Origin of the sequence: Embleya sp. AB8, from assembly GCF_049739465.1 — a bacterium.
Taxonomy (GTDB): Bacteria; Actinomycetota; Actinomycetes; order Streptomycetales; family Streptomycetaceae; genus Embleya.
Genome location: NZ_JBMHHY010000019.1, coordinates 57387 through 172729 on the forward strand (window position 1 = coordinate 57387; position 115343 = coordinate 172729).

The following is a 115343-nucleotide window of genomic DNA, read 5'->3' on the forward strand; positions in this document are numbered from 1 at the left end:
GCGGCGTCCTCTTCCCACCTGCGGGCCTCGGCCCGGGTAAGCGCGCGCACGCCGTTCGGGGTCGCCGCGCGCCATCCCGTGGTCCGGGAAACCCGGGCCCGGGCCTGTTCCGGGGTGTGGCCGCCCGCGGAGACCAGGCGCATGCCCCACAGGGCCGGATCGATCCAGGCCGGGCCGAGTGCGGGCCAGGCCCAGTCGACCAGGCGGGCCCGGTCGCCGTCGATCAGGACGTTGGAGGCGGCCGGGTCGGTGTGCAGCAGGTGCGCGCCGGCCAGGAACGGCTCGTCCGCCGGGTCGCACCAGTAGCCCCAGCGGTCCCACGCGGTCGGCAGGGACGGCTCCGGCGTCGGGCAGCGCCCCAGCTCGGCGAGCGCGTCCGCCACCAGGGGCAGGTCCGGTGACCCGGGGGCGTAGTCGGCGGGCCGGCCGTCGATCCCCTCGAAGGCGAGCAGGTGCCATCCGGCGACCGCCACGCGCCACAGCACACGCGGGGCGCTCGCGGGCAGGAACGGGTTGACCCGCTCCTCCTGGTCGAGTTCGTCGAGGGGCCCCCAATCCGGTCTCCACCAACCGGGCTCCTCGTCCCGATCGTCGTCGGGGCGCACCGGGTCGCGGTCGCGCTGCCCCTTGACGAAGATCGTGCGGCCGTCGGGGAGCGTCAACAGCGCCGAGGCACCGCAGTTCGCCCCGCTCGCGGTGTCCGCCGCCGCCGGCTCGACGCCGAGCACGCTCGTCACCGCGTCCCGCGCCTCCTCGGGGAGCCGGTCCCACGCCAGGCGGGCGATCGCCACGTCAGGACCCGGACGGTGGCGGGTGCTCCGGCGGCGCCGGTGGGTTCTTGTCCGGGGACACCGGGCCGGGCGGGCGCCCCGGGTTGTTCGGGGTGGACGGACCGCGGGGAGGCTTGCGGGCTGCACGCGTCATACCGCGCAGCGTAGGGCGCACGCCCTACCCGGAGAACCCGACCGAGCGAGCCCGAGCGAGCGAGCCCGGCCGGGCCGAACGGCGGGGTGTCGCGGTCGACGTCGGTGCGGATGGTGAGGGGATGGGTTCGGGCCCGGCGGGCGGGAGTTGCCGCAGCGCGGCATGGTGGCGCAGGCGGGTCGTCAGGCGCTCCGACGCGGCCCAGGGGTGCGGTGGTCGACGGCCCGATGCTCTGGGGGCTTGCTCGGTCGTCGCGCGGGTGGCGTGCCGCGCGGACAACGACACGCGCCGGGACGGTATTCGCCCGCGTTCGCGCAAGGCGGCGCGCACCAGGCACCAGTCTGCCTGTCCGGCCGTGCTCCCCCGAGCCACTCGGGCTGGGGCCGCCGGCCTCGTCGCGAGGAACTCCGAGCGATTCCTTGCCACTTACCACAATCGCGAATTCCGCACGGGAATCTGCGTGGTTGTTTGGGCAGGGCGGCGCAGCGGGCCCTGTGCGACACGCTTCAGGTGAGCGAAGCCGCCGTAGTGGCACTGCAGTTTCCCTCACGGGTGTCGCGGTAGGCCCGGGCTGCCGCCATGAGCGCGTCGAGTGCGTCGCGAGTGCGGTGCAACTCCTCGATGTGGTCGGAGAGTCGGTCCCGCTCCTGGAGCATGCGCGCCATCGCGGCGTCGGAATGATCGTCGCTGGGCGAGTCCACGCACGGCAGCAGTTCGACGATGGCGCGGCTGGACAGCCCGGCTGCGTACAGGCTCTGGACGAAGGCGACCCGCGCGATCTGATCGTCGGTGTAGTGCCGCTGCCCGCCGGCGCTGCGGATGCTGGTGAGCAGCCCCTGCTCCTCGTAGTAGCGCAGCGAGCGGATGCTCGCCCCGGTCTGCGCCGCGAGTTCGCCGATCCGCATCTCGTACTCCTGTCCGTGACCCCGGTCACACGACTTGCCTCTCACATTGATGTCAGGTTTTAGCGTACTACCGGGCCCGAGCGTCAAGGTCCTCTGATCCGTGCCAGGCAGTACGAGGAGTGCGAGGAGTACCGGCATGACCACGTTGTTCGATCGCCACCGTCTCGGTGATCTGGAGTTGCCCAACCGCGTTGTGATGGCCCCGATGACCCGGGGCCGGGCCGCAGCAAAGGGTCTTGCGACCCCGTCCATGGCGGTCTACTACGCCCAGCGGGCCACCGCCGGGCTGATCGTCAGCGAGGGGGTGCAGCCGAGCCTCATCGGGCAGTCCAACCCGGGCACACCGGGTCTGTACACCGACGAGCAGGTGGCCTCCTTTCGGCCCGTCACCGGCGCCGTGCACGCCAACGGCGGGCGGATCTTCGCCCAGATCATGCACGGCGGCCGGGTCTCGCACGCCGACACCACCGGCCTGCGGCCGGTCGGGCCGTCCGCGGTAGCCGCTGCGGGGCAAGTGTTCACCCCGACCGGGCCGCAGCCCGCACCGGTGCCCCGCGCCCTGGAGACCGCCGAGGTGCCCGGGCAGGCGCATTCCTACGCCGAGGCCGCCCGGCGCGCCGTCGACGCCGGCTTCGACGGTGTCGAACTGCACGGCGCCAACGGCTATCTGATCTCGCAGTTCCTGTCCTCCAACGCCAATCTGCGCACCGACTCCTACGGCGGCCCGGTGATCAACCGCATCCGGTTCGCGGTCGAGGCCGTCGCCGCCGCGGTGGACGCCGTGGGCGCGGCCCGCACCGGGATCCGGCTCTCCCCCGGCGCCACGTTCTGGGGCGTCGCGGAGACGGAGGTCCCGGAGCTGTACGCGGCCCTGCTGGCGGAGCTGGCCCGCTTCGACCTCGCCTACGTGCACCTGGAGGCGACCGCGGCGGAGGAGGTACTGGTCGGACTGCGCCGCGCGTGGCCCGGCACCCTCATCGTCAACCCGGCGCTCCCCATGGGCCCGAAGCAGGTCGACCGGACCGCCGCCGACCACTGGCTCGGGCTGGGAGCGGACCTGATCAGCTTCGGCCGCGCCTTCATCGCCAACCCCGACCTGGTCGAACGGCTGCGCACCGGCCTGCCGATCGCCCCCACCGACGAGACCACGTACTACCAGGGCGACGACGCGGGCTACCTCACCTACCCGGCCTACCAGTACACCGCCTGACCGGAAGAAAAGGAACCATGAATTCGCCTCAGGACAGCGCCGCCACCACCGCGACGGCGGAACCGTCCGTCCGGACGGACATCATCATTGCCGGCCGGGTCTTCGTACCCGCCAAGGATGTCGAAACGTTCATCGCCGAGGCACAGTCGACGTACCCGATCGCGGCAGCGAACCCTGGAAACGTGTCGATCTCGTTCTGCGTTGAGGACGCGGCGACCGGGACCGTCACGGTACTCGAGCAATGGGCGTCCCAGGAGGCGCTCGATCGGCACCTCGCCACACCCGAAGTCATGGCGCTCTTCGCCAAGTGGAGCCCGCACATGCGCAATGAAGTGCGCAGGTTCGACGTGCTCAACGAGAGAGACCCCCGGGCCTGAGACCCTCGTCCTCGGGCCGGACCGCGTCGACGACGTTGCCCGAGGTCGCCGCGCCGTCGGCGACCTCGGCTACGTGGCGAATACCGGCTCCTCGCACGATCGTCTCGGGCCCCACCGGTCCGGAGGCGACCTCCGTGACTGGTCGACCCGACGTCACGGCTGCGGATCATCGTTGGCACATCGCCGACGCGTCGGTGATTCCGGCATGATCACGGGAATCCTCGACGCGGCGGGCGTGGCAGTCACGGAACGGGCGGTACGACCGATCCGCAGCAGCGGCACCGAACGTCCGAGGTGATCAGTTGCCGCAGGAGTTGCCCGGGTCCGAGGTGTATCGCCCGGAGCGTCGTCCCTTCCGGGCGCGACGCCCGAACGTGGCGCCGATCAGCGCCAGGAACACGATCCCGACCACAATCGGCCCGAGGACGACGAGCACGATCAGGAGCACAACCGGCACGCGCTGGCCCCGCTTCCCACTCGGTGGTCTCGATACCGGCCCAGGCTACCGGTCGGGCCGGAACGAGGGCCGGATCCGGCGCCGGATCCACTACCGCCACCGCGGGGCCCCGATCGGATCGACGCACACGGTTCACCCCCACCCGATCGGGCATTCCCGTCCCCCTTCGGGCCACGCGCGGCAACTCCGGCGCAGGCCGATCCGGTTCCTGGAATCGCTGCGGCAGGTCGGCGACGTCGCACGCGGTCGGCAAGGTCGCGTGCTTCCGCACCCTGCTCTTCGGCGGCGGCACGCTCGGCGACCGCACCGCCGGCCTGCTCGCCGGCGGGATCGGCAACCGCAGTGCCATGGTCGCGGCGGCGATATTCTCGGCTGCCGTGGAGATCGCGTCGATCGTGTCCCCGGTGCGGCGGCTCCGGACCCTACCGGAGTCCGTGGAAGCGAAGGAAGATGGAACGGAGTTCGGGATCTTGACCGACGATCAGGTGTTGTTGCGACCGGTGGCCGAAGCGGATCTGCCGATCCTGGAACGATTCATGACGGACCCCGAGGCGATCGGACCGTATCAATGGAACGGCTGGCAACCGCCCGGTCGTTTCCGGCGCGGGTGGGCGGAGAACGGCCTACTCGGCGACGAGGGCGGGTACTTGCTGGTGGTGCGCGGTGCCGAGGTGCTGGGATTCGTGGCCTGGCGCCGGATCCAGTCGGGCCGTACCTCGTACTGCTGGAACATCGGGATCGGCCTGTTCCCCGAGGCGCGCGGCCAAGGCTTCGGCACCCGGGCCCAACTCCTTCTGGTGCGTTACCTGTTCGCGCATACCCAGATGATCCGGATCGAGGCCGGCACCGAGGTGGACAACCTCGCCGAGCAGCGCGCGCTGGCGAAGGTCGGCTTCACGCGCGAGGGAGTGGCGCGCGCCTACGCCTTCCGTGACGGCGGGTGGCGCGACGTGGTGTTCTACAGCCTGCTGCGGGACGAGGTCTCGTCGGCCGGGGAATCCGGGTAGCGGCGGCCGGGTTCGCGGGGAATCCGGCACCGCTCGCAGAGCCGGCCCGCCGCCGTGGCGGGCCGGCTCTTCGGCCGGTCAACGGGAAGACGAGCTCAAACGAATCGTTGCCGAGGTGTCGAGAATCTACGGATGGCATCGAAACCGGGGTATGGAAACGACTTCGGGCGGGTTGTTCAAAAGCCCTCGAGGTTAGCCGGGCGGCATCAGATCGCTCTCGCTGATGGTGTACGGCAGCAGCGGGTAGCTGAAGTCCGTTTCATTGTTCTCACGGCGCCGTAGTCGGTAAAATTCGTGCCGCTGCTCATCGTCGGCCGACACGAGGCGCGCACCCTGCGGGAGGTATACCTGGCCGTCGCGAAACCGAACGAAGGTCTTTGACGTTCGAAAGGTTACACCCAGCCATTGGTTGTCCGCCGTCCGGGCGGGCGTATCCAATACGATTTTGTGCCTGAGCCGCCGATTCGAGTCGACAGAGAACGCGACGATACTGTTGTGGGCGAGCGGGATCTCGAACTTCTCGCCACCGAATCCCTTTGATTCGAAGATCAGCTTCCTCGGCGGGCTCGCTTCGGGATGCTGATAGCAGGAGAAGACGGCGATAAACGACTCGTTGGCCAGATCGAGGGCTTGATCGGAATGGCTGCCCATGGTTGTGTAGGCATTCGTGTAGCTCTCGATGAGGGCGTTGTTGAAGCCGACCGAGAGCGCCGCACGTTCTTGAATCTGTTGCGCCAGCCGTTCGTGCACTGCCCGGAAACGCTGCGTCGGGCTGCTGTATCGAGTGGTGGTACGTACGAGAGGCACACCACCCGTCTCGTCGATCCTGGTAAGCACGGCGCCACGTCGGCCTTTTCCGACGTCTTCCAAACGAGCCGACGCGGCCAGCTCCGCAAAGAGATTCGCCCCGGTTGGCAGAGCGCACGAGAGGATCTCATCCGAGATCCTAGGCTCGGGGGGCAACGTAGTCTCCCGTGTTCATGCTGAAGGGAAATTCGTCGCCGTAATCAATGAAGGACGAATTTCTGTTCTCCTCGGCATACAGCCTGCGCAGCTCGTTCAGGTCGGCCGGTGTGGGTGGCTCCAGCTTCACCAAATCTCCGGCCACTTTGAGGAACGTGTGGCCGTTCTTGTGCATGGCTTCGGCGCTCGAACAGCGCACCACGTATCCCAGGCGGGTCGGGAGCAAGTCGGCCGCCAACGTTGCGGGCCGGATTTCGTGCGTATACAGGCGGTTGGTGGACAGCGGCATGAAGAACACGGAGCCGGGGTGGAGAGTCAGGGTGAATTGCGCGGGCAGCACGACTCCGTTGCGTTCTGCGGTCGGCTCCTTGAGGCGAAAGTGGAGTCTGGTCAGCCCGCTGACACCCTGCACGCCGTAGTCGAAGGCGTCTTCGGCCAGGGGCTGCAGCTTGTCGAGTCGGTCATAGAAGGTGCAGAAGGCCATGATGCCGTTGACCGGCATGTCCTTGGTCTTGTCGGCATGGGCCGAGATCTTGGCCTTGGCCTGCTTGCGTTCCGCCGTGGCAAGGGTGTTGTGGTAGATCTGAGCAAGCACGTGATTCAGCGGTGCCTGGTTCCGGAAGACGACGGCGGCCTCGCGGTTCAGCGCCTCGACGATGCGCGTGTCGGTTGGGCGAAAGCTCTCGGTCGGCCCCGAGAGATTCGTGGAGCACCGGAGCAGGCGAAAATGTAGTTCGTCACCGTTTCGTGTGACGGGCGTCAGATAGATTCCGCTGCGATGGGCTGTTCCAGGCTTGGTGGACTCCGTCAGGGACTGGAACGCGTGCTCCGCACGGATCCGTCCGAAGTGATCGGCGCCGAGTCCGAAAAAGCGGCGGTAGTACACGCCGACGCCGTGTACGCGGATGGGAACTCGGCCGAGGTCGACGAGGATCCACGGTTTGTCGACGTCCTCGTGGTAACCGTGTGACAGCTCCCGGATAACGAATACCCGGGCAGCCGCATGCAGTTGGCGGCCGCTGAGCCCGGATATATCGCCACACAGGTAGACGGTCTTGTGCGCGAGGTCGGGCAAACCGGAAGCAAGGTCCTCCGGCGTGATTGTGGACCCGAAGAAGTCCCTGATCGACTCGTTGTCCTGCAACATCGAAGGCGCAACCAAGATGTTGCTCGCATCCTCGATACCGGCTTCTGTCGGCTCTGTTGTGTACATCGAACGGCACCTGCCATCCACGGTCGTCCCGCCCCGCTCGTGCGCGGGGCGGCCGGCGCGGGTCCGGACCGCGTGTTCCTCCGGGGGCGGGCCCATGGTCACGGAAGTCTCCTGGATCGAGCGGGGGTTGGTCAGCCTAGTAGCCGGCGTAGTACTCGTCGAACGGGTTGAGATGTCCGCATGGGTCGCCTTCGGTGTCCGGCCCAGGACCTACTCGATGCGCGTCGACACGAATCGAGTAGGCGTACTCGGTTGCGAAGCTGCCGAACCCGGGGTCGTGGGCCCGCCGGACGCGCTTTAATGTCCGGACATTCATCATGATTTCCTTGGGAGCACTTGCCCACCGGCGGGTCTCATGTCTAGTTTATATGTCCGTACATTACGAGCTGCGGGAGGCGCACTGTGACCACACGGCACCACCACCGCATCGTCATCGTGGGGGGCGGCAGCGCCGGCATCTCGGTGGCGGCCCGGCTGATCCGCGCCGGTGTACGGGATATCGCCGTCGTCGACCCGGCGTCGCGCCACTACTACCAGCCGCTGTGGACTCTCGTCGGTGGCGGTTGCGCGCCGATCGAGGAGAGCGAGCGGCCCCAACGGTCCGTGATCCCGAGGGGGGTGCGCTGGATCGGCGAGCGTGCCGTCGCCGTCGACCCGATGGCACGGGAGTTGACGCTCGACGGCGGGTCGATCGTCGGGTACGAGTACCTGGTGATGTGCGCCGGCATCCAACTCGACTGGCAGCGGATCCCGGGGCTCGCGGAAACCCTCGGTCGGGACGGGGTCTCCAGCAACTACCTGGCCGAACTCGCCCCGCGGACCTGGCGGTTCATCCGCGAGACGAAGTCGGGTTCAGCGGTCTTCAGCATGCCCTCGGGGGCGATCAAGTGCGCAGGAGCCGCGCAGAAGATCGCGTACCTCGCCGCCGACTACTGGCGCGCGCAGGGCCGCCTTCGCGACATCGACGTGCACCTCGTACTCCCCACACCGACCATGTTCGGCATCCCGGAGTTCTCCGGCATTCTCGACGGGGTCGCGGCTCGGTACGGGATCAACGTGCACTTCGGCAGTGAGGTCACTCGGGTCCGCGCCGACCGGAAGTACGTCGTGATCCGGGACAACACCACCGGCGCAGAGCGCGAACTCCCTTACGACATGGCCCACCTGGTGCCCCCGCAGAGCGCACCCGACTGGCTCAAAAAGAGCACGTTGGCGGATCCCGGGGACCCCGCGGGCTACGTCGGGATCGACAAGCACACCATGCAACACACGCGCCACCCCAACGTCTTCGCGCTCGGCGACGTGGCTTCGTCGCCGAATTCCAAGACCGGCGCGGCCGTACGCAAGCAGGCGCCCGTCGTGGTGCGGAACCTCATCGCGGCGATGAACGTATCCCCCCTGGAGGCGCGTTACCAGGGCTACTCCTCATGCCCGCTGACCACGGCCCGGCGTCGGGTATTGCTCGCGGAATTCGACTACTCGATGCGGCCGGCGCCGTCGATCCCCCTCATCGACACGGTCCGCGAGCGCACCGACATGTGGTACCTGAAGCGTCACGGATTGCCTTTCCTCTACTGGAACCTGATGCTCCGCGGCCGGGCCTGACGCCGCACGCCCCCCGGACCACCACCTGCCCCCGACGCGCCGCCCTGCCCGGCGGCGAGCGGCCCCGCACCTCTCCCACCACTTCCGAGGAGTACTTCGATGCAACGGCTCGACCGGATGTTCTTCAAGCAGTACTACCTGGACTGCCTGTCCCATGCCTCCTACCTCATCGGCGACCGGGGCACGGGTCGTGCGGTCGTCGTGGACCCCCGACGGGACGTGCTGGAATACCTCGCCGATGCTGAGCACAGCGGCCTGACCATCGAGCGCGTGATCGAGACGCACGTACACGCCGACTTCCTCTCCGGCCACCTGGAACTCGCCGAGCTCACCGGCGCGCGTATCTCGTACGGGTCGAAGGCCACGGTCGAGTTCGAGGTGGACCTCCTGGAGGACGGCCGAAGGATCTCCCTCGGCGATGTCGACCTGGAGGTGTTGCACACCCCCGGCCACACCCCCGAGTCGATCTGTGTCGTCGTTCGCGCCGAAGCCGACGACGCGGTGCCCTTCGGTGTGCTCACCGGGGACACCCTGTTCATCGGCGACGTGGGGCGCCCCGACCTGCTCGGCGCGCACGGGTGGTCGGCGACCGACCTGGCCCGCGCGCTGTTCCGGTCGACCCGGGACAAGCTCCTCACTCTTCCGGACCCGACGCGGGTGTTCCCCGCCCACGGCTCCGGGTCGGCGTGCGGCAAGAACCTGTCCTCGAAGACCAGTTGCAGCATCGGCGAACAACGGATCTCGAACTATGCGTTGGCCCCCTGCACCGAGGACGAGTTCGTGCGCGTGGTCTGCGCGGGACAATCCACCGCGCCGAGCTACTTCGCGGGGGTCGCGGCGCGAAACCGCGAACGCCGACCGGTCCTCGACGCACGTAAGCCCGTTCCCCGGCTCCCCGCCGCGTCGTTCCTGAGCGCTCGGGCCGGCGGATGCGTCGTATTGGACACGCGCGACCCGGAGGAATTCGCCGACGCCCACCTCCGTGGGTCGGTGAACGTCGCCCTCTCCGGCAGGTTCGCCGGCCTCGTCGGGGAGGTGCTCACGGCCGATACCCGCTTGTTGCTCGTCTCGGACCCGGGAACGGAGATCGAGGTGCGCAATCGTCTCGCCCGCATCGGCTTCGACAACGTGGTGGCCGGCCTCGGTTCGAGTCTGGCCGAGATACCGGCGCGGGAGTTGGTCCGGGCGACCAGGCTGTCCCCCGAGGAAGTCGCGGCGATCGACCGCGAAACCCGGCTCGTCGACGTCCGGAGTCGTGCCGAGATCGAGGAACACGGCACGATCGCCGGCGCGACGCACCTTGCACTCCCGCAACTCCTCGCCAAAATCGCCGAGTTGATCCCGACCCAGAACACGGTGATCTTCTGCGCCGGGGGGACCCGCTCTTCGGTGGCAGCCTCGACGCTTCGTGCCCACGGGTTCACGAACGTCTCGGACCTGCGCGGCGGCTTTGCCGCGTGGACAGCCCGGTACCCGTCCGTCCGGCCCGCGTCCACGTGACGCGAGCGGCCCACGAACACTCGGGCGGGATCTTCTCGGCCGCCGGGCCGGTGCCCTCGGTTGCGGCTGCGGTCCTCGCCGTTGACCTCCCCCGGCGTTGCCCACCATCGGGTTCGCCGCGGTCGCGGCCTCGGCGGCCGTACATTTATGCCGATCGGAGCCGAGTCAGCGCACATAGGGGACAATCAGTGAAATCACCGGGCGCCGGGCCCACACCGGTCGACCGCACCAGCCCCGTCCCACTGTGGGCTCAGCTGCGCGAGGACCTCCGCCGCCGGCTCGAGGCGAACGAGTTCGGCGACGCGTTCCCCGGCGAACACGCTTTGGTCGCCGAGTACCACGTCAGCCGCCACACGGTGCGCGAGGCGCTGCGCAAGCTGCGCAGCGAGGGACATGTCACCGCCGGACGCGGCCGGGTTTCCAAGCCCGCCGTCCCGATGGAACAGTACGTCGGGCGGGCCTACAGCCTCTTCGACTCGGTCGAGCGGATCGGCTCGGTGCAACGCAGCACGGTCCGCGTCCTGGACCGGCGAGCCGACGGCGTCGTGGCCGCCCGGCTCGGGCTCGAGGAGTCCACGCCGCTCATCCACCTGGAGCGACTGCGCCTGGCCGACGGGGAACCGCTCGCGGTCGACCGCGTCTGGCTGCCCGCGGACCTGGCATCCCCGTTGCTGACGGCCGACTTCACGCACACGGGCCTCTACGCCGAACTCGCGCGGTACTGCGGGATCCGCATTTCCGGTGGCTGGGAACGTATTCGGGCCCTGGTACCGAATCCCGCCGAACGCCGCTTGCTCGCGTGTCCCAAGGACACGGCCGTCTTTGCGATCGACCGTGCGGGGAACTGGCAGGACCGGGTCGTGGAGTGGCGCCAAACCCTGGTTCGGGCGGACCGCTTCTCCGTCGCCGCAGACTTCTCGGACCGGGACGGCTACCTGCTCGGAGGCGAACGACGCGGCACCGAGGTCGGGCATCGGCCCGGCTGATCCGCCTCGGCGAGTGTCGTCCGACAGCGCGGGGAGCATGGTGGGAGGGGCATGGTGGGACGGGCATGGCGGGACGGGCATGGCGGGACGGGCATCGTTGGATGGGCGCGGCACGGCCGGTTCTCGGGCCCGGGTAAGGCGGCCCGGCGAGTGGGGAGTTCCCACGCCGGGCCGCCCGAGCTGGTGCCGCGCCCGGCGACGTTTGCCCCGGCGCGGTGTTCGGTGCGGTGTCTCGGTGCGCCGCCGGAACGTCCTCGTACTGGAGTACTCGGATGTTTCGGCGGTGCGGCGAGGGGCCGTGCCGGGTGCCGTGACGGGGTGAACGTCGCCGGGCGCGGCACCAGCTCCTCGGTCAGCGCTTCGCGCCGGCGCGGCCTCCGTGGTTGGCGGCCCTCTTGCGGCGGGCTCGCTTCTTGCGGGCGCGCTTGGACCCGGGCGTGCTCCTTGCTGCCGGCATGCGGCTCAGCCGAGGTCGGTGAGGGTGCTGCTCACGTTCCACAGGCGGCGCGGGGAACGTTTGTCCAGTACGCCCGGGCCGGGCTCGGCGGCGGTGAGGTGGTCGTAGTAGCCGCCGTTGACCACCTCGTGCTCGGGGTGGCACAGGTTGAGCACGGCCGCGGCGCCCTCCCCGACCGGGCGGCCCACCCTGCCGTACAGCGGCAGCAGCGCGGTGTCGATGGTGCCCGGGTGCAGGCTGACCGCGCCCTGGCCGCGTTCGGCGAGCGCCTTGGCGAAGACGGCGAGGGCGAGCTGTGATTGTGCGTACACGGCGACCCGTGAATAGCGGCGCGCGCGGGTGAGGTCCGTCCAGTCGATGTTGCCGGTGCGGTGCAGCGACGAGGAGACGTTGACGACACGGCTGTCCGACGCGGCGGCTAGTGATGCCTCCAGGACCCGGGTCAGCAGGAAGTGCGCGAGGTAGTTCACCTGCCAGGTGACCTCGTTGCCGTCCTCGGTCAGCGTGCGCCGCTCGGGCCCGGCGATAGCGGCGTTGTTCACCAGCAGATCGAGCCTGGGATGCGCGGCGGCGATCTCGGCCGCCATCGCCCGGACCTGGCCGAGGTCGGTGAAGTCGGCGACCGCGGTGGTCAGCGTGCGCCGGTCGGCGCCGTCCGCGACCATGCGCTCGACGGCCGCCTGGGCGTGCGTGTCGTCGACGGCGTGCACGACGACTTCGGCACCGCCTACGGCAAGGCGCAGCGCGGTCTCGTAGCCGATGCCGTCGGTGGCGCCGGTGACGAGTGCGGTGCGGGAGGAGTAAACGGATTCAGACATGTCCGTCCAAGGGAACTGGTGCGTGGATACCCCGTCCGACGGGCCGTGTTCGGCGTCGGACGGCAGGGGGAAGCAGCCCGTGTTCGGGGCCGCGGAAGGTTGGAGTACGGCGTGGCGGAGCCGGCACCCGAATGGGTCGAGCGGCCGGTTCGAGACGCGTCGGACGCCGGGGTCGAGCAGCCGGACGGCCGGTCAGGCGGTCAGGCGGCGTGGCCGACGGGATCAGGCGGCTGATCCTCGTGGCGCAGACCCGCGCCCGCGGCCTCCGGAGGGCAGCACGGCACGACGGTCGGGAACCCGCCGGGACGACCCGGCAGTTCCCACGCATCACGCACGATCCGGCTGCTCACGGCTCCATCCAAGCGGGCGTCACGACGGGTCGTCCAGTCGCCGCGCGGCTTCCGTACGCACTCCTGACACGTACTCCTGATCCGCCTCCTGATCCGCACGCCCGATCGCGGACGCGGTCCCGGGGGCGGGGGCGGGGCCGAGGTACGAAGCCGGGCATCGAGAACACGGCCCTCCCCCGCTACGCGGCCGTCCGCGCCGGCCGCGCTTCCACCGAGTAGTGCGTGGTCTCGCATACCAGGCGGAATCCGCAGGTCCAGGCCAGGCGGCGGCTCGCCGTATTGTCGCGGGCCGCGGTCCAGGTCGGGACACGCCCCTCGGCGCGGACGTCCGCGCACAGCGCCGTCACGCAGGCCCGGGCCAGAGCCAGGCGGCGGGCCCACGGGGCGGTGACGACGGCGAGTTCGGCGTGCCGGCGTCCGTGGAAGTAGACGCAGGCGACGGCGGCGAGCGCGCCGTTCGTGACGGCGCCGCGGGCGTGGCCGGAGGCGGCGAGGCCGACGGGGCCACCCCAGGTCTCGGCGATCCAGGCCGCTTCGGGACCGAGGTGGATGAGGCGGGCGGCGTCGGCGGCGACGAGGGAGCGCACCTGGAAGCCCGGGGGCGGCGAGGTCGGCGGGGCGGCGAACCGATGCGCGTAGACCATCCGTTCCCATGGCCTGACCCGCCCGACCTCGGCCATCAGCCGGGGCAGGAACCGCGCGGGCGCGGCGACCTGTCCCCGGATCAGGTCCGCCAGTCGGCCCCGGGGTACCGCCGACGGGTCACCCATCAGCAGGGTGTGACCACCGCACCGGACGGCGACCGCCCGCGGCGCGAGGAGTCGGTCGACCCAGCAGCGGCCGAGGCCGGTGGTCTGAACATGGGTACACATGACGGCAGGGCCGGGCACCTCTTCGGGCAGGCGCAGGCGCAGCCCATCCCACTCGGCGGGCCGGATTCGGATCACGGATGACGTCCTTCGTCGCGAGAAACGCGACCCATCCCAGATCCGGCACGATCCGACGCGCAAGAACCCGGGCGCGAGATTCACACCGTCCTGACGCCGGAGGCCACTTCATTGTCGATTCCCCCTCTGCCGGATCGATGGATCGATGGATCGACGAGTGTGCGGATCGATGGGTGGACGAGTGGACGGGTGCCGGACCACCCACCGGCGCCGACTCCGCCCACCCTCCCCCGCAGGTACGGCCGGGCCTGCTCGTCGGCGTCCCCGCCGCGGCGCTCCGGAGGCCGGGCGACCCACCCGTTCGGGTGTACATCCCACCGAAACCGGGATCTTTGTAGCAGGCTCGGCGACGGTTGCCGACAGGTGACGAACCTCGGCCACGATCTCTCGGAGGAGCACCCATGAATCCCCAGGACCTCAAGTACACCAAGGATCACGAGTGGGTACGATCCCTCGGCGGCGAGCGAGTGGCGGTCGGGATCACGGACTTCGCGCAGAAACAGCTCGGCGACGTCGTCTTCGTGGAACTGCGGTCGGTAAACGACCGGCTCGAGCTGAACGAGCCATTCGGCACCCTGGAGTCCGTCAAGGCGGTGAGCGAGATCTACATGCCGCTGACCGGCACGATCACCGCCGTCAACAAGGAGCTCGACGACTCGCCGGAGAACGTGAACACCGACCCCTACGGCGACGGATGGATGATCGAGGTCACCTTCGCCAAGGGCGACAAGATGACGGGCCTGCTCACGGTCGGGGAGTACGAGGCCTACATCCGGGAGGCGTCCGCCGACTGACCGCCCCACCCAGCCGGGCCGGGCGCGGTCGGTCGGGTGGGCGGCCACGACCGCCGTCGACCCCCGGGACGCCGCGGATCGGCCGGCCGAACACCGGGACTCCCCCTACGAGTTCGGATGTTCACGGGCGAGGTCCGGGAGGTGCCGTCGCCGGGCCGCGGCGGGCCCCGGGCCGGGAGTCGGCCGGTGCAGGCGTGGGCGGCGGGCTCGGGCGGCGAGGCCTGGACGTGGTCGGCCTCGCGGGCGTGGTCGCGCCGGGGGTGGGGGTGTTTGACGAACGCGTCCGGGTGTGGGGTGGTTTCGGGGTTTCTTGTGGTGGCCCGTCCGCTCCCCCGCGGTCGGGCCGGTGCCGTGTCGTGTCCCCTCGGCCCGTGTGACGTCGAGTGTGGTGTCGGCCGGGGCGTGGTCAGGAAGGGGGTGGGGGCGGTGGTTCGGTGGGGGGTGATCGTGTTCCAGGGCGGGTGCGAGGACCGCGAACGAGAACGGGCGCGATCAGCCGCCAGGAGGCGGGGGCTCGGCGAGCACGTCTCGGTACTCCGTCAGGTCCGTTCGCGGCCCGCCACTACGCGGGGGGAGACCGGGACCGCGGCGGGCAGGACGCCGACGCGCAAGTCGACGTCGAAGAGATGGTCGTCGAGGCGTAGGGGGCTGTTCGGGATGTCGGCGGTGACGGCGGCGGCTGCGGCCTGGGTGAGGAGACTGGGGGCGTCGTGGATGTCGACGCCGGACGCGGAAATGACGACGTCGTTGCCGGGGGTGGTGAGGGTGTCGATCCGGTCCCCGTGGTGCACCGTCGAGGCATGGGCCCGATCGTCGCCGATCGTGTAGGTACCGTGCAGGTCGGTGAACTCCGCACGCCGGTCTCCGCGAACCAGGGCGAATCCGCCCGCGGCGTCCATCGTGGCGGCCGACAGCTCGTTGTCGACCCCGCCGCCGTCCACCGTCCAGCGCAGACATCGGTGCCCGTTCTCGGTGACCAGGACGACCGGTGCCACGGCCTGTAGTTCCATGCCCGCGTCGGACAACGCACGCTGCGAGGCGTCGGTCAGACACAACGTCCAGGGCGTGCCGGTCCGTAGCGGCAGCGACACCGCGGGCACGGTCCCTCGCGGCGGCACCGCGTCCGACGTTGCGGACTGGGACACGAGCAGGGCCGGCGCCACGGTGACGAGCGCGCACAGGCGGACGAAAGAGGTCTTCACGACAAGCTCCGAAGGGTGGGCGGCGCGTGGCCGACGACGGAGAATCGGGCTGCCCATCCTGTACACCGCACGGTTCCGGGACAAACGCCCCGCCTCGAACGGCCGCGTTCCAACCGGTCGACTCGCACTGCCACACCCGACCCGAAATGGAACATCGTGACCCCCACCTCCGAGCCGACCCCGCCGGCGGCCGTGATCGACCCGTACCAGACGTCGGTCGCGGCCTACTGGAACCGGGAACGATCCCCCGTCAACCGCCTCCTCGGCGAGGTGGACGGGATCCATCATCATCACTTCGGCATCGGCGAGGTCGACTGGGACGTCCTCGACGGCCCCGACGACGTCCGCGAGCGGCGCGTCGTCGGGGAGCTGCACCGTCTGGAATGCGCTCAGGCCGACCTCCTCGTCGAACACCTCGGACCGATCGGCCCCAACGACCGGATCCTCGACTCCGGTTGCGGGCGCGGCGGCGGCAGCCTCGTCGCGCACGATCGTTTCGGATGTCACGTGGCCGGCATCACCATCTCCGAGGCCCAGGTGGCATTCGCCGCCGCCCGGGCGGCCGAGCGCGGCGTGGCGGACAAGGTCGTCTTCCACCTCAAGAACATGCTGGACACCGGCTTCGCATCGGGATCCTTCCGAGCCATCTGGAACAACGAGAGCACGATGTACGTCGAACTCTCGGTGCTCTTCGCCGAGTACGCGCGCCTGCTGTCGCACGGTGGCCGCTACGTGTGCGTCACCGGCTGCCGCAACGACGTCTACGGCCTCTCCTCCAGGGAGGTCAGCACCATCAACGCCCACTACATCTGCGAAATCCACTCCCGACGCGCCTACTTCGCGGCGATGGCCGCCAATCGACTGGTACCCGCCACGGTGATCGATCTGACGGACGCGGCCATCCCCTACTGGGAGCTGCGCGCCAAGTCGCACCTGGCGACCGGCATCGAGAAGGCGTTCCTGACCGCATACCGGGACCGGAGCCTCCAATACCTGCTCATCGTCGCCGATCGGGTCTGACTCGACCCCGGTACCGCCGATCGAGGACCCGGATGGGCGCGAGCAGCCGCCACGGTCGCCGGCCGGGCCGACGCCGACACGCCGCTCACGCGCGCGGGTCGAGTTCGGCGCGCGGGTACGCCGGTGGTCCAACGGACGCCCCTCCGTCGGGGGGATCACCGCGCCGGTGACGAATCGGGAGGCGTCCGAGGCCGGCCACAAAGGCCATGCCCGGCACATCGGCGGGTGGCGCCCAGCCCCTCGGCGGGACGGCCACGCCGGTGTCCCCGGCACCGGGCGGGATCGGCGGTGTAAGCGCGGTTGATGTCGGTGTCGATCCAGGCGGGGCAGATCGTGTTGCCCCGCACACCCTCGGACGCCCGGTCCGCGGCGAGGGAACGCATGCGAGCGCGGCCTGTCGACCGCCGAGAAGCACGGTCAGGCCGCCCGCCGCCCGCCGCCCACCGGGTCACCGGGTCACCGGGTCACCGGGCAGGCGGTCCCGCCGGCGTGGTAGGGGAAAGCTGGTCCGAGTAGGTGGAGTTGCCGCGTCGGGCGTAACGCCCTGGTTGGTCGTGGAGTTGGGCCGATGTCCGTGTCACCGTCCGGTGGGCTCCCATCGTCGCCGGCGCCGTCTCACCTCGGGAGTGTTCGCTCGTGAAGGTCCCCGTCCTGCGCGCCCTGGTCCTCGCCGCCCTGTGTACCGCCGTCGTCGCGCCCTCGACCGCGGCCCTCGCCCCACCGTCCGACAGGCCGTCGTCGGCGGTCGACCTGCCGCTGCGTACGGGCTCGCCGTACACGATGTGCCTCACCGACGCGGCCACCCGGCAACTCGCGGACGCCGGGATGGAACTCGAAGCCGTCGCCCCGGTCACCCTGACCACGACCGACGGCCACAGGTGTCTGCACTGGACCCTCGACGGCGGCCGACTCGAGAGTGACCTCTCCGGCCTGGGCGCCGTCTCCGAGGGCGGGTTCGCGCTGCGGAAGGGGAACCAACGGGCGGAGTTCACCCACCTGGTGGCCTCCCTGATCCTCGGCGACACGGATGTCCGCGCCACGACGGAGCACCTGGGCCGCACCATGCCGACGCTCTCCTCGCCGGCCTCCACGGTGAAACTGTCCCCGACCGACGGCATCGGCGCCGACAACGTCCCCAGCAACCTGGCCCCCGAGGCCACCCGGGCCATCACCACGGCCATCCCCGCCAGCCCGCTCACCCCGGGCCAACAACTCTTCACCACCAACGCCCACATCCCCCTCGCCCCGGCCCTGCCGTAGCCGCTGCCGACCGGCGAACTCGGCGGATCGGATCGGGGATTCACCACCCGTTGCCACGCCCGATCCGGCCGGCGCGCAGCGCGGGCGAGACCTTGCCCGGCACCGTCGCACCCGGCCTGCACGTAGTCCGTACACCCCGGCCCGGCACTTCCCGAAGGGCAGGAACGACGCGGGCTTCCCTACCAAGCCGCGGATCGGAGTGGAGTTGGTGGTGTGGGCCCACGACACGGGGTTCGTGTTCCGGGCGGTGGCCGCCGACTGCGCCTACGGCAACCAGGCGTACACCCCGGTCGACACCACACGCGCCCTGCCCTGGGGCGGGCCGGACCGACCCGGCGAGCGGACGGCGGTGACCCGCACGTTCCGCGACGGGCCCACCGAGGAGTAGGTGATGGTGACCTTCCGACCAGGGGCGAAGCCACCAACTCCGACACCGACCGGGGCCGACGTCACCGACCCCGGAGCCGGCGTGCGACGGCGACTTGCCGCCCGCGCAATCGGGACACGCGGCCTGGCCGGCCGCGGCGCTGGTCAGCCCGAGCGTGGGACGTAGTAGGGGCGGTTGTGGGCGGCGACGGGGGCCGACTGGTATGTCCAGGCCCCGGCGGCTGGGGTGTTGCCGACGAGGGTGATCAGGGCGGCGCCGACCGGGGAGGTCGGGTCGTGGACGGTGAGTGCCACCCGCTCCGCCGCGCCGGTCAGCGAAACGTACTGGTAGGGGTGGTAGACGTTCATGGGACCGGCCAGTGGCCGACCGGCCGGGTCGGTGCCGTAGCCGGTGATGGGTGTGTTGTTGACGGGGATCCGGGTCAGCCCGGTCAGGTCGGCCGAGAAGGAGAAGAGGGTGCGATCCTCGCGGTCGACGGCCGCGCCGGAGGGGGCCGGCGTGGCCCGCTTGCACGCGACGGTCCAGGTGTCGCCCGCCGGGCCGTTGAGGGAGGGAAGGGTCGTCTCGAACCAGGCCGGGTACTTCGGTTCGCCGTAGAGCTTCGTGCCGGCCTCGATGGCCAACGGGTTGTCGCACAGCACATGGAGTCGGGCGATGCCGAGCAGCTTGGTCTGGTCGTGGCCGTGGGCGTACTGCTCGTACGACAGGCGGGCGAGGCGATCGGCGCCCGCGGTGGGGTGGGCGACGATGCTGTACTCGATCTCCTGGGTGACGCCGCCTCCGTTCGGATACTGGGCGAAGTACAGCTGGTAGTTGAGGGTGACGCAGGCCCGGCCGGCGAAGTCGGCGGCGGTCAGGTCCGGATGGTGTTCGGTCAGTGCCTTGCGCACCGGTACCGGATCGACCAGGTAGTCGAGGCCGATGTTGTGCAGGGCCCCGTAGTGGAAGGGCAGTTGGTAAGGGGCGGCGACGGGGGGCAGGGTGAGATCGCCGGTCATGGGGTGTCTGCCTCCTGGGGAGTGGCCTGGTCGGGAGCGTTCCCGGGGGCCGGCGGGCGGATCGTGACGCACGGTGCGGACAGGTCGCGATGGATCTGTTCGGCGCTGCGGAGCGTGATCGCGGCCATGGTGAGCGTCGGGTTGGACGTGCCGAGGGAGGGCATGCTGCCGCAGCCCACCACGTAGAGGTTGGGGTGGTCCCAGGAGCGTTGCCAGGAGTCGACGACGGAGTCGGCGGGGCGTTCGCCCATGATGTGGGTGCCCGCGCCGTGGCCCGCGCCGCGATAGGCGTAGGGTCGGCCGCCGTACTCGAACCACCCGGGCTCCGCCGGCCCGGGTTCGTACCGGCTGTGATCCTCCGCCCCCAGGAGCGCGAAGATTGCGTCGGACACCGCCTTGGCCGCGACGATGCCCCTCTTCACATGCTCGGACAGGTCGTAGGTCAGCACCGGGCGCGGGTTGCCCAGCGGGTCACGGCGGTGGGGGTCGAGCGTCACGCGGTTGGCCGGATCGGCGCTCTGTTCCATCTCGAACTGCAGCGCGAACTGCCGTGCGATCCGGTCTCCGACGGCCTGTCGCAACTGCGCGCCGAACAACCCCCGACCGTTTTTGTCCCCTCCCGTGGCCGTCGGATTCCCCTGGCGCAGGAGGGTGGCGACCTCGTGGCCGGGCGGGCCGACGGCCCAGGTCCAACCCCAGTTGCCGATCTCGATGCGGAACGGGGCGCGGGCGGCCCGGGCGGGACCGAAGCGAAATCCCTCCAGGCCGGATGTCGAACCGGGTCCCCGGTAGGGGCCGGTCCGCTCTCGCATCAGGCCCCAGGTGAGCAGGACGGGGTGGTCCATCAGATTGCGACCCACCTGGTCACTGGAGTTGGCCAGGCCGGAGGCGAGCAGGAGTCGGGCGTTCTCGATCGCGTGCGCGGCCAGCACGACCACGGAGCCCCGCGCCACGTGCCGGGTGCGGGAACCGGGTCGGGCGGGGTCGTCGTAGCGCTGGTACTCGACCGCGCCGATCCGGCCGGCCGGGTCCGCCCACAGCCGGCCGACCACCGCGCGGGTGCGCAGGGTGACGCTCGGCCCCCAGCGTTGTTGCGTCCGCAGCGGGGTGTACTTCGCCCCCGTGGGGCAGACCGGAATACAGCTGGCGCTGCCCTGGCAGACGGGGCCGTGCTCCTCGGTGTCCGCGCTGTTGCGCGCCTGCGGCGTGCCGACGACGCGCAGTTCGACCGGGCGGGGGGACGAGGGATCCGTGACCTTGCGTCCGTCGAGCCGTTCGGCCAGCAGCCGGTCCAGGTGGCTCGCGGGGAACGGGCGGTGTGGGAAGGCGTAGCCGTCCGCGAGTGGCAGACCGACGAGGTCGCGCTGTTCCGCCGGGTCACCCGCGACGCCCAACTCGTGCTCCGCGGCTCGGTAATGCCGCTCCAGGTCCGGGTAGCCGATGGGCCAATCACGGCCGTACCCGAAGGTCGTGGTGTGGAAGTCCTCCGGATGCATCCGCGGGGTCAGTCCCGTCCACGCGGTGCCGGTGCCGCCGTTCACCCGGAGATAGCCGCTCGCGTACGGCAATCGGCCGTCCTGGATGAAGTATCCGTCGGTCCGGTATCCGCCACCGGTCCGGCCGGCCAGATCCGGTACGTCGGGCGACGACACCAGAGGATTGTCCGCGATCGCCGCGCTGGGGACCTTCATCGGTGCGGACCGGAACCGTGCCGCGTCCACCGCCTTCGTCGCACCCGGGCCGTCGCCGTCGCCCACGCCCGCCTCCAGGACCAGGACACGCCGGCCGAGATCCCCGAGCCGGCGCGCCACCAGCGATCCCGCGACACCCGCGCCGACCACGATCACGTCGAAGTCCTCGCCGCCGCGGGTCAACGGCCGCCACCCGCTGCCCTGTCGCCGGCCGGAGCATCGGCCCAGGTGCCGTAGCCGGGCCGGCCCACCCCGGGAACATGGCCACCGAGACAGCGCCAGACCAACCCGCCCGCATAGGCCCGTCCCGACACCAGGTGCGGCAACGCGCCACCGTCGTTGGCCGACGCCGGCCACTCCCCCAGGTACCACAGGCGGCACACGGCCCGCGCGAGTTCGCCCAACGCCACGTCATCGGCCAACGCCGTGTGCACCTCGACGTCCACCCCGGCCAGCCTGTCCATCATCCTTGAATAGAGGGGCGGTTCCACCCGCCGGATCACGAACTCCCGGTAGATCCCGGCCATGCCGGTCGCCGCCAGTTCGGCGGGGGCAAACCCGGTCAGCACGGCGGAGGCCGCGACGAACCGCTCGGTCTCCTGCACCGGAACACTCGTACTCCCGTGCGGATCCGGCGCGTTCACCCGGCCCCCCAACCACGACCGGCACACTCCCCGCCGATGATCAACGCCATCGCCCAACCCTCTCCCTCGGGTCACCCCACCGGCCCCGGCGCCTCCGATCCGGCGGATCAGCCGAGATTCCTACCTCCGTACAGGCCGGTTCATGCACCGACATCTCGCCCACTGTGAATCACGGGATACCCAACGTAATGCACGGCGCTCGGGGCAACCGGGGCATCTCGAGGAAGAGTCCGAAATGTGGACCAGTGCGGCCGGTCCTTCGGCGACTGCCTCATCTGCGAAGGACCGGGCATCGACGGCCGGTTGGAGGTCGTCGCGGCGTGTGTTCCGTAGGTGAGCCGTGCCGGACCCGTCAGGCGATCGTCTTGGGGGAAAGCGCGTCGACCATGGTGATGCCGCCGCACGACCCGTTACCGAGGTAATCGATGGCTGCGTGCACGGCGCGCACCCACTCGGTGTCGGCGAGCGCGGGCAGACTCAGGAATCCGAACAGCGGCGGCAGGGTACCGACGAACGCGCCGGCGATCGGCAATCCTCCGGAGACGTTCTTCCGGGCGACCGCCCAGCTGACCCAGGCCAGGGCGCAGACGCCGGAGAACGTGACGAAGAGCGGGGCGATCGTGCCCCACAGGGCACCCGGGACGAAGGTCGCGCAAATGGTGGCGAGGTATCCGAGGGCCGTGCAGACCGGTCCCGCGACAAGCCCGGCATCGAGCAGCATGTCCGTCTTCAGGGCGTTCAAGCCGGTGGCGTCGGGCAATGATCCGACGGCGGTGAGGCCGGCGATGACCAGACCGATGAAGGAGACGCCCGTGGGCAGCCACTTGGTGACCGGATTCGGATCCTGCGGATCGAGGACGTCGAGCCAGGCCAGTGGGATAGCCTGGACGATGGTGGCGAAGCCGGCTGCGCCATTGCAGTACTTGGCCGCGGCGGGCGGGGTTGCCCCGACGTACGGGGTGGCGTGCTCGGCAGCGGCAACGTGGGCGGGGGAAGCGGGCTCCGACTGCCCCGGAAGCCTGCCATCGGGGAACAGGCGCGCATCGGATCGGCCGGTCACGATCTTGTAGCCGATCGTGGCGGGGAAGGCGATCAGCAGGGCCAGCACGCCGCCGAAGCTGAGCCTGGTGTCGTGTTCGTGTCCCGCGGCCTTGGCCATCCACGCCCACAGGGCGGCGAGCGGGCCCCAGTCCAGCGGCTCGGACGTGGTCGAGGTGAGCTCCCCGAGCCCGCTCTCCAACAGCGTGAGAATGTCGACGGCCACTGTCCTGACAAGCCGGATCAGGGCGATCACGAAGGCCTTGAGCCGCTCGACGAGGTCCGCGAGGTCCATCGCGGCCAAGCCGCCCGGAGCGCGCAGCAACGGCTCCAGGAGCTCGAACAACCGGCTTGTCTCCTCCTGAAATCTTGTCGCGATCCCCGCCACCATGCCGACGAGGTCGGCACTGCCACCGGAGAGCGCGGGCAGATCGGGGGCACCGGCGTTGTGGACCTTGCCGGTGAACCACCGCGACTGTGGGTCGGAGCCCGCCTGCGTGAGACCCGGGTGGGACGACGCGAGACCGGATCTCGTGCCGTTGATCGTGACTCCCGTCAGTTCCGCCTTGAGCTTGTCCAAGGCGCCGGCAAGCTCGTTCTCCTGCTTCGCCAGCCATTGGTCGGCGTCGTCCTTGACGGAGGTGATCGTCTTGCCGAGGATCGTGCCGGCCCGACGGAATGCCTCCTCCACGGCCATCTTGGTCTCCCAGATGTCCTTGAAGTGGAAGAGCGCGGTGAGCCAGTGCATGATCTTGGTGGCTTCGGCCCCGATCCGGTGCAGTACGGAGACGATCGCATGCGTCGCGGTCTCGACGCCCTCGACCACCAAACGGGCGTCGTGGTCCAGTTCGCGGCCCAGCACGGTCAGTTCCCGACAGACCCAGTCCTTACCTTCCTTGAACACTTTGCCGACCTGGACCAGGCCGTGCTTGACCCCCTGCCACAGGTCTCCGGCCAGATGGCCGAGTCCCTCCAGGAGTCCCGAATACGCGACGATGTCGGCCGGGGCCCGGTGCGGTGCGGCCGGTTTCGGTGATGTGGCGAGACCGTGGGCGGCGATCTCGCCGACCGTGGCGGCGCACCGCGCGAGCGCAGCGCTGCCGGTGCCGGGGGTGACGAACCCGGCCGCGGCGAGGGCCACGCCTTTGCGGTCGAAGTGGGTGAGCGGCCCCCGGGGGTCGCTCTCGCGCAGCGTGCCGGTGCCGTTGAGGTAGGCCAGCACTTTCGCGCCCGGTCGTATTCGGCAGGCGAAGTCGTCCGCTTTGAGCAGCAGTTCGGGTGCCGCGAGGGTGTCCGCCCGCAGCGTCAGCGTCACCCGCCCCTCGGCGTCGGTGATCAGCGCGGTGGGCGCGGCGCCGATGGTGTGCATGAGCGGCGGTCCGTGGTGCCTCGGGTCGTTCCAGAACACCTCGCAGTCCGTCGAGGCTCCGTGCGCGGCAAGGGTGACCGGGTGCAGGGGCAGCGGCACCCCGGCGGCATCGCACACCAGCGCCTCCACGCGGTGGAAGGCGCCCTCGTACAGTTTCCGCCCGTCGTTCGGCGGCAGGACGTGCACGCCGCGCCAGTGACCGGTCCGCCCGTCCCGGATGTCCAGGCGCAGGTGTCCGCCGTCGGGTGCGTAGGAGAACAGCGCGGTCTCACCCAGGTATCCGCCCGTGGCCGCGATCCCGCCGACGTTGTCGTCGATCGGCGCGGGAGTGTGCCAGGCGTCCGACCCGTCTCGGGCGCGGCGGATCACCCACAGTCGATGGTGGTTGTCCACGGCGTACAGATCACGGAACAGCAGGGGTTTGGCGGAGGTCCCCTCGCGGCTGAGGTACGAGAGCACCCGCGTGAACGTGACGTCGGCCGGCAGGCCGGGAATCCCCGCGGGCTCCAGGGGACGAGTGGCCCAGGCGGACCCGAACGTGCCGGTGGAGAAGGAGCCGTCCGTGTTGAGCACCAGCACCGTGGCCTGGTCGCCGTCGTCGTTGCAGGACAGCTCCACGACCTGGCGCGGACGCTTGCCCGGCTGGGACGCGACCCGGTACACGTGCGAGTCTTCGGCGCGCGGCCCCACCACGCCCAGGTCGACGACGTTGCTCTCGCCTACCATGGCGGCGCCGAACAGGTACTCTCGTGCTCCCCCGGACTTGCGGGTCCCCGACACCAGGCGCTCGTTCGGCATTTCGACCGACCTGGCCTGCCACGTCGGCGCGGTGAAGCACACGACGTTGGCCGCGTCGGCGCGGGTGCGTGCGTAGACGAACGGCCGCGTCCGGCCGTCGAACGATGTCTCCAGCGACGCGAAGACGCCCGGCCCCAGCGGCTGGGCCCGATGCCAGGTCCCGTCCGGTTGGAGTCGGGACCGGTATGCCTTCCCCCGGTCGGTGAGCATGAGGCACCACACCGTCGAGTCCCAGACGCAGGCGACGATCTCGACGGGCGCCGCGTCCAGGCCGAACGTCACCTCCGACACCGACCAGCCGTGCGCCGCCTCGGGGTCGCGGACCACGTGACGGACCTTGCGTACCGGATCCGCGGCGCCGATCACCAACGCCTCCAGCCGATCCCATGCCCGCCCCCGGGCCGGGTTGCGGAACACCGCGACCGGCTGGGGCGATCCGACGTCCACCGGGATCCCGGACGCGAACAACACATCGTGCATCAGCACATCCGACACGGATACCGAACCTGCCCCGGGTAACTTGCCCACGCCATCCCCCACTTCGACCCGCCGGCTGCGCTGCACAGCCGGTCGGCACCTGCGTGCCTGCCCGAGCCACAGCGGCGACAAACGGCATCGGTGCGGGACGTGGTCCCGCGTCCTCGACCGGTCAGGTCGCGCGAGCGCGCAGGCGGCGCAACATGCGTGGGTCCTCGAAGCCGACCGAGCGGGCGGCGGCGTCGACCGTCGCGCCGTGGCCGATCAGGTGTTGGGCACGTTCGAGGCGGAGTGTCTGCTGGTAGCGCAGCGGGGTGAGGCCGCCGGTGGCACGGCTGAACAGGCGAGTGAGGGTGCGTTCGCTGACGCCCACGGCCGCGGCCAGGGTGGGCAGGGTCAGCGATCGGTCGAAGTGGGCGTCGATGAGGTTCTGGGCGCGATGTACGGTCTCGTCGAGATGGGAGCGGTGCCGCAACATCGCGCTGGTCTGCGGTTCGTCGCCGTTGCGTCGTGCGTAGACGACCATGTCCCGGGCCACTCGGGCGGCGACGGCCGGGCCGTGCCGGGTGGCGATCAGATGCAAGGCCAGGTCGATGCCGCTGGCGATGCCGGCCGAGGTGACCACCCGGTCGTCGGTGGTGAACAGGACGTCGCGGACCACGATCGCCCTGGGATGGCGTCGGGCGAGTTCGTCCTGCAGGTCGTGATGGGTGGTACAGCGGCGGCCGTCGAGCAGGCCGGCCCGGCCGAGGGCCTCGGCCCCGGCGCAGACGCTGGCCACGGTGCCGCCCCTGGCATGGTGGTCTCGAAGGGCCTGCAGGGAGGCCGCACCGATGGCGGGGCCGGCGGCCAGGGTGGGTGCCTGCCAGCCGGGCACCACGATCAGGTCCTCGGGGCCGAGCTCGGGCCAGTCCAGTCGGGCCACCAGCGGCAGTCCCTGGGCGGTGGGGACCTGGGTCCGCTCGGCGATGTAACTGAGCGTGGCCGGGTGCCCGAAGTCCGCGGCCGTCGAGAAGGCCTGCGCGGGGCCGGCCAGATCGAGGAGATGGACTCCGGGCACGAGGAAGAAGACGATGTGGTTCACGATCCGGTCATCATGCCCCGGACGCGGCCGCGGCTTCCAGTTCGTCGACGGTGGTGATCGTGGCGAAGCGGCCGGCGAGCGCGTACTCGGTGCGCCGGATGATCTCCTCGGTGCCCAGGGTGCGGGGGTCGGCCAGCAGTTCGGCGACACTGCGGTCGGCGGGCGCGTCCCGGTGCGGGATGGGGTTGGTCGCGGTGGCGTCGATGACGAGGGTGACCGAGTAGCCGAGGTCGCTCGCGACGCGGGTGGTGGTCTCCACACACTGCTCGGTGCGGATGCCACAGACGGTGAGTTCGCGGACGCCGCGCTCGGTGAGGAGTTGCTGCAGGTTGGTGGTGGTGAAGGCGTTGTGCGAGCTCTTGTGGATCAGCGGTTCCCCGTCCTCGCACCGCAGTTCCTCCAGCACCCGGACCTGGCCGAGGGCGGGGTCGAAGACATCGCCGCTGCCGGGCTCGGAGTGCAGCACCCACACCACCAGGTCCCCGGCCCGACGGGCGAGCCGGACCAGTCGGTCCACTCGGTCGGCGATCCTCGGGTCGGAGATGGTCTCCCACAGCGGGCGGGCACGGAAGGATTCCTGGACATCGACGACGATCAGTGCTCGGGTCATGCCCCCAAGCCTGACCGGCACGGCCGGGGCGGCGACAGGCCGCATCGGGTCCGGATGCGGACCGATCCGGTCACGGCCGGTCGGGTCGGGTGGCGGCTCGGTGCGTGCCGTGGCGTGGCCTCGGCCGCCGACGCCGACGGCAGCGCGGAATCGCTGCACCGGCTCGGGGCTCGCGACACGATCTCCCGCGACTGCGGAATCGCCCGAGCCTCGTGTCCGCCCGGTTCACTCGGTCGGTATCCAACTGCCGTGGAAGCCGAGCGGCACCCGGACGGGGAGGTGCACGCGGGCGATTGGCTCACCGGTGAAATCCTGCGCGGACAGGACGACGAGGTCGGTGCCGTCGCGTTCGGGACGGTTCACGTACGCGAGGACGTAGCCGTCGTCCTCGGCGGGTCGCGCGTGCGCGGGTGTCGCCGGACCGACGCCCGCGCCCGGCTCGGCCGGGACGAACACCGGCTCGCTCGCGTCGGCGCCGCGCGGGAGTCGGTGCACCTGTGTCGTACCGCGCAGCAGGTCGTGCTTGACGAGCGCGTTGCCCGCTCGGACACCGGTCTCGCCCACCGTCGGCCCGTAGGCGCGGAACAGGTCGACGGACGCCGCGGTGTAGCCGTATCGGTGACGCCTCCCGGCGTATGCGTCGTTGATCCGGGGGAACTCCTGCGGGCGATCGTCGACTCGCTCGGTCCGCACGACGCCGCGCACGGGGTCGATCGTCCAGCGATGGAGCGAGGGTGGTCCGGCCGCGGCCGGACCGCCGAGGCCGCGGCCGGCGACCTCGAAGGGCGCGGGCATGCTCGTGAAGTCGACGACGACGCGCCCGCCGTCGTCGTAGGCGTTGAGCGTGTGCGAGAAGTAGAACGGCGGGATGTCGAACCATGTGGTCGGGCCGCCGGCCCGTGGCAACAGGCCGACCCGGGCGGGGTGTCGATCGTTCCAGGCGTAGGGCACGAGGGCCCCGGCACGGGCGGCCTCGGGATCGAAGGTGATGGGGTTGTCGAAGAGGACGACGTACTTCTCGGTGAGGCCGAAGTCGTGCATCATCGGCGAATCCGCCACGGGGATGCGCGTGGTTCGGGCCACGTGTCCGGCCCGGTCCAGCACGATGTGGCGCACATGGTCCCACTCGATGGCGTAGGTGACCGCGTGGAGTTCGCCGGTGTACGGGTCGAACTTGGGGTGTGCCGCGAAGGATCCGTCGAGGGTACGGTCGAAGTCGCACGGCCCGACGGTGTTCAGGTCGCCGTCGAGTTCGTAGGGCAGCGGCCCGCCCTCCTGGAGCGCCAGCACACGTCCGCGGTGCCCGATCACGTGGGTGTTGCCCGCGAAGTCCTCGGCGGGGGGCGGTTGGGGACCTCGGTATCGTTCGCCGAGCTTGGCCGCGACATCGGCGGAACGGACCCAGCGGCTGCGGTACCACTCGGCGCGACCGTCGCGCAGCCGGACCCCGTGGACCATTCCCGCGCCCAACATCCAGTGCTGCGCCCTGGGATCGTCGAGGCCCAGAACGTTGGGGCCGTTACGCAGATAGCGGCCGTCGAGCGCGCGCGGCAGACGACCGGTGACGGGTAGGTCGAAGGCGGTGACCTCCTCCCGCTGAGGGGTGAACGCGCCCTCCAGGAACGGGAATCGGCGGCGGTCGACGGTGTCGGGATCGGCCTGCGGCGCGGGTCCGGCGGCGAACGCCGGGCCGGGTGCGCCGAGGACGACCGCGGCGAGCGCGCCGCCGCGCAGGACGGCCCGGCGCGTGGGTTTCTTCATGACGACACTCCGTTTCGTGGGCTGCGCGTCCAGCGTGTCGCGGATTCGACGGCGCGACGATGGCGCTGCGCCCCGGGGCCCGGTGGGCCTGGCCCCACCCCGCCCGAGCCTCGACTGGGTACGAATCCCCTCGGCCCGTGGCGTGTGCGGGGACCTCGAGACACCGCCGGCCGCCGCCCTCACCCGGTCCGCGCGGTGGCGCGCAGCCGCGCCGGGCCGCGGTCGCCCGCCCACGACGCCGCCCCTGTCCGGGTGTTCGGACCGGGGCGGCGCGCCTGGTGTGTGGTCACACCGCCAGTCGGTGCACGCTCCCGTAGGTCGTCCCAGCGAACAGCCACCGGCCGTCGGCCGACACGGTCAGCGACGACACCGACGGCTCCGGCAGGTTCCTGGTGATCGAGCCCCAGGTCCGGCCGCCGTCGGTGCTGCGGAGCACCCCGAGCGCCGGGGTGACGTATTCGTGCGAGCCCGCGAACACCGTCGAGCCGTCCGGGGTGAAGGCCAGCGAACTCAGGTAGCCGGTCAGGTCGGTGGCCACCTTCGTCAGGTGCTCCCCGTTGTCGGTGCTCACGTAGATCGCGTCCTTGGCGGCGACGATCGCGTGGCCCGGGGTCTTCGGGTTCAGCGCGATCGCGCTCACCCAGCCGTCGAGGACCTTGCGCAGGGTGACGCCGCCGTCGGTGGTGCGGAACAGCCCGTCCGGGCCGCCGAGCCAGGCGCTGTCGGGGTTGACCGGGTCGACGGCGACGCTGGTGAAGCCGTTCAGGTCGTCGTGTCCGTTCTGGACGAGGGACTCGCCGCCGTCGTTGCTGGTGTATACGGCCGACGGCGAGTGGGTGGCGACATACAGCCGCTTCGGGTCACTGGGGCTGACCACGATGCCGAGTGCCTTGCCCGGCACGGCGGTCTGGATGGTGGTCCACCGCAGGCCCGCGTCGGTCGACTTCTCCAGGTAGAAGCAGGGTTGTTCGGAGTTGCAGGTGTTGCGTACCCGGTACACCGTCGAAGGGTTCGACGGATCGGTGGCCAGGCCGTCGACCCGGTTGCCGAAGGTGTGCGGCGCGGTGCCGGAGAAACCCCATTCCTGGTATCCGCGCGGCAGCCGGTTCTTCAGTGGCGCGGTCGACTGGTAGCTGCCGGTCATGGTGCCCGCGACGATCGCCGGGCCCGAGGTGCCCCGGGCGACGGCCAGCGACAACACTTCGGCGCCGGGCACCCCGATCCGGCGGAAGGACTGGTGGTCGTCGGTGGTGTAGATGCCCGCACCGGCCGAGATCACGTCCGTGCCGGGCCGTCCGGGGAAGGTGCCGGTGTTCTCGTACAGGTCGATGCGGGCCAGGCCCGCCTCGGCGTGCCAGGTGCGGCCGTTGTCGCGGCTGCCCCATTGCTGCATCTCGCCGGTGGACTGGTTGACCTGGATGTGCAGCCGGCCCGAACCGTCCACGAGCGCGGCCAGGACCACCACGTCGGTGCCCCACGGCCCGCGCAGCGCCCGCCAGTGCGCGCCCCGGTCGGTGGAGACCTGCGCAACCGCCAGGTCACCCCTGGCGACCAGGGTGCCGCCGGTGCCGGTGAACTGATCGACACCCGCGCCGGTCGAGCCGGGGCGGGACAGCTTCACCGGGGTCCGCGCACCCTGGCGGAGCACCCAGACATCGGCGCCGGACGTGAAGTACAGGTCGGCGCCGGCGAACTTCGGGTTCCGCGCGTCGGCGGGGGAACCGGCCAGCAGCCGCCAGGTGTTGCCGTGATCGGTGGTGATGTGCACGCCGTCGGCAGCCGCGGCGTACAGCCGCGCGCCGCTCGGGTCGAACACGACGCCGCTGACTCGGCCAGGGGTGTCCAGCACCTGAGTGAACGTTTTTCCGGCGTCGGTACTGCGCAGCACGTACCCGCGCCAGTGGTCCTTCTCCTGACCGCCGGCGAACACTACGTCGGCCTGGCGCGGGCTGGCCGCGACGCCGCCGGCGTCCGTGGCGTTCACGGGCAGTTCGTTGCTCTGCTGCCAGGTGGTGCCCCGATCGTCGGATCGGAAGACGACGTTGCCGATCGGGGTCTGTACGTAGGCCCGTTCGGGCCGGGCGGGGGTGAATGCCAGTTTGCCGCCGCTGCCGTTCGGGCCGACCTGCCGCCACTCGTTGCCTCGGGTGGCCAGGGTCGTCGGCGGGTCGGCGGGGGCCGCTGGTTCCGCTCCGGCGGGCGCCGCGCCGAACGTGCCGAACACGGTGCCGAAGGCCACCGCGGCGATCAGGAATAGTCGGCGCCGGGACAGCTTCGCTGAACCCGACCGTGAATGCTGTGCGTTGAACATTCGGTCTCCCATGGGGCCGGTGGTGTGCTCTTTGTAGTCGCGCATCCCGACGGTTGGCCAGGTGTGGCCGGTGGCCGATTGCGGCCGGCGCCGGAATCGGCCATGCTCGCTCGCCATGGAAGATGACGAACTCGTGTTCGGTGCCGTCGGGGTCGCGCCCTTCGACGAGCGGGTCTACCGCACCGTTCTGGCCGGACCGCCGGTCACCGTGCGCGACTTGGCGGAGCGCACCGGCTGGGGCACCGAGCGGCTGCATTCGGCCCTCGCCCGGCTGCGCGGCCACGGTCTGGTCAGCCGACTCTCGGGCCGCCCCACCCGGTGGGCGGCCGTCAGCCCGACCGCCGCCCTCGCCGCCCTGGTCCGCAACGCCCACGCCGACCTCGGCAGGGTCACCGAGACGGCCGCCGAACTCGAGGCCGTCTACCGCGCGCTCGGCGAGACCGCCCGCCCCGGCGAGGGCGTCGAATTGTTGACCAGCGCCGACGAACTCGGCCGGTGGTTCGCCCGGCTCCAGCAGGAGGCCACCGAGGAGATCATGAGCCTGGACCGGCCGCCGTACGTCCTTGCCCACGGCAACCCGCTCCAACACACCCTCCTGGGCCGCGGGGTCCGCTACCGCACGATCTACGCCCCCGAGTCGTTCGAGATACCCGGCAACCTGGACGACGTGACCGGCCTGTCGCAGGCCGGCGAAGAGGCCCGGGTCCTCGCCGGCGTCCCGTTGAAGATGTCCGTCGCCGACCGCCGGATCGCCCTGCTGCCCCTGTACCTCGACTCGCCCATCACCCGCAGCGTGGTCATCCGGGGCACCACCCTCGTCGACGCCCTGGTCACCCTGTTCGAACGACTGTGGACCCAAGCCGTCCCACTCACCGCCGCCGGCCCCCAGGAGTGCGACCCACTCGACGCGGAGGACCGGCGGATCCTGAACCTGCTGCTGTCCGGACTCAAGGACGAGACGATCGCCCGGCAACTGGGCACCAGCACCCGGAGCCTGCGCCGGCGAATGCGGGTGCTCCTCGACGAGTTGGGCGCGGAGAACCGCTTCCAGGCCGGGGTACAGGCGGCGCGGCGCGGCTGGGTGTAGCCGGGGAACTGCCCAGCGGAGACCGCCCAGGCGAGGGCCGCGCTGCCGGAACGACTCACCCCGCAGTGACCGCCGCCTGCGGCACCCCGACCGCGGTCACTCGCCAGCCCGGACGATCCCGCGCTGCACCGCGGTGCAGGAGGCCGGAGCCGTCGTCGGTTCGGAGGCCGGGCCCGGCACACCTGCACGGCGATCGCCGCCGGCCCGGTCCCCTGTTGACGTGCCTCGCGTCCGCCGGGACCGGCGCGGTCAACATTCGGGCATCGGGAGACCGGGGAACCGGACCCGATACGGCCCTCGGTACCTCGCCTCGCCGCCGATCATCAGCCCGCCGGGGGACTCGACCCCGGCGGCACGGGCGGTGCGGACGATCAGCGCCGCGATCTCGGTGGGCTTCACCTCTCCGGGACCGCCGGCGTCGAGGACCCACGGGGAATCCCCGAAGAGCCGGCGCTGTGGGTGCTCCGGTGGCAGCGACTCGACGGGAGTCCAGCCGAGGGCGCGGGCGTTCGCTCCGCGGGCCGCCTCGCCGACGAGGTACTCGGTGTACGAGACATACAGATGGCCCTCGCACACGATGCCGAACAGCAGCGGCCCCTTGCCGCCGGCGAGCCGCCCGTACCGGGGAATGTTCTGCGTCATGCCGGTAGCCAGGGTCTCGGCGGGAAGCGTTCGCAGGAATGCGCCCAGAGCACTGCCGAGGCCGTCCCAGCTGTCGGCATTCTCCCGGCGAGGGTGGTCCAGCGGTCGCCCGGAGTCCTCCAGGGTCCCGACGAACCCTTGTCCGGACCGCGCGTACCAGGACTCCCACACCTGGCCGGCCTGCAGGACGAGTTCGGGCCCGGCCGCCCCGGCCCGCAGTTCCAGCGTCACTCGATCCCGGCGCCGGCGCAGGAACGGCCTGCCCCAGGTGGGATCCAGACGCAATCCGGACGGGCCGCTCAGCCCGTGGGCCCCGACGTACGTCGCGTTCCCGTGCACTTTGCGCACCGCGTCCGCGATCCGCCCGAACTCCTCCGCCTGCAGCCGCGGTTCGGGAGCCGGCCGGCTCACCGGGACCACCAGCTCCAAGTAGTCCTGCAGCGGAGCCCACGCACGAGCCCTCGCACCAACGGGCACGAGCACCGCATCCCCACCCGGAAGCCCGGTCACCACCCGAACATGGCCATCCGACTCCCCGGCCCACTCCCAGCCCAGCCGGTCGACCAGATCGCGCATGTCCTCCGCGGTCCAGGTCCCGACGAAGGCGTTCGTCATCTGTCGGGCGACGGCCCCGACATCGTCACTACTGAACATGGTCTCTTCCTACCGGCCGCCAAGGACACTCCGGCACTCGGGTCCTGCGTGGGTTCCGGCTCGCGTCCTGCGTGCTCGCCCGGCCGCCTGCCGTGGTTCAGCCGGTCCAGGTTCTGAGGACGGCGGCGATGTCGGGAACGGTGCAGGTGTCCTTGCGTAGTTCGGTGACCAGGGCGGTGATTTCGGCGCGGCCGAGTTTGGTGGTGATCCCGCACGCGGTGAGGTATCCGTGCGCGACCGCGACCGCGACCGTCATATTGGAGCGTTCCAACCAGACGACGCGGCCCAGGAGTTGGCACAGGGCGGCCGCGCGGACGAACGGGCCGGTGTAGACGTCCTGTCCGGCCAGGACCGCCTGGTGCCGGGCGACGGCGGCGATGGGCAGACCGTAGTCCTCGGGGGCCGGGTCGTTCTCCCCCGCCTCGCGGGCGACCTCGAGGATCCAGGCCAGGTCGACGTTCACATCGGGTCGGGTCACCGGGGGGCAGCCAGTTCCTCGATGAGGTCGCCGTAACCGACGATCACCTCGCGGGCGCCCTCCAGAAACCGCTCGCGCACCCCGTCGTTGTCGCGTCGCACGAGCTGTTCGATGTAATCGTTGAGCGGCATGTGCCGGGTCTCGGCCGCCTGACGCGCCATCTCGGCGGTCTCGTCGGTCATCCGCACGTTCACCTGGGTCTTGGCCATGGCGCCAAGGTACCACCTGATACCAGCCGCAGAGGCGAGGCCGGGCACGAAACTAGGGTGCGGCGGCGACCGCGGTCAGGTAGTCGCGGGTGAGGTCCGCGTCGAGCAGCCAGTCGCGCAGGTCGGCGGGGTCGGCATAGCCGTAGGCGAAGCGGTCCGCCACGCGCGGGTGGGCGGCGGCTGCGGCCAGGACCTGTTGTACGTGGTCGGCGGGCGGGGCGGCGAGCATCAGCGCGGTGAAGTCGACGCTGTGGCAGGCGTGTTCCCAGAACGTGGCGTGCGTGTCGTGCATCCACACGGTGTCGAACGGGGCGTCGCCGCGGTCGCGGATCGCCCGCAGGTACACCGCGGCGCAGCGGGCCGCGTTGTTGGCCCCTTGTCCGGTGACGGGGTCGTTGAGGACGGTGACGTCGGCCATGCCGAGCACGTGTCGGCCGGGGACGGTACCGGCGACGGGGTGGCGAACGACGGGGGTGACCGCGCCGTAGAGGGTGCTTGCCGGGTCGGTGGGTTCGGCGCGGGCACACAGGTCGTATTCCCACGGCACGTGGTGGCGGATCAGGTCGAGGGAGCGGCGGAGCATGGTGTCGGGGTCGGGTCGGTCGGCGAACCGGTCGGTCGGGCCGCCCGGGTGGGCCTCCCAGAGCAGGATGGTGCACGGCCCGGACAGGGTGAGGGCGGGTTGCAGGAACAGTTCGCCGCCGCCGGCGATGGCGTAGACGCGGACCGCCCCGGGGTGATCGCCCTGGTCGACGCCGTGCAGGTAGACGCATGCCAGGGTGCGCTGCGGCCGGTCGAACCGGGTGCGGGACGGGTCGGGTGTGAACAGGGCGGCCGGGTCGCCGCGTCCGGTGGCGATGACGGTGAGGTCGTGGGTGTCGGCGAGCCGCGCGACCTCGGCACGGTCGGCGGTGCGGTAGAGCACCGTGCCGCCGCGCTGCTCGTACAGTTCCAGCCAACCGGCCGTCTTCACCCGCTGGTCCACCGACTGTTGGCCGTCGTCCAACACAGCCGAGAACTCCAGGGCGGGGGTGCCGGCCGGGTCGACGAGGGTGAATCGCATCGTGTCGACCAGCGGTGCGGCGTCCTCCCACAGGTTCAGCCCCGCGTCCCGCTCGATCCGGCGAGCCGGGCCGAACATCGCCTGCGTCGACAACACACGGCCCGCGCGGACCTCGTCCGGAGTTCGCGCCGCGACCAGCGTCACCTGGTAGCCGCTCGCCTGCAGACCCAGCGCCAGATGCAGGCCCGCCTGCCCCGCGCCCACGATCGCGATCCTGCGCACCATCGAGTCCTCACCCGAGACGACAAGCGAACGGGTTCATTCAACTACAGAACGCGATGCCCGTGGTGGTGATGCGGGATGCGGCGCGGGTCCCACGCCGCCGTGTGCTCGCCCCGCTTCACCAACGAGGTCGCCAGGTGAGTGCCGGCGTGGACGCACGCGAGCGGCTGCTGCTGTGCTATCGCTCCTGGGCGTTCATGGCGTTCATGGCGTTGATCAGGCTTTGTGGGCGCATGTCGGTCCAGGTGCGTTCGATGTGGTCGAGGCAGGCCCGGCGGCTGTCCTCGGGATGCGCCACGGTCCATCCGGCGGGTACGTCCAGGGTTGCGGGCCACAGTGAGTGCTGGTTCTCGTCGTTGACCAGGACGACGTAGGTGGCGTCGTGGTCTTCGAAGGGGTTGGTCGTGTGGGTCATTTCGGCTCTTTTCGGTCGTGCGCTGCCGGTGCCGGTGCGCCGGCGGGAGCGGGGTCGGGGTCGGGGTCCGGTGTACCGGCCGGGAGGGTCGCGGCGATCCGGTCGAGGCGGGTCGCCAGGGCGGGGCCGATCCGGGCGAGCGCGTCCGGTTGCATCAGCCCGTTGTGGCGGGCGGCGATCTCGAGGACCTCGATCCGTCCGCTGACGTGCGGGCGCCACGCCGTGGGCTCGGGAAGGCGCGGATCGCGCTCGATGGTGGCCTTGAACAGCAGCATGTCCCCGTCGAGCACGCCGGGGGTGAACGTGTGCGCCGCCACCGCGTTGTGATCCAACACGGCCGCGACGGCGGCGAGTTGGTGCGGCTGTAGACCGGCCAGGACATGCCCTCGTTCGCGCAGCACCCGGGCGAGCCCGTCGTAGGTCACCGGCTGGGGGGTGAAGGTGCCCGGGTCGCAGTCGAGTACGAGCGCCAAGTGCTCCGCGCCGCGGTGGAGGGTCGATTCGTCGGGGGAGATCGTGTACAGGGGGTAGGCGTCGAGAACGGCCAGCAGCGCCGTGTGCTCGCCGTGCGTGGCCAGTTCGGTGGCGATGGCGTGCGCGATCAGTCCGCCGGCGGACCAGCCGAGCAACTGGTACGGCCCCTCCGGCTGCACCTTGCGGATCTGTTCCAGGTAGTCGGCGGCCATCTCCTCGACCGAGGCGGGCGCCGGTTCCGGGCGGGTCAGGCCACGGGCTTGCAGCGCGTACACGGGTTGCTGCGGGTGCAGGTGGCGCAACAGCCCGCCGTACACCCAGCCGACGCCGCCGGCGGGATGAACGCACCACAGCGGCAGCCGGCTTCCGTGCGGGCGCAGCGGCAGTACCACCTCCAGGACGTCGCCGGGGCGACCCGTCCCCGATCGCCGGGCCAGGCCGGCCGGGGTGGGTGTCTCGAAGAGGGCGCCGAGTGCGATGTCGACGCCGAGGACGGCGCGGATTCGGGAGATGAGGCGGGTGGCGAGGAGGGAGTGGCCGCCGAGGTCGAAGAAGGAGTCGTCGGTCCCGACGGCCGGCACCTCCAGAATCTCCGCGAACAGTTCGGCGAGGACCTGCTCGTGGGGGGTTCGTGGAGTTGTGCGGGTGTCGTCCTCGGCGTTCGGCCGGTGTTCGAGGGCGAGGGCGGACAGCGCCGTGCGGTCCGGCTTGCCGTTGGGGGTCAGCGGCATGGCGTCGAGGAGGACGAACGCCGAGGGAACCATGTACTCGGGCAGGTGCCGTCGCGTGTACGCGCGCAGTTGTGGGGCCGTCGGGCTCTCGCCCCGGGTGGGCACGAAGTGGGCGGTGAGGCGTTTGTCGCCGTGTCGGTCCTCGGGGGTGGTGACGGCGGCCTGGGCCACGCCGGGGTGCGCGGTGAGCACGGCTTCGATCTCGCCGGGTTCGATGCGGAACCCGCGGATCTTGACCTGCCGGTCGCCTCGTCCGCGAAATTCCAGGACCGCGCCGTCGGCGCGCCATCGGGCGAGGTCGCCCGTACGGTACATACGTTCCCCGGGCGCAGCGAACGGGCAGGCCACGAACCGTTCGGCGGTCGGGGCCGGGCGGTTCAGATAGCCGCGGGCGACGCCGGGGCCGGCCAGGTACAGCTCGCCGGTCACTCCCGGCGGCAGCGGGTCGAGGGTGGGGCCGAGGACCCAGACGTGCATGCCGGGCATGGGACGGCCCAGCGGCAGCGGCCGATCGGTGGCGACGACGGGTCCGACCCGGTGCTGGGTGGCGAACGTGGTCGTCTCGGTGGGGCCGTAGACGTGTACGACCAGTGTGCCGGGACAGGCTTGCCGGATCCGGGCGACGGCGGAGGGGGAGACCACGTCGCCGCCGGTCCACACTTCGCGCACGCCGGCGAGGCAGTGCGGTTGTTGTTCGGCGATCAGGTGGAACAGTCCGCAGGTGAGGAACACGGCGGTCACCGCGTGCCGGGTGAGAACCCGGTGGAGGGTGTCGACGTCGAGGGGGCCGGGTGGGGCGAGGACGACGGTGCCGCCGTTGAGCAGGGGTGTCCACAGTTCGTAGGTGGAGGCGTCGAACGCGGTGGGCGAGTGTGCCAGGACCCGCTCGTGGGCGCCGCCGCGCCAGGTGGGGGCCAGTGCCAGCGCGGCCACGTCGTGGTGGGTGACGGCGATGCCCTTGGGTTCGCCGGTCGATCCGGAGGTGAACATCACGTACGCGAGCCGGCGGGGATGGCAGGCGAGGTCCGGGTCGGCGTCGTTGTGGTTGCCCTGTTCGAGCGTGGTCAGCGTGTCGGGGTTCAGCAGCAGCACCGCGCCGGTCCGGCGGATGATCAGGTCGATGCGGGAGGACGGGAACCGCGAGTCCAGCGGCACGTAGACCGCTCCGGCCTTGACGACCGCCAGCAGGGCCGCGACCAGGTCGAGGGAGCGTTCCAGCAGGACCGCCACCGTGTTCTCCGGTCGTACCCCACGCTCGAGCAGGGCGTGTGCAAGGCGGTTCGCACGCTCGTCCAGTTCCCGGTAGGTCACGGTGGTGTCGCCGGCGATCACGGCGGGCGCGTCCGGCGTGGCCCGCGCCTGCCGGGCGAACAGTTCGGGCAGGGCGGCCCACGGCACACCCTCGTCCTCCGCCTCGTCCTCCGCCTCGGGCCCCCCGGTGCCGGACCGCAGCGTGTGTCGCTCATCCGGGGAGAGCAGGTCGATGCGGCCGATGGGTGTGTCGGGATCGGCTGCGGCTGCCCGCAGCAGTCGGGTCCATCGTGCGGTCAGTGTCTCGATCGTGGACCGGTCGAACAGGTCGGTGGCGTACTCGAGCGTGCCGTCCACACCGGCGGGATCGCCGTCGGGACCGTAGCGTTCCGCCAGGCCGAACGCGAGGTCGACCCGGGCGGTTCCGGTGTCCAGCGGCACGGCGGTGGTGCGCAGTCCCGGCAGGGCGAACTCGTGCGCCGGTGCGTGATGGAGGCCGAGCAGCACCTGGAAGAGCGGGTGTCGGGACAACGACCGGGCGGGGTTGAGTTCTTCCACCAGTTGCTCGAACGGCAGGTCCTGGTGGGCGTACGCGGTCAAAGCGTTGTCGCGTACGCGGGCGAGGAGTTCGGCGAACGTGGGGTCGCCGGAGGTGTCGGCGCGCAGGACGAGGGTGTTGACGAAGAAGCCGACGAGGTCGTCCAGGGCCTGGTCGGTGCGTCCGGCGATGGGGCTGCCGATCGGGATGTCGGTGCCTGCGCCCAGGCGGGTGAACAGGGCGGCGAGCCCGGCGTGCAGGACCATGAACAGGCTCGCGCCGTGGCGTCTGCCCAGATCGGTCAGGGCGGCGTGCAGTCCGGCGTCGAGTTCGACGGCGAGGTGCTCGCCGCGGTGGGTGGCGGCTGCGGGGCGGGGGCGGTCGACGGGTAGTGGCAGCTGGTCGGGCAGGCCGTTCAATGCCTGTTTCCAGTGGGCGAGTTGGCGGGCGGCGAGACTGTCGGGATGGGCCGGGTCGCCGAGCAGATCGTGTTGCCACAGGGTGTAGTCGGCGTATTGGACCGGCAGCGGGTCCCATGCGGGTTCCTCGCCGCGGTCCCGGGCGGCGTAGGCGCGGGCCAGGTCACGCGCGAGCGGGCCCGTCGACCAGCCGTCCCCGGCGATGTGGTGCACCAGCAGCAGCAGCACGTGCTCGTCCGGTCCGATGCCGAAAAGCTCCGCGCGCAGTGGCGGTTCGACGGCGAGATCGAAGGAGTACCGGGCGGCGGCGACGAGCCGCTCCGGAAGGTCCGTCTCGTCGAGTCGGGTGACGGGCAGCGGCAGGTGGAGGCGGCTCTGCGTGGCGTCCAGCACCCGCTGGTGGGGCACTCCGTCCTCCGACACGGGAAACACCGTGCGCAGGCTCTCGTGTCGCGCTGCCACGTCGGCGAGGGCGGCGTGCAGGGCCTGTCGGTTCAGGCTGCCGGTCAGGCGCATCGCGAGGGGGATGTTGTAGGTGGGGCTGGGGCCCTCGAGGCGGTGCAGGAACCACAGGCGGCGCTGGGCGAAGGACAGCGGCACGTTCCGGGGGCGTTGCCCGCGGCCCAGGGCGGGCCGCCGCACCGGGTTCCCCCGGTCGAGTCGGCCGGCCAGCTCGGCCGGCGTGGGGGCTTCGAAGAGGGTGCGCAGTTCCACGTCGGTGTCGAGGACGGCGCGGATGCGGGAGGTGAGGCGGGTGGCGAGGAGGGAGTGTCCGCCGAGGTCGAAGAAGTTGTCGTCGGCGGACACGTGCGGGAGGTCGAGGGTTTCGGCGAACAGTTCGCACAGCTGACGTTCCTGCGGGGTGCGTGGCGCTCGCGGGTGTTCGGCCGGGTGGTGTTCGGGTGCGGGGAGCGCGGTGCGGTCGAGTTTGCCGTGGGTGGTCAGCGGCAGGTCGTCCAGGGTCGTGAACGTCGAGGGGATCAGGTGTTCGGCCAGATGTTTGCGTGCGTGCGCCCTCAGGTCCCAGGGGTGCGCGCTGCGGCCGGCGGTGGGAACCAGGTAGGCGACCAGGCGTTTGCCGCCGGGCCGGTCCTCGCGGACGACGACGGCGGCTCGGTCCACGTCCGGGTGGGCCGCCAGCACGGTTTCGATCCTGCCGGGGTCGATGCGGACACCGCGGATCTCGACTTGGTCTTCGGTGCGGCCGCAGAAATCCAGTCCGTTGTCGGCCGGGCGCCATTTCGCGAGGTCGCCGGTGCGGTGCATACGTTCGCCGGGCCGGCCCCACGGGCAGGCGACGAACCGTTCGGCGGTCCGGCCGGGCCGGCCCAGGTAGCCGCGAGCCAGGCCCGTCCCGGCGAGGTACAGCTCCCCGATCACTCCCGGCGGCACCGGCCGCAGGGCGGCGTCCAGCACGTAGGCGCGCATCCCTGCGACGGGCCGGCCGAGCGGCGGGACGGAGCCGGCGGGGGCGGGCGGGGCAGTCATCGTGGCCGACCCGGTCGTCTGGGTCGAACCGTGGGCGTTGATCACGCCTCGCCCGGGCGCCCACCGGTCCACCGGTCCCGCCGGGCGTGCCGCGCCGGCGACGCCCGGCGTGGTCACCGGGCGGTCGGGTGCGGCCACGCCGGCCGGCGCCGATGGCGGCATGCCGGCGTGCGTCGGTCGCGACAGCGGGTCGGCCGGCGGGGCGAGCACCAGCGGGGCGCCGGACAGCAGGGCGACGCACAGGTCCCGGACGCAGAGGTCGAAGGCGGGAGAGACCGGCACGCGGCTGCCGGTGCCGAGTCCGAGCTGCTCGGCCCGGGTGGCGGCCAGGTGCGGGATGCCGGCGTGGGTGACGGTCATGCCCTCGGGGCGGCCGGTGGCGTCGGAATCGTAGACGACACAGGCACTGTGCCGGGGGTCGACGGCGATGCCCGGGTCCGTGTCCGGGCGTTCTTCCCGCAGGACGGTGGCCATGTCCGAGTGGTCGAGGACGAGCGCGGGGTGGGCATCGTCGAGCATCGACCGGATGCGAGCGGTCGGGGAGCCGGGGTCGACGGGCAGGTGGGCGGCCCCGGCCTTGACCGTGCCCAGGATCGCGACGACGAGGTCGACCGAGCGGGGCAGCACGAGGGCGACGATGTCCTCGGGGCCGATGCCGCGGGCGATCAGGGCGTGCGCGACCCGGTTGGCGCGGGCGTTCAGCTCCCGATAGGTCAGCTCGCCGTCGCCCACGATCAGCGCGAGGGCGTCCGGTGTTTCCGCCACCTGTGCGGCGAACAGTGCCGGCATCGATCGTTCCGGCGTCGCGGGAGCGGTCCGGTCGAACTCCTGGAGCACGCGTCGGCGTTCCGGTGCCGACATGATCTCCACGTGGCCGATCGGCCGGTCGGGGTCGGCCGCCACCGACACCAGCAGGCGCGTCCACCGGTCCGTCAGCGCCTCGACGCCGGCGGGGTCGAAACTGTCGGTGGCGTATTCGACGGTGCCGACGATCCCGTTCGGGGCGCCGTCGGGGGTGTGTTGTTCGGTGAGGCTGAGCGTCAGGTCCATCCGCGCCGTGCCGGTGGGTGTCGGCCGGCCACTCACCCGCAGGTCGGGGAGCTCGATCGTCCCCGCGGGGGTGTTCTGGAGGACGAGCATCACCTGGCACAGGGGGTGGTGCGCGAGTGAGCGCGCCGGACCCAGTTCCTCCACCAGGCGTTCGAAGGGCAGGTCCTGGTGTGCGTAGGCGGCCAGGTTGATGTCGCGGACCCGGGTGAGGAGTTCGGCGAACGAGGGGTCGCCGCTGGTGTCGGTACGCAGGACCAGGGTGTTGACGAAGAACCCCACCAGGTCGTCGAGGGCCTCGTCGGTGCGCCCGGCGATCGGGGTGCCGATGGGGATGTCGTGCCCGGCACCGAGGCGGGTGAGCAGGGCGGCGAGACCCGCTTGCAGGACCATGTGCAGACTCACCCCGCGTGCGCGGGCAAGATCGCGCAGGGCGGTATGGAGGTCGGCGCCCAGCGTGATGTCGGTGGTGGCGCCGTGGTGGGTGGCCTCCGCGGGCCGGGGCCGGTCGGTGGGCAGCGCGAGTTGCTCGGGCAGACCGGCCAACGCCTCTCTCCAGTAGGCCAGTTGGCGGGCGGCCAGGCTTTCGGGATCCGCCGGGTCGCCGAGGAGGTCCCGCTGCCACAGGGTGTAGTCGGCGTACTGCACCGGCAGCGGCGTCCAGATGGGTGCCTCGCCGCTGCACCGCGCGGTATACGCCGCCGTCAGGTCCCGGGCCAGTGGGCCCATCGACCAGCCGTCCCCGGCGATGTGGTGCACCACCAACGACAGCACGTGCTCGTCCGGGGCCAGGGCGAACAGCTCGGCGCGCACCGGCGGTTCGGTCACCAGGTCGATACCGCGGCGCGCCGCCGACGCAAGCCGGTCCTCCAGCTCCGCCGCGCCGACGGATGTCACCGCCAGGGCCAGGTGCCGACGGATTCGCGCCTCGTCCAGGACCTGCTGACAGGGCAGCCCGTCCTCGGACAACGGGAAGACGGTGCGCAGGCTCTCCTGTCGCACGGCGACGTCCGCCAGGGCCTGCTCCAGTGCCGCCGGGTCGAGTTCCCCGGACAGACGCAGCGCGAGGGCGATGTGGTAGGTGGGTGTGGGGCCGTGCATGCGGTGCAAAAACCACAGGCGGCGCTGGGCGAACGACAACGGCAGCGGCGTCGGACGGGGCTGCGGCCGCAGCCCGGGCCGGGCCCGGCCCGCCGCGTCGAGCCGGGCGGCCAGGCCGGCCGGCGTGGGTGCCTCGAACAGGGTGCGGATCCCGACCTCGACGCCCAGCACCGCGCGGAGGCGGGAAATGAGGCGGGTGGCGAGCAGGGAGTGTCCGCCGAGGTCGAAGAAGGAATCGTCGGCGCCGACCCGGGGCACCCCGAGGACCTCGGCGAACAACTCGCCCAACACCTGTTCGTGGGGGGTGCGCACGGCCCGGCCGGCTGCACCGGGGTGGTGCTCGGGAGCCGGGAGCGCGGCCGTGTCCAGCTTGCCGTTCACCGTCAGCGGGAGCGCGTCCAGGGTCACGAACTCCGACGGAACCAGGTAGTCGGGCAGGTGCCGTCGCGCATGCTCACGCAGTTCCGGGACCCGCGCACCGCTCGGGGCCGGGACGAGGTAGGCGACCAGGCGCTGGTCGCCGGGCCGGTCCTCGCGGGCGACGACGGCGGCCTGAACCACGTCCGGATGCGCCGCGAGGACGGTTTCGACCTCGCCGGGTTCGATCCGGAAGCCGCGGATCTTGACCTGCCGGTCGGCACGGCCGAGATAGACCAGCGCGCCGTCCGCGCGCCGGCGCACCACGTCCCCGGTGCGATACATCCGCTCGCCCGGGGTCGCGTACGGGCAGGCGACGAAACGTTCGGCGGTGAGGCCGGGCCGGTTGAGGTAGCCTCGGGCGAGACCTTCGCCGACCAGGTACAACTCGCCGGGCACGCCGGGCGGTACCGGTTGCAGGGCGGCGTCGAGGACGTGGGCGCGCAGGTCGGGCAGGGTGGTGCCGATCACGCTGGCGCCCGCCGCGGCGGCGCTCTCCCGGTCGAACGCGGCGTGGGTGGCGTACACCGTGGTCTCGGTGGGGCCGTACATGTTGACCAGCACGGGCGCGTCGTCGCCGTGGCGGCTGTACCAGTCGTCCAGGCGGGCGGGGTCGAGGGCCTCGCCGCCGAGAAGCACCGTGCGCAGCGAGAGCGTCGGCCCGATCTCCGGGGCTTCGCGGTCGGCGTGCATCAGGGGATGGAACGCGGACGGGGTCTGACAGAGCACCGTCACACGCTCGTCGGCCAGCAGGCGCAGGAACTTCCCCGGGGAGCGGGTGGTGTCGTGGGGAACGACGACCAGGCGCCCGCCGTGCAGCAGCGCGCCGAAGATCTCCCAGATCGAGGCATCGAAGGTATAGGAGTGGAACAGCGCCCACACGTCGTCCGGACCGCACGCGAAGAGGCGTCGGGTCGAGGAGAGCAGCCGCACCACGTTGCGGTGCGGGATCACCACACCTTTGGGCCGGCCGGTCGAACCCGACGTGTGGATGACGTAGGCCGGATGCCGGGGATCGATGGCGACGCCGGGATCGGAATCGGGGCAGTTCTTCAGCAGTGCCGTCGTCGAAGGGGCGTCCAGCAGCAGCGAATCCGTCCCCGGGGCAAGATCGATCGCGGCGCGGATCGCGGTATGGGTGAGCAGCAGGGCCGCGTCGGCGTCGGCGAGCGTGGCCGCGATCCGCGCGGTGGGGCAGCCGGGTTCGATGGGCAGGTACGCGGCACCGGCCTTGAGCACTCCCAGGATCGTGGTCACCATCTCGACGCCGCGGGGCAGGACGAGGGCGACGATGTCCTCGGCACCGACGCCGCGGGCGATCAGGGCGTGCGCGAGCCGGTTCGCCCGGGCGTTCAACTCCCCGTAGGTCGAGGCGTCGTCCCCGCACACCACGGCGACGGCCTCCGGGGTGGTGCGAGCACGGACCTCGAACAGCCCGGGCACGGCGACATCCGCGACTTCGGCCGGCACCTCGTCGCGGCGGCCCACCAACTCGCGGCGCTCACCGTCGGAAAGCAGGTCGAAGGTGCCGACCCGCCGATCGGGGCCGGCCGTGGCCATCGCGTCCAGAAGGCGCAACAACCGCGTCTGATGGTCGACCAGGTCCGCGTCGCCGTACCGGTCCGCGGCGGCGTGCAGTTCCAGTCGCAGCCCGGCTCCGTCCCGTTGCTCCAGCGCCACCAGCGTCGGGGCCGCGACGGCTCCCCGGGAGAGGTTGTGCATCGTGGAGCGGTGGCCGGCGAACGTGAGGGAGGCGCCGAACGTCATGACGTTGACGATCATGAAGAACCGCGAGCCGATCCGGTCGGGCAGGCCGAGGTCGCGGGTCATGTCCTCGCCGCGGTAGCGCTCGTGCGCCACCGCCTGCTCCACCGCATGGTCGACGCGGGAGAGCAACTCGGCCGACGGCATGGCCGAATGCACCTTCAGGCGCAGCGGCACGACGTTGGCCAGTACTCCCGGGATGTTGAGCAGGTCACGCCGCGAGCGGCCGGAGACGACCAGGCCGAGGAGCACGTCCCGCGCGCCGGTCAGCCGGTGCGCGTACGCCGCCGCGACGGCGACGAGGTAGCGCGACCGCTGTGTCCCGGTCTGCTCGGTCGCCTTCCGCAGCGCCTCCGGGGATGCCATCGGGCGCGCTTCGGTCCTGCGGCCGGCACCGGGAAACCACAGGCCGTCGCCCGCGCCGACTTCCGTGTGCGCAAGATCCGGCCGGACGGGCAGCGGGGCCGGGTCGGGCAGGTCGGCGAGCACGTGCGTCCAGTGCGCGCGGTCGGCGTCGTACTGCCCCGAGGTCCGGTAGTCCAGATCGGCCCGCACCAGATGCGCGGGCGACCCGAACGGGGAGGCTCCCGTGGCCCTTCCGGCGACCATGGCCGTGTACACCCGCGCGACCCGGCGCGCGACGAGGGCAAAACCGAAGCCGTCCATCACCAGATGGTGACTGCTGCCGTACCACCACCAGCGGTCCGTCCCCAGCCGGAACAACGCGAACCGGAACAGCGGGCCGCGAGACACATCCATGGGGGTGTCCAGGTCCGCTGCCATCCACGCGCGCGCCGCCGCCTCGGGAGAGGCATCACGGCTGACGTCGACACGCGGTAGCGACACATCCAGGCCCGCGTCCACGACCTGCACCGGGCCGTCCTCGCCCTCGATGACGCGCATCCCCACCGCCTCGGCCTCCGACACGGTCTGCCGCAGCGCGACCTCGAACAGCGCGGCGTCGACGGGGCCGTGGATCTCCACACACTCCGCGACCCGGTACGTCGCTCCCCCACCGGGGAAACGCTGCTCGGCGAGCCAGAACTCCCGCTGCGCGGAGGTCAGCGGCAGCACCCGGGAGCGCGCCTCCTCGCGCCCCTCCACGGGGTTCGAACCGGGCTCCGGGTCGGGATCGGACGCGGTCGTGGCGCCGGGGCTGGACAACGGAAGACCTCCGGGAGGGTCGAACAACGGACGCGGGACCACGGCCGCGGGGTCGGTCGGGTGCGCCACCCGGACGAACACTGCCGGGGGACGAAGGACACGAGAACGGCGGCCGCCACATCCGCGGCGTGCGTGGCGACTTCCGGCCCGGGCCGTCCGAGCGCGTCTGTGACCCGATCGCCGACCGCGCCTTCCCTTCCGCGCGGCATTTCCCCGAACATACGAAAAGCCAACCAGGAGGATGGTCGAGTGGCAACGAAACAGGCACGACGCACTACGAACGAGTGAACAACCCTGGGCCGCTTGACCAGCCCGGGACGACACGTGCCGATCGTCGGCTCGACACACGTCGAGGCCGAGGCGGCCGGGCGGGCAGGGTCGAACGGCCAGACAACCCCGGTCGCCCTCCGGCCGACTTCGCCCGACGGGGCCCATCCGAACGACGGCCACCGGCAACAGTCCACGCGCTCCTGCCGAGACAGCCGCTGCCGAATCTCCGTGACCGTCGCCCGCCTGCCGGTCCCCGTCACGAAACCTCCCATGCCCGCCGCTCCTCCCCCGCTCGGCCCGCTCCCCGCCGCCCGGGCCCGACCCTCGACCCGGGCCAGGTCGCACACCGCGCCGCGGCCGTGGCTGGTGGGGCGGCGAAGAGGACGGCATGCGCGGCTCCCGACACTTCGTCGAGACCGAACCGCTCCAGCCGATCCGCGGCTACTTCGACATGGACATGGTCGCCGCCCCCAACTACGTCATCGGCGTCTACGGCAATGGGCTGCAACGCCACTACACGGACCACTTCACCGCGATCGGCCAACCCTGGCTCGACGGCCCCGTGGACGGCATGTCCGACCAACTCCCCTTCCTCGACGCCAAAATTCCCGTCGCCGGGATCGACACGGTCCGCAGCGCACCCGCAGCGCTCAAGAACGACCGTGAAGCCGAGGTGAGCCGCTGACCGGTGCGGACCGGCGAGCCGCCCGAGTATCACCGTTCGGTACGGCCGGCGCGGCCGGGTCCACGGTTTCGATTCCCGGGGATCGCGGGTGGTGGGAGGGTGCCGGCCAAGTGGTTTCGGGCGATGGTGCGGCCAGTGGCTCGGAGCAGTGCGGCGGCTGTGGTCATCGAGCGCCTCGGGTCGGGTTCGAGGGTGGTCAGCGGGTAGGCGGCTCGGAATCCGGCGGTGCTCAGTTGCTCGGGGGTCAGGGTCAGCCGACCGCACACGGCGATGACCGGGACCCGGTGGAGGTGGGCGCGGCGGGCGACGCCCAGTGGGGTCTTGCCCTGGAGGGTCTGTGCGTCCATGGCGCCCTCGCCGGTGATGACCAGGGTGGCCCGGTACAGTTCCCGGTCGATTCCGACCGCTTCGAGGACGACCTCGACGCCGGGGCGCCGTCGCGCGCGCAGGCAGGCCAGGGCGCCGAAGGCGGTGCCGCCGGCGGCACCCGCGCCCGGCAGCGTCGCGGCGTGCGCGGCCCGCGGGCCCACGGCCCGGGCCAGGACGTCGAGCCGGCGGCTCAGCCCCGCCTCCAGTACGCCGACCTCCGCCGGCCCGGCGCCCTTCTGCGGCGCGTACAGGAACGCGGCGCCGCCGGGTCCCGACAGGGGTGCGTCGACGTCGGTGGCGAGCACCAGGTCGGTGGCCGCCAGCCGCGCGTCGAGGCCGGACAGGTCGACCTCGGCGAGGTGGCGCAGGGCCGCGCCGCCGTCGGCCGGCATTCGCCCGTACACGTCGGTGAACCGGGCGCCCAGCGCGGCGAGCAGTCCCGCTCCCCCGTCGGTGCAGGCGCTGCCGCCCAGGCCGAGCACGATCGTGCGTGCACCGCCGTCCAACGCCGCCCGTACCACCTCGCCGGCACCCCTGCTGCTCGCGGTGAGCGGCGCCGGGACATGGTCGGGCAGCAGGGACAGTCCCGAGCTCTGCGCGAGTTCGAGCACGGCGGTGCTGCCGCGTTGGGCGTAGCAGGCGCGGACGGTCCGGCCGGTGGGCCCGCCGACGGTCACCACGCGGCGGCGAAAGCCGCTGTGCACCAGTGCGTCCACGGTGCCCTCGCCGCCGTCGGCGACGGGCAGGCCGGTCACCGACAGACCGGGGCGGGCCCGACGCAGGCCGGCCGCGAGGTGCCGGGCCACCGCCGCGGCGTCGAGCGAGCCCTTGAATTTGTCCGGGGCGAGCAGGACATGGGGCGTGGGTGCCCGGTGCGGCCCAGGGCCCGGTCCGGCTCCGGGGGTACCGCGGAGCGGGTCGCGGGGTCGTGGGGTGATCGGGTCCTCGGTCACGCGAGGCTTGGTCCGGACGGGAGTTCGACGGGCCCGCGCGACCAGGGCGCACCCTCGATGGCGGCCCGCACCAGGTCCGTCATGCGCTGCTGGTCGTGGATCTCCTGCCCGCGGCTGCTGGTTTCGTGGCCGCCGCTGAACCAGTCGATCGCCACGTCCCCGCCCGCGTCCTGGAGGGCCTTGGCGTAGGCGTACGCCTGCCTGGGCGGCGTGCGGGTGTCGTGGGTGGCCTGCCTGATCCACACCGGTGCGCGTACCGAACCGACGTAGGTGATCGGCGAGGAGTGCCGGTAGCGGTCCGGGTCGAGGTCGGGGGCGGCCCCGAAGAACGCCTTCCAGGCCGCGCGCAGGGCCGGGTTCATGTCGTCGTAGGCGCCCACCCAGTCGGCCATCGGGACGAACGCCATCGCCCCCGCGAACAACTTCGGCAGTCGGCCCACGGACAGCAGGGACAGGAAGCCGCCGTAGGAGGCGCCGGTGACGAACACCCGGTCGGGGTGGGCCACACCGTCGGCCACCAGCCTGCGTACCGCCGACTCGATGTCCTCCAGTTCCCGGTCGCCGATGGTGCCGATGAACCCCTCGCGGAACCGGCGGCCGAAGGTGACCGAGCCGCGATAGTTGAGCGACGCGTACGCCACTCCCGAGGCAACCCACGCCTGTGCCTGCGGGTGGTAGGAGTCCACGGACACCAGGTTCGGGCCGCCGTGCAGGTTCAGCACCAGCGGCAGCGGTTCCTCGGCGTCCGGGGGTCGGCACACCCACAACTGCAGGGGCGTGCCGTCGGTGGAGCGCACCGTCCGCGAGTGGGCACGCACGCCCGACGCCCGGGGAGTCGCCGGGGCCGGCGCGGGCTGCTCCCCCGTCGTCCGGTCCACGTGCAGGACGGTCAGCGGCCGGTCGAAGCGCTGGTGCAGCAGGCGGATGCGTCCGTCGGCGGCGTAGTGGGAGGCCCACTGGTTCAGGTGGGCCGCGGCGACGTCGGGCTCGAAGTACGCTCCGGCCGGGTGGGCGATCGCCGCCAACGCCCGGCTGCGCAGGTCGAATTCCAGCACGCGGTGGATGCCTTCGTCGACGTGGACCAGCAGGACCCGGGAGCCGTCGTCGGACCAGTCCAGGGCGACCAGGTCGCCGTCCAGGTGCGGGGCGTCCACGTCTATGCGGCTGCCGTCGGCGGGGTTCCACACGCACGGTCGGGCGAAGCCGGTGCGCTCGGTCGATACGAGCAGGCGGCCGTCACCCTCGACCGGGGAGAACCGTACCGCCCGCACCGGCGACTGCGGACCGTCGGTGAGGCGGGCCAGGACCGCTCCCGTGTCGGTGGCCAGCACGGTGACCGCGAAGCGGCGCACTCCGGGGTTGTGGTCGGTGGTGTCGATGGCGAGGAGTCGGCCGCCGGTCATTTCGCCAGTCCCCACTCGGCGAGGTTCCAGAACGGGCCCTGGACGGGGTTGATGGTGATCGGGCCGCCGACCTTCCTGCCGGTCAGCAGGATGTTGGGGACCGCGCCCAGGGGCAGTGACGGCACGGTGTCGGCGATCAGCTTCTCGGCCTGGCGGGAGGTCTGCAGGCGGGCGCTCTCGTCGGTCTCGGTGCCGACCCGGTCGAGCAGTGGGTCCAAGCCGGGGACGTTCGCGCGGATGAAGTTGATGCCCGAGTTGCCGTTGGCGTCGCCGGGGATCGCCGTCGAGCCGAAGGTGGCGCCCAGGGTGGGCTCGGGGAAGTTGTCGGTGAGCGTCCACAGTCCGAGTTGGAAGTCCCCGGCGGGGGCGACCTTGCCGAACAGGTTCGCGGCGCTGGTGTTCTTGATGGTCATCTTGAATCCGGCCTCGCGCAGTTGCGACTGCAGGATCTGCTCGGTGAGTTCGCGGCTCTGGTTGCCGGCGAGGGAGACGATGGTGAACTGCGCGGCCCGGCCGTCCTTGGCCCAGATCCCGTCGCCGTTCCTGGCCCACCCCGCAGCGGTCATGATCTGTTGGACCCTGGCGAGGTCGCGCCGGTAGACGGCGAAGTCCTCGGCCGCGAACGCGGACACCAGCGGGGACAGGAAGCTCTGCGCGGGCGCGGTCACCCCCAGCGAGCCGAAGAGCTTGCGGACGATCGCGCCGCGGTCGATCGCGTGGGCGAACGCCTCGCGGACCGCCTTGTCGTCGAACGGGAACGCGGAATTGTTCATCCACAGTGCCTGGAGGTTGCCGGTTCGGGTCTCCACCTGCATGTCGGCGCTGCCGCCGAGCGAGTTGATCTGGGCGAGCACGTCGAGTTGCGGCGTGGGGTACAGGGCGTCGAGTTGGCCACTGGCGAAGGCCTGGAACTCGGCGGCGGTGTCGGTGGTGAACTGGAACGTCACCTTGTCCAGGTGGGGTTTGCGGCCCCAGTAGCGCTCGTTGGGGACCAGGGTGACCGAGGTGCCGCGAACCCAGGAGGCGATCTTCCACGGGCCGCCGCTGAAGCTGTAGCCGTTCTTCATCAGCGCGTTGCGGTCCTTGCCCGCCAGCAGGTGCGCGGGCAGTACGCCGTATTCGGCGCCGAAGAGTTGTCGCCAGTTGGCATAGGGGGACTTGAGGGTCAGGATCGCGGTCCGCGGGTCCGGGGTGTCGATCGAGTCGATCAGGTCGTAGCCGGTCCGGGTGAAGATGTCCTTGCCGTCGCGGATCTGCAGTGCGGTGTACTTCAGGTCGGCCGAGGTGATCGGTTGCCCGTCGGACCAGACGGCGGCGGGGTTGAGCCGGTAGGTGATCGTCTGCCGTCCCTGCGCCGTCTCGGTGGTGGGCGTGCCGGCCATCGGGTCGGACGCGACGGGGACCCAGTCCCTGCCCTGCGGCGCGACGGTGAAGACCTGCGGGATCGTCTGGGCCTGCATGAGGTAACTGCCCCAGATGGAGCCCGCACAGGTGGAGATCCAGTCGGCGCAGTCCGGCTCCTGTTCGGCGCCGATGACCAGGCTCCCGCCCTCCTTGACCGGGACGTTGCGGATGGAGTTGGTTCCCGGCGCCGGTGCCGGGGCGCCCGACGTGCATGCGGTGGCCACGAGAACGGTGAGTGCGGCCAGCGCGCTGCCGACGGGGGTTCGCAGTCTTCCGGCTCTGCCGGGCCGGTGGTCGCTTCGTTCCTGAATCATGGTGTTCGACCTTCCCTGTACGGGATGTCCCCGGGATTCGATGATCAAGGGCAAGGAGACGTGAACGGCTTAGCAATAGACCTAGGCTAGGAGTTAGCCAATGAGATTGACTTGAAATGTGGCCATGCCTCCGGCAGGCTCGGCACAACGGCGCCCACCGGCGTCGATCGCCCAGGAAGGACCCCCATGAGCGTCCCGAAAGCCGAGGACACGTCCGGTGCACCGGCGAAGACCGCGGAGCCGAGTCGACGTCGGCTCCCCCGCGACACCCTGAGCCGCCAGGTCATCCTGGAGGCCGCCGAACGGGTCGCCGCACGGGACGGACTGGACGCCTTCACGTTCCAGTCCCTCGCCAAGGAGGTGAACGCCCATCCGACGTCGCTCTACCGGCACTTCCGCGACAAGGACCAGTTGGTCCTGGAGCTGATCGACGACCTTCGGGCGCGTTCCTACGGCGGTCGCCTGGAGGCGACCGACTCGTGGCGCGAGGACCTGCGCACGCTGGCCCGCTACATCCACGAACACCTGCTGCGCTACCCGCAGTTCGCCGTGCAGATGGCCGCGCGCACCACGCGCAGGCCGACCGAGTTCGCCAACGTCGAGTTCGCCCTGGACGCGCTGCTGCGCGCCGGCCTGGACGAGGAGGACGCGGCCATGTACCTGCGGGTGTTCGGCAACGTGGTGCGCTCGCTGGCCAGTATGGAGGCGGGCATGCTCGTCCTGGACCCGGAGACCCGCGACGGCGACACGCTGGCCTGGCAGTTGGAATACCGCAGGCTGCCGGCCGAGCAGTACCCACGCATCGCCGCGATGAGCGGACAGCTCAAGGACATCGGCGACCCGAAGGTCTTCGACACCGCGGTGGACCTGTTCCTGGACGCGATCGAGGCGCGGGCCGAGCAGGCTCGGCAGCGGAAGGCCGCGTCGCAGGGCGCGTGAGGGGGGCCGGGCGGTGCACGCTCGGCGGCGGAGGTCGGCACTCGGCCGGGCCGACGGCGGTCAGGGGGCGACCGGGGCGCCGGCCGGCGCCCCGATCAGCCCGGCCACCAACATCGCGCGCTCCGGCAGCGAGCCCAGGTCGACCCACTCGCGCCGGGCATGCGCGCCGGCGCCCGCGGGGCCCAGGCCGTCCAGGGTGGGGATGCCGAGCGCGGCGGTGAAGTTGCCGTCGGAGGCGCCGCCGACCCGGGCCTCGCCGATCGCGGCCAGGCCGTGCTCCCGGGCCAACCGCTGGGCGGTCAGCAGGAGTTGCGCCGACATGTCGCGTTCGAGCGGGGGCCGGTTGATGCCCCCCGCGAGGTGGACTCCGGCCCCCGGCAGCCGGGCGCACAGCACACCCAGCGCCTCCTCGACCCGCGCCAACTCCCGCCGCTCCCAGGCCCGTACGTCGATTTCGACATGGGCCGACTCGGGCACGGTATTGGCGGTGGTCCCGGCCCGGCCCACGGTGGGGGTGACCGTGGTGCCGCGACCGGTGTCGCCGAGCCCGCTGATCGCCAGCACCTGGTGCGCCAGTTCCACCAGCGCGTTGACCCCCTGCTCCGGTTCGAGCCCGGCGTGCGCCGCGCGTCCGCGCACACCCAGCCGATACAGCGCCACGCCCTTGCGGGCGGTCTTGAGCGCCCCGTCCTGACCGGGTTCGAGGACCAGTACCGCCCGGCACCCGGCCGCCGCCTGCTCGACCAGCGCGCGCGAGGTGGGCGAGCCCCGTTCCTCGTCGCCGGTGACCAGCATCCGCACGTCGTCGGCGCCGCCCGTCAGCCCCAGCGCATCCAGGGCCGTCACCAGGCCCGCCTTCATGTCGAACACCCCCGGCCCGGTCGCCCGCCCGTCCACCACGGTGAACGGGCGCTCGGCCAGCGCCCAGCGGCCAGACGGTGTCGGCATGGCCGAGCAGCAGCACCGGGGCGCGGGCCGGGTCGCTCACCCGTTCGTGCACATACAGGTGCGGCACGCCGTCCCGGACGACCCGCTCCGACCTGCCCAGCAGGCCGTTCGACCAGGACGCCAACAGCTCGTACAGCGGGTCGAGTCCCGGTGCGTGGCCGGACGGCGTCTCCAACTCGACCAGTTGCCGCAGCCGGTGCACGGAGCGCGCGGTGTCGACGTCGTGGGAGGTGTTCAACGGGATCCCCCCGGTTCGGTGTTGCGCCAGAACGAGGTCAGCGCGCGCACCACGTCGTGGGGGGCCTCCTCGCACAGGTAGTGGTCGGCGGCGATCGATACCCCGTCGACGTGACGCGCATAGGCCGCCCAGACGTGCGGGACGTCGAAGCTGCGGCCCACGTAGCTCCTCGACCCCCACAGCGTGAGCAGCGGCGCCTCGACCAGCCGGCCCCGCTCGCGGTCCTGCCACCAGGTCGAACGCTCGCTCGTCGCGCAGCGGCCCGCGAATCCCGGGCAACGAACGCACCGGGCGCAGCGAGACGTACTGGTCGAACTCCCGCCTGATCGGAATCAGCAGCCCCCACAGGGACACGTGGTCGGGAACCTCCGGTGCGCCGACCGCGCCGAGCAGGATCGCGGCGGCTTCGCGCAGTTGTGCGATGCCGTCGTCCGGCATCATCGCGCCGGTCTCGGCGTGGAACGCGCAGCCCCAGGGGTGCTCCGTCCACAGCAGCTCGAATCCGTGTGTCGCGGACAGTGCGTCCAGGACCCGTCGAGCGGCCGGCACGGTCTCCCGACCGATGCCGTCGCCGGGGATCGCGGCGATCCGATATGTGCGCACCTGAGCTCCCATCACCGGCTAGCAATGGACATAGCCTAGGAGATAGCCATGATGAATTGCTAGAGGTGAACGGAGGTCGGCTCGCACCGGCGGGAACCGCGCGACGCCACCGGTCTCGGGTGCGAGAGTGCGCCCCTACCTCGGTATCCATTCGATGGAGGTGGTCACCTCGTCCAGAATGTCCGGGAGGGGCTCGATGCCCAGGCCGGGGCCGGTGGGGACGTCGAGCCGGCCGTCGGAGAGGACGAACGGCTTCGTGATGTCGGTGGCGAAGTACCGGCCGGAGGCGGAAGTATCGCCCGGGAGGGTGAAGCCGGGCAGCGCGGCCAGCGCCACGTTCGCGGCGCGGCCGATGCCGGTCTCCAGCATCCCGCCGCACCAGACGGGGATGCCATGGGCACGAGCCACGTCGTGGATGCGGCGGGCCTCGAGGTAGCCGCCGACGCGGCCCGGCTTGATGTTGATGACGGAGCAGGCGCCGAGCGAGATGGCCGCCGCGGCGTCGGCCGCGGACGTGATGGATTCGTCCAGGCAGATCGGGGTGCGCAGCAGCTTGGCCAGTGCGGCGTGCCGGACCATGTCGTCGTTGGCCAGGGGCTGTTCGATCAGTTGCAGGGCGAAGTCGTCGAGTTTGGCGAGGTGTCGGGCATCCGACAGGGCGTATGCGGCGTTGGCGTCGACCTGCAGCGGCAGGTCGTCCCCGAAGCACTCGCGCACGGCGCGTACCGGGTCGAGGTCCCAGCCGGGCTCGATCTTCAGCTTGATCCGCACGTAGCCCTCGGCGAGGTACCCCTCCACGGCGTCGAGGAGTTCGGGCACGGAGTCCATGATCCCGACCGAGACACCGCACGGCACCCGGTCCCGAACGGCACCCAGGTAGGCGCCGAACGACTCGCCGGCACTGCGGAGTCGGGCGTCCAACACCGCCGTCTCCAGTGCCGACTTCGCCATCCGGTGGCCGGTGAACGGCGCGAAGGCGCGTCCCACCGCGGGCACGTCCGAGCCGTCCGCCGGCAGGGCGGGGATGAGGAACCGGCGCAGGACGTGCTGGACGCCGTCGACGTACTCCGAGGAGTAGCGCGGCTCGGACATCGCCCCGCACTCGGCCCAACCCTCGTGGTCGGGGGTGACCACGCGAACGAGCAGCACATCGCGGCTGGTCTCCACGCCGAAGGAGGTACGGAACGGGGCGACGAGCGGCATCGCGATTCGACGCAGCTCGATGCCGGAGATCTTCGTCTTCATGATTGGTGGCTCCTCTGCGGATGGTCGGGCATCGGTGGTGCGGCGGTCAGGCACGGGTTGTGCTGCGCCGGACCACATAGCGGCGGCGTTCGTGGAAGCCGACGACCAGGGCTCCCTCGGCGAGCAGGCCGCCCAGGGTCTCCCGGACGGCCAGCCGCCAGGCCCGGGCGGCGCCGGGATCGGTCAGCCGCAGTGTCTCGATGTCGTCGGGGAGGTCGACGAGTACGGTCTCGGCATCGGTCGCGCCGGTCTCCGGGCGGCCGTCGTGGTTGCGCAGGCCGTGCGCGGCGCCGGCGGGCGGTTCGATCGCCTCGGGCGGGCCGGGGGCGGTGAGGTCCCAGGCGACCAGGACCCGGTCGGACTCGTCGCCGCCGTTGATGGTGTCGTGCATCGAGCCGTAGAAGGACGTCAGGTAGTCCTCCGGCCGAGCGCCCAGTTTGGCGAGATTGAAGTAGGCGTTGCGGCGGATGAGCGGGTCGTAGGTCCAGGTGATGCGCCCGAGTCGATGGGCGAGCGCCCACTGCCGCTGGTGCATCTTGAGGGCGAGGCCGACGCCGCGTCCGGCCAGGGCGGCGGTGATGTGCGAGTGCAGGCTGGTTCCTACGGGTTCGCCGAAGAAGGCGACCGACGCCCCGACCAGGCGGCCGTCCTCGTACGCTCCGGCCACATAGTTCCCGGTGTGCGCGAGCGCCCGCATGACCTCGGCGGAGATGGGTGAACTACCGGGTCGGGACCCCCAGATGTCGGCGTAGAAGAGGCTGACGGCATCGAGGTCCTCCATCATGTGCAGTTCTCGGATGGTGGATCCGTTCATCGCGGTGCTCCGACCGGGTGGGCCAGGGGCCGGGCGCGAGCCGGCCTGGCGGCGGTGATGGCGTGTTCGTGGGGCCGCGGGCAGCAGGATTCGGATGTACTCGTGCCGGCGTGCGCTGCCGCGACGAGGCGCCCGTGGCGCAGCGCAGGACGCCGGCCTCCGGGGGCATCCGGGAGCGGCCCGATCGTGTTCGCCGGGGTGAGCAGGTCCCCGGGCGGCACCGGTCCGAGTCTGGGTGCCCCCGTATTCCGGCGGCTTTGTTTCGGGGTACCAGGATGTGCTCGCCGATTTGTACGTCGGAACAACTACGCCCGAGACCGGCGCGGTCTTCCCGGCGGTACGGCCGACGGCCTCGACACCGCCCCCGTCGTCGCCGCCCCATCCGCGCCTCTTTAGCCAACCGTACAAAGCATGTGGCGAATCTCTGGACCGGCATCACATGCCCCCCGCCGGTCCACGAGCGACGCTGTTCCGCATACACGAACCAGCCGAGCTCGGGTGAGCGGCGTGGTCGTCCGGCGCCCGTTACCCGTCCGTGCGGGCCGGATCCGAGTTCCACAGCAGGGGTGTGTGCCCCTGTGGCCGACACAGCGATGACGCCGCCGCGGCGGCAAGTACGGTCCGGCCGGCGCCGGTTGAGAGGGGTCCCTGTCAGATGACGGCACCATTGCACGAGCCGACCGCCGCAGCGCCCCCGAGCGCGGCCGACCGGGCGGCGGTCGGGGAACCGGCGGTGATCGAGGGCAACACCAAGCCCGTACAAGGCCGTTCACCGGGGCGGATCGCCTGGGAACGGCTCAAGCGCGACCGGTTGGCGCTGGCGGGTGGCGCGGTCATCCTCGCGCTCATCGTGCTCGCGCTGCTCGCGCCGGTGATCGCGGACCTCGTCGGACAGGATCCGAACGCCTTCCACGAGGACCTGATCGACCCGCTGTTCGGCACCCCCAGGGCGTCGATGGGCGGCATGGGCGGCGAGCACCTGCTGGGCGTCGAGCCGGTCAACGGCCGGGACATCTTCGCCCGGATCCTGTACGGCGCCCGGATCTCGCTGCTCGTCGGTTTTCTGTCCGCGCTGGTGGCGGTCGTCCTGGGGACGATCCTCGGCATTGTCGCGGGCTTCTTCGGCGGCTGGGTGGACGCCGCCATCAGCCGCGTCATGGACGGTCTGCTCGCCTTTCCGCAGTTGTTGTTCATCATCGCGCTGGTCTCGGTCATGCCGAACGAGATGCTGGGCCTGACCGGTTCGAGCGTCCGCGTCTTCGTGATGATCCTGGTCATCGGCTTCTTCGGCTGGCCCTACATCGGGCGCGTGGTGCGCGGCCAGACGCTTTCGCTGCGCGAACGCGAGTACGTCGAGGCCGCCCGCTCGCTGGGCGCCGGGCGCTGCCACATCCTGTTCAAGGAACTGCTGCCGAACATCGTCGCCCCGATCGTCGTCTACACGACGATGATGATCCCCACGAACATTCTGACCGAGGCCGCGCTCAGCTTCCTGGGTGTGGGCGTCAAGCCGCCCACCGCCTCGTGGGGACAGATGCTCTCGAACGCCATCGACTACTACGACTCGGATCCGGTCTACATGATCGTTCCGGGCGTGGCGATCTTCATCACCGTCCTCTCCTTCAACCTCTTCGGCGACGGCGTGCGCGACGCGCTCGACCCGAGGGGTTCTCGCTGAACTGCCGTACCCGAGGCGACCCGCGGCACTTCACGCGGGGTCTCTCACCGAATCCGGAGGATCCGAGATCGTGACTACCCAACGCACCTCAGGGCGGCGCAAGCAGGCACTGGCCGCAGCAGCCGTGATCGCCGGGCTGCTGACCACGGCGGCGTGCGGCAGCGGCGGCAGTGGCACCAAGACGAGCGACGCCGGCTACGACGCCGCCGGCGACAAGGTCGTGAACGCCGACACCACCAAGGGCGGCACCCTGAAGTTCGCCGGCACCCAGGACGGCGACTCGTGGGACACCACCCGAAGCTACTACGGCTTCGCCTGGAACTTCATGCGGTTCTACAGCCGCCAGTTGGTCACCTACAAGACCGAGCCGGGCAGATCGGGCGCCACACTGCAGCCCGACCTCGCCACCGACACGGGCAAGGTCTCGGACGACGGCAGGACCTACACGTTCGCCCTGCGCGAGGGGATCGGCTGGGAGGACGGCAGGCCGATCACCGCCCAGGACGTCAAGTACGGCATCGAGCGCCAGTGGGCGCAGGACGTGCTGTCGGGTGGTCCGGTCTACCTCAAGGACATCCTCGACCCCGACGGCCACTACCCGGGGCCCTACCAGGACGAGTCCGCCGACAAACTCGGCCTGAAGTCGATCGAGACACCGGACGACCGGACGATCGTCTTCCGACTGCCGCAGCCCAACGGCGACTTCGCACAGATGCTCGCGATGCCGTCCGCCTCCCCGGTGCGCCAGGACAAGGACACCAAGTCCAAGTACGGCCTGCATCCGTATTCCAGTGGCCCGTACCGGTTCGCGTCCTACGAGCCCGGCAAGAGCCTGCAACTGGTCCGCAACACACAGTGGAAGGAGACCTCGGACCCGGTCCGCAAGGCCTACCCGGACACCGTCGACGTGACCTTCTTCTCCAACGCCAACGACCTGGACCAGCGGCTGATCGCCGGCGACTACGACCTGGACCTCAGCCAGACCGGCCTGTCGCCGCAGGGCCGGCAGACCGCGCTCAAGCAGCACAAGGGCAACCTGGACAACCCGCTCTCCGGTTACATCCGCTACGCGGTCTTCCCGCAGAACGTGAAGCCGTTCGACAACGAGCACTGCCGCAGGGCGGTCATCCACGGGGCCGACCACCTGTCCCTGCAGACCGCGCGCGGCGGCCCCGTCGCCGGCGGTGACATCGCGACCAACATGCTGCCGCCGTCGGTCCCCGGCAACGAGGGCCGGCGGTACGACCCGTTCGCCATGGCCGGCCCCGACAAGAACGGAAACATCGCCAAGGCCAAGGAGGAGTTGGCCGCCTGCGGCAAGCCGAACGGGTTCGCCACCACCATCGCCGTGCGCAACAACAAGCCGGTCGAGGTGGCCACCGCCCAGTCCCTGCAGGCGTCGTTGAAGAAGATCGGCATCGACGCACAGATCGACCAGTACGACGGCTCGCAGACCTCCGGCATCGTCGGCAGCCCCGACAACGTGGCCAAGAAGGGCTACGGCATCGTCATCGACGGCTGGGGCGCGGACTTCCCGTCCGTCCAGGGCTTCGGTCGGCCGCTGTGGGACGGCAAGTACGTCCTGCAGAGCGGCAATGTCAACTACGCCCTGATCAAGGACCAGGCGATCGACGACCTCTTCGAGGCCTACGCCAAGGGCCTCGACGACGGCGCCAGGAACCGCATCGCCACGCAGATCAACCACCGGGTCATGGACGGCGCGTACTACCTGCCGTTCACCTACGAGAAGTATCTGAACTGGCGCTCCGGCCGGCTCACCAACGTCTACATGACCGACGCCTACAACGGCTACGACTTCGTCAGCCTCGGTCTGAAGTCCTCGAAGTGACTCCGGCACACCCACCGCACGGCACGAAAGGCAGGTGAAGGCCGGCGCCGCACGACCGTGGGCCGCCGGGAACCCCCGGCGGTCCACGCTCCGCGGCGGGCCGTGAGCTGTGCTCACTTACCTCATCAGGCGGCTGTTCGCCGCCGCAGTGATGCTCGTGGTCATCATCATGGTGGTCTTCGGCATCTTCTTCCTGGTCCCCAAGTGGGCGGGCGTCGACATCGCCGCGAGCTTCGTGGGCAAGCAGTCCGACCCCGCCGCCATCGAGGCCGTGCGGGAAAAGCTCGGCCTGAGCGACCCCATCCACATCCAGGCATGGGAGTTCTTCAAGGGCATCTTCGCCGGCCGCACCTACTCGACCGGCGGCGACGTCGTGCACTGCTCCGCACCGTGCTTCGGCTACTCGTTCAAGAGCGAACAGGCCGTCTGGCCGGTGCTGACCGACCGTTTCCCGGTGACCCTGGGGCTCGCCCTCGGTGCCGCCGTCCTGTGGCTGGTCCTCGGTGTCGCGGCGGGCGTGCTCTCCGCGCTCAAGCGCGGCAGCCTCTGGGATCGCGGCGCGATGGTCGTCGCCCTCGCAGGAGTGTCCCTGCCCATCTACTTCACCGGCATGCTCTCCCTGGCCACCTTCGCGTTCGGGTTGAAATGGTTCGACGCGCAGTACGTGCCCCTCGGCGAGAGTCTCGGCGGCTGGTTCGGCGGCATGATCCTGCCGTGGATCACCCTCGCCTTCCTGTACGCGGCGATGTACGCGCGCATCACCCGCACCACGATGATGGAGGTTCTGGGCGAGGACTACATCCGTACCGCGCGCGCCAAGGGCCTGGGCGAGCCGACCGTCATCGGAAAACACGCCATGCGCTCCACGATGACGCCGATCCTCACCATGCTGGGCATGGACCTCGGCGCCCTGATCGGCGGCGCGGTCCTCACCGAGTCGACGTTCAACCTGCCCGGCCTCGGCCAGGCCGTGCTGAACGCGATCAGGACCCAGGACCTGCCCGTCATCCTGGGCGTCGTCCTGATCACCTCCCTCTCGGTGCTGCTGGCCAACCTCGTGGCGGACGTCCTGTACGCCGTGATCGACCCCCGAGTGAGGCTCGCATGACCCGACCCGGCAACAGCACGACCGCGGTGGGCGGGCCCGCCGCCGCCTCGCCCGAGCCGCGCGCGTTCCTGGAAGTGCGCGACCTGAGGGTGCACTTCCCCACCGACGACGGCCTGGTCAAGTCCGTCGACGGGCTCAGCTTCCGCCTGGAGCGGGGCCGAACCCTCGGCATCGTCGGCGAGTCGGGCTCCGGCAAGTCGGTGACCTCGCTCGCCGTCATGGGCCTGCACACCGTCGGCGGGTACGGCAGGCGCAGGCCGCGGATCTCCGGCGAGATCTGGCTGAACGGCACCGAGTTGTTGTCGGCCGGCCCCCACCACGTGCGCAGGCTGCGCGGCCGCGCGATGGCGATGATCTTCCAGGATCCGCTGTCCGCGCTGCACCCGTACTACCCGATCGGCCGGCAGATCGTCGAGGCGTACCGAATCCACCACGACGTCGACAGGAAGACCGCCCGCAGGCGTGCGGTCGAGATGCTCGACCGGGTGGGCATCCCACAGCCGGACCAGCGGATGGACGACTACCCGCACGAGTTCTCCGGCGGCATGCGCCAGCGCGCGATGATCGCGATGTCCCTGGTGAACAACCCCGAACTGCTCATCGCGGACGAGCCCACCACCGCCCTCGACGTCACCGTCCAGGCGCAGATCCTCGACCTCATCCGGGACCTGCAGCAGGAGTTCGGCTCCGCGGTGATCGTCATCACCCACGACCTGGGCGTGGTCGCCGAACTCGCCGACGACATCCTGGTGATGTACGGCGGGCGCGGTGTCGAGCACGGCCCGGCGGAGCAGGTGTTCCACGAGCCCCGGCACCCCTACACGTGGGGCCTGCTCGGCTCGATGCCGCGTCTGGACCGCGAGCAGCAGGACCGGCTCGTCCCGGTCGAGGGCTCCCCGCCCTCCCTGATCGACCTCCCGTCCGGCTGCGCGTTCAACCCGCGTTGCCCGTATGCGGACGTGCCCGGGGGCGACGTCACCCGCACGGTCCGCCCCGAACCGACCGAGGTCGGCGCCGGGCACTGGGCCGCCTGCCACCTGACGCGGGAGCAGCGGGAGCAGATCCGGACCGAAGAGATCGCGCCGAAGTTGTGAGCGAGAACGAGGAGGACGGCGCATGAACATCCCTGCGGACGGCGACGGCAGGCGGGCCGGTGCGGTCGGCTCGGCCGAGACCCTCGGTGCGGCCATCCTCACCGAGCACGCCGCGCCCGGCGAGGTCCTGCTGAAGGTGACCGGGCTGCGCAAGCACTTCCCGATCCGACAGGGCCTCTTCCGGCGCCGGGTCGGCGCGGTGCGCGCCGTCGACGGCATCGACTTCGAGGTGCGCTCGGGCGAAACCCTCGGTGTCGTGGGCGAGTCGGGCTGCGGCAAGTCGACGATGGGTCGGTTGATCACCCGGCTGCTCGAACCGACCTCGGGGACCATCGAGTTCGAGGGCAGGGACATCACCCACCTGGGCGTGGGCGGCATGCGCCCGCTGCGCCGCGACGTGCAGATGATCTTCCAGGACCCGTATGCGTCGCTGAACCCGCGCCACACCACCGGCACGATCATCGGCGCGCCCTTCAGGCTCCAGGGCGTCGAACCCGAGGGCGGCATCAAGAAGGAGGTGCAGCGACTGCTGTCGGTGGTCGGCCTCAACCCCGAGCACTACAACCGTTATCCGCACGAGTTCTCCGGCGGCCAGCGGCAGCGCATCGGCATCGCCCGCGCGCTCGCGCTCGGACCGAAGCTGGTGGTGGCGGACGAGCCGGTGTCCGCCCTCGACGTGTCGATCCAGGCCCAGGTCGTCAACCTGATGGACGACCTGCAGCGGGAACTGGGCCTGACCTACGTGATCATCGCGCACGACCTGTCCGTCGTCCGGCACGTCTCGGACCGGATCGCGGTGATGTACCTGGGCAGGATCGTCGAACTCGCCGATCGGGACCGGCTCTACCAGGCGCCGATGCACCCGTACACCAAGGCGCTCATGTCGGCCGTCCCGATCCCGGACCCGCGGCGCAGAAAGGCCGGGAGCGAGCGCATCCTGCTCACCGGCGACGTGCCCTCGCCGAGCGCGCCGCCCAGCGGCTGCCGCTTCCACACCCGGTGCTGGAAGGCGACGCAGATCTGCACGGCGATCGAGCCGCCGCTCACGGAGTTGGCACCCGGTCGGCGGGTGGCCTGCCACCACCCGGAGAACTAGGTTCTGTCCGGCGGATCCTGGCGGTTCGCCAAGATCCGCCGGACATTCGTCAGCGCAGGTCGCGCATGAGTTTGCTCATGATGGCGTCGACCTTGTCCGAGTCGAACGTTTCCGAGCCGATCAGCAGGGTCACGGCCCGTTGTCCGTCGTCGGTGACGGCGTTCCGGAACTTGTGACCGCTGGACATACTGCCGCTGTGGCCCCACAGGACCAGGCCCGGGAAGGGCTCGTGGCGCTCGACTCCCAAACCGTAGCGCTCATTCGGGACGTCTTCGGCAACGGTCTTCTTCATTTCGGCGAGTTGCGCCGGAGCCAGCAATTTCCCGGTCAACAGGGCGGTCCAGAAGGTGGTGGTGTCCACACCGTCGGAGATCAGCGCGCCCGACGCGTCGGCCTCCGAGGTGTTCCATTCCGTCTTGTCCACCAAAGTGCCCTGCCGCTGCGCGTAGCCGCGCAGTTCCGGCTCGGGGAGCGTGGTGCGATCGCCGGCCCATTCGGTCTCGCACAGTCCGAGGGGGTTGATGATGCGCTCCTCGATCTCGGTGTCGATGCCGCGGCCCGTGACCTTCGTGACGATCAGGCCGGCGAGGTTGTAGTTGGTGTTGGCGTAGGCGAAGCCGGACGCCGCCCGATCCGGCCTGGGCAGCGTGAGCGCCTGCCGGACCGTCCGCAAGGGCTCGATGTGATCCCAGCGGTGCACGTCCTCGTCCTTCCAGAACGGCGCGTCCAGGTAATCGGGCAGGCCACTGGTGTGTTGCAGAAGCTGCCGGATCGTGATGGTGCGGCCGTCGTAGCGCCCGGTGCGGATGAGACCGGGCAGATAGTCGTCCACGGTGTCGTCGAGATCGATCCGGCCCTCGCCGACGAGCTGAAGCACGACCGTGGCCGTCCAGGTCTTGGTGTCGCTGCCGATGCGGCTGTGCTCGTTGCCGACGGCTCTACGACCCGTGCTGCGATCGGCGAGGCCGACACCGCTGCTGCGGACGCCGCATCTCGGACTCTTCACCGTCACGCTCATCCCGGAAACGCCGAGACCTTGCAGTGCCTTCAACGCCGTCCGGATCGGCCTGGTGTCGCATCGCGGTGCCGCGGTTGCCTCCGCCGGAACGGTCACCAAAGAGGTCGCGCACGCCAGGGCCACGACGAAACTCGTCCGGTATCGCACATTGTCTCCTTCTGTATTTCCGCATTTCGCATTTCCGCATTACCGAGATGTCGAGCGCCCGGCCGAAGCCGGCGGCGGGGCGCGACCGGTTGCGCCGTACGGGGCCGTGGGAGGTACGGTCACTGGGCATGATCGCCGCGCGCTTGCCGAATTGAGCATGCGGACAGCGTGGCGCGTGGACCGAGCGGGTGCATGTGAGCCCGGTGCAGAGATTCCCCGAATGCTTTGTATGGCCGGCCAAAGAGGTGACGATGCTCGATACCGGGGTTCCCGATCTCGGACAGGTCCTGGACGTGTTGGGCTCGTCGCTGTTGCGGCCGTTGACCGTGCTGCCGGAAAGTCCGGTGCCGGTCTCGGGCGTACTCGTCTTCGAGCGCCGAGCCCCGTTTCCGCTGCCCCCCGTCCGGGACGCGATCCTGCTCGCCGTCGGAGTGGGGGTGGTCGAGGCGCAGACGCTGGAGTTGGTCGGTGCGGCGGCCGAGGCCGGCTACGCCTGCGTGGTGGTGAAGAGTTTCGGCGAGCCGGTCGAGCAGTTGGTGGCCGCCGCCCGGCGGGCCGGCATCGTGCTGCTTGCCGCCGATGAGGTCGTCGCCTGGCACCATTTGGATGCCATGATCTCCTCGGCCACCACCCCGACGGTGCGTTTCGGGCAGGCCGCGGGTGCCCCGGCGGTCGGCGATCTGTTCGCGTTGGCCAACGCGATCGCGGGGATGGTGGGCGGGGCCACCGTGATCGAGGATCCGAACCGGCGCATCCTCGCCTACTCGACGTTGCCCGGCCAGGCCGTCGACGAGGGCCGCCGCCAGGGCATCCTCGGCCTCCAGGTGCCGGACGGCCCGGACTACGACGAGCAATACCGGGTGCTGACCCGGGTGGGGCGCACGTGCCGGTTCCCCGCCGTTCCCGGAGGGCTGCCTCGGCTCGGCGTCGCGGTCCGCGTGGGCAGCGAGGTGTTGGGCTCGATCTGGGTCGTCGATGCCGGGGAGCACCTGGACACCGTTGCCGAACAGGCCCTTTCCGATGTGGCGCACAACGTCGCGCTGCACCTGCTCGCGGCCCGTACCACCGAATCCGCCGTCCGGCGCCGGTACGCCGACCTGTTGGGGCGGCTGCTCGTCGACCCGAGCAGTGTCACCGCGGTCGCCCCACAACTCGGCCTGGACCCGAACTCGCCCGTCGCGGTGGCCGCGTTCGCCGTCGCCTCGGTCGACGTCGAGGACGTGCTCACGGCACAGGCGGCCACCCGGCTCGCCGACCTGGTGAGCCTGCACTGCGAGGCGCGCTACGGCAGGCACGGCTGCGCGTTGATCGACGGAACGGTGTACGCGCTGCTGCCCAGCGGGCCTTCGCCGAACGCGCACCGGGAACTCGTCGCCTACATCGCACGGCGGGCCCACAGCGCGCTGCGGGTGCCGGTCCGGGCCGGACTCGGCTCGCTCGTCCAGGGGTTGCGCTCGATCGCGAGCTCACGCGCCGACGCGGATCTTGTTTTGCGTGCGCTCTCCGAGCGGCCGGGTGCTCCGGAGCCGTGCCAGGTGGCCACGATCGACGAGGCGTGGGCCGGCGCGACGTTGTCCGCGCTGGCCCGGATGCTGGCCACGCACGAGGGGCTCCCCCGCGGGCTCGGGCCGCCGATCCGGGCGCACGACCTCGAGCACAACACCACCTACGCGTCCACGCTCCTCGCCTACCTGGACGCCGACGGCGATGTCGCCATCGCCTCCCATCGGCTGTCCGTACACCCGAACACCATCCGGTATCGACTTTCCCGGGCCCGGGAGATCTTCGGGTTCGATCTTGCCGACCCGGACGAACGCCTGGTCCTGTGGCTGCGATTGCGCCTCGGCGAGCAACTCGGCTGGTAGGCCCCGGCCCCCGACCGAGACCCGCCCGGCATCGGGGCCGGCACCCGGTTCACGCCCGGTTCACCCCTGGGCCGCGGCTGCGTCGGCGGCGCGGGTGCGGCGGCGCCGCTCCGCCACCGACGTGAGACGACGTTGCATAATCATGCGCGAAGCTGTATATCCTTCCTATGTCCAAGGTTCTCACCTCCCTGCCCACCGGCGAACGTGTCGGTATCGCCTTCTCGGGCGGCCTCGACACGTCCGTCGCCGTCGCCTGGATGCGCGACAAGGGTGCCGTTCCGTGCACCTACACGGCCGACATCGGCCAATACGACGAACCCGACATCGCCTCGGTCCCCGACCGCGCGAAGACCTACGGCGCGGAGATCGCCCGCCTGGTCGACTGCCGCGCGGCGCTGGTCGAGGAGGGTTTGGCCGCGCTCGCCTGCGGCGCGTTCCACATCCGCTCCGGCGGACGTGCCTACTTCAACACCACCCCGCTCGGCCGGGCCGTCACCGGCACCCTGCTGGTCCGGGCGATGCTCGAGGACGACGTCCAGATCTGGGGCGACGGCTCGACATTCAAGGGCAACGACATCGAGCGGTTCTACCGTTACGGCCTGCTCGCGAACCCGCACCTGCGCATCTACAAGCCGTGGCTCGACGCCGACTTCGTCTCCGAGTTGGGCGGTCGCAAGGAGATGTCGCAGTGGCTGGTGGCCCACGGGCTGCCGTACCGCGACAGCGCCGAGAAGGCGTACTCGACGGATGCCAACATCTGGGGCGCCACCCACGAGGCCAAGACGCTCGAACACCTGGACACCGGCGTCGAGACCGTCCAGCCCATCATGGGCGTGCGGTTTTGGGACCCGAGCGTCGAGATCGCCCCCGAGGACGTCACGATCGGGTTCGACCAGGGCCGCCCCGTCAGCATCAACGGCAACGTGTTCGCCTCCGCCGTCGACCTGGTGACCGAGGCCAACGCCACCGGCGGCCGGCACGGCCTGGGCATGTCGGACCAGATCGAGAACCGGATCATCGAGGCGAAGAGCCGCGGCATCTACGAGGCGCCCGGCATGGCGCTGCTGCACATCGCGTACGAGCGCCTGGTCAACGCCATCCACAACGAGGACACCCTGGCGCATTACCAGTACGAGGGCCGCCGCCTGGGCCGGCTGATGTACGAGGGCCGGTGGCTGGACCCGCAGGCGCTGATGGTCCGCGAGTCGCTGCAACGTTGGGTCGGCTCCGCGGTCACCGGCGAGGTGACCCTGCGGCTGCGGCGCGGCGAGGACTACTCGATCCTCGACACCACCGGGCCCTCGTTCAGCTACCACCCGGACAAGCTGTCGATGGAGCGCACCGAGGACTCGGCGTTCGGCCCGGTCGACCGGATCGGCCAACTCACCATGCGCAACCTCGACATCGCCGACTCGCGCGCCAGGCTCGAGCAGTACGCCGGGCTCGGCATCGTCGGCACCACCCACCCCGCGCTGATCGGCGCGGTCCAACCCGCGACCACCGCGCTGATCGAGGACATGCCGGAGGGCGGCGCCGAGGCGATCGCCTCGCGCGGCGAGGTGTCCGGCGACGACGAACTCCTCGACCGCGCGGCAATGGAGTTCGGCACCGACTGAGCGGCCGGCGAACCCGCGGACCCGCCCCGGGCAGGGGGCGGGCCGCGGTCGCACGGGCATACGGGCGGGACCACTCGCTCCGTCCGTACGCCGGGCGGCGGTCCCGGCCGGCCGATTGCGACCGGCCGGGACCGCCGTCACCCGTGCCGGCTCACTTGTACTGCGTGGTGACGCTCACGCCGCCGAAGGTCTGCGTGGCGGCGAGGGTGAAGTAGACCCAGCCGGACGGCGGGTTGGCGATCGTCAGGGTCTCACCGTTGCCGGCGTTGGTGGACTTCGCCTGGTAGTTGGCGGTGGTGGCCCAGGTGCCGCCGCCGTAGTACAGGTCGGCGTTGCCGGTGCCGCCGCTGCTGGTGATGGTCAGCTCCTTGACGCCGGCCGGCAGGTTGAGGAAGTGGTAGCTGTAGTTGCCGGTGGTGGCCGCGAGGTTGTCCCGGCGGCAGTTCTTGTCGAACTGACGGGGGTCGGCGATGGTGCAGAGCGGAACGACGGTCGAGGCCTCCGGCAGGGGGCCGCAGTCGTCGGTGGCGCAGGTGGTCGTCAGCCAGGTCGCGAAGCCGGCGTCGTAGGTGGTGCCGATGGTCTGCTTCAGGAACGTGCGGGCGCCGGCCCAGTCGCCGGTGCGGTACTTGCCGAGCACGGTCTCCACGTCCGCGCGGTGCGCCTGCATCATGTAGCGGACGGCCAGGAAGCCCCACCGGTAGACCCGCGCCGAGTTGACGTCGGGGTCGTCGGACTGGTCGTAGACGGTGTCGAACAGGTCGCTGAGCTTGTAGGTCTTCAGGCCGGCCGCGGCGATGGCGGCGGCGTTGCGCTCGTTGCGGTAGCCGAACGAGATGTTCTCGGCGATGCCCTCCACCCACCAGATGGTGGGCGTGGTCTGGCCCGCGTCGAAGTCGCCGTACATGTTGGCGCGGCCGTCGAGGTAGTGCGTGTACTCGTGGTTGAGGTTCCAGATCTGGAAGGACGGACGCAGCCAGTCGGCCTCGTGGGCGATGAAGCGGGCCTGGTTGCCGGGTTGGGTCGGGTTGCCCTCCTCGTACGTGCCGCCGTTGTCGACGTCGATGTTGTAGATGGCCCACGCGTACAGCGCGTACTGGGTGTAGTCGTCGAAGACCACGACCTCGAGGTTGGTGTTCACGTCACCCGGGATCGCGCCCTTGTCGCCGATCACCCGGTGGAAATAGGCGTCCTGGTTGGTCAAACTGGTGCAGGTGGTGGCCAGTTGCCCGGGGGACATGTCCTGGGCGCGGATCTTCAGGTTCGGGTTGCAGGTGTGCTGGATCGGCAGGATCACCGGGAGCATGCGGTCGCCGAGGTCGCAGATGGCGTAGGCCGCGCAGTTGCCCTTGTCGAACTGGCGCGTGTACCAGGCCAGGTTCATGGTGATCGGCGCGGTGGGGCCGACGTTCGGGTAGCGGTTGATCAGGTCCTTCAGCAGCGGCCGGACCCGGTCCTTGAGCTCGGGGATGTCGAGGGCGTAGCCGAGGAAGCGACCGACGTTGCTGACCACGTCCAAGCGGTTCAGCTGGGCGTCGTTGCGGGTGATGAAGTCGGCCCAGGTGTCGAGGATGGCGGGGTCGGCCTTGAGGGCGGCCCGCCAGCCGCGGCTGTCGTTCTTGGCCTTGAAGCCGTTCTCGACGACCCACTCGACGTGCGCCACGGCCAGGGTCATTTGGCCGGGCCAGCCGGCGCCGTAGCCGGCGAGCAGCCACTTGACGACCCCGGCGTACCGGCCGGCCGTGTGGGTGCTGTCGATCAGCGTGACGACCTCGTTGAGGGTGTCGCCGTTGGCGTCGGTGACGTCCTTGCTGTGCGGGGAGGCGAAGAAGGCGTCCAGTGCGCCGCGGGCCGCGGTGTCCAACGCCGGACCGTAGGCGCCGACGGCGTCCGCGTGGTTGTCGTGCACGTAGTAGCCGGCGCGCAGGAACAGCACCAACTGTCCGATGGAGGTGTCGTTGCTGCCCGGGTACGTCGCGGAGGAATCGCGCAGCGCGTCGGCGACGGTCACCATGTTGGCTTCGCGGAAGGCCGTCCCCGCGGTCGCTCCGGTGAGGTTGAACAGCGGGTAGGTGCACGTGACCCTGGGCAGGGCCTTGAGTTGTCGGATCAGCGCGCCGCCGGTGGCGTTGATCACCGCGGACAGGTCGCCGCAGTCGTCCGCGGCGGCCGAGAACTGCCGGTCGGCGGTGGCGGGTTCGGTGGGCGGGGCGGCCGGCGGGACGGACTCCTCGGTGCCTTCCTGCGAGGAGATCTTGAAGCCGGAAATCTCGGTCTTGGCGTCGGGTGACCTGGGGACCGGGATCGACCGCGGCTTCGGGGCCGCGGTCTTGGGGGCGCTCACACCGGTCGGGGCCGTGGCACCGATCGGGGCGGCCTGGCTCTGGGGCGCGAGCAGGCCGAGCGCGATGAAGAAGGCCACGCCGAGCGCGGAGACTCTGCGCGCATTGGCCTTGGACATCCGGGATGGACTCATCTGTGGGGGCCTCCGGGGCCGTTGTCGGCCGCGTACCGGAACGCGACCTGTCGATGTGCGACATGTAACATTGCACATGTCGCATCACGCCGGAAGAGTCCCGTCCGGATTCCCGCCCACCAATACCGAGACGTCGTGCGGACCACGACCACCCGCTCGGGCTCCCGGCACCACGCTCGTCCGACACCGGAATCCCGATGCGTGCCGCGAGGCGGTGCCGAGACCCGGCCGGGTCGCTCCAGGACCGACCGCGCCGTCCGTCCTGGAGTTCACCTCGGACGAAGCATCAACCCCTGTGCTCGTGCGCCGTGTTGGTCTCCTCGATCTTCTTCCAGGACTTCGGCTCCGGCGGCACGTCCGCAGTGGCACCGGGCGCCAGACTCGCCTTCGCCGGGCTCGACGCCGCCACGCCGGCCGGCCCCACCGCGGGCTTCGCCGCCGTGAACAGCCAGGTGTTCAACAGCTCGCCCAGCGGCTTGCCGGAGATCCGCTCCGCGTACGCCTGGAACTCCTGGATGGTCGCGTTGCCGTACTTGTGCTCGGTCGGCCACCCCTTCAGGATCCGGAAGAACTTCTCGTCCCCGACGGCGTTGCGCAGCGCCTGCACCGCCGCCGCGCCCCGGTCGTAGACCGCACCGGCGAACTGATTGGCCGCGCCCGGGTCGCCCGGCTTGACGGTCCAGAACGCGTGGTCGGCCGGGTAGAGGTTGTAGACGTGGTCGGCCAACTCCTGGGCCGTGCCCTCGTTCTCGTGCTCGGACCACAGCCACTGCGAGTACCGGGCGAAGCCCTCGTTGAGCCAGATGTCGCTCCAGCGCTGCAGGGACACACTGTCCCCGTACCACTGGTGGGCCAACTCGTGCACCACGACGGAGGTGTTGGCGCCGTGGGCGAACTGCGCGGGACTGTAGAAGATCTGTCCCTGGGTCTCCAGGGCGTATCCGGTGGGCACGTTGGGCACGTAGCCGCCGGCCGTGGCGAACGGGTACGGGCCGAAGTAGCCGCTCAGCCAGTCGACCAGTTCGCCGGTCCGCTCGAGACTGGCCTGCGCCGCACCGGCGTTGTCGCCGAGGTCCTGGCTGTACGCGGTGCTGACGGGCACCCCGCCCGAGGTGGTGTTGCGGCGGATGTCGAACCTACCGATCGCCAGCGTGGCCAGGTAGGTGGCCTGCGGCTTGTTCTGCCGGTAGTTGTAGCGGGTCCAGCCGGCCCGCGAGCTCTGGGTCGAGGTGCCGTTGCTGATCACCTGGGTGCCGTCGGGCACCTGCACGGAGACGTCGAAGGTGGCCTTGTCGCTCGGGTGGTCGTTGCTCGGGTACCACCAGGCCGCGCTCTCCGGCTCGTTGGCGGCGACACCGCCGTCGGGGGTGCGCTGCCAGGCCGACCGGCCGCCGCGCTCGACCTTGCCGGGCTTGTCGGCGTAGCGGACGACGACGGTGATCGGGCTGCCCTGGGTGATCACCGAGGCGGGGGTGATCTCCAACTCGTGCTCACCGGTGCCGGCGAATGTCGCGGTGCGGCCGTTGACCAGCACCTCCTTCACCTTGAGCACGAAGTCGAGGTTGAAGCGGGTGAGGTCCTGGGTGGCGGTGGCCAGGATGGTGGTGGTGCCTTCCAACTCGTCGGTGGTGGGCTGGTACTTGAGCCGGATGTCGTAGTGCGAGACGTGATAGCCGCCGTTGCCGGCGTTCGGGTAATAGGGGTCGCCGACGCCCGCCGTCCCCGGGCCGCCGGCCTGGGCGGCGGAGGCGGGGACGGACAGGAGCAGGGCGAGCGCGCCGGCAGTGGCGGAGACGATCAGCCGCTTGCGCACAGTGGTCCTCCACAGGGTCGGTAGGACAACGGGTCGGATCGATCCTTGTCCCGACGAACCCCGCCCTACGCGCGAACGATCGAATGTCCGCGAGCCGAAAGCGAGACGAAACGGCGGCGCTGCGACCCGGCGATCCCCCGGCAGACCCCGACGTCCCGTGGGCCATCGCCACCGCCATCCGCAACCGCGCCCAGCCACGCAAGGACGGCCGGGCCGCGTGGGGATCGCCGTTCGGGTGATCCGGCCGCGCGCGAACCGCAGAGCCGCGTCGGGCGCAGCGGTGGTTTCAGGTTGCCATACCGGTGCCGCGAACAGCCGCTACCAGGGGCACTCCTGAAGGTAACCGCCGTGGAACGTCGAGTTGTTGTCCACGTACGGCGCGTACACGTACCCGTAGGCGTATTGCACGTTGCCGTTGCTGTATGCCTCCTGGTAGGCGTGGTACCAGACGTTCCCCTGGTTGTTGATGTCCTGGCCCCTCGTCCAGCAATCGGTGCTGACATAGGCGGGCGCGATGAGGTCCGAGGCGACCTTGGGACTGGCGGACGTGGCCGTCTGGTAGACGCCCACCCCGTGACTCGTACTCAGGTAGATGTCCACGTACGTGGTCCCCGCCGAGGCGCTCCCCGCGGTCATTCCCACTCCGCTCGCGGTGAGCGCCGCGACCGCGGCAGCCGTCGCGACTCGACGTCCGAACTTGATCCTCATATCTGCCTCCTGGCGGGAGAAAAGAACAAAACAACAGGAACATCCGCCTCCGACGGCTCGCTCACCCGGTGGGGCACCCGACGGGCGCAGTTGCCCGGAGGCTTGGGGGATGTGCGGCGGCGGCTTGGGGGATGTGCGGCGGCCGATGATGCGACAGGCTTCGACGGCGGCTCCAGGAAATCGCAGGCCGGTCGGATCGATCGAATGATTCGATATCTTTCGAATGCAGTGGCGACGGGGGTTGCTCGTGATTCGCATCGGGTTGGGCGTTCAGGGGTTGGGCGGCATCAGGTTCGCGGCGTCGCCCCTGGACCCCGCCAAGGACTTGCTCTTCGCGCTCCGCCGCGCCCCGGAGGCGCTCGACGCGCGCTGGCGGATCAGGGCCGGGGAGGCGTTGACGCGGGAGCGGCTCGGGCTTCTCGCGGTGGTGGCCGGCGGCGGCCCGAAGGGTTACGCCCCGGACTTTCTCAGACCCGAACCACAGGGCCTCCACACGAACCTGGACACCGCGCTGCAGCAGGTGGCCACCACCGCCACGGAGCGGATCCGCTACGAGTTGTCCGCCGCCGTCGGCGGCCATTCCTGGGATCCCGGATCCGCTCGTCGGCCGCCCCGACTGCTCTTACAGGCCCTCGAACGTGGTGAGGACCATATCGCGCAGCGGCTGACCACGGAGCTGGCACGGTTCTGGCGCGCCGCGCTCGCGTCGTCCTGGCCCGCCATCCGGGCCCGGTTGGAGGCCGACATCGCGCTGCGGGCGTCCGCGATCACCCGACACGGGCTCGCGGGCACGCTCAACCGACTGGCCCCGAACCTCGAATGGCGCGACGGCGCACTGACCGTCCACCTCCGCCCCGGCAGTCCTCATCGTCTGGCCCTGGACGCGGACGCCGCGATCCTGGTACCCAGCATCTTCACCGACCGGGCCGTGTTCTGTGCCGGCGAACCCGGTGCCCCGGCGCCGCGTACCCCGCTGATCGTCTATCCCGCCGCTCCGGTCGACTGCCTCGCACCGTCGGGCACACACGAGTTGATGGGTGCGACGCGCGCGAAGGTCATGGTCGAGTTGAGTCAGCCTCGTTCCATCACCGAACTTGCCCAGCGCTTGTACCTGAGCCCGCCAACGGTGTCCTACCACCTGCAGATCCTGCACCGAGCCGGACTCGTCAGCCGGACACGCCACTCCCGCCACGTCCTCTACCAGCGGTTGTGACGCGATACCGCCTTCGGACGCCTACCCGGCATGCCATCGCCGCACGACCCGAACTCCCCGCGCACGCACGGTTATAGCGGCCGCGAAGGCATGCCGTCGATCCTTCGCCGGTCCGGTTCCCGGACGGATCGGTCCGCCCAGGGGCGGACCGATCCGTCCGGGGAAACCGACCGTTGCGGCGGATGTCCCCGACCTCGCGGACGATCCAACCTCGTGCCCACCACAGGGCGACCGCGCCGGGGGGACGCGGCGACGCACCACCTCGGAGGCGCGATGAGCCCGCCCGGAACGACCACCGACCGCCGAACCCGTCCACGGCCGGCGCGACGCGCAACCCTCGCGACGGGACTGGCGTTGGCCGCGACCATCGCAGTGGTCGGCCCCGCGCTGGCCGCGCCCCCGGCACTCCCCCGTCCGCGAACCGTCTGGACGGCGCGTGGCGCATGGACGGCTACGGCACACTGATCAGGATCGAGGGCACGCACCTCGACATGTACGACGTCACCAAGGTCGCCTGCGTCAAGAACGACACCGAAGGCGAACGGATCGGCGCGCCCGGCCCGGGCGGGGTCACCCGCTACACCGTCGACGGCGTGCCCGAACTGACGGTGATTCCCCAGGGCCGCAAACACGCCTCGCTCGCCGACGACTTCTCGGTCGGGCGGCGCGGCCTGGAGCGCGTGGCCGGCCCACTACCCGCGAACTGCACCGCGACCCCGTCGACCGACCCGCTCGCCGTGTTCGACCGCTTCTGGGCAAGCTTCGACGAGAACTATCCGTTCTTCGCGGCGAAGGGCATCGACTGGCCGGCCGTCCGTCGACAGTTCCGACCGCTGGTGCGCCCCGACTCGACCGACGCGGAACTCCGGCAGCTCATGAGCGACATGATCCGGCCGCTGAACGACGGGCACACCGCCCTGCTGTACCAGGGCAAACCCGTCTACAGCGGCGAACGTCCCGGAACTCGGCACATCGACAAGGATACGCGCGACAAGGCTCTGGCGGCCGGCGCCGCACATCTGGTCGGCCCGGAGCAGACGTGGTCCGACCGCAGACTCGGTGTGGGTGAACTCCCGGGCCGATTGGGCTACTTGCGGGTCAGCTCGTTCAACGGATACGTCAAGGGCGGCAGCTACGCCGACTGGGAGGCCGTACTCGACCGCGCGCTCGACGCGTTGCTCACCCCGGCGAACGTCTCCGGGCCGAACGCGCTACGCGGCCTGGTGATCGACCTGCGCCTCAACGGCGGCGGCGCCGATCCCCTCGGCCTGCACATCGCGTCGCGGTTGACCGAGCGGGCGTACGTCGCCTACGCCAAGCGGGCCCGCAACGACCCCGACGACCCGACCCGCTTCACCCGACCCCAGCCGATCGTCGTGCAACCCTCCGTCGCCCCGCGCTTCACCGGCGCGATCGCGATCCTGACGAGCGCCAACACGGCCAGCGCCGGGGAAACCTTCACGCAAGCCATGATTGGCCGTACTCCCAAGGTGGTGCGGATCGGCGAGAGCACCCAGGGCGTGTTCTCCGACACCCTGGAGCGGAAACTCTCTCCCGACTGGACCGCGATACTCCCCAACGAGGAATTCCTCGACCGCCACGGCAAAACCTTCGACGGCCCCGGCATCCCGGCGGACGTGAACACCCCGGTCTTCACCGACGACGAACTCGCCAACCTGCAGGACTCGGCCATCGACAGGGCCGAACAAATCCTCGATCGACCCTGACCGTTCATCCGAACGACGGCCACCGGGAGAAACCCCCTTCGAAACCCCGTAGCGCATCCTGGTAACGTACAGTCTCGACTCATCACCACACAGTGATGATTTTCGCCGGCGGGCAGCACACGCGAAAGCCACCGGACCTGGGAGGCGCAGTGGCCGAGGACTCGCATGACGGGGCGATCGTCCCGGGCGGCATCGACTTCGACGCCGTCTACCAAGAGGGGTCGCTCCTGCCGGACTCGGAATTGGCCATGGTGCCCTGGGACATCGGTGCACCGCAGCCGTTTCTCGTCGCGCTCGCGGACAGCGGGCAGTTGTCCGGCGACATCCTCGACGCGGGTTGCGGACTCGGCGAGAACGCACTCTTCCTCGCCGAACGCGGCTACCGGGTAACCGGGTTCGACGCGGCGGCGAGCGCACTGGAACAGGCCGGGGCCCGGGCCGCCGCCCGGGGCCTGGACGTCGCGTTCGTGCCCGCCGACGCCACCACCCTCGCGGGACTGGACCAGGAATTCGACACCGTCCTCGACAGCGCCCTCTATCACTGCCTCGACGAATCCGGGCGCGGCGAGTACGCCGCGGCGCTGCACCGAGTGACCCGCCCGGGGGCGCAGTTGCACCTGGTCTGCTTCGCCGCCGTAAAGGAACCCGGCCTCGACATCCCCTCGTTGGCGGTCACCCAGGACAACCTGCGTACGCACCTGGGCGAATACTGGGACATCCGCGGGATCGAGCCCACGCACTACGTGACCGCGCTCACCCGCGAGGACCTGCAACGGCACCGAACGGTCCTGGAGGCGGCAGGCATCACCGTCGACTCGGAAAAACTGCGCACCGACGACACCGGCCGGGCGCTGGGACCCTCCTGGCACCTGCACGCGATGCGCCGATGACCCACCGGCCGAAACGGCGTCCCCGTGCTGATCGTCCGCGTGGGTCGGGTCAGATCAGGCCCTGCGACCGAAGGTCCGCCACGTACTTGGTGATCAGGTCCTGCGACAGATGGGGGATGTCGTGCTCCCGGTCGAGGGCGGCGGCCCGCACCGCCGCGCGGAATCGGTCCGCCGGCAGGGCGGACCCGGGCAGCGGCTCCGCCGGCCTGGCGAAGGCATGCAGCAGGGGGAGCAGCGAATGTTGCCGCCGGCGGTCGGGCAGACCGCGCATGGCGGTTTCGAAGCGGTCGAGCCACTCGTCGTAGTCGTCGATGCGCACCAGCGGGTGTCCGGTTGCCGCCAGCCAGTCGACGAACGTGTCGAGTGAGATTCCGTCCTCGTGCGGGTTCACGACGTTGTAGGTCCGGTATCCCTCCCGTGTGTCGTCGCCCAGCGAGGCGATGGCCCGGGCGGTGAAGTCCACCGGGAGTCCGTCGTAGTGCGCGCTGCCGCCACCGTTGCTCCGGGCGTAGAAACTGGCCGGGGCGATTCCGGTGGCCAGCAGGCTCAGCAGGAGGCGGGTGAAGACGTCCGGGATGTTGAGCTGGCCCCGGTAACGTCGGTGCGCGAGGATCAGGTTCGAGCGGAACACAGCGACCGGCAGGCCGAATGTGTCGTGCGCCTCGCGCAGCAGCACCTCCCCCGCCCACTTGCCGGCCGCGTAACCGTTCGCGTAGCCGCCGTCGAGTTCGCGCGCCGGGCAGGCCGTGCGGATGTCCGCCGCCTCGTCGGCCGCGGCCTCGTGACCGAAGACGACGGCGACCGTCGACAGGTAGGTGAACTGCTTGACCCGGGAGGTGACCGCCAGCCTGATCAGCTCGGCCGTACCCAGCACGTTGGGGCCGAACAGCTGGTCGTACGGCAGGACATGGTTGACGTGTGCCGCCGGGTGAACGATCAGGTCCACGGTGTCGGCCAGCCGCTGCCAGGTCTCCCGGTCGAGCCCGAGGTCGATCTCCGCGATGTCGCCGGCGATCACCTCCAGGTGCTCGGCCGCCAAGTCGTGGTAGCGCCGGAGGAGTTCCGGATCGCCGCTGTCGAAGGCCGCGACCAGCCGGGTCCGGGCCGACTCGTCGGTGCCGCCGCGGACCACGCACACCAGCGTGCCACCGCGCGCGGCGACGCGCTCCAGCCATTCGAGGCACAGGAAGCGGCCCAGGTAGCCGTTGGCGCCGGTCAGCAGGACGGTCCGGGCCTCGGGCAGTGGCCCGGTCGGCCTGTCGGTCTTCGCCGTGGTCTCCGGGTCGAGGAACGTGTCCGATTTCAGGTCGCCCGCCACGAGCCGCGTCGCGCCCGGTCCGTGGACACTGTCGGCGGTCGGGCGTCGGTGTCCCGACTGTCCCGACGCGAGGGCCTTCTCGATGTGATCGGCCACCTGCCGGAGCGTGTTGACCGGGTTGACGACGACGTTGACCGGGACGTCGACGTGGAAGATCTCCTGCAGCAGCCGGGAGAACGACAGCGCGGAGAGGCTGTCACCGCCGAGTTCGAGGAAGTGTGTGCCCGGCTGCACGTCGCCCTGTCGGTGTCCGAGAAGCGCTTGAGCGGCGCGGAACACGGTTTCCGGCACCGGCCGGGACAAGCCGGTCCGGCGCAGTTCCCGGAGCTCGTCGGTCTCGCGCTCGGTCAGCTCGGTGTACAGCGCTTCCAGGCGCTCGCCGTAGTGCTTCGTCAACGCGGGGCGCAGCAGCTTGCGCACTCCGGAGAGCAACCCGTTCTCCCGGCTGAACGGCTCGGTCTCGATGAGGAAGTCCCGTGGGATCTCGTACGAGTTCAGGCCCGCCTCGGTGGCGAGGCGTTGCAGGGACTCGCGCAGGATCGACCCGAGGCGCCGGGTGTCCTCGCCGGCGCGCTCCAGCACGTCCTGGGTGGGCACGATGACCGCGAGCAGGTAGGCCCGAGCACTGTTCCCGTACACGAAGACTTGGCGGACGACCGGACTGGCGGCGAAGAGAGCTTCGAGGCGGGAGGTGGCCACGAACTCGCCCTGGGACAGCTTGAGGACGTTGGAACGGCGGTCGACGTAGACCAACCGGTCGGGGCCGATCCGGGCCATGATGTCGCCCGTGTGGTAGAAGCCGTCCTCGTCGAAGACCTGGGCGGTGGCATCCGGCCGCTGGAAGTAGCCGGGAACGAGCCGGTCGGACTTGATCAGCAACTCGCCCCTGGGGTGCGGCGAGTCGGTGTGGAAGTATCCCAGCTCGGGCACGTCCGCCAGTTTGTGGTCGGTCACCGGTGGGCGCAACAACCGGCCGTCGAGTGAGAGGACTCCGGCTTCCGTCGACCCGTAGCCGTCGAACAGCCGGACCTGCAGGCAACTCTCCACGAACGCCGTCGTCTCCGCACTGATCGGGGCCGAGGCGCTGGCGGCCCACAGGAGGCGACCGCCCAGGGTCTTCTCCCGCAGTTCCTCCTGCACCCGGTCCGCCTGCTCGGCCGGGTCGCCTCCCGCCTCGTTCCGGTGGGTCGCCTCACTCAGGTAGCGCTGGAAGAGCATGTCGCAGATGCGGGGCACCATGAGGAATTCGGTGGGGCGGACCAGGGAGAGGTCCTCGAAGAGGGTGGACAGGTCGCTCGACGCCACGAAGTAGGCGGTGCCGCCCTTGGCGAGCGTGCCGAAGAGCACACCGCGCCCCATCGTGTGGCTCAGGGGGGTGTAGTTGAGCACGATGCTCGGCCGCGGCTCCTGGTGGGGCACGAAGTCGCCCCAGAACTGGGTGACCAGGCGTTCGGTGTACATGGCGCCCTTGGGGGTGCCCGTGCTGCCCGAGGTGTAGATCAGCGCGCTGAGCGCGTCGGGTGTCGATCCCTCGGGGTTGCGCGGCGCCGGTGGCAGGGTCCGTCCTCGCTCGATGATCGACGCCAGCGTGTCCAGGGTGATGCCTCGGCCCTGCGCCGCGAGTCGCTTGCGCGCGGAGTCCAGTTGCTCCCGGTGAGCGGTGATCTCGGGATGGTGGCCGAAGACGACGATCCTGCCCGGCGCCGGGGCCTCCGCCACGATCCGGAGCACCACCTCGAGGTGCGCCATGTCCACCGCGAACACGCGCGGTCGGGTCTGCACGACGATGGGGGTCAGGTGTGCCGTCGAGGCGCCGGCTTGGAGCGGGACGGTCACCGCGCCGGAGCGCAGGCACGCCAGATCCACCGTGGTGTATTCGGCGCTGGTCGCACCGAGGATCGCGACGAAGTCACCCGGGTTCACGGCGTGGTCGGGGTGGTGCCGCCATTCGGCGGCCACCGCGCCGACGCGTTCCCACAGTTCGCCGTAGGTGATCGTGTCGAATCGCTTCAGGAGGCGCCGCGTGGTGCGGCCCGTTTCCGGGTCGGTGAACGGCTCGGTGGCACGTTCGCCCAGGGCGGGGCGGTCCGCGTACCCCTCCATCACCGTGGCCACGAGGTCGGCGAGCGGTAGGTCCGGCCGCCGGATCGCGTCGGTGACGGCGTCCAGCGGCACGGCCCGGCGGAACTGCGGATCCGTCGCGTACAGGTGGGCGCTGCGCTGAGTGGTCCAGGCGTCGAACTCGTCGGTCGAGGGCTGTGCGTCGGACATGAGTGCTCTCCTCTGTGGCCTTGACGGCCTGTTCCGGGATAGCCAGGCAGTGCGCGCTGGTCAACCGAGGCAATAGCGCACTCGGCGGTTCTACCCTGCGCCGCGTCCGACGATTCCCGGGGCAAAACCGCGCGTTGCGGGGTCCGGGGCCGAGTTCCTTCCGCCCACCCGACGAAACCGATGAACGGGCCGCGCCGGGGATGGCGGCTCAGCCACCGGTCTGCCGGGCGCGGCACCAGCGGCGCGATAGCGTGGAACCGCCATCGGTCTTCAGGGGAGAGATCATCAGCACAACAATGGAACGGCACGAGATCGAGGTGTTCCTGACTCTCGCCGAACAACTTCACTTCGGCCGGACGGCCGAGCGCCTCGGGGTGTCGCAGGCGCGGGTGAGCCAGACCGTCAAGAAGCTCGAACGCCGTTTGGGTGTGCTGCTCTTCGAGCGGACCAGCCGCAAGGTGAAGCTGACCCCGACCGGTCGGCAGTTCTTCGACGATCTGCTGCCCGGCCATCAGCAGATCCAGCGCGCGGTCGTCTCGGCGATCGCCGCGGGTCGAAGCGCTCGCGGGCACCTGTGTGTCGGCTATTCGAGCCCGATGGCGGCCGGCGTGGTGTTGCGCGGGGTCTCCGCCTTCCTCGAACGGCATCCCGGGTGCGAGGTGCAGACCAAGGAGGTACAGCTGTCCGATCCGTTCGGCCCGCTGCGCGCCGCCGACGTCGACCTCCAGCTCACCGAACTCCCCGTCGCCGAGCCGGATCTCGCGACCGGCCCGGCGCTGCTCCGCGAACAACGGGTGTTCCTCGTCCCGACCACGCACACCCTGGCGGCACACGACTCGCTGCGGTTCGAGGACTTGGCGGACATCCCGTGGATCACGGTGGCCGGGGCGGTGCCCGCGTACTGGACGCAGGCCCACTATCCCGAGCACACCCCAGGTGGACGCCGCATCCCCCGCGGACCGGCGGCGACGTACTGGCAGGAAGTCCTGGCCCTGGTCGCCGCCGGGTACGGCGGATCACCGACGTGTGCGCGTGCCGAGCTGTACTACGCGCGACCCGACGTGCGCTACATCCCGGTGCGGGACGCTCCGCCCGTCGAGTATGCGCTCGTATGGCGCACGTCCGGCATGACCCCGCCCCTGCACGAACTGGCCCGACATCTCGTCTCCGCCGCCCGCAAGGACAGTAGCCGGCCTCTTGCCGAGGGTGGGACCGCCGAGTCCGCGGATCGCGGCGTAGGTCCTCCGCCGATCGGGGGTTGACGACGATCGACGGCGGTCGGCCGAACTACGGCCGTGGGACGGAGCCTGCCCAGGCCGGGTCCCGGTCTGCGCCGGCCGGGAGATCCTCCGGTCCGGCGGGCGACGGCATCGCGGCGGCCGTGGCTGTCGTGGCTGTCGAACGGCGCAGGGCCAGGGTGATGAGCATGGCGACGGCCATGCCGGCGGCGGTGAGCAGGACGACGCGGAACTCGCCGTCCGCCGTGGCGTGTTGCAAGGCGTTGCCGGTCTTTCCCGCGGTCCCGATGTCGGCGATGACGGTGAAGACCGCGAGGCCGATGGCGTTGCCGATGTTGAGGGTGGTGGAAGCGATGCCGTTGGCGACACCCTGTTCCTCGGGGGCGGTTCCGGTGGCGGCGGTGATCCACATGGCGGTCCAGACGATGCCCTGGCCGATGCCGGAGACGACGAGCCCGGTCACCACTGTGCCGTAGCCGGCGTCCGCGTCGAAGCCGAAGGCCATGGCGACCGTCCCGAGCACGCCGATCCCGAACCCGGTCAGCAACGCGGTGCGGGTCCCCGTCCGGCTGGTGAGCCGTTCCCCCAGTTGGGTGCCGGCGGCGATCGCGAGCGAGGGGATCAGGAAGGCGAGGCCGGTCTGCAATGCGCTGTAGCCGTGCACGTCCTGCATCAGCACGGTGAGGAAGTACGGCAGCACTCCGAAGGTGCCCATGTTCACGAAGGTGATGAGCATGCCGACGGTGAGACTGCGGTTGCGGAACAGCCGGAACGGTACCAGGGGGTCGGTGCTGCGCGATTCGATCACCGCGAATACCGCCAACAGTACGGCGGACAGCACGAACGCTCCGACCACCCACGGGCTGCCCCAGCCCAGCTCCGGGCCCTCGACGAGCGCGAAGACGAGCACGGTCACGCCGCCGGTGACGCTCAGCGCGCCGGGGAAGTCGAAGCTGCGGCGCCCGCCGCGGATCGGGTCGTCGGGGATCACGGCGAGCGCGGACAACCCGACGAGCACGGCGATCGGCACGTTGACGTAGAACACCGCGGGCCAGCCGAAGCTCTCGGTCAGGACGCCCCCGAGCAACGCGCCGACGGTCAGCCCACTGGCACCCGCGCCGCCCCACACCGCCAACGCGCGGTTCCGCCTAGGGCCTTCCGCGAACAAGGTGTTGATCAGCGACAACGTCGCCGGCAGCAGCAACGCCCCGCCGATCCCTTGCACGGCCCGCGCCGCGATGATCACCGCCGGGCTGCCCGCCAGCCCGCCGGCCAGCGAGGAGACCGCGTACAGCAGCAGCGCGACGACGAACATCCGCCGCCGGCCGAGGAGATCCGCCGCACGGCCGCCCACGAGCAGGAACCCGCCGGCGAACACCACGTACGCACTGACCACCAACTGCCGCGTCTGGCCCGGGAATCCGAGGTCGGACCCGATCTCCGGCAACGCCACGAACACGATGTTCAAGTCCAACGCGTAAACGAACTGGGCCAACGCCAGGAGCGCGAGCACCAGCCCCGGTCGGGCCCCGGCGGGTGCGGACCGCCCTACGGGGAAGGAAGTTTCGGACATGCCTGAAGGCCTCTCGTGGTGCGGTTTTCGAACTCCCTTCAGGCTGGTCACCCGCCGATCCCGAAACAACGACAGAGATCGCAAGGGCCGATAAGGCGCGCTAATCGATGTGCTGCGACGTCTCGGCGCGACGGCGGTCCCCGGCGATGACCGGTGATGACCGGCGGCGGATCGTGGCCCTGAGGGGTCCTCCTCGTACTTCCGAAGCTCGCCCGAGGGAGCGGGCCGCTGCCCTGCCTCAAGGCCGGTCGATGCCCGCGACCTGTAAAGAGAGGCTTTGTCCCGGAACGTTTCACAGTCCCCGGCCGAACGAACCTGCCTCGGCGGCGAGCCGGTGCGGAAATCCGGTTGTCCGAAGGTTGTGGGCACCGGTACCCCTTGGGGCATGAAGTCTTCGATTCGGCGTGTTCGGCATCTGTTGCCGCGTGGTGAGGCCGAGGTTTGGGCGCCGGTTTCCGGGCGGTACGGGGTGCCGGCGTACGGGTGCAAGTATCTGTACACCGCCGGGGTGTTGCGTGAATTCATCGGGGCGGCCGGGTTGCTGGTGGGGCAGGGGCAGTATTTCGCGGCCGCGTCGCTGTCCTTGAATGGTGCGGAGCTGGTCGGGCGGTGTGTCTCGGAGCGGACCGAGCAGGGGGTTACCCAGCGGTTGCGCAATGGGCTGGGGTATTTGGAGAACCTCGAGGCGGCCGCGGCGGGAGAGCAGCTTCCGGAGGCCGACGCACTGGTCAAGCTGCGCGGCTTCACCGCGCATCCGACGCTCGAACCACCGGTCGGGTCGGAACTCCAGTTCTCGCACGCCGCGTTCGGGTACCTGCTCGATCGGCTCGCGCTGGCCGCCGATCGGCTGTGGACGGATGCCGACGCGAGTGTCGTGCGGAAGTTCTCCGGTGCGAAGATCGCGCCGATGCGCGCGGACGGCGACAACCGGTACGTCGAAACCCTGCTGGCGCACATCGACGCGGGTCACACACCGGGGACGCGAATCCCGTACGAGGAGAGTTGGCGGGGGCGTACCGCCGCGGTGGTCGGTCGCTGAACCCCCGCGTGATCGCGCCTTCTTCGGCTTCGTCATGCACGTGCTCGTGCAAGGCGGCCGAGACCCGGAGCTCTGCTTCCGAGGCACCGGTGGCCAACCGCCGGTCGACGGACCGGCGGTCCGCAGTCACACACACGTCGTGGATCGAGCAGGCGAGGCCGGGGGCGGCATTCGGCATGCCCCGGGTGCCGACCGCGCAACCGGATACCGCGCCGGGTGACTCAGACCTCGGGAAGGGATGGATCGGGCGCCCAAGGGTTCGGTGCGGTGACGGCCCAGCGTTCGTGGTCCCGCCAGCCCCCGTCGATGTAGAGGTAGGCGGGCGAAAGCCCTTCGTGCCGGAAGCCCAGCCGCCGGACCAGGGCCAGGGATGCCGTGTTCTCCGGCTGAATGTTGGCCTCCAGCCGGTGGAGCCGCAGGTCGGTGAAGGCGTGCCGCAGGGTGACGGCGAGCCCTTCGGTCATGTACCCGTGCCCTGCGGATGGGGCGAAGGCCGCATACCCGAGGGACGCGCCCTGGTAGCGGCCCCGGATGATCGAGTTGATGTTGACCGTGCCGGCGGCCGCGCCGGTCTCCCGGACGCGGACCAGAAAGCCCAGGTTGCCGCCGTCGTCGAAGCGGTGCATCCAGGCCTGGAACTCCTCCGCGGTCGTGGGCAGTTGCATCCACGGCAGGTGCAGTTCGGAGCTGGCCTGCACGAGCGTGCAGAACTCGTCCTGGTCGGAGCGGGTGAGCGGGTGTAGTTCGACCCGTGACGGCATATTGATCATGGACCAACGTTAGGGGCTGCGAGCAGTGGACCGCCGAGTGGCCCACCTGCGGGACGATCTCGGCGTACGTCGTGTGCCGCCGTCGACAACGCGACGAAACCCGGGCGCGGATCGTGACCGCTCCACAGGCCCGGGCCGCCACCGAGGGCCCGACCACCCGCGATATTCCGGTCGACTCGCCCATCTCCCGTATCCGGGCTCCCGAACGTCCGAAATCGCGGACACCACCGGCGCCCGTGTGTAACCGTGTCGGCGCGCTGTGAAGGCGCACCCGCCCCGTAGAGGAGTGTGTCCATGCCCGCACCCACCGCCGAACAGGTCGCCGCCGTCGAGGCGTTCCGCACCGGAAACGACCTCGTCCTCCAGGCCGGGGCCGGAACGGGGAAGACGACCACGCTGTCGATGCTCGCCGCCGGCGACAACCGGCCGGGCAAGTACCTGGCGTTCAACCGCTCGATCGCCCAGGCCGCCAAACGTGTCTTCCCCCGGCAGGTCGACTGCCGCACCGCCCACTCCCTCGCGTTCAAGGGCGTCGGCGACAGGTACGCGCATCGCCTCAACAACAGCGCGCGCGTGCCGAGTTGGAAGACCGGGGCCGCGCTGGGCATCACGATGACGGTGAACCTGGGCACCCGCAAGGTCACCAACAAGGCCCTCTCCTACACCGCCCTGCAAACCGTCACCCGGTTCTGCCAGTCCGACGCCGACGAGATCGGCCGCCGGCACGTGCCGTTCCTGCGCGGCCTGGACCCGGACCTGCACACGAGCCTGATCGACCTCGTCCTGCCCTTCGCCCACAGGGCCTGGGCCGATATCCAGGACCCGGACGCGAGCCTGGTGCGCTTCACCCACGACCACTACCTCAAGATCTGGGCGCTGACCCGCCCCCACATCTCCGGCGGCTTCCTTCTCCTCGACGAGGCCCAGGACACCAACCCCGTCGTCGACCGGGTCTTCCTCGACCAGGCCGACCACGCGCAACTCGTCATGGTCGGCGACTCCGCCCAGGCCATCTACGGCTGGCGCGGCGCCCGCGACGTGATGAGCGACTTCGCCGCCACCCAACTCGGCCTGTCCCGCTCGTTCCGCTTCGGCCCCCGCCTGGCCGCCGAGGCGAACCGATGGCTGGCCATCGCCGACGCCCCGATCCGGCTCACCGGCACCGAGGCCCTCAACACCGAACTGGGCCCCGTCGAGCACCCCGACGCGATCCTGTGCCGCACCAACGCGGGTGCCATGGTCGAGGTCATGCGCCTGATCGAGGAGGGGAAGAGCGTCGGCCTGGTCGGTGGGGGGAGGCCGCTGCGGGCCCTGGCCGAGGCCGCCCGCGACCTCAAGGCGGGCCGCCGTACCTCGCACCACGAACTGTTCCTGTTCCAGTCCTGGGGCGAGGTCCAGGAGTACGCCGAGGACGACCCGCAGGGCCACGACCTCCTGCCCTTCGTCGAACTCATCGACGACAAGGGGCCCGAGGCGGTGACAACCGCGGTCGACCGGCTCACCGACGAGCAGTGCGCCGAGATCGTCGTCTCCACCGCGCACAAGTCCAAGGGCCGCGAATGGAACACCGTCCGCATCTCCGAGGACTTCGCCGAATGCGAACCCGAGGACGTCGAGGAGGACGACGGCCGGATCTACGCCGGCGAGATCCTCGACACCGAGGCCCGGCTCGCCTACGTCGCCGTCACCCGCGCGCAACACCGCCTCGACATCGGCGGCCTGGCCTGGATCGACCGACACCCCGACGGCAACAGCAACCAGTCGGCCCCGCCCCCGGCCGATCCGTCCGGCACTTCGGGCTGGGACACCCTCGGGCCGAGCCCCGTCCAACCGAGCGTCGGGTGGTCGGCGACAGCATGGGAATCGTAAACCGTGCCCCCACCGATACAACCCGGCCGGGCCGAATCTCGGTGTTTCCAATGTCGTTCGCTCCACGCGACGAAATGTCGTTCGCTCCACGCGGCGAGGGGACGGATGTCTCCGCCCCCTCGCCTCCGATGCACGCTTCAGCCGTCCCCCGCATTCATGACGGCCGACGCGTCGGGTGTCGAGCGAGTCGACGTGTGTCGACCTTTAGCAGACGTAATCCTTGTAGCCCGCAGGGTGCGGCCCGCTGTAGTTGTAGAAAGTGATCTCGTACTGCCCGTAGCCCTTGCTGTTGGGCGCCGTGTAGATGTTGTAGCGGACCTGCCGGTAGTAGCCGCCGGGAACGTCGTTGACGTCCACGGACGGGCAGCCCTCCCCGCTGAGATCCCGGGGCCCGTAGTTGGCCGCGGCGACCTTGGCGGAACCGGAATTGTCGACGGCCGAGGCCGTTCCGGCGTTCATGCCGAGGAGCAGTGCCCCTCCGACGACAGCGGTGGCCGCGACGTGCGCGAGTTTACGCATTCGTCTGTTTTCCTTTCGATTTCAGGCGTGACAAGACATTCGTGATCGACACTTTGCTGGCTCTGCGTCGATCGGAATCGATCATCCTGCGCCCTTCCTCGGACAGTCAATGGTCTGGACCAAATTCGATCACGTCAAATGTCGTGGCATCGAAATGCGCCACTCATGGGCGATTTCGAGACTCGACGCCGTCGTCTTTCCGGCAATGCGTGGCTCAAAATCGCCGTCCACCACGAGTCGCCGGACATACGTCCGGTCAGTCCGCATCGGGCCGGATGCGGAGTGCTGTCGGCCGCCCGGACGTTCAGTTGCGGCGGCATGGCTGGGGGTGGTTCCCGGGCAGCCGCCCTCGATCGGTCGTGCCGAAGTACGGCTACGAGCGCCGCCCCCGGGACCGACGCCCGGATCGGCGTCGGTCAGCGGTGGCGTGACGAGGACTCCCGGTACGACTGCGCCAGGGCCTGGATCAGGTCGCGGAGGACTTGCTCGTCCGAGCCGATGGTGAGTCGGACATGTGTGTCGGGGGCGTGCAGATCGGCGCCGCGGATGGTCGGAATGCCGTTTCGCCAGAGCGCGTGGTCGATCTCGGCGGGCGTGTCGCCGAGGGGGGAACAGTCCACGAGCAGGAAGGCGCCGGCCGCGGGACGCGCGGGTTCGGCGAGGCCGATCTCGGCTATGCCGTCGCAGACCAGGTCGCGCTTCGCCTGGTAGGTGGACAGTGCCCGGTCGAGCCAGTCCCGAGGCCCGGTGAGAGCGGCGGTCGCGGCCCGCTGGGGCACCACTCCGCAGCACACCGCCTCCCATTGGAAGCGGCGCTCGATCGCTTCGATGATCGACGGCGGGGCCAGCACGTAGCCGACGCGCCAGCTCGCGAGGGCGTAGTACTTGCTGAGGCTGGTGACGGTGACCAGGTGCGGCCAACGCTCGGAAAAGGCTTCCACCGGCTGGTACTTGTTGCCGTCGAAGGTGAAGTGTTGCCACGAGTCGTCCGAGATGACGAGCAGTCCGTGGCGGGCCGCGAAGTCGGCCACCGCCGCGATTGTCGCGGCGTCGGGCAGGTAGCCCGTGGGGTTGTTCGGATTGCACACGAGCACGGCGCGGCTGCGGGAGGTGACGGCCGCTTCGAGGTCGTCGATGTCCAGCGCCCATCCGTCCCTTTCCCGGGACGGGACGTAGGTCGGCTTCGCACCGGCCTCGCGGATGGCTCCGTCGAAGAAGAACGTCGGGGTCGGCACGATCACCTCGTCGCCCGGCGCAAGTACCGTGCGCAGCACCAGGGACAGGCCCTGCATCGCGCCGTGGGTGATCAGCAGGCGACGCTCGGGATCGATGCGTAGGCCGTGTTCGCGTTCGAGTTCGGCGGCGATCGCGGCCCGCAGTTCGGCGAGGCCGCGGCTGTCGCGCGGGTCCGGCTCGTCCATCGCCCGCACGACCGCTTGCCTGACGTGTTCCGGCATGGGCAGGACCGGGGCTCCCACGAGCGGAAGGACCCGCACGCCCTCACGTGCGGCCCGCGCCGCGCGGGCGCGCATGCTCATCGCGCCCATCGTCGGGAGGTCGGTTGCGGACGGCAGATTCCAGGAATCCGAGGTGAACTGCGGCATTTGATCGGCTCATTTCGTGTTGGGATACCAGATTCTTTAATCCATATTTCAGAAATCCTGCACGAGGGCGCTCTGCCGTATCAACTCTGCGCAGGTGGTACGCTGAAAAAGTGCATAAAGATAATTCGGTGATCATGGGAATGCCTCATATCCCCGCACTGCTGTTGGTCGGCACGGAAGAGGCCGGCCTCGACCGCACCAACCAGGCATACCGGGCGATCAGACGCCAGCTCATCGACCTGACGTTGTCGCCCGGCAGCAGCTTCACCGAAACGTCGCTGGCCCGGCAGTGGGACATCAGCAAGACGCCGGTCCGCGAGGCACTTGCCCGGTTGCGACGCGACGGGCTCGTGGTGGCGCTGCCCCGCGCGGGCTACGTGGTCAGCCCGATCACGCTCCAGGACACCGACGACCTCTGCGGATTGCGCACGCTGCTGTCCGGCGAGGCCGCCGCCGCGGCGGCGCGCCGCGGCGTCGACGCGCCCGCGCTCGACCGGCTCGAAGTGTTGTCCCAGGCCCACTTCGCGCTCGCGGCGGGTGAGGTGGGCCAGGAGGACGCCCTGCGCGCCGCCATCGAGTTCGAGGCCGTGATCGCCAACTCCGGCGGCAACAACCGTCTCGCCAAGGCGATCGTCGACGTACTCGACGAACTGGAGCGGGTCTTGCGGATGGCCGCGTTGATCGCCCCGAACGTCGCGAGCCCGCCCGGAGAGCTGGCGGCCATTTTCGACGGGCTGCGCGCGCGGGATGTGAACGCCACCCACGAGGCGATGCGCAACCGGTGCGAGCGGGTACATCGTGACGTGCTCCAAGTCCTCGCCAGGAGCGCCTCGATCAGCAGGGCGCCCATCGCGATGCCGGCGTCGCCGCTTCCGCCGGCCTAGTGCCGCGCCCGGCGGGGCACCAGTACCGGTCCGGGGGATCCCGGCGCAGCAGCCGAAGATCCCCCGGAGCGGACCGGACCGGACCGGAGCCGGCCGGCAGTCGGCCCGCCGCAGCGGTCACACCGCGGTCGGGAAGTGCAGGTCGGTGCCGTGCGCCGAGCCGTCGTCGGTCTCCTCGGGCCAGCGGCTGGTGACGGCCTTCGCGCGCGTGTAGAACGCGACACCCTCGGGACCGTGCATGTGATGGGCGCCGAACAACGACTGCTTCCAGCCACCGAACGAGTGGAATGCCATGGGCACCGGAATCGGGACGTTCACGCCGATCATGCCGACCTGCACCGAGCGGTGGAAGACGCGCGCCGTCCGGCCGCTGGAGGTGAAGATCGCCGTGCCATTGGCCCAGTTGTTGGCGTTGACGAGATCGATCGCCTCCTGGAGCGACCCGACGCGGACGACGACGAGCACCGGGCCGAAGATCTCGTCGCGGTAGACATCCATCTCGGGCGTGACCCGGTCGAACAGCGTGGGGCCGACGAAGAAACCATCACCGGGGACGTCGAGTTCGCGCCCGTCGAGCACGAGTTCGGCGCCCGCGTCGAGGCCGGCAGCGATCGAGTCGCTGATCCGTTCGAGCGCCTCCCGCGACACGACCGGGCCCATCTCGGACCCGACCTCGAGGCCCGGCCCGACCTTGATCGCCCGAGCCTTCGCACGCACGCGCTCGACGAGTGGCTCGGCCACGTCGCCGACCGCGACCGCGACCGATATCGCCATACAGCGCTGCCCCGCCGAGCCGTACGCGCCCGCCACCAACTGGTCGGCGGCGAGGTCGAGATCGGCGTCGGGCAACACCACGGCGTGGTTCTTGGCGCCGCCGAGCGCCTGCACACGCTTGCCGCTCGCCGCCGCGCGCTCGTGTACGTACCGCGCGATCGGTGTCGAGCCGACGAACGACACCGCGGCGATGTCCGGGTGGTCGAGGATCGCCTCGACCGCCGTCTTGTCGCCGTGGACGACGTTGAACACGCCGTCGGGCAGGCCGGCTTCGGCATAGAGCTCGGCGACGAGGTTGGACACCGACGGGTCACGCTCGGAGGGCTTGAGCACGAACGTGTTGCCGGTCGCGATCGCGATCGGGTGCATCCACATCGGGACCATCGCGGGGAAGTTGAACGGCGTGATCCCGGCGCAGACGCCGAGCGGCTGCCGGAAGGTGAAGAGGTCGACATCGGCGGAGACCTGGTCGGAGTACTCACCCTTGAGCAGATGCGGGATTCCGCAGGCGAAATCGATCACCTCCAGACCGCGAACGACCTCGCCCTTGGCGTCCTCGAAGACTTTGCCGTGCTCGGCCGAGACGATGCGCGCGAGGTCGTCGGCGTGCTTGTCGACGAGGTCGCGGAAGGCGAACATCAACCGCGACCGGCGGATGACGGACGTGTCGCTCCAGTCCGCCAGGGCGGCCCGCGCCGCCTGCACCGCGGCGTCGACGTCGGCGGCCTCGGCCAGCACCACGTCGGCCTGGCGCTCGCCGGTCGCGGGGTTCCACACCGGAGCCATGCGGCTCGACGCGCCGTCGGTCTCGCGGCCGCCGATTCGGTGCCGGATCGTCCTGACTGTCCCGGTCCCGGTCCCGGTCCTTGTCCCTGTCCCTGTGCCTGTGCTCACGGACTGCTCGCTTTCTTGTGGCCGTACCGCGTTGGCCGGCCGTGCCTCGTATGCCCGATGTCGCTTGTTCCGCTTGCGCTACTTGCGCTGCTTATGTCACTTGTGTCGCTTGTCTCGCTTACGTCGCGTACGTGTTGCCAGGTCAGACGATCAAGTCGCCACCGTTGATGTCGACGGCCGCGCCGGTGATGTACGCCGCCCGGTCGGAGGCGAGGAAGGCGACCAACTCGGCGACTTCCCAGGGCTGTCCGACGCGGGGCACCGGGAACGACCGGGTCACCTGGTCGAGTGACCCTTCGGGCAGCAGGCCGCGGGCCATCGGGGTGTCGATCAGCCCCGGGCAGACGGCGTTCACCGTTACCCCGTCGGGTCCATATGCCTTGGCCAGATGCCGGGTGAGCCCCAGGACGCCGTGTTTCGCCGTCGTGTAGTGCGCGCCGGCGGCGGTGCTGATGGTCTTGCCGGCGGTGGAGGAGAAGTTGACGATCCTCCCCCAGCCGCCGGCGCGCATCGCGGGAAGCGCTTGTTGGCAACACAGGAACGTCCCGTGCACGTTGACCGCGAGCACCCGATTCCACTCGGCCTCGGCGATGTCCTCGAACGCGGTCGGCGGCGCGATGCCCGCGGCGTTGACCAGGATGTCGAGTCGCGCCTGCTCCTTCGTCAACGAGGCGAACGTGTGCCGAACCCGGTCGCCGTCGGTGACGTCCACCGCGACCGACCGCACCCGGTCGACCGGGACGGCCAGCATCGACGCCAACTCCTCGCGCCCCGGCGCGGTGCGATCGAACACCGCGACCGTCGCCCCGCGACGGGCCAGGGCGTGCGCGGTGGCCAGCCCCATCCCGCTCGCGCCGCCGGTCACCACCGCGACCCGGCCTTCGAGTTCGCGGCTGTCGGCGCTGGTGGGGGCGTGCAGCCCCGCGCCGGCGGTCATCGGCCCACCAGGACCGAGCGCGCCCGACCGAAGGCGGCTGCCGCATGTTCGAGTTGGTCGGCCGTATGCGCGGCCGAGACCTGCACGCGGATCCGTTCCTCGCCGACCGGGACGACCGGATGCGACAGTGCGAAGACCAGGACACCGTCGCGGCGCAGCGCTGCCGCCACGTCACGCGCCGCGGAGCCTTCGCGCAACATCACGGGGATGATCGGGTGTTCCCCCGGCGGCACGTCGTAGCCGAGGTCGCGCAGCGCACCCCGGAGCCAGGTCGTCTTGGCGGCCAGGCGTTCCCGCAGGTCGGGGCGTGCTCGCGCGATCCGGATCGCGGTCAGCGCCGCGACGGCCAGTGTGGGGGCCATCGCGTTGGTGAAGATGTACGGACGCGAGACCTGGCGCAGCGTCTCCACGATCGCCCGGGGACCGGCGACGAAGCCGCCGGCGCCGCCGCCCAGCGCCTTGCCGAGCGTGCCGGTCAGCACGTCGACGCGGCCGGCGAGTCCGAAGTGCTCGGCGGTGCCCGCGCCGGTGGCGCCCAGGACACCGGTGGCGTGCGAGTCGTCGACCACGAGCACCGCGTCGTAGCGCTGGGCCAGCTCGGACAGTTGCGGCAGCGCGGCGATGTCGCCGTCCATGCTGAAGACGCCGTCGGTGACGATGAGCCGGTGGCGCGCGTGCGCGCTCTCCGCGAGGCGGCGTTCGAGCTCGTCCAGGTCGGCGTGCGCGAAGACATGCCGTTCGGCCCGGGACAGACGGATCCCGTCGATCAGGCTCGCGTGGTTGAGCGCGTCGCTGAGGACTACGTCCTGCGGACCGAGCAGGGCGTCGAAGAGCCCGAGGTTGGCGTCGAAGCACGAGCCGTAGAGCACCGCGTCGTCGGCGCCGACCAGTTCGGCGATGGCTGCCTCGAGTTCGCCGTGCACCGCCCGGGTGCCGCAGAGCACGCGCCCGGCGCTGACCCCCAGGCCCATCTCGCGCAGCGCCCGCTGCGCCGCGTCGAGGACGTCGGGGTGCTCGGCGAGCCCGAGGTAGTCGTTGGCGGCGAAGTTCACGAGTGTCTCGCCGTCCACTCCGAGTGTCGGTCCCTGGGGGCTCGAGACCACGAGGTCGCGGCGCAGCCCGGTGGTCACCGAGCGTTGGTCGAGTTCCGTGCGGAGCCGGTGCAGCAAAGTGACGTTCACGCTTCCCGTCCCATTCCTTACGTCGTCAAGAAGAGCACTCGGCCGGTTCCGGATGCCAGGCGGCGCAGGACACGACCTCGAAGCCGCGGCTGGGGAAGACGGTGTCCATGAAGAAGTCGTGCATGCGCTGGTCGCCGTCGGCGCAGCCGTCGCGCAGCACGGTCACCCGGTAGCCGCGATCGGCCGCGTCGTAGGCCGTGGCGGCGACCATGGCGCTGGTGGCCACTCCGGCGATCGCGAGGGTGTCGACGCCGCGGGCCCGCAGCACGAGGTCGAGGTCGGTGCCGGCGAAGGCACCGGCGCGGCGCTTGCGCACCACGACGTCCTGGTCGGCGATCGGCAGATCGATCTCGGGTCCGGTGCTGCCCTCGTGGAATGCGTCCCCGGCTTGGTGGAAGGAGCGCAGCAGTGTGTTGCCCGGCGGAAGGTCGGCCCCGTTGCCGCGGAACGCGAAGTGCACGAACACGACGAGGGCTCCGGCAGCCCTGGCCCGCGGCGCGAGTTCGGTGAGCTGCGGCAGGACCTGCCTGGCGAATGGATACCTGCTGGTGATGCCTTGCTGGACATCGCCGATGAGCAATGCGGTGGTCACGACGACAAGCTCCCGTCGAGCCGCTCCATCCGGCGCCCCGCGGTGAGCAGGAAGGCCAGTCCGGCGGCCATGATGATTGCGATGGTGAGTAGTGCGTAGGTGAAACTGCCGGTCCAGGTGGCGATGTAGCCGGTGAGGTAGGGGCCGACGAAGCCGCTGATGTTGCTGACGGAATTGATCAGCGCGATTCCGGAGACGGCCGCGGCGCCGGTCAGGCCGGTCGCCGGTATCCGCCAGAACTGGGGCATCGCGGTGATGATCCCGGCGACGCTCAGACAGACGGCGAGGACGAACAGCGTGCCGCTGCCGGCGAACGTCGCCAGGAGCAGGCCCACCACACCGACGACCAGCGGCACCGCGGTGGCGGTGACCGCGGTGGTGCGGGCGGCGAAGCGGGCCCAGGCGAGCATGGCGAGCACGGCCACCGCGTACGGGATGGCGGACAGCAGCACGCTTCTGACATCGCCGGCATGCCCGGGGTTGTCCGAGATGGATTCGATCATGGTGGGAAGGAAGAATGCCAGTGGATAGAGCCCGAACGCGATCGCGAACCACGACACGGCCATCGCCCATACCCGACCGCTGCGCAGCACCTCGCGCATTCCGGTGAGCGCGCCGTGGGCGCGCTGTTCGGCGGCCTCGGCGGCGAGGGCGTGCTCGATGGCCTGCTTTTCCTCGTCGTCCAGCCAGTTCGCGTCGCGGGGGCGGTCGGGCAGGAAGGCGAAGATCACGATGCCGACGAGGAGCGTGAGCCCGCCCTCGACGAGGAACAGCGCCCGCCAGCCGGGGATGCCGAGCCATCTCTCGCCCTGCGCGAGCAGTGCGGCGGCCAGGGGCGATCCGACGACCGAGGACACCGGGATCATCAGCATGAAGCTCGACAGTGCCCAGGAACGTTGCCGGCGGGGGAACCAGAAGGTGAGGTAGAGCAGGATCCCGGCGGCCAGGCCGGCTTCGGCGAAGCCGAGCAGGATCCGCGCGATGAACAGCGTGGCCGCCGAGTTCACGGCCGCGGTCGCGGCGGTGACCAGTCCCCAGGTGACCATGATCCGGGTGATCCAGATCCGCGCGCCGAACCGGGTCAGCATGAGGTTGCTCGGTACTTCGACGAGCACGTAGCCGATGAAGAACAATCCTGCGGCGAAGCCGAGTTGGGTGTGGCTCAGGTGCAGGTCGCGGGACATGGGGGCGGCGATGTAACCGATGTTGGCGCGGTCGATATAGCTCGCCACGTACGCGAGGCCGACCAGTGGAATGATCCGCATGCCGACCTTGCGCCAGGTGCGGGGCGCGACGGTGGTGTCCGGGGTGGTTGCGACGGTCGAGCTCATCGGCAGTCCAATCGGTCAGTGGTGCGGTGGGAATCTCCGTGCTGTCGGGGGTGTGGGCTCGCGTTTCTCGTCCGGCTTCAGGGCGCCTGGCCGCGCAGTGCGGCGGTGGCGCTCGCGTCGATCAGTTGCTCGTCGGTGATCACGACGCCGTAGTCCCGTTCGGCTCCTGCGCGGGTGACCTTGCCGTCGCGGACGTCTTCGAGGACACGTTCCGCGGCGCGTTCGAAGGGGCTGCCGTGCCCTCCCCCGCCGGCGGTGACGTGGCGGTGCCGGGTTCCGGCGGTCATCACGAAGTGCGGTTTGGAGTCCAGGACGCGCTCGTCGGGTGTGCCGGGGTCGAGCACGTTGAGCGAGGGTGTTCCCGGTGCGCCGCCGGCCAGTCCGTAGGGCAGGAACTTGCGCCGGTCGGACCTGATCTGCACGGTGGCCTCGGGCGCCAGGAGCGTCATGTCCCGGAAGGTCGCCAGGCCGCCGCGCCAGCGGCCCGCGCCGCCGCTGTCGGGGAGGTAGCCGTAGCCGTCGATGCGCAGGTGGCCGGACCGTTCCAGTTCCTCGACGGGGGTGTTGGTCAGGTTGGCGCCCAGCGAGCTGATCCCGTCCACGCCGTCGCGGTCGGGGCGGGCGCCCCACGCTCCGGCCAACGGGTCCCACAGCACCACGGATTCGCCGTCCGCCGCGACGACGCCGATCGCGATCCCGTCGGGTCCGCCCTCGCCGGCGGCGGGCACGCGGGTGGGGAACACCGGGGCGAGCGCGCCGAGGACCGCGTCGATGATCCGGAAGCCCACCAGGCCGCGGGCGCCGCGGGCGGAGGGACGCCGCCCGTTCAGGATGGAGGCTTCCGGGATGACGAACGTGAACGGCCGGTAGAAGCCGCTGTTGGCGGGGATGTCCGCGGCGAGGACACCCTGGAGGGCGGCGTAGGAGGCGGATCGGGTGAACGAGGCCGTCGCGTTGAGCGCGGAGGCGACCTGCGGTGCGGAGCCGGTGAAGTCGAGTTCGATGCCGGCCTTCGACAAGGTGGCCCCGACCCGGATCGGGATGGGTCCGGTGCCGAGGCCGTCGTCGTCGATGTGGTCGGTGAATTCGTAAGTGCCCGGGACGGCTTCGGCCAGCGCGTTGCGCAGCAGCGTCTCCGAGTAGTCGAGCAACTCGTCGACGAGGGCGGCGAGGCCGTCGGCGCCGTGCCGTGCGGCGAGTTCGCGCAGACCTTCGGCCCCGGTGTGGCAGGCCGCCAGCTGGGATTCGAGGTCACCGCGCAGCAGTTCGGGTTCGCGGACGTTGCGCAGGATCAACTGCAGGAAGGTCTCGTTCACGACGCCGGCCTCGACCAGGCGCGACGGCGGGATCTGTACACCTTCGGCGAAGATGCTCGTCGACTGCACGGCCATGGAGCCGGCCGCCCAGCCGCCGACGTCGGTGTGGTTGACGACCGTGACCGCGAACCCCAGGAGCACGTCCCCGGTGAACACCGGGGCGACGGCGAAGATGTCCGGCAGGTGCATGCCGCCCCGGGACGGGTCGTTGAGCAGGTAGATGTCGCCCGGCCGGATGCCGTCGCCGAACTCGGCCAGGATCTCTTCCATCGCGTCCGGGATGGATCCCAGGTGCACGGGCAGGGTGTTGGCCTGGGCGATCACCCTGCCGTGCGCGTCGCACAGGGCGGCGGAGAAGTCCATGCTGGACGCGACGAGCTGTGAGTGCGCCGTGCGCAGGATGGTGATCGCCATCTCGTCGGCGAGCCCGGTCACCGCGTTGCGGAAGACCTCGAACGTCACGGCGTCGCGGATCATTCGGCACTCCAGGTGATGACGATGTTGTTGAAGTGGTCGCGGTGCACCCGCGCGCCGGGTGGGACGAGCGTGGTGGCGTCCATGTCCTCGATGATCATCGGTCCGTCGACGGGCTCGGTGCCGAGGGCGGAGCGTCCGATGACGGGGGTGGGCACGGTCTCGGCGAACCGGCAGGTACGGGTGCCGGCCGGGCGTTCCGCGACCGCGGGCAGGCTCAGCACGTCCGCGATGGACACCGGGGTGCGGACCCGGCCGCGTACGCGCAGGTTGACCAGCTCCACCAGCTCGTCGGTGCCGGCCCGGCCGTAGGTGCGTTCGTGCTCGGCGTGGAATCGGGCGCGCACCTCGGCGAGCAGGTCGTCGGTGAGGTCGCCGTCGGGCACCGGTATGCGCAGTTCGAATCGTTGGCCGCGGTAGCGCATGTCGAGCAGCCGGTCCACGACGGCGTCCGCCCCCAGCTGCGCGCGCACCGTCGCGGCGAGTCGGGCGAACTCCGCGTCGAGCCCGCTCACCTCGGCGAACTCGGGCCGGTAGGGGGCGAGTTCGTGGCGTTCGGTGTCGGCGACGAGCAGGCCCAGGCTGCTGAACAGGCCCGGGTACACCGGCACGATCACGGTGGAGATGCCGAGCTCGCGGGCCAGCGCGGCGGCGTAGAGCGGACCGGCGCCGCCGAAGGCGACCATGGTGGCCCGGCGCGGGTCCCGGCCGCGTTCGCTGGTCACCGCCTTGACCGCGGTCGTCATGTTCGAGACCGCCACCTGGTACGCGCCGCGCGCGACGTCCGGCACCTCACCACCGAGTCGCTCGGCGACCGACGACAGCGTCTTCGCGGCCAACTCGGGGTGGATCGGCACACTGCCGCCGGCGAGGGCCTGCGGGCTGAGGTATCCGAGCGTCACGTTGGCGTCGGTCAGGGTCGGCAGCTCACCACCGAGGCCGTAGCAGGCCGGGCCGGGTAGCGACCCGGCGCTGGCCGGCCCCACATGCAGGGCGCCCGCCGCGTCGACGGAGATGATGCTGCCGCCGCCGGAGCCGACCTCGGCGATGTCGATCGAGGGTGCCCGCACCGGATACCCGGCGCCGGAGGCGAGGCCGCGGGCGACATTCATCCCGCCGCCGACCTCGTAGTCGGCCGAGACGAACGGCTCGCCGTGCTCGATCAGGGACGCCTTGGCCGTGGTCCCGCCCATGTCGAACGCGACCACGTTGGACAGGCCGATCAGCTGCGCGAGCTTTTGCACGGCGGTGACGCCGGCGGCCGGACCGGACTCGATGATCTGCACCGGCCGCATCGCGACCGAGGCCGCGTCCAGCAGTCCCCCGCTGGATTGCATGACCAGCAGCGGCGCACTGACCCGCACGGCCCGCAACTCCGCCGCCAGGCGGGTGAGGTAGCCGTGCACGGCCGGGCCGACGTAGGCGTTGACCGTCGCGGTGCTCGTGCGCTCGAACTCGTGCGGCAGCGCGGAGACGTCGACCGACGCGGTGACGTAGACCCCGGGCAGCTCGGCGCGCAGCAGGTCGGCGACGCGCCGCTCCTCGTCGGGGCGGACGTAGGAGTTGATCAGGCACACGGCCACCGCGCGGATGTCGTCCGCGCGCAGCCGCGTGGCCAGCGTGCGGATCTCGTCGTCGGCGGCCGGCGGTGCCAGGCGTCCGTCGGCGGTGATCCGCTGGTCGAGTTCGTAGCGATGCCGACGTCGGGCCAGCGGCTCGGGCTTGGACCAGGACAGGTCGTAGAGCACCGGCCGGCGCAGCCGCCCGAGTTCGAGCACGTCGCGGAAGCCGCGGGTGGTGACCACCGCGGTGCGTACGCCGCTCATCGCCAGGATCGTGTTGGTGGCCACGGTCGTGCCGTGCAGCATCGCGGTCACGGCTTCCGGCCGGGCCCCGACCGAGGACAGCAGGTCGGTGGTCGCCGCCACCACGCCCGCGCCGTAGTCGGGCGGGGTGGACAGGACCTTCATCGGGACGACTTCGCCGGCCGGGCCCAGCGCGATGACGTCGGTGAAGGTACCGCCGATGTCGGCGCCGACTCGCCAGCCGGCCGGTCGAGGATCGTGACGGGGAGCCACTGGGATCTCCTTCGGTGAACCGGGAATTGGGATGACAGTAATAGCTCATTAAGATATCAACAAGCCTCCAGTGAAGTTTTCTGTTGGCATGCGTGACGTGGGACAGACACCCGTGTGGTGCGCGTGACCAGCCGTGTCCGTAAGCAACGAGCGAGTCACGCGCCCTTGCCGAGTCGGCGCCCGGCCACACCGCCGGTACATCGGATTTCTCCGGGACGACGACGTGCCGTCCGTGGCCGTGAACCCATCCCGCCGATCGTCCGTGTAGATGACGGAAGGCATCCAGGGCTCCGTCCACCGGCGGGCCCTTCCGGAATCAGGAGGCGATCGACGATGACGTCAAGTTCCACGAGGCTGACCCGAGGCGGACTGTTCGTGGCCGGCCTGGCCGCCGCCCTGTTGTCCGCCGCCGCACCGGCGATGGCGAGCGGAACGACGCTGTACTGCGGCGCGGGCATGGGCTCGACGGCCGACATCGCGCTCCGGGCCGCGATCGACGACGCCCAGGGCACGGCCCACACCGACGGCCGCTACTCCTGCACGCCGGCCGCGGCACCACAGATCTCCGAGGTCTTCGACGACCCGTACCGCGGCCACGTCTTCTACGCGAGCGTGACCATGAACTGCAGCTAGTGCCGGGCGCGGCACTGGGTTCTGCCCTTCGAAGTCCCAGCGGGCAAAGCCGTCCGGGTCGAGTTGTTCGGCGGTGAAGGCGCTCTCGGGGACCGTCGGCACACAACGCGGCATCGTACGGATCACGAGCCGTCCATACCGCCGCCGCACATCCAGGGTGGCCGGCCACCGCCTGGTCGTCGTGGCCACACCCCTGCGCTCACGCGCGAAGCCGTCGTCGTCCACCTCCACGTCGATCGGGCCCGGAGCCGGCAAGCCGAAAACGCGCAACGAGATTGTCTTGAACGTCGGTTGGCGCCCTGAAAGCCTGAGTCGGGAAGCGCGGCGGCGCGGCCGGTGATCGTGCCGGGGGCGATCGTCGTCGACCGGCGAGCCCACCAGGGGGAGCGGGATGACCTTGCCGGCCTGAGGCCGTATCCCAGGCCTCACCACCGAGATCCCGTCCCGTCCCAGGTTCCGCTGTTCCGGTCTCCTCCCGTCGGCGGCCCGCAATGATCCCGTGCGGCGCGCGCGGTAGGAGCCGGGCGCCAGGTGGGAGAGGCTGACCTCGATCGAGCAAACCGCGATCCGCAGCGCCGACTTGGTGAGCCGCCACACCCACCCGAATACATCAAAAGGGGAATCGATGTTACTTCGGATCAACGTCATCAGGCATGCCGCAGCGGTCGCGGCCGCCCTGCTGCTGGGCGCCGGGCTCACCCCGACCGCCTCCGCCGCAGCACCGGCCGCAGGCAATCCGGCCGCAGACCGGCTCGGCGCCTACTGGAGCGCGGCCCGAATGGCGGCCGCGCTGCCCGGCGGTACCGAACGCGGCGCACCGAGCGCCGTGGACGGGCCCCGACCCGGCGAGTGGATCCCGCCGAGTCGGAGCTTCGACGGCATCCCGCAGGCGGGGACGTTCTTCTGGACCGACGCCAACGGCACCGGCCGCACCTGCAGCGGTTCCGTGGTGCGCAGCCCCGGCCACGACCTGGTACTGAGCGCGGGGCACTGTCTCAAGGGATACTCCGGCTCCTCCCCCAAACGGCATCTGGGGTTCGTTCCCCGATACCACGACGGGCTCAAGCCGTTCGGCATCTTCCCGATCAAGAACAACGGCGTCTATGTCGCGCAGGAGTACTACGACCTGGGTACACACGCGGGGGCCGCGTACGACTTCGGGTTCGCGGTGACCGAGCCCAACGGGGACGGCAGGCGCCTGGAGGACGTGACGGGCGGGGTGCAACTGCTCAGCGACACCGGGTACTTCCACGTTCCGGTACGGATGATCGGATATCCGGGCGGTGCGCCGAAACCGCTGGAGTGTTGGAGCTGGACCACCAGGTGGGCCGGCGACGATCCTGCCGAGCCGGGCACCTTCCCACGCATCGCGTGTGACGGCTTCGTGGGCGGGACCAGTGGCGGACCCATGCTGGTGCCGTGGCCGGGCGGCTGGGCGGTGGTCGGGGTGATCGGCGGCTACCACACTGGCGGCAACACCCCCCAGGTGTCCTACAGCGCCTACTTCGGCACCGCCACCCGGGCCCTGTACCGCGCAGCGATCACCGGCGCACCACCCGCGGGCCCGGCCTCCTGAGTCCGGACTCGACATCTGTGCGGCGGCCGGCCACCGGGCAACCCGTCGACTTCGCCACTGGGAAACGTCGCAGCAAACCCATCATCACATTGTGTTACTATTCGATTACTGTCAGCTTCCATCCTGTGAGTCAGCTTCCATCCTGTGAGTTGGGCCGACGCTCTCGTCCAACGCCTCACTCGGCTGCCGCCCCGACCACATCGAGGTGTTGGGAACGTATGAGTACAAGCAGGGAAACGATGTTCGCGGAACTGCGGGACGTCCTGGTCGAGAAATTGAGGATCCCGCCCGAGGAGATCACACCGGCGGTCTCGGGTCTGCATCTGGGCCTGGACTCGTTGGCCGTCGTGGAGTTGTCGACGGCCCTGCACAAGCGCTGCGGCGTCCGCGTACCGGCCCAGGACCTGTTCGCCGCCACGAACCTGATGGACATCGTCGACCTGTTGCAGGCACGGACGGCAGCGACCCGATGAGGGGTTCCGGCAACGTCGCCGTGACGGGAATCGGCCTGGTCACACCGGCCGGGATCGGCGTGGGAACCAACTGGGACACCGTGTGCGCCGGCCGCGGCACCGGTGCCCTCGACCCGGCGCTGGACACGCTGCCCGTGCGGATCTCGTGTCGCGTGCCGGACTTCGACGCGAAGGCCCTGCTCGGCGGCCCTGCGGCCCATCGACTCGACCGCGCGACCCAGTTCGCGCTGATCGCCGCACGCGAGGCCCTCGCCGACGCCGAACTGACACCCCATGCCTGGGCGGGCGCCCGCGTGGGCGTGGTGATCGGAACGGGCCACGGCGGCTGCGGAAGTCTGGAACGCGAACACCGGGTCCTCCTCGAGGACGGACCCGACAAGGTCTCGCCCTTCCTGCACCCCCGGCAACTGCCGAACATGGCGGCCGGCGCCATCGCGACGGACTGCGGCGCGCGGGGACCCAACCTCGCCGTTGCCACCGCCTGCGCATCGGGTGCCACCGCCATCGGAACCGCCCGCGACCTCCTGCTCCTTGGCCGCTGCGACGTGGTCATCGCCGGGGCCTGCGAAGCTCCCATCACGCCCCTGACCATCGCGGGATTCGCGCGCCTGGGCGCACTGTCCAGCCGGTCCTGCGCCCCGGAACACGCGTCGAGCCCGTTCGACGTCGACCGGGACGGGTTCGTCGCCGCAGAGGGGGCAGCGGTCCTGGTCCTGGAGCGCACCGGGCACGCCGCAGCCCGCGGCGCCCGGGTCCGCGCCCACGTGGCGGGATACGGCGCCAGCGCCGACGCCCACCATCCCACCGCACCCCACCCCCAGGGCCGCGGACTGGCGGCGGCGATCCGCGACGCCCTGCGCGACGCCGACGCGAGCCCCTCGGACGTCTCCCACGTCAACGCCCACGGCACCGCAACCCCCGCCAACGACCGCATCGAGGCCGCCGTCGTGGCCCGCGCCTACCCCAACGGGCCGATCGTGACCTCGACCAAGGGGGTGACCGGCCACCTGCTCGGCGCCGCCGGCGCCGTCGAGGCCGTCTACACGGTCCTGGCCGTCCAACACGCACTCGTGCCGCCCACGGCCAATCTGACCCGGCTCGACCCCCACGTGCAGGCACACATCGCCACACGCTGCGTCTCCACCAAGATCTCCCTCGCCACGACTCACTCGATGGGCTTCGGTGGACAAAACGCCGTGCTCGTCATCACCACCCCCTGAACGCCCACACCCCCGCGCTCACCCCTGGGACACCATGCCTGCCGCCGTACGCACCGACCACGTACGCACCGACCACGTACGCCCCGACACCCGCCGCAACGGCATCGAAGCAGTCCTCGACGCCCTCGCCCGGAAAGCCCCCCGGGACTCGCACCTGCACAACACGCACGTACTGCTGCTCAAGGGAAGGGCCCCCACCCTGGCCCTGGTTCGCGACCACGTACGAACGCGCGCGCCGAACGTGCCCGCCCTCGGTTGTGTCGCGCGCGGCGGCCGATGGACGACCTCGTCCGCGTTCGAGGCGGCCGATCATGTCCACGAACTCGTCCTCGACGACCGGACCGGCGGCCACGACCTGCTGGCGAGCGCCCTCCTCGACGGTGACCTGCCCGTACACGCCCCACGCTGGGGCCTGTGGCTCGTCCATGGATACGCCGACGACGAATACGCCCTGTGCTACCGCTCCCACCACGGCTTCCAGGACGCCTCCGCCTCCCAGTCCTGCATCCGCGGACTCTTCGGCGCACCCGCCCCCGACAACGACGCACCACCCATGCGCCCGCGCCTGAGCCCGAAGGCGGCGGCCCGCGTGACACGTGACCTCGCGCACGCCTTCCTCCCCACCGGTCGCCCGCCGCGCCTCCCCGCCGGCGGCGACGGGGCACGCGCCATCGCCCGCGCCCGGGTGGACCTGACCCGGCTGCACGCGGTCGCCTGCGCCGCGGGGGTCAGCATCAACGACGTCCACCTCGCCCTCAGCGCCGCCGCCGTCCACGCCTGGATCCGCTGGGCGAACCCGGATCGGCGCACTCTGTACGCATGCGTGCCCCTGGACACCCGCCTGCGCGGCAAGACCGAGACGGGCGTCGGCAACAAACTCGGGATGATCCGGGTCCCGCTGCACGACGGGGAAGAGGTCACCGCCGAAAGCCTGACCGCGACGGCAACCTCCGCGGCGGACACCCGCGCACCCGAGTACCGCGCCACAGCGCGCCGCATGCTCGAACTCGTGCCCGGCCCCGTCGGCCGCTGGGCCACGCACCATCTCCTGCGCCCCGCACACACCGCCATGATCAACTCCCGCGTCGCCTACCCCCGGGGACTGTCCTTCGCCGACACCCCCGTCCACGACGCGTTCGTGGTCCCGTCCCTGTTCCCCGGGCACCTGTGCTTCATCACCCTCTCCAGCCACGGGAGCAACGCACACGTCGCGTTCGTGACCGACGCGCGACGCCCCGCCCTGGACCGAACCATCCGACACTGGCAGGCATGCCTCGACGCACTCGAAGCCGAACTCGGCCTGCGCACCCCCGAATCACCACCCGCACCCCATCCCCACCCCACGCGGCCGGCCCCCGCCACCACCGCACGCCCGACGCCACACGGCAGCGACGCCCAGACCTCGACGGCGACCGCTCACCACCCCCGCGCGGCGGATCCTCGGTAACCGCCGCGAGTTCCTCCATGGCGCTCGCGCGCCGCCAACCGCGCCGGCCGGTGGGCCTCGGTCCTCGACGCGGACCATCGGAGAAATGGCTCCGTCCTCGATCCTGGCGGCCCGGCCATCCCAGCAATTGCTAGGCACCGGTACCAAAGGGTAGCTAGGGTGGTGGGCATGGCTAACAAGCAGACGAACATCCGGCTGGACGAGGCCGTCAAAGCCGCCGCCGAGGAGCGGGCCAAGCGTCGTGGCCTGAGCCTGCAGGGGTACGTGGCCGATCTGATCGAGCAGGACGTGAACGAGTCACGCGCCGCGTTCATGGCCGGCGCCGCAACGTTCCTGGCGGCGTACACCGACCGGTTCGAGGCCGAGTTCGGCGAGGACCGCTACCCGGGTCTCCCGGCGGGGCCGGCGCGGACCGCGCCGAGGAATGCCGCGTGAACCTGCGGATCGACCTCGCGTGGATCCTGGCGGTGGCCCAGCAGATCCCCGGGGACCCCCAAGTCGTCGACTACGGCGTGCCGATCGCGGCGGAGGCACGACACCGCGCGGAAATCCTGGACCACGAGGTCTACCCCGAGCCCCATCACAAAGCCGCGGCACTGCTGTGCGAGCTGGCCGGGAACCCCAGCCTCGAGGTGCGAAACCTGCTGTTCGCGGCCACGGTGACCGCGGCGTACCTGGCCGCGTGCGGCCTCCCGGTAAGCCCCGGCCTGGACACCGTTCTCCCCTTGGCCCGCGCGGCACGAGAGGGCCTCCCGGTACGGGAGGTCGCCACTCGACTCAAAACCTGGACAAGTTGATCCACCCGCCACGAACGCCCACGACCCTCGGTCGGCGTGCGTACCCGCCCGGTCGAGGACCGTCACCCGGCCGGCCGGCGCGCCGGCTGCCGTGTTCGAGTGCTTCGGGCAAGGAACGCGACCGGACGACCACCGCGGACGAGAGCCTCTCGGTCGCCTTCTCGGCGCCATCGAGTCGGCCGGTCGCAACGTGGTCTTTCGGTGCAACGGCGAAGGGCTCGGACACCCCGTGAGGGTGTCCGAGCCCTTCGCCGTGCCCGGCCAACTCCCGCTGGTGGCGGGCCCGGTGCTTTCAGCCCAGGGAGATCGGGTCGGTGCCGAAGGTCCACAGGCTTCCGGACTGCGCAAAGACCTGGATGGCGTCCCTGCCGAAGTCGTAGCCACCGATCTCGTCGCATTGACCAGGCGCGAGGCTGGGGGTGATGTAACCGTTGTACGTAATATTGTCGCCGGTCTGCGCGTCCTTGATCCACAAGTAGAAGCGGTTTGCCGAACTCTGGTAGTTGCACAGCCTGGCACTCACATATGGGTAGAGGGCCCGCGTGTGCCAGCCCGTGATTTCCACGCCGTGCCCGGAATTGGAGTCGGTCCCGGTCGCGGCGGACGCGCTCCCCGACCCGAGCGCCACCCCCGTGACGGCCAGTGCGGTCGCCGCGGCCAGCGGCTCGACGCCCCAGCTTGAACTGCATGTCTCCCCCTTCGGTCGTACGAACGATCCGGTGCAAGCAAGCCACGCAAGCCACAGCGGATTTCCCCGGGCCGGTTGACGTATGGTCCCGGTGTGCTGACGACACTAGGCGTCGGTCCGTTGCGGAGCACGAATCCCACGCAAGTCCGTACAACCGCCGCGCGGATCTCGCCCAACCTCTCGTCGTTGCGGTCGTGAACTCGCAGGCGTACCACGGCGGATCGCGCGGGACCGCGGGGGCTCACCGCACCGACACCCGTTTCGGCGAGCGGGTCCCGTCGTTGACTGCGCGCGTGCCGGGGCGCGTCGTCAGAGGTGATGGACGGCGGACGTATGCGCCCAGTGCCAGTTGACGGGTGACCACTGCTTTTTGAGAGCGGTGCGTTGCTTGGCGTAGGCGCGCAGTGCCTGTTCGACGGCTGGTGCGAGGTCGGTGAGGTCGTCGGGGACGGGCACGCGCAGGATGAGGTGCTGCTTGGAGTGGACCAGCAGCAGGTCGCCGGCGGGTGAACAGGCGGAAAGGGTGAAGTGGGTCAAGGGTTTGACCGGCTCCTGCTTCAACCTGGCCGCCGACCCGCACCGAGGCCGCGCCTTCCACCTCAACCGCTACGGCCTGTAGACCGACGACGTTGGCCGGCAGACTGCCGTAGTTCCAGACCCCATATTCGGTGGTTACGCACAGCAGGCGGCCCGAGGGCGTGACGCTGATCGAGCTGGCAAAGGCATCACCCGGCGTGAATTTCTCGAAGAGGCGCCGGTCCTTCGAGTCGTAGGTGGCAAGCACCCGGCTGAGGTCGGGCGCAATCAGGGTGGTCGAGTCCGGGCGGGCGCTGACGGCCAGGGTGCCATCCGGCAGCACGCACAGCGTCATGTCGCCGCCGTCGGCCACGGCCGAGTCGTTCTTGTCGCCGCGGGACGGCAGCACACCGCGCCGGCCGACACCTCGCCGGCCGCGGTGTACCGGGTGATGATCCGGTAGCCGAAGTTGGCGATCGACGGGTCCTGTTCGTCCTTGGCCACGCCGTAGGCGTACCGATGTACCGCGTACAGGGCGTACACATCCCCGTTCGGCGCGGCCACGACGTCGTCGGCTCGGACGCCCCAGCCCTTGGAGTAGGGCGCCGTCAAGTCGATGCGATGACTGTTCACCAATGTGCCCGGCAGGGCCAGCGGAAACGTCTGGATCATGCCCGTCATTCTGCGTGCAGGCGCCAACAGTCCACGCACCGGCTACGTCCGGCCACCTCGCCGACCGCGAACGCCGCGAACTCGCCTGCTACCTCGAGGAGTTCCGGACCCGTGACCGGTGAGGCCGGCTGAATCCCGACCCGGCAGGGCCGCGTCCGCGAATCCACGCGGCCCTGCCGGGAGTTCCCGGCCGAGTTGCCATCTACGGACGGGCTGCGTACCGATCGGTACAGCTCTTCTCGCCGTAGGTTCGCCCGGCCGTGACCCGGCCTCGGTCAGCCGCCCTGGAGATAGAACTCCTGGTTGGCCGCGCCGGCCACGCAGGTCCACTGCTGGAGCGTTACCCAGTCGTCCGACGACCAGCCGGGGACGTCGATACACATGCCGGTGGCCTTGTTGGCCACCCGGTAGGAGCCGGCGGTCGCGGCCTGGAGCTGCCACTGCTGAGCATCGCCGGCGTTGCAGTACCACTGATACAGGGGTACTCCGTTGCCGCCCCAGCCGTTCTGTGGCTGGATGCACTTGTGGCTGTTCTGGCCCTCGATCTCGAAGTAGCCGTTGCCCAAGTCCGCGAAGAGGAACTTCGAGGCCGGGGTGTGGTCGCAGTGGTACTGCTGGATCCACGCACCGGCGTCGGACGAGTCGTTTTTGACGTCGACGCACTTGCCGCTGTTGCGGTTGTGCATCTCGTCCCAGAAGGACGCGGCCGGCTGCGCTCCGGCGGCTCGCCGGGAGCCGTCCGGCGAGTGCCCCGCAGCGTGCGCCGGGGCGGCGACGCCGGCAGCCACGGCCAGCGTGGTGGCGGCAAGGAACACGGACGGTCGGACCAGAGAACGCATGCTCATACTTCCTCCGGAATACGGTACGAACGGCGACGCGGTCGCGTCAGCATGAGCCTGCCCGTCCGCAGCGGGTCACGGGAAGGCCACCGGGCACGAACTTTCGCTGCGCCGAACGACGGGGCACCGACGGCGAAGACGCGGACCGCCGGCCGGAGGTCCGGACGTCGAGACGTGAGCAGTGGGAAGGGCCGGGGCTCGGTCGGCGGGCCCCGGCCCGGCGGTCAGTTGCGGGTGTTGGTGGGACTCACGCGCAGCCCCGCCAATGGGTGGTGGACTCGGTCGCGCAGACCTGCGTGTACGGGTGGCCGTTCACGCCGATCACGCGAGATCCGGGGTAGTAAAGTTCGGAAGTATCGTTCGCGGTGACCCGGTAGTCGGTCCAGGGCCCGGTGAGCGTGAAGTGGATCGCGCTGGTGTCACCCGCCCTGTTGTAGTCAACACTGGTGACGCAGATCCTCTCGCCGTAGCTGCTCGTCGGGCTACAACGGTCGGCCGCCTGGGCCGGGGTCGCCGCCACCACGCCTGTCACGGAGGCGGCGGCAATGGCCAAGGTGGTGATCGTCTTTCGGAACACGGTGTACCTCTTCTTCTGGAGAAGGGACTGCTTGTGCCGTGCCGTGCGGGGCATGGGTGCTGCCGGTCGGCGTCGTGCCTCCAGATCCCACCCGCCGAGACGCGGTTCGCTCCGGTCGATGGCGGCCCGGACGAATCCGGGCCTGCCGGTTCCTGATGATTCGAGGGCACCTCGCCCACGAACATCGGCCTCTTCGACAGGCTCGGCTCGGCCCTCGCGCGGACTCCCCCGGATCCGTCGACGTACCGTGCCCGTGCACTGACTACGCTAGGCGTCGGTCCGCTTCGGAGCACGCATCCCACGCAAGTCCGCACAGCAACCACGGGTCCCGCACCACCTTCTCGTCGTCGCGGTCGTGAACTCGCAGGCGGGCCGCAGCGCTTGAGGTGGGACCGCGGGAGGAACCGGCGTCCGGGCGGCCCTGGCAGCAGCTCGGGTCGGCTCGGCGATCGCGGCGGGCTCCGACAAGACGAGATTCGCGTCGCCGACTCGAGCCTGATCGGCGCCGACCGGCACGTGCGTGCGTACCAAGGCCGGCGCCACCGCTCAGGGCACGAGCCCCGCCGTGGGACCGTCGTGTCGGGCGCTGGACCGCCAGTCGGCGACCCGGACCAACGACTCGAGATAGGCGAGCCGGAACGGTCCCAGATCGTCGCGATCCCGCAGTGCCAGGACCCGCGGCGTCCACGAACCGCCCGGGCGGAACGCCTCGGTGTCGAGCGACTGCGCGGGGAAGTGGTCGCCCGTGGAGACGGCGACCGGCGGCGTGCGATCACCGTCCCGGACGCCGAGCAGCGCAAGCGTGTCCTCGTCGGCCCCGGGGCGCACCGACACCCGCACCTGACCGTGGTGCGCCGCGACCAGGTAGGTCACCAACCTCGGGTCCACGCGAGGGGTGTGCCAATGCTCACCGTTCAGCAGGATGAGCGCGCTGACCAGCTCGTGCCGGAAGTACGGACGTGTCGAAACCCCGTTGCTCCAGGGCGCCTTGGACTTGGCCAGCAGGTGGTCCGGCGGATCGCCGCCACCGCCGTCGCGCAGCATGGCCTGGAACACGTCGTGGCACTTGCCGAGATCGTGGAATCTCGCGGCGCGGGCCACGGCTTCGCGCTGCTCCTCGGTCAGCCCGGGCAGGACGGCCGTGATCGCGCGTGCCTCTTCCTCGGTCTCCAGCAGGTGCCGGTCGAGACTCACCCACGCGACACACCCGGTCGCGGGAGGTATGCGGCCCGTGAAGAGCGATGGCACCGGCGCACCGCTCTCGGGCGCCCACCCCACCTCGGGGAGGTAGCCGCCGCGCGCCGAGTCGATCAACACGAGCGATCCGGAGCGGAGATCGTCGGCCACGGCGTGCCGCCACCGGCCGTCGGCGGGGTCCCGCAGCCACACTCCGCCGTCCGGCAGCTCCCGAACGTCGGCGAGCGGCACCTCACACTGCTCGATACGCGCAGGTTCCGGCTCGTCCTCCGCAGGTTCCCCCGACTCCCAGACGCGCCACGCGACAAAGACCGTACGATCGTCGTCGGCGCAGATCCACGGGCTCGCGTCGGTCGGCACGGCGCCGCGAGCGTTGTCGAACATCGCCAACACATCGTGCTCACCCAGCACTTGGGCAGACGGTGCGCCCTGGTCGACGCGCGCGCGAAACAGGTCGGCGGTCGTGACCGCTGCGCCCTCGTGCGCGTTCAGCCAGTCCGCGACACCCGCGTCGGCCCCCGACGCGTCCGGCGGAACGCACCACAACAGGTCGCCGCCATCGGGGTGTTCGCCATGACGATTGCAACGACCGGCGCGTTGCACGAGCGCGCTCCACGGGGCGAGTTCGGTCAGGAGCGTACGGCTGGACACGTCGCATCCGACGTCCAGCGCCCGCGTTGCGACCAGGATCCGGTCCCGGCCGGCATCCGCCGGCTCCCCCGCGCGATCACGGCGGTCGACGGAACGCGCGTACGGATGCACCAGCACGATCTCCCGGCCCGGATGTGCCGCGCGCAGCGCGCCGTAGACCTCGCGCGCCCGTTGTGCGGAGCCGAGCACGGCGATGCTTTGAGTGCCGGGCACATGCGCCGAGCCCAGCGAGTCGACGAGGTCTTGTACGTACCGTGCCGGGTCCGCGTCCAACCGCCTGATGCGGCGAACCGCCCCTGGACCGGCGCCCATTGCGGTATCTCCGTCCGGCGCGACCCGGGAAGCATCCCCGTCCCACGTCGACGACATCCACGAGCTGCCGGTCGGCGCCGCCGTGCCGAGCGACTCGCGCAGCGACTGCAGCCGCACACTCGTCGGCAAACCGGGCCCCAGCAAGTGCATTTCATCGAACACCCAGTGCGTGTCGGTGTTGAGCAGGCCGAACGACACGGGCGCCATCGTCCGCGAATCGGCGAACCCGCGCATCAACGCCCGGCTCAGCAGCCCGTCGTGCGTACCCACCAAGATCGCGGTCCGCTCCGGATACCGCCGCCACATGCCGTTCTGCGACTCCGGACCGGCGAGCAAGTGCAGATCGACCTCGTCCGCGCACCCGAGGCGGCCCAGCCACTCGGCGATTCGCGCGTGAGTCTGATCCGCGAGGCTGCCCTGCGGCAACACGTACACCAATCGCCGCGGCGTCACCTCCACCGCGGACACCAACCGCCGGTACAGCCACGCCAACACGGCGGCCGAGGTCTTCCCGCCCCCCGACGGAACCCGAATGACCCGCGGCAGCCCGCTCTCCGCGAACCCGGCCTGATAGGTATAGGGGCGATGGCCGGTCGCCGTGTGGAAGAACTCCCCGAATCCGCGCGTCATTCATGACTCCCTCGTCCGCCCGACTCCCGACTTTAGACGTCCGACGGAGAAAGCGAGAGCGATGCAGCGATGGACTCCGTCGTCGGTCGGCGGGCCAGTCCCAGGCCCCGTATCGGGTTGTGATCAATCTGTGGGATTCGTCGTCAAGGCGGGCTCGGTCCGGTGGACGGTCTTGGTGTGACGCGAGAGCAACTGACGGACCTGGAGTGGGAGTTCGTCGAGTCGTACCTGGCGATCGGTGGGTTCGGTCCGTATCCCGAGCGGCTGCGGGGGCAGTTCGAGGGCGTGGTCCGGAGGTTTCGGACGGGTGGGCGGTGGCGTGGGGTGCCGGAGCGGTTCGGTGCGTGGTCGAGCGTCCACCATCGTTTTCGGCAGTGGCGCGACGCCGGTGTCTTCGAGGCCCTGTCGGAGGGCCTGATCGCGGAAGCGGCGAAGCGGGGCGGGGTGGACCTGTCGCTGGTGAGTGTGGACTCGACCACGGTCCGGGCGCACCACGACGCCGCCGGGATGCGTCTCGATCCCGACACGCTCGCCGCGCTGGGGAAGGCCGCCGCGGAGGAGGGGAAGGCCCGGGAAAAGGGGGGCGGCGCGGAGGGACGAGAAGGGAACGGGGCGGGATTCGACCCGGGGCGGGAGGAACGACGGCGTGTCCGGCGCCGGCACCGGGTCCGGCCGAGGGCCGCCCTGCTCGGGCGCTCGCGGCGCGGGCAGACCTCGAGGATCCACCTCGCCCAGGCTCAAGGCCCGGCGCGGCATCGCCACCGGATACGACAAGAGCCCCGAGAGCTACCTCGCCGGCCTCCACCTACGCGCCGCGATGATCTGGATCGGCGACCTCGGTAGGAGCACCTGTTGATCGCAACTGGATACGCGCCCTGGGTGGTCAGGTGCGGGCGAGGGGGCTGGGTTCGTCGATGACGTAGCGCCAGGTGCCGTCGGGTTGGCGGCGGGCGACTTCGAAGGATGTGCCGGTGGTGTCGACGCGGGTGTCTCCGGCGGCGTCGGTGGGGGTTGTCGAGGTGAAGCGCCAGTCGGAGGAGAGCAGGGCGAGGTCGCCGGTGACGGCGATGTCGCGGGTGTGGAGCCGGAAGATCGGGCGGTGGGCCAGGAGGTCGGCCAGGTGGGCACGGATGGCGGCGACTCCGTGCAGGCGGCCGGTGGTTCCGGTGAAGACGGCGGCGTCCTCGTAGCAGGCGGCGAGGGTGTCGAGGTCGCCGGCGTTGAAGGCGGCGGCGTAGTCGGTGTGCAGGTCCTGCGGGGTGCGCGCGGGCATGGATGGGCTCCTGGGTTTGGATTGGGGCGGTTCAGGGCTTTTCGCGGTTGTTGGGGATTGTTCGGGCGGATCGAGGTGGTCGACACCGAGGACGCTATCGGTGGTCGTGGTTGGCGTCTTGTAAGGAATTCACCTCGCCGTGCGCGGCGGGATCAGCCGCCGGATCTCCTACCGCATCCGCTTCGGTCACGCAGCCACACGGCAACGCGCCCCGGACATATCGCCCGGGGGTGGTTCCGACGAACTCCCGTAGATCCCGGGCGAAATGGGCTCGGTCGTGATAGCCCGCCGCGAACACCGCCTGATCGACGCGTCCATCGGCGCGGATGTCGCGCAGGGTCCCACGCAGCCGCAACAGCCGGGCCAGGGTCTTGGGTGGGTGGCCGAGTTGACGATGGAACATCCGGATCAGGTGCTGGTGGCTCCAGCCGACCTCGTCGGCCAGTCGCCGTACCGGGATCCGTCCGCCGGTCTCGGTCAACCGCGCCCACGCCCGGGTCACCTCGGGTGCCGGCGAACCGCCGTGTTCGGCCCGGCCCACCGCGAACTCCCGCAACAGGTCGAACCGTTCCACCCATCCCGCCGCTTCCCGCAACCGCGCCGCCAACTCCAGTGCGGCAGGGCCCAGCACATCCGACAAACCCGTTGCCGGCCGGTCGAGTTCGGCCAACGGCAGCCCCAGCACCCGATATGCCCCCGGCGGGGTCAGCGTCAACGTGACCCACGCACGCGGCCCCGCGTCGATCGTTGGCGACGCGACCGGCGCCGACCCCGCGTACCGCAGCCCGGCGGCGGTGACGAAGCCGGCCGACGTCTCCGTTCCACTCGCGAACAAATTGATCACCACGGACACCGAGGGCTCCGCCGGCACGATCAGCCCACCGCGCAGCCGGGCAACCTCGGTACCGCTGCACCCCTCCCCCGCCAACACCCCACGCAGCAGACCGTCCGCGTGCGCGCCCCGCCTGGCGTCCACGATCCGCCGAGCCCCCGGCAAGCCCATCGCGGGCACCCCCGATCGTTTGTCGAGGCCGCCGACCGCAGGCGACCTTCGTACCGGGCAGTCTGCCCTCGAACGGGCGCACCCGCCCTCGGATATCGAGGCGGCCCGCGGGTGCCTACATCCGGGGGTGCCCGGGTGCCGGACGGCCTCGGCATCGAATTCGACGGCCCGGGAGGGCGAACGGGGACGGGGCCGGCGGCTCCCCGCGCCTCCTGGGTTGCGTAGCGGTCGAGCCGGTGCCTCACGTAGCGGCGAGACGCCCCCTGGTCGCTTTCAGCCCGCACGGGGCCGCTCAATGATCAGCCGCCTGCCGTGACGGTCCGGCCGGGGCGTTGCGTGGGTCAGGAGAACCTTCGGGATCGTGAAGGTGTCGGGCGCCTCCTCGGGTGCAAGGTTTCCGCCTCCCGCTCCACCGCCGGGCCGTGGTGTCGGGGTCGATGCCGTGGGCACGCGTCCGAACCGGCCCGGACGACGACTCGTCGACCGTTCGGATCCCGCACCGGTCGGTCGGCGCGGTGGGCGGTCAGGTCCGGTGGTCGGCTTCGGTGAACAGATGGCGGGTTCTGGAGGTCTGGGCGTAGGTAGAGGGTGTGGTGGCGGGAGCGGGTTCGGGTGACCAGGCCAAAGCGGTACAGGATGCCCAGGTGGTAGGAGACCGTGCTCGCCGCGAGGTAGTGGCGCTCGGCCAACTCGGCCGTACTGCGCGGGGTTTGCAAGTCGAGCAGGAGGCGCGCGCGGGTGGCGCCGAGGAGCGCGCGGGTGGGCGGGGACTCGGCGCCGTCGGCGTCGGGGCCGCGCCGGACCGGATAGGTGAGCATCGGCTGACGGCGTTCGGCGGCACCGAGGGGCACCGAGTCGACGGTCACCCGCAGGTCCGGGTTGAACGCCGAGGGGACCAGGACGAGTCGCGTGGTGCCGGGGATGTCGCAGTGGAAGCGGCTGAGCACCCGCACGTGGTCCTCGTGCCACGTCACCCGCGGGTGCAGGCCGGCGAGCCCGGCGGTAATGCCCTCCCGGGTGATCGTCTCCGCCCGGTGGGCCAGGTCCGCTTCCATCCGGGCGCGGAGCGTCGTCCACTGCGGGCCGACGGTGACCTGCCACAACCGATGCAGTTCGGCGGCCATGCGTTCGGAGACGGCATGTTCACCGCACTCCAGCAGATCCAGCAGTTCCCCGGGGACCGGACGACCCATCAGGTTCTCGGTCGGGTTGCCCCGCACCATGATCCCGATCTCGGTGCGCAGTCGCGCGGCGTCGACCGTGGCGACCGCGTGCAGTTCGTCCTGGATGGGTGATTCGTAGGTCGGCGGCTCGGGTTTGACGAAGTCCGGGACGTAGTCACACGGTTCGCCGAAGAGCGCTGCCA

General features: G+C 70.6%; 85 protein-coding genes and 5 pseudogenes (2 of these 90 cut by a window edge). 35 read left to right on the plus strand and 55 right to left on the minus strand.

Going from position 1 to position 115343, the window contains the following annotated elements:
* On the minus strand, positions 1-791 hold the 5' portion of the coding sequence (locus ABIA38_RS27385; protein WP_424641509.1) for an aminoglycoside phosphotransferase. Its footprint begins 67 nt before the window's first position; the window shows 791 of its 858 coding nt (coding positions 1-791); it begins with the start codon at positions 789-791; its stop codon lies beyond the left edge, outside the window.
* A gap of 639 nt (positions 792-1430) precedes the next feature.
* Positions 1431-1829, minus strand: coding sequence for a MerR family transcriptional regulator (locus ABIA38_RS27390; RefSeq protein WP_424641510.1), 399 nt, complete (start codon positions 1827-1829; stop codon positions 1431-1433).
* 136 nt (positions 1830-1965) lie between these two features.
* Here ABIA38_RS27390 and ABIA38_RS27395 point away from each other — a divergent pair, with 136 nt between their 5' ends.
* Complete coding sequence (locus ABIA38_RS27395; RefSeq protein WP_424641511.1) at positions 1966-3039, plus strand: alkene reductase; 1074 nt, start codon at positions 1966-1968, stop codon at positions 3037-3039.
* A gap of 17 nt (positions 3040-3056) precedes the next feature.
* Positions 3057-3416, plus strand: a complete 360-nt coding sequence (locus ABIA38_RS27400) for a putative quinol monooxygenase (RefSeq protein ID WP_424641512.1) — start codon at positions 3057-3059, stop codon at positions 3414-3416.
* Between the two features lie 298 nt (positions 3417-3714).
* Here ABIA38_RS27400 and ABIA38_RS27405 read toward each other — a convergent pair whose 3' ends face one another.
* A complete protein-coding gene (locus ABIA38_RS27405) occupies positions 3715-3873 on the minus strand; it encodes a hypothetical protein (protein ID WP_424641513.1) in 159 nt (52 codons plus the stop codon).
* Between the two features lie 470 nt (positions 3874-4343).
* Between ABIA38_RS27405 and ABIA38_RS27410 the strand changes: the two genes are divergently transcribed.
* On the plus strand, positions 4344-4880 hold the full coding sequence (locus ABIA38_RS27410; protein ID WP_424641514.1) for a GNAT family N-acetyltransferase: 537 nt from the start codon (positions 4344-4346) through the stop codon (positions 4878-4880).
* Positions 4881-5072: 192 nt separating this feature from the next.
* Here ABIA38_RS27410 and ABIA38_RS27415 read toward each other — a convergent pair whose 3' ends face one another.
* On the minus strand, positions 5073-5843 hold the full coding sequence (locus tag ABIA38_RS27415; protein WP_424641515.1) for a hypothetical protein: 771 nt from the start codon (positions 5841-5843) through the stop codon (positions 5073-5075).
* A complete protein-coding gene (locus ABIA38_RS27420; protein ID WP_424641516.1) occupies positions 5827-7056 on the minus strand; it encodes a hypothetical protein in 1230 nt (409 codons plus the stop codon). The genes ABIA38_RS27415 and ABIA38_RS27420 overlap by 17 nt, the downstream gene beginning before the upstream one ends.
* Before the next feature lie 402 nt (positions 7057-7458).
* Between ABIA38_RS27420 and ABIA38_RS27425 the strand changes: the two genes are divergently transcribed.
* The 3 genes from ABIA38_RS27425 (at position 7459) to ABIA38_RS27435 (ending at position 11147) form a co-directional block, all read left to right on the plus strand.
* Complete coding sequence (locus tag ABIA38_RS27425; RefSeq protein ID WP_424641517.1) at positions 7459-8661, plus strand: FAD-dependent oxidoreductase; 1203 nt, start codon at positions 7459-7461, stop codon at positions 8659-8661.
* A 99-nt stretch (positions 8662-8760) separates the two neighbouring features.
* Complete coding sequence (locus ABIA38_RS27430; RefSeq protein WP_424641518.1) at positions 8761-10161, plus strand: MBL fold metallo-hydrolase; 1401 nt, start codon at positions 8761-8763, stop codon at positions 10159-10161.
* 188 nt (positions 10162-10349) lie between these two features.
* Positions 10350-11147, plus strand: coding sequence for a GntR family transcriptional regulator (locus tag ABIA38_RS27435; RefSeq protein ID WP_424641519.1), 798 nt, complete (start codon positions 10350-10352; stop codon positions 11145-11147).
* A gap of 462 nt (positions 11148-11609) precedes the next feature.
* On the opposite strand, the gene ABIA38_RS27440 is transcribed toward ABIA38_RS27435, so the two are convergent.
* The gene (locus ABIA38_RS27440; protein ID WP_424641520.1) at positions 11610-12422 is read right to left on the minus strand and encodes an SDR family NAD(P)-dependent oxidoreductase; all 813 of its coding nucleotides are present in this window, start codon (positions 12420-12422) and stop codon (positions 11610-11612) included.
* A 529-nt stretch (positions 12423-12951) separates the two neighbouring features.
* Positions 12952-13719 (minus strand): GNAT family N-acetyltransferase, encoded by a 768-nt coding sequence (locus tag ABIA38_RS27445; RefSeq protein ID WP_424641521.1) that lies wholly within the window; start codon positions 13717-13719, stop codon positions 12952-12954.
* A gap of 401 nt (positions 13720-14120) precedes the next feature.
* Between ABIA38_RS27445 and gcvH the strand changes: the two genes are divergently transcribed.
* The gene (gene gcvH, locus ABIA38_RS27450; RefSeq protein WP_424641522.1) at positions 14121-14513 is read left to right on the plus strand and encodes a glycine cleavage system protein GcvH; all 393 of its coding nucleotides are present in this window, start codon (positions 14121-14123) and stop codon (positions 14511-14513) included.
* 539 nt (positions 14514-15052) lie between these two features.
* On the opposite strand, the gene ABIA38_RS27455 is transcribed toward gcvH, so the two are convergent.
* Entirely contained in the window at positions 15053-15715 is a 663-nt protein-coding gene (locus ABIA38_RS27455; RefSeq protein WP_424641523.1) for a hypothetical protein, read from the minus strand.
* Between the two features lie 156 nt (positions 15716-15871).
* Between ABIA38_RS27455 and ABIA38_RS27460 the strand changes: the two genes are divergently transcribed.
* The 3 genes and pseudogenes from ABIA38_RS27460 to ABIA38_RS27470 form a co-directional block, all read left to right on the plus strand.
* Positions 15872-16735: a geranyl diphosphate 2-C-methyltransferase gene (locus tag ABIA38_RS27460; RefSeq protein ID WP_424641524.1), complete on the plus strand. Its 864-nt coding sequence runs from the start codon at positions 15872-15874 to the stop codon at positions 16733-16735.
* A 636-nt stretch (positions 16736-17371) separates the two neighbouring features.
* Complete coding sequence (locus ABIA38_RS27465) at positions 17372-17995, plus strand: hypothetical protein (RefSeq protein WP_424641525.1); 624 nt, start codon at positions 17372-17374, stop codon at positions 17993-17995.
* A gap of 127 nt (positions 17996-18122) precedes the next feature.
* Positions 18123-18377: pseudogene (locus ABIA38_RS27470) on the plus strand (IS701 family transposase); the annotation flags it as partial.
* Positions 18378-18526: 149 nt separating this feature from the next.
* Here ABIA38_RS27470 and ABIA38_RS27475 read toward each other — a convergent pair.
* The 8 genes from ABIA38_RS27475 to ABIA38_RS27510 all read right to left on the minus strand — a co-directional run bounded on the left by ABIA38_RS27475 (position 18527) and on the right by ABIA38_RS27510 (position 31164).
* Positions 18527-19381 carry a hypothetical protein gene (locus ABIA38_RS27475; protein ID WP_424641526.1) on the minus strand — a complete coding sequence of 285 codons (855 nt, stop codon included), beginning with the start codon at positions 19379-19381 and terminating at the stop codon, positions 18527-18529.
* Positions 19378-21255: a GMC family oxidoreductase gene (locus tag ABIA38_RS27480; RefSeq protein ID WP_424641527.1), complete on the minus strand. Its 1878-nt coding sequence runs from the start codon at positions 21253-21255 to the stop codon at positions 19378-19380. Before ABIA38_RS27480 ends, ABIA38_RS27475 begins: the two co-directional genes overlap by 4 nt.
* Positions 21252-21677: a hypothetical protein gene (locus tag ABIA38_RS27485; RefSeq protein WP_424641528.1), complete on the minus strand. Its 426-nt coding sequence runs from the start codon at positions 21675-21677 to the stop codon at positions 21252-21254. Before ABIA38_RS27485 ends, ABIA38_RS27480 begins: the two co-directional genes overlap by 4 nt.
* A 391-nt stretch (positions 21678-22068) precedes the next feature.
* A complete protein-coding gene (locus ABIA38_RS27490; protein ID WP_424641529.1) occupies positions 22069-25416 on the minus strand; it encodes a hypothetical protein in 3348 nt (1115 codons plus the stop codon).
* A gap of 154 nt (positions 25417-25570) precedes the next feature.
* Entirely contained in the window at positions 25571-26482 is a 912-nt protein-coding gene (locus ABIA38_RS27495; protein WP_424641530.1) for a GlxA family transcriptional regulator, read from the minus strand.
* A gap of 10 nt (positions 26483-26492) precedes the next feature.
* A complete protein-coding gene (locus tag ABIA38_RS27500) occupies positions 26493-27092 on the minus strand; it encodes a cysteine hydrolase family protein (protein ID WP_424641531.1) in 600 nt (199 codons plus the stop codon).
* A gap of 225 nt (positions 27093-27317) precedes the next feature.
* A complete protein-coding gene (locus ABIA38_RS27505; RefSeq protein WP_424641532.1) occupies positions 27318-28853 on the minus strand; it encodes a carotenoid oxygenase family protein in 1536 nt (511 codons plus the stop codon).
* Between the two features lie 286 nt (positions 28854-29139).
* Positions 29140-31164: a WD40/YVTN/BNR-like repeat-containing protein gene (locus ABIA38_RS27510; RefSeq protein WP_424641533.1), complete on the minus strand. Its 2025-nt coding sequence runs from the start codon at positions 31162-31164 to the stop codon at positions 29140-29142.
* Positions 31165-31279: 115 nt separating this feature from the next.
* On the opposite strand from ABIA38_RS27510, the gene ABIA38_RS27515 reads away from it, so the two are divergent.
* Entirely contained in the window at positions 31280-32251 is a 972-nt protein-coding gene (locus ABIA38_RS27515) for a helix-turn-helix domain-containing protein (RefSeq protein ID WP_424641534.1), read from the plus strand.
* Between the two features lie 249 nt (positions 32252-32500).
* Here ABIA38_RS27515 and ABIA38_RS27520 read toward each other — a convergent pair whose 3' ends face one another.
* From ABIA38_RS27520 to ABIA38_RS27545, 6 genes are all read right to left on the minus strand, one after another.
* Entirely contained in the window at positions 32501-33547 is a 1047-nt protein-coding gene (locus tag ABIA38_RS27520; protein WP_424641535.1) for a hypothetical protein, read from the minus strand.
* Positions 33548-33644: 97 nt separating this feature from the next.
* The gene (locus ABIA38_RS27525) at positions 33645-34025 is read right to left on the minus strand and encodes a fic family toxin-antitoxin system, toxin component (protein ID WP_424641536.1); all 381 of its coding nucleotides are present in this window, start codon (positions 34023-34025) and stop codon (positions 33645-33647) included.
* Positions 34022-34234 (minus strand): hypothetical protein, encoded by a 213-nt coding sequence (locus ABIA38_RS27530; protein WP_424641537.1) that lies wholly within the window; start codon positions 34232-34234, stop codon positions 34022-34024. The genes ABIA38_RS27525 and ABIA38_RS27530 overlap by 4 nt, the downstream gene beginning before the upstream one ends.
* Before the next feature lie 52 nt (positions 34235-34286).
* The gene (locus ABIA38_RS27535) at positions 34287-35522 is read right to left on the minus strand and encodes a styrene monooxygenase/indole monooxygenase family protein (RefSeq protein ID WP_424641538.1); all 1236 of its coding nucleotides are present in this window, start codon (positions 35520-35522) and stop codon (positions 34287-34289) included.
* 175 nt (positions 35523-35697) lie between these two features.
* The gene (locus ABIA38_RS27540; protein WP_424641539.1) at positions 35698-35934 is read right to left on the minus strand and encodes an MbtH family protein; all 237 of its coding nucleotides are present in this window, start codon (positions 35932-35934) and stop codon (positions 35698-35700) included.
* A complete protein-coding gene (locus ABIA38_RS27545; protein ID WP_424641540.1) occupies positions 35931-46328 on the minus strand; it encodes an amino acid adenylation domain-containing protein in 10398 nt (3465 codons plus the stop codon). Before ABIA38_RS27545 ends, ABIA38_RS27540 begins: the two co-directional genes overlap by 4 nt.
* Positions 46329-46974: 646 nt before the next feature.
* On the opposite strand from ABIA38_RS27545, the pseudogene ABIA38_RS27550 reads away from it, so the two are divergent.
* Positions 46975-47283 (plus strand): annotated as a pseudogene (locus tag ABIA38_RS27550) (M28 family peptidase); the annotation flags it as partial.
* Between the two features lie 29 nt (positions 47284-47312).
* Here the strand turns inward: ABIA38_RS27550 and ABIA38_RS27555 are convergent.
* The 3 genes from ABIA38_RS27555 to ABIA38_RS27565 are packed head-to-tail and all read right to left on the minus strand — an operon-like array spanning position 47313 to position 51726.
* Positions 47313-48605: a glycerate kinase gene (locus tag ABIA38_RS27555; RefSeq protein WP_424641541.1), complete on the minus strand. Its 1293-nt coding sequence runs from the start codon at positions 48603-48605 to the stop codon at positions 47313-47315.
* Positions 48602-50023, minus strand: a complete 1422-nt coding sequence (locus ABIA38_RS27560) for a prolyl oligopeptidase family serine peptidase (RefSeq protein ID WP_424641542.1) — start codon at positions 50021-50023, stop codon at positions 48602-48604. Before ABIA38_RS27560 ends, ABIA38_RS27555 begins: the two co-directional genes overlap by 4 nt.
* A complete protein-coding gene (locus ABIA38_RS27565; protein WP_424641543.1) occupies positions 50005-51726 on the minus strand; it encodes an ABC transporter substrate-binding protein in 1722 nt (573 codons plus the stop codon). The genes ABIA38_RS27560 and ABIA38_RS27565 overlap by 19 nt, the downstream gene beginning before the upstream one ends.
* 186 nt (positions 51727-51912) lie before the next feature.
* Between ABIA38_RS27565 and ABIA38_RS27570 the strand changes: the two genes are divergently transcribed.
* A complete protein-coding gene (locus tag ABIA38_RS27570; protein ID WP_424641544.1) occupies positions 51913-52665 on the plus strand; it encodes a TetR/AcrR family transcriptional regulator in 753 nt (250 codons plus the stop codon).
* Positions 52666-52725: 60 nt separating this feature from the next.
* Here ABIA38_RS27570 and ABIA38_RS27575 read toward each other — a convergent pair whose 3' ends face one another.
* The 5 genes and pseudogenes from ABIA38_RS27575 to ABIA38_RS27595 form a co-directional block, all read right to left on the minus strand.
* Positions 52726-53613 (minus strand): M20/M25/M40 family metallo-hydrolase, encoded by an 888-nt coding sequence (locus ABIA38_RS27575; RefSeq protein WP_424641545.1) that lies wholly within the window; start codon positions 53611-53613, stop codon positions 52726-52728.
* A 234-nt stretch (positions 53614-53847) separates the two neighbouring features.
* Positions 53848-54012: a hypothetical protein gene (locus ABIA38_RS27580; RefSeq protein WP_424641546.1), complete on the minus strand. Its 165-nt coding sequence runs from the start codon at positions 54010-54012 to the stop codon at positions 53848-53850.
* An 82-nt stretch (positions 54013-54094) separates the two neighbouring features.
* Positions 54095-54454: pseudogene (locus ABIA38_RS27585) on the minus strand (isocitrate/isopropylmalate family dehydrogenase); the annotation flags it as partial.
* Between the two features lie 135 nt (positions 54455-54589).
* Complete coding sequence (gene menC, locus ABIA38_RS27590; RefSeq protein WP_424641547.1) at positions 54590-55699, minus strand: o-succinylbenzoate synthase; 1110 nt, start codon at positions 55697-55699, stop codon at positions 54590-54592.
* Between the two features lie 46 nt (positions 55700-55745).
* On the minus strand, positions 55746-56513 hold the full coding sequence (locus tag ABIA38_RS27595; RefSeq protein WP_424641548.1) for a GNAT family N-acetyltransferase: 768 nt from the start codon (positions 56511-56513) through the stop codon (positions 55746-55748).
* Positions 56514-57168: 655 nt separating this feature from the next.
* Between ABIA38_RS27595 and ABIA38_RS27600 the strand changes: the two genes are divergently transcribed.
* The 5 genes and pseudogenes from ABIA38_RS27600 to ABIA38_RS27620 form a co-directional block, all read left to right on the plus strand.
* A complete protein-coding gene (locus ABIA38_RS27600) occupies positions 57169-58191 on the plus strand; it encodes an ABC transporter permease (protein WP_424641549.1) in 1023 nt (340 codons plus the stop codon).
* Positions 58192-58261: 70 nt separating this feature from the next.
* Positions 58262-60040 carry an ABC transporter substrate-binding protein gene (locus ABIA38_RS27605; protein ID WP_424641550.1) on the plus strand — a complete coding sequence of 593 codons (1779 nt, stop codon included), beginning with the start codon at positions 58262-58264 and terminating at the stop codon, positions 60038-60040.
* Between the two features lie 109 nt (positions 60041-60149).
* A complete protein-coding gene (locus ABIA38_RS27610) occupies positions 60150-61148 on the plus strand; it encodes an ABC transporter permease (protein WP_424641551.1) in 999 nt (332 codons plus the stop codon).
* Entirely contained in the window at positions 61145-62242 is a 1098-nt protein-coding gene (locus tag ABIA38_RS27615; RefSeq protein ID WP_424641552.1) for an ABC transporter ATP-binding protein, read from the plus strand. Before ABIA38_RS27610 ends, ABIA38_RS27615 begins: the two co-directional genes overlap by 4 nt.
* A 22-nt stretch (positions 62243-62264) precedes the next feature.
* Positions 62265-63335: pseudogene (locus tag ABIA38_RS27620) on the plus strand (ABC transporter ATP-binding protein); the annotation flags it as partial.
* A 52-nt stretch (positions 63336-63387) separates the two neighbouring features.
* Here ABIA38_RS27620 and ABIA38_RS27625 read toward each other — a convergent pair.
* A complete protein-coding gene (locus tag ABIA38_RS27625) occupies positions 63388-64479 on the minus strand; it encodes a serine hydrolase domain-containing protein (RefSeq protein ID WP_424641553.1) in 1092 nt (363 codons plus the stop codon).
* A 275-nt stretch (positions 64480-64754) separates the two neighbouring features.
* On the opposite strand from ABIA38_RS27625, the gene ABIA38_RS27630 reads away from it, so the two are divergent.
* Together ABIA38_RS27630 and argG are read left to right on the plus strand one after the other, a co-directional pair.
* Positions 64755-66368: a PucR family transcriptional regulator gene (locus tag ABIA38_RS27630; RefSeq protein WP_424641554.1), complete on the plus strand. Its 1614-nt coding sequence runs from the start codon at positions 64755-64757 to the stop codon at positions 66366-66368.
* Positions 66369-66535: 167 nt separating this feature from the next.
* Positions 66536-67984, plus strand: a complete 1449-nt coding sequence (gene argG, locus ABIA38_RS27635) for an argininosuccinate synthase (RefSeq protein ID WP_424641555.1) — start codon at positions 66536-66538, stop codon at positions 67982-67984.
* Between the two features lie 151 nt (positions 67985-68135).
* On the opposite strand, the gene ABIA38_RS27640 is transcribed toward argG, so the two are convergent.
* The 3 genes from ABIA38_RS27640 to ABIA38_RS27650 form a co-directional block, all read right to left on the minus strand.
* Positions 68136-70445, minus strand: a complete 2310-nt coding sequence (locus ABIA38_RS27640) for a collagenase (RefSeq protein ID WP_424641556.1) — start codon at positions 70443-70445, stop codon at positions 68136-68138.
* A 301-nt stretch (positions 70446-70746) separates the two neighbouring features.
* Positions 70747-72273 carry a M1 family metallopeptidase gene (locus ABIA38_RS27645; RefSeq protein ID WP_424641557.1) on the minus strand — a complete coding sequence of 509 codons (1527 nt, stop codon included), beginning with the start codon at positions 72271-72273 and terminating at the stop codon, positions 70747-70749.
* 318 nt (positions 72274-72591) lie between these two features.
* Positions 72592-72981 (minus strand): hypothetical protein, encoded by a 390-nt coding sequence (locus ABIA38_RS27650; protein ID WP_424641558.1) that lies wholly within the window; start codon positions 72979-72981, stop codon positions 72592-72594.
* Between the two features lie 247 nt (positions 72982-73228).
* Here ABIA38_RS27650 and ABIA38_RS27655 point away from each other — a divergent pair, with 247 nt between their 5' ends.
* From ABIA38_RS27655 to ABIA38_RS27665, 3 genes are all read left to right on the plus strand, one after another.
* A complete protein-coding gene (locus tag ABIA38_RS27655) occupies positions 73229-74194 on the plus strand; it encodes an ArsR/SmtB family transcription factor (protein ID WP_424641559.1) in 966 nt (321 codons plus the stop codon).
* 443 nt (positions 74195-74637) lie between these two features.
* Entirely contained in the window at positions 74638-75921 is a 1284-nt protein-coding gene (locus ABIA38_RS27660; RefSeq protein WP_424641560.1) for a S41 family peptidase, read from the plus strand.
* 149 nt (positions 75922-76070) lie between these two features.
* Positions 76071-76811, plus strand: a complete 741-nt coding sequence (locus tag ABIA38_RS27665; protein WP_424641561.1) for a class I SAM-dependent methyltransferase — start codon at positions 76071-76073, stop codon at positions 76809-76811.
* Positions 76812-76860: 49 nt separating this feature from the next.
* Here ABIA38_RS27665 and car read toward each other — a convergent pair whose 3' ends face one another.
* The gene (car, locus tag ABIA38_RS27670) at positions 76861-80400 is read right to left on the minus strand and encodes a carboxylic acid reductase (RefSeq protein WP_424641562.1); all 3540 of its coding nucleotides are present in this window, start codon (positions 80398-80400) and stop codon (positions 76861-76863) included.
* 296 nt (positions 80401-80696) lie between these two features.
* On the opposite strand from car, the gene ABIA38_RS27675 reads away from it, so the two are divergent.
* The gene (locus ABIA38_RS27675) at positions 80697-81662 is read left to right on the plus strand and encodes a LysR family transcriptional regulator (RefSeq protein ID WP_424641563.1); all 966 of its coding nucleotides are present in this window, start codon (positions 80697-80699) and stop codon (positions 81660-81662) included.
* Positions 81663-81687: 25 nt separating this feature from the next.
* Here ABIA38_RS27675 and ABIA38_RS27680 read toward each other — a convergent pair whose 3' ends face one another.
* Positions 81688-83211 carry an MFS transporter gene (locus ABIA38_RS27680; RefSeq protein ID WP_424641564.1) on the minus strand — a complete coding sequence of 508 codons (1524 nt, stop codon included), beginning with the start codon at positions 83209-83211 and terminating at the stop codon, positions 81688-81690.
* Between the two features lie 385 nt (positions 83212-83596).
* Between ABIA38_RS27680 and ABIA38_RS27685 the strand changes: the two genes are divergently transcribed.
* Positions 83597-84250: a hypothetical protein gene (locus ABIA38_RS27685; protein ID WP_424641565.1), complete on the plus strand. Its 654-nt coding sequence runs from the start codon at positions 83597-83599 to the stop codon at positions 84248-84250.
* A 221-nt stretch (positions 84251-84471) separates the two neighbouring features.
* Here the strand turns inward: ABIA38_RS27685 and ABIA38_RS27690 are convergent, their stop codons facing one another.
* Positions 84472-85020, minus strand: a complete 549-nt coding sequence (locus ABIA38_RS27690; RefSeq protein WP_424641566.1) for a GNAT family N-acetyltransferase — start codon at positions 85018-85020, stop codon at positions 84472-84474.
* Positions 85021-85314: 294 nt separating this feature from the next.
* Between ABIA38_RS27690 and ABIA38_RS27695 the strand changes: the two genes are divergently transcribed.
* Complete coding sequence (locus ABIA38_RS27695; RefSeq protein ID WP_424641567.1) at positions 85315-86889, plus strand: UvrD-helicase domain-containing protein; 1575 nt, start codon at positions 85315-85317, stop codon at positions 86887-86889.
* A 204-nt stretch (positions 86890-87093) separates the two neighbouring features.
* Here ABIA38_RS27695 and ABIA38_RS27700 read toward each other — a convergent pair whose 3' ends face one another.
* Both ABIA38_RS27700 and ABIA38_RS27705 read right to left on the minus strand, forming a co-directional pair.
* Complete coding sequence (locus ABIA38_RS27700; protein WP_424641568.1) at positions 87094-87348, minus strand: hypothetical protein; 255 nt, start codon at positions 87346-87348, stop codon at positions 87094-87096.
* A gap of 476 nt (positions 87349-87824) precedes the next feature.
* Positions 87825-89012: a pyridoxal phosphate-dependent aminotransferase gene (locus tag ABIA38_RS27705; RefSeq protein ID WP_424641569.1), complete on the minus strand. Its 1188-nt coding sequence runs from the start codon at positions 89010-89012 to the stop codon at positions 87825-87827.
* A 134-nt stretch (positions 89013-89146) separates the two neighbouring features.
* On the opposite strand from ABIA38_RS27705, the gene ABIA38_RS27710 reads away from it, so the two are divergent.
* Positions 89147-89896: a GntR family transcriptional regulator gene (locus ABIA38_RS27710; RefSeq protein WP_424641570.1), complete on the plus strand. Its 750-nt coding sequence runs from the start codon at positions 89147-89149 to the stop codon at positions 89894-89896.
* Between the two features lie 117 nt (positions 89897-90013).
* Here the strand turns inward: ABIA38_RS27710 and ABIA38_RS27715 are convergent, their stop codons facing one another.
* The 7 genes from ABIA38_RS27715 to ABIA38_RS27745 form a co-directional block, all read right to left on the minus strand.
* Positions 90014-91456, minus strand: coding sequence for a CoA-acylating methylmalonate-semialdehyde dehydrogenase (locus tag ABIA38_RS27715; RefSeq protein ID WP_424641571.1), 1443 nt, complete (start codon positions 91454-91456; stop codon positions 90014-90016).
* A 250-nt stretch (positions 91457-91706) separates the two neighbouring features.
* Positions 91707-92501 carry an SDR family NAD(P)-dependent oxidoreductase gene (locus ABIA38_RS27720; protein ID WP_424641572.1) on the minus strand — a complete coding sequence of 265 codons (795 nt, stop codon included), beginning with the start codon at positions 92499-92501 and terminating at the stop codon, positions 91707-91709.
* Positions 92498-93682, minus strand: coding sequence for a glycine C-acetyltransferase (locus ABIA38_RS27725; RefSeq protein WP_424641573.1), 1185 nt, complete (start codon positions 93680-93682; stop codon positions 92498-92500). The genes ABIA38_RS27720 and ABIA38_RS27725 overlap by 4 nt, the downstream gene beginning before the upstream one ends.
* Positions 93683-93707: 25 nt before the next feature.
* The gene (locus tag ABIA38_RS27730; protein ID WP_424641574.1) at positions 93708-94274 is read right to left on the minus strand and encodes a cysteine hydrolase family protein; all 567 of its coding nucleotides are present in this window, start codon (positions 94272-94274) and stop codon (positions 93708-93710) included.
* The gene (locus tag ABIA38_RS27735) at positions 94271-95605 is read right to left on the minus strand and encodes an MFS transporter (protein ID WP_424641575.1); all 1335 of its coding nucleotides are present in this window, start codon (positions 95603-95605) and stop codon (positions 94271-94273) included. Before ABIA38_RS27735 ends, ABIA38_RS27730 begins: the two co-directional genes overlap by 4 nt.
* 77 nt (positions 95606-95682) lie before the next feature.
* A complete protein-coding gene (locus ABIA38_RS27740) occupies positions 95683-97398 on the minus strand; it encodes a hydantoinase B/oxoprolinase family protein (RefSeq protein WP_424641576.1) in 1716 nt (571 codons plus the stop codon).
* Positions 97395-99473, minus strand: a complete 2079-nt coding sequence (locus ABIA38_RS27745; protein ID WP_424641577.1) for a hydantoinase/oxoprolinase family protein — start codon at positions 99471-99473, stop codon at positions 97395-97397. The genes ABIA38_RS27740 and ABIA38_RS27745 overlap by 4 nt, the downstream gene beginning before the upstream one ends.
* Before the next feature lie 333 nt (positions 99474-99806).
* On the opposite strand from ABIA38_RS27745, the gene ABIA38_RS27750 reads away from it, so the two are divergent.
* The 7 genes from ABIA38_RS27750 to ABIA38_RS27780 all read left to right on the plus strand — a co-directional run bounded on the left by ABIA38_RS27750 (position 99807) and on the right by ABIA38_RS27780 (position 105619).
* Complete coding sequence (locus ABIA38_RS27750) at positions 99807-100106, plus strand: hypothetical protein (protein WP_424641578.1); 300 nt, start codon at positions 99807-99809, stop codon at positions 100104-100106.
* Positions 100107-100731: 625 nt separating this feature from the next.
* Positions 100732-101682: a trypsin-like serine peptidase gene (locus tag ABIA38_RS27755; protein ID WP_424641579.1), complete on the plus strand. Its 951-nt coding sequence runs from the start codon at positions 100732-100734 to the stop codon at positions 101680-101682.
* A 218-nt stretch (positions 101683-101900) separates the two neighbouring features.
* Complete coding sequence (locus tag ABIA38_RS27760) at positions 101901-102155, plus strand: acyl carrier protein (RefSeq protein WP_424641580.1); 255 nt, start codon at positions 101901-101903, stop codon at positions 102153-102155.
* Positions 102152-103375 (plus strand): beta-ketoacyl-[acyl-carrier-protein] synthase family protein, encoded by a 1224-nt coding sequence (locus tag ABIA38_RS27765; protein WP_424641581.1) that lies wholly within the window; start codon positions 102152-102154, stop codon positions 103373-103375. The genes ABIA38_RS27760 and ABIA38_RS27765 overlap by 4 nt, the downstream gene beginning before the upstream one ends.
* 34 nt (positions 103376-103409) lie before the next feature.
* Positions 103410-104822, plus strand: a complete 1413-nt coding sequence (locus ABIA38_RS27770; RefSeq protein WP_424641582.1) for a wax ester/triacylglycerol synthase domain-containing protein — start codon at positions 103410-103412, stop codon at positions 104820-104822.
* 168 nt (positions 104823-104990) lie between these two features.
* Positions 104991-105257 (plus strand): hypothetical protein, encoded by a 267-nt coding sequence (locus ABIA38_RS27775; protein ID WP_424641583.1) that lies wholly within the window; start codon positions 104991-104993, stop codon positions 105255-105257.
* The gene (locus tag ABIA38_RS27780; protein WP_424641584.1) at positions 105254-105619 is read left to right on the plus strand and encodes a hypothetical protein; all 366 of its coding nucleotides are present in this window, start codon (positions 105254-105256) and stop codon (positions 105617-105619) included. Before ABIA38_RS27775 ends, ABIA38_RS27780 begins: the two co-directional genes overlap by 4 nt.
* Before the next feature lie 292 nt (positions 105620-105911).
* Here the strand turns inward: ABIA38_RS27780 and ABIA38_RS27785 are convergent, their stop codons facing one another.
* From ABIA38_RS27785 to cas3g, 6 genes are all read right to left on the minus strand, one after another.
* Complete coding sequence (locus tag ABIA38_RS27785; protein WP_424641585.1) at positions 105912-106247, minus strand: hypothetical protein; 336 nt, start codon at positions 106245-106247, stop codon at positions 105912-105914.
* A gap of 369 nt (positions 106248-106616) precedes the next feature.
* The gene (locus tag ABIA38_RS27790; RefSeq protein ID WP_424641586.1) at positions 106617-106844 is read right to left on the minus strand and encodes a hypothetical protein; all 228 of its coding nucleotides are present in this window, start codon (positions 106842-106844) and stop codon (positions 106617-106619) included.
* A 330-nt stretch (positions 106845-107174) separates the two neighbouring features.
* Positions 107175-107495 carry a hypothetical protein gene (locus ABIA38_RS27795; RefSeq protein ID WP_424641587.1) on the minus strand — a complete coding sequence of 107 codons (321 nt, stop codon included), beginning with the start codon at positions 107493-107495 and terminating at the stop codon, positions 107175-107177.
* Positions 107496-107770: 275 nt separating this feature from the next.
* Positions 107771-108340, minus strand: coding sequence for an RICIN domain-containing protein (locus tag ABIA38_RS27800; protein WP_424641588.1), 570 nt, complete (start codon positions 108338-108340; stop codon positions 107771-107773).
* A 241-nt stretch (positions 108341-108581) separates the two neighbouring features.
* Positions 108582-108911: a hypothetical protein gene (locus ABIA38_RS27805; protein WP_424641589.1), complete on the minus strand. Its 330-nt coding sequence runs from the start codon at positions 108909-108911 to the stop codon at positions 108582-108584.
* A 546-nt stretch (positions 108912-109457) separates the two neighbouring features.
* On the minus strand, positions 109458-111701 hold the full coding sequence (gene cas3g, locus ABIA38_RS27810) for a type I-G CRISPR-associated helicase/endonuclease Cas3g (RefSeq protein ID WP_424641590.1): 2244 nt from the start codon (positions 111699-111701) through the stop codon (positions 109458-109460).
* 177 nt (positions 111702-111878) lie between these two features.
* Here cas3g and ABIA38_RS27815 point away from each other — a divergent pair.
* Positions 111879-112557 (plus strand): annotated as a pseudogene (locus tag ABIA38_RS27815) (transposase).
* Between the two features lie 27 nt (positions 112558-112584).
* Here the strand turns inward: ABIA38_RS27815 and ABIA38_RS27820 are convergent.
* The 3 genes from ABIA38_RS27820 to ABIA38_RS27830 form a co-directional block, all read right to left on the minus strand.
* The gene (locus tag ABIA38_RS27820) at positions 112585-112974 is read right to left on the minus strand and encodes a YybH family protein (protein ID WP_424641591.1); all 390 of its coding nucleotides are present in this window, start codon (positions 112972-112974) and stop codon (positions 112585-112587) included.
* Positions 112975-113068: 94 nt separating this feature from the next.
* Positions 113069-113977, minus strand: coding sequence for a helix-turn-helix domain-containing protein (locus ABIA38_RS27825; RefSeq protein ID WP_424641592.1), 909 nt, complete (start codon positions 113975-113977; stop codon positions 113069-113071).
* A gap of 341 nt (positions 113978-114318) precedes the next feature.
* Positions 114319-115343: the 3' portion of a hypothetical protein gene (locus tag ABIA38_RS27830; RefSeq protein WP_424641593.1), read on the minus strand. The gene runs 172 nt beyond the window's last position; 1025 of the gene's 1197 nt are visible here — the last part of the coding sequence; its start codon lies off the right edge, out of view; the stop codon is at positions 114319-114321.

Excerpts from the sequence above, each read along its gene's own strand:
- ABIA38_RS27715 (WP_424641571.1), bottom strand. The coding sequence starts at position 91,456 with ATGGCTCCGGTGTGGAACCCCGCGACCGGCGAGCGCCAGGCCGACGTG.
- ABIA38_RS27720 (WP_424641572.1), bottom strand. The coding sequence starts at position 92,501 with ATGACCGCCGGCGCGGGGCTGCACGCCCCCACCAGCGCCGACAGCCGC.
- ABIA38_RS27440 (WP_424641520.1), bottom strand. The coding sequence starts at position 12,422 with ATGTCTGAATCCGTTTACTCCTCCCGCACCGCACTCGTCACCGGCGCC.
- ABIA38_RS27800 (WP_424641588.1), bottom strand. The coding sequence starts at position 108,340 with ATGAGCATGCGTTCTCTGGTCCGACCGTCCGTGTTCCTTGCCGCCACC.
- gcvH (WP_424641522.1), top strand. The coding sequence starts at position 14,121 with ATGAATCCCCAGGACCTCAAGTACACCAAGGATCACGAGTGGGTACGA.
- cas3g (WP_424641590.1), bottom strand. The coding sequence starts at position 111,701 with ATGACGCGCGGATTCGGGGAGTTCTTCCACACGGCGACCGGCCATCGC.
- ABIA38_RS27600 (WP_424641549.1), top strand. The coding sequence starts at position 57,169 with ATGACGGCACCATTGCACGAGCCGACCGCCGCAGCGCCCCCGAGCGCG.
- ABIA38_RS27595 (WP_424641548.1), bottom strand. The coding sequence starts at position 56,513 with ATGAACGGATCCACCATCCGAGAACTGCACATGATGGAGGACCTCGAT.
- menC (WP_424641547.1), bottom strand. The coding sequence starts at position 55,699 with ATGAAGACGAAGATCTCCGGCATCGAGCTGCGTCGAATCGCGATGCCG.
- ABIA38_RS27680 (WP_424641564.1), bottom strand. The coding sequence starts at position 83,211 with ATGTCCGAAACTTCCTTCCCCGTAGGGCGGTCCGCACCCGCCGGGGCC.
- ABIA38_RS27825 (WP_424641592.1), bottom strand. The coding sequence starts at position 113,977 with ATGGGCTTGCCGGGGGCTCGGCGGATCGTGGACGCCAGGCGGGGCGCG.
- car (WP_424641562.1), bottom strand. The coding sequence starts at position 80,400 with ATGTCCGACGCACAGCCCTCGACCGACGAGTTCGACGCCTGGACCACT.
- ABIA38_RS27630 (WP_424641554.1), top strand. The coding sequence starts at position 64,755 with ATGCTCGATACCGGGGTTCCCGATCTCGGACAGGTCCTGGACGTGTTG.
- ABIA38_RS27795 (WP_424641587.1), bottom strand. The coding sequence starts at position 107,495 with ATGATCCAGACGTTTCCGCTGGCCCTGCCGGGCACATTGGTGAACAGT.
- ABIA38_RS27700 (WP_424641568.1), bottom strand. The coding sequence starts at position 87,348 with ATGAACGCCGGAACGGCCTCGGCCGTCGACAATTCCGGTTCCGCCAAG.
- ABIA38_RS27570 (WP_424641544.1), top strand. The coding sequence starts at position 51,913 with ATGAGCGTCCCGAAAGCCGAGGACACGTCCGGTGCACCGGCGAAGACC.
- ABIA38_RS27650 (WP_424641558.1), bottom strand. The coding sequence starts at position 72,981 with ATGAGGATCAAGTTCGGACGTCGAGTCGCGACGGCTGCCGCGGTCGCG.
- ABIA38_RS27400 (WP_424641512.1), top strand. The coding sequence starts at position 3,057 with ATGAATTCGCCTCAGGACAGCGCCGCCACCACCGCGACGGCGGAACCG.
- ABIA38_RS27750 (WP_424641578.1), top strand. The coding sequence starts at position 99,807 with ATGACGTCAAGTTCCACGAGGCTGACCCGAGGCGGACTGTTCGTGGCC.
- ABIA38_RS27820 (WP_424641591.1), bottom strand. The coding sequence starts at position 112,974 with ATGCCCGCGCGCACCCCGCAGGACCTGCACACCGACTACGCCGCCGCC.
- ABIA38_RS27705 (WP_424641569.1), bottom strand. The coding sequence starts at position 89,012 with ATGCCGCAGTTCACCTCGGATTCCTGGAATCTGCCGTCCGCAACCGAC.
- ABIA38_RS27640 (WP_424641556.1), bottom strand. The coding sequence starts at position 70,445 with ATGTCCAAGGCCAATGCGCGCAGAGTCTCCGCGCTCGGCGTGGCCTTC.
- ABIA38_RS27395 (WP_424641511.1), top strand. The coding sequence starts at position 1,966 with ATGACCACGTTGTTCGATCGCCACCGTCTCGGTGATCTGGAGTTGCCC.
- ABIA38_RS27660 (WP_424641560.1), top strand. The coding sequence starts at position 74,638 with ATGGACGGCTACGGCACACTGATCAGGATCGAGGGCACGCACCTCGAC.
- ABIA38_RS27500 (WP_424641531.1), bottom strand. The coding sequence starts at position 27,092 with ATGACCCGAGCACTGATCGTCGTCGATGTCCAGGAATCCTTCCGTGCC.
- ABIA38_RS27690 (WP_424641566.1), bottom strand. The coding sequence starts at position 85,020 with ATGATCAATATGCCGTCACGGGTCGAACTACACCCGCTCACCCGCTCC.
- ABIA38_RS27740 (WP_424641576.1), bottom strand. The coding sequence starts at position 97,398 with ATGATCCGCGACGCCGTGACGTTCGAGGTCTTCCGCAACGCGGTGACC.
- ABIA38_RS27685 (WP_424641565.1), top strand. The coding sequence starts at position 83,597 with ATGAAGTCTTCGATTCGGCGTGTTCGGCATCTGTTGCCGCGTGGTGAG.
- ABIA38_RS27710 (WP_424641570.1), top strand. The coding sequence starts at position 89,147 with ATGGGAATGCCTCATATCCCCGCACTGCTGTTGGTCGGCACGGAAGAG.
- ABIA38_RS27420 (WP_424641516.1), bottom strand. The coding sequence starts at position 7,056 with ATGTACACAACAGAGCCGACAGAAGCCGGTATCGAGGATGCGAGCAAC.
- ABIA38_RS27565 (WP_424641543.1), bottom strand. The coding sequence starts at position 51,726 with ATGATTCAGGAACGAAGCGACCACCGGCCCGGCAGAGCCGGAAGACTG.
- ABIA38_RS27530 (WP_424641537.1), bottom strand. The coding sequence starts at position 34,234 with ATGGCCAAGACCCAGGTGAACGTGCGGATGACCGACGAGACCGCCGAG.
- ABIA38_RS27475 (WP_424641526.1), bottom strand. The coding sequence starts at position 19,381 with ATGACCGGCGATCTCACCCTGCCCCCCGTCGCCGCCCCTTACCAACTG.
- ABIA38_RS27510 (WP_424641533.1), bottom strand. The coding sequence starts at position 31,164 with ATGTTCAACGCACAGCATTCACGGTCGGGTTCAGCGAAGCTGTCCCGG.
- ABIA38_RS27390 (WP_424641510.1), bottom strand. The coding sequence starts at position 1,829 with ATGCGGATCGGCGAACTCGCGGCGCAGACCGGGGCGAGCATCCGCTCG.
- ABIA38_RS27770 (WP_424641582.1), top strand. The coding sequence starts at position 103,410 with ATGCCTGCCGCCGTACGCACCGACCACGTACGCACCGACCACGTACGC.
- ABIA38_RS27755 (WP_424641579.1), top strand. The coding sequence starts at position 100,732 with ATGTTACTTCGGATCAACGTCATCAGGCATGCCGCAGCGGTCGCGGCC.
- ABIA38_RS27775 (WP_424641583.1), top strand. The coding sequence starts at position 104,991 with ATGGCTAACAAGCAGACGAACATCCGGCTGGACGAGGCCGTCAAAGCC.
- ABIA38_RS27535 (WP_424641538.1), bottom strand. The coding sequence starts at position 35,522 with ATGGTGCGCAGGATCGCGATCGTGGGCGCGGGGCAGGCGGGCCTGCAT.
- ABIA38_RS27430 (WP_424641518.1), top strand. The coding sequence starts at position 8,761 with ATGCAACGGCTCGACCGGATGTTCTTCAAGCAGTACTACCTGGACTGC.
- ABIA38_RS27505 (WP_424641532.1), bottom strand. The coding sequence starts at position 28,853 with ATGAAGAAACCCACGCGCCGGGCCGTCCTGCGCGGCGGCGCGCTCGCC.
- ABIA38_RS27735 (WP_424641575.1), bottom strand. The coding sequence starts at position 95,605 with ATGAGCTCGACCGTCGCAACCACCCCGGACACCACCGTCGCGCCCCGC.
- ABIA38_RS27675 (WP_424641563.1), top strand. The coding sequence starts at position 80,697 with ATGGAACGGCACGAGATCGAGGTGTTCCTGACTCTCGCCGAACAACTT.
- ABIA38_RS27575 (WP_424641545.1), bottom strand. The coding sequence starts at position 53,613 with ATGCCGACACCGTCTGGCCGCTGGGCGCTGGCCGAGCGCCCGTTCACC.
- ABIA38_RS27765 (WP_424641581.1), top strand. The coding sequence starts at position 102,152 with ATGAGGGGTTCCGGCAACGTCGCCGTGACGGGAATCGGCCTGGTCACA.
- ABIA38_RS27515 (WP_424641534.1), top strand. The coding sequence starts at position 31,280 with ATGGAAGATGACGAACTCGTGTTCGGTGCCGTCGGGGTCGCGCCCTTC.
- ABIA38_RS27540 (WP_424641539.1), bottom strand. The coding sequence starts at position 35,934 with ATGACCCACACGACCAACCCCTTCGAAGACCACGACGCCACCTACGTC.
- argG (WP_424641555.1), top strand. The coding sequence starts at position 66,536 with ATGTCCAAGGTTCTCACCTCCCTGCCCACCGGCGAACGTGTCGGTATC.
- ABIA38_RS27615 (WP_424641552.1), top strand. The coding sequence starts at position 61,145 with ATGACCCGACCCGGCAACAGCACGACCGCGGTGGGCGGGCCCGCCGCC.
- ABIA38_RS27695 (WP_424641567.1), top strand. The coding sequence starts at position 85,315 with ATGCCCGCACCCACCGCCGAACAGGTCGCCGCCGTCGAGGCGTTCCGC.
- ABIA38_RS27520 (WP_424641535.1), bottom strand. The coding sequence starts at position 33,547 with ATGTTCAGTAGTGACGATGTCGGGGCCGTCGCCCGACAGATGACGAAC.
- ABIA38_RS27760 (WP_424641580.1), top strand. The coding sequence starts at position 101,901 with ATGAGTACAAGCAGGGAAACGATGTTCGCGGAACTGCGGGACGTCCTG.